The 113307-nt window shown below is 72.6% G+C and carries 104 protein-coding genes and 2 pseudogenes (1 of these 106 running past the window's edge); 48 read left to right on the top strand and 58 right to left on the bottom strand.

Annotated features, from left to right (window positions below):
• Positions 1–197, bottom strand: the 5' end (the start) of a protein-coding gene (locus MUY14_RS15875) for a methane monooxygenase (protein ID WP_247023778.1). The gene continues 1456 nt to the left of window position 1, outside the view; only the first 197 of its 1653 coding nucleotides appear in the window; the start codon lies at positions 195–197; its stop codon lies beyond the left edge, outside the window.
• A gap of 106 nt (positions 198–303) precedes the next feature.
• A complete protein-coding gene (locus MUY14_RS15880) occupies positions 304–543 on the bottom strand; it encodes a hypothetical protein (RefSeq protein WP_247023779.1) in 240 nt (79 codons plus the stop codon).
• 138 nt (positions 544–681) lie between these two features.
• Between MUY14_RS15880 and MUY14_RS15885 the strand changes: the two genes are divergently transcribed.
• Together MUY14_RS15885 and MUY14_RS15890 are read left to right on the top strand one after the other, a co-directional pair.
• Positions 682–2475, top strand: a complete 1794-nt coding sequence (locus tag MUY14_RS15885; RefSeq protein WP_247023780.1) for a sigma-54-dependent Fis family transcriptional regulator — start codon at positions 682–684, stop codon at positions 2473–2475.
• Positions 2476–2569: 94 nt separating this feature from the next.
• Positions 2570–2983 (top strand): DUF5655 domain-containing protein, encoded by a 414-nt coding sequence (locus tag MUY14_RS15890; protein ID WP_247023781.1) that lies wholly within the window; start codon positions 2570–2572, stop codon positions 2981–2983.
• Here MUY14_RS15890 and MUY14_RS15895 read toward each other — a convergent pair.
• Positions 2968–3615, bottom strand: coding sequence for a TetR/AcrR family transcriptional regulator (locus MUY14_RS15895; RefSeq protein WP_247023782.1), 648 nt, complete (start codon positions 3613–3615; stop codon positions 2968–2970). The two genes, MUY14_RS15890 and MUY14_RS15895, sit on opposite strands and share 16 nt — an antisense overlap.
• A 122-nt stretch (positions 3616–3737) precedes the next feature.
• Here MUY14_RS15895 and MUY14_RS15900 point away from each other — a divergent pair, with 122 nt between their 5' ends.
• From MUY14_RS15900 to MUY14_RS15910, 3 genes are all read left to right on the top strand, one after another.
• Positions 3738–4145 (top strand): DUF6010 family protein, encoded by a 408-nt coding sequence (locus tag MUY14_RS15900; protein WP_247023783.1) that lies wholly within the window; start codon positions 3738–3740, stop codon positions 4143–4145.
• Positions 4142–4342 (top strand): hypothetical protein, encoded by a 201-nt coding sequence (locus MUY14_RS15905; RefSeq protein ID WP_247023784.1) that lies wholly within the window; start codon positions 4142–4144, stop codon positions 4340–4342. The genes MUY14_RS15900 and MUY14_RS15905 overlap by 4 nt, the downstream gene beginning before the upstream one ends.
• A gap of 87 nt (positions 4343–4429) precedes the next feature.
• Positions 4430–5938 (top strand): hypothetical protein, encoded by a 1509-nt coding sequence (locus MUY14_RS15910; protein WP_247023785.1) that lies wholly within the window; start codon positions 4430–4432, stop codon positions 5936–5938.
• Here the strand turns inward: MUY14_RS15910 and MUY14_RS15915 are convergent.
• On the bottom strand, positions 5931–7109 hold the full coding sequence (locus tag MUY14_RS15915; protein WP_247023786.1) for an MFS transporter: 1179 nt from the start codon (positions 7107–7109) through the stop codon (positions 5931–5933). The genes MUY14_RS15910 and MUY14_RS15915 overlap by 8 nt on opposite strands.
• Positions 7110–7175: 66 nt before the next feature.
• Here MUY14_RS15915 and MUY14_RS15920 point away from each other — a divergent pair, with 66 nt between their 5' ends.
• Entirely contained in the window at positions 7176–8147 is a 972-nt protein-coding gene (locus tag MUY14_RS15920; RefSeq protein ID WP_247023787.1) for a DUF5937 family protein, read from the top strand.
• Between the two features lie 115 nt (positions 8148–8262).
• Positions 8263–8571 carry a transposase family protein gene (locus MUY14_RS47290; protein ID WP_396126852.1) on the top strand — a complete coding sequence of 103 codons (309 nt, stop codon included), beginning with the start codon at positions 8263–8265 and terminating at the stop codon, positions 8569–8571.
• A gap of 53 nt (positions 8572–8624) precedes the next feature.
• Here the strand turns inward: MUY14_RS47290 and MUY14_RS15925 are convergent, their stop codons facing one another.
• Positions 8625–9851, bottom strand: coding sequence for a hypothetical protein (locus MUY14_RS15925; RefSeq protein WP_247023788.1), 1227 nt, complete (start codon positions 9849–9851; stop codon positions 8625–8627).
• Between the two features lie 113 nt (positions 9852–9964).
• On the opposite strand from MUY14_RS15925, the pseudogene MUY14_RS15930 reads away from it, so the two are divergent.
• Together MUY14_RS15930 and MUY14_RS15935 are read left to right on the top strand one after the other, a co-directional pair.
• Positions 9965–10678: pseudogene (locus MUY14_RS15930) on the top strand (IS5 family transposase).
• Between the two features lie 180 nt (positions 10679–10858).
• Positions 10859–12274, top strand: coding sequence for an NF041680 family putative transposase (locus MUY14_RS15935; RefSeq protein WP_247023789.1), 1416 nt, complete (start codon positions 10859–10861; stop codon positions 12272–12274).
• Positions 12275–12282: 8 nt separating this feature from the next.
• Here MUY14_RS15935 and MUY14_RS15940 read toward each other — a convergent pair whose 3' ends face one another.
• The 15 genes from MUY14_RS15940 to MUY14_RS16010 form a co-directional block, all read right to left on the bottom strand.
• Entirely contained in the window at positions 12283–13092 is an 810-nt protein-coding gene (locus tag MUY14_RS15940; protein WP_247023790.1) for a CoA ester lyase, read from the bottom strand.
• Entirely contained in the window at positions 13089–14297 is a 1209-nt protein-coding gene (locus MUY14_RS15945) for a CaiB/BaiF CoA-transferase family protein (RefSeq protein WP_247023791.1), read from the bottom strand. Before MUY14_RS15945 ends, MUY14_RS15940 begins: the two co-directional genes overlap by 4 nt.
• A complete protein-coding gene (locus MUY14_RS46895) occupies positions 14294–16162 on the bottom strand; it encodes an SUMF1/EgtB/PvdO family nonheme iron enzyme (RefSeq protein WP_281506301.1) in 1869 nt (622 codons plus the stop codon). Before MUY14_RS46895 ends, MUY14_RS15945 begins: the two co-directional genes overlap by 4 nt.
• Positions 16159–17043, bottom strand: a complete 885-nt coding sequence (locus MUY14_RS15955; protein ID WP_247023792.1) for a ribokinase — start codon at positions 17041–17043, stop codon at positions 16159–16161. The genes MUY14_RS46895 and MUY14_RS15955 overlap by 4 nt, the downstream gene beginning before the upstream one ends.
• Positions 17040–18329 (bottom strand): ADP-ribosylglycohydrolase family protein, encoded by a 1290-nt coding sequence (locus tag MUY14_RS15960; RefSeq protein WP_247023793.1) that lies wholly within the window; start codon positions 18327–18329, stop codon positions 17040–17042. The genes MUY14_RS15955 and MUY14_RS15960 overlap by 4 nt, the downstream gene beginning before the upstream one ends.
• Entirely contained in the window at positions 18326–19480 is a 1155-nt protein-coding gene (locus MUY14_RS15965) for an ADP-ribosylglycohydrolase family protein (protein WP_247023794.1), read from the bottom strand. The genes MUY14_RS15960 and MUY14_RS15965 overlap by 4 nt, the downstream gene beginning before the upstream one ends.
• A 13-nt stretch (positions 19481–19493) precedes the next feature.
• Positions 19494–20774 carry an ABC transporter substrate-binding protein gene (locus tag MUY14_RS15970; RefSeq protein WP_247023795.1) on the bottom strand — a complete coding sequence of 427 codons (1281 nt, stop codon included), beginning with the start codon at positions 20772–20774 and terminating at the stop codon, positions 19494–19496.
• Positions 20775–20827: 53 nt separating this feature from the next.
• Positions 20828–21655 carry a carbohydrate ABC transporter permease gene (locus MUY14_RS15975; protein ID WP_247023796.1) on the bottom strand — a complete coding sequence of 276 codons (828 nt, stop codon included), beginning with the start codon at positions 21653–21655 and terminating at the stop codon, positions 20828–20830.
• 2 nt (positions 21656–21657) lie between these two features.
• Positions 21658–22599, bottom strand: coding sequence for a carbohydrate ABC transporter permease (locus MUY14_RS15980; protein ID WP_247023797.1), 942 nt, complete (start codon positions 22597–22599; stop codon positions 21658–21660).
• Complete coding sequence (locus tag MUY14_RS15985; protein WP_247023798.1) at positions 22596–23600, bottom strand: LacI family DNA-binding transcriptional regulator; 1005 nt, start codon at positions 23598–23600, stop codon at positions 22596–22598. Before MUY14_RS15985 ends, MUY14_RS15980 begins: the two co-directional genes overlap by 4 nt.
• Before the next feature lie 222 nt (positions 23601–23822).
• Complete coding sequence (locus MUY14_RS15990; protein WP_247023799.1) at positions 23823–24647, bottom strand: hypothetical protein; 825 nt, start codon at positions 24645–24647, stop codon at positions 23823–23825.
• 154 nt (positions 24648–24801) lie between these two features.
• Positions 24802–27000: an FtsX-like permease family protein gene (locus MUY14_RS15995; RefSeq protein ID WP_247023800.1), complete on the bottom strand. Its 2199-nt coding sequence runs from the start codon at positions 26998–27000 to the stop codon at positions 24802–24804.
• Between the two features lie 532 nt (positions 27001–27532).
• Positions 27533–28213, bottom strand: a complete 681-nt coding sequence (locus tag MUY14_RS16000; protein ID WP_247023801.1) for an ABC transporter ATP-binding protein — start codon at positions 28211–28213, stop codon at positions 27533–27535.
• A complete protein-coding gene (locus MUY14_RS16005) occupies positions 28210–28731 on the bottom strand; it encodes a PadR family transcriptional regulator (protein WP_247023802.1) in 522 nt (173 codons plus the stop codon). Before MUY14_RS16005 ends, MUY14_RS16000 begins: the two co-directional genes overlap by 4 nt.
• Positions 28732–28778: 47 nt before the next feature.
• Positions 28779–29639 carry an NAD(P)H-binding protein gene (locus MUY14_RS16010; RefSeq protein ID WP_247023803.1) on the bottom strand — a complete coding sequence of 287 codons (861 nt, stop codon included), beginning with the start codon at positions 29637–29639 and terminating at the stop codon, positions 28779–28781.
• A 75-nt stretch (positions 29640–29714) separates the two neighbouring features.
• On the opposite strand from MUY14_RS16010, the gene MUY14_RS16015 reads away from it, so the two are divergent.
• On the top strand, positions 29715–30344 hold the full coding sequence (locus MUY14_RS16015; protein ID WP_247023804.1) for a TetR/AcrR family transcriptional regulator: 630 nt from the start codon (positions 29715–29717) through the stop codon (positions 30342–30344).
• A 130-nt stretch (positions 30345–30474) separates the two neighbouring features.
• Entirely contained in the window at positions 30475–32772 is a 2298-nt protein-coding gene (locus tag MUY14_RS16020) for a PQQ-dependent sugar dehydrogenase (RefSeq protein ID WP_247023805.1), read from the top strand.
• 32 nt (positions 32773–32804) lie between these two features.
• Here the strand turns inward: MUY14_RS16020 and MUY14_RS16025 are convergent, their stop codons facing one another.
• Positions 32805–34091: a sigma-70 family RNA polymerase sigma factor gene (locus MUY14_RS16025; RefSeq protein WP_247023806.1), complete on the bottom strand. Its 1287-nt coding sequence runs from the start codon at positions 34089–34091 to the stop codon at positions 32805–32807.
• A 321-nt stretch (positions 34092–34412) separates the two neighbouring features.
• On the opposite strand from MUY14_RS16025, the gene MUY14_RS16030 reads away from it, so the two are divergent.
• Both MUY14_RS16030 and fadD8 read left to right on the top strand, forming a co-directional pair.
• Complete coding sequence (locus MUY14_RS16030; RefSeq protein ID WP_247023807.1) at positions 34413–35798, top strand: alpha/beta hydrolase domain-containing protein; 1386 nt, start codon at positions 34413–34415, stop codon at positions 35796–35798.
• A gap of 128 nt (positions 35799–35926) precedes the next feature.
• Positions 35927–37531, top strand: coding sequence for a fatty-acid--CoA ligase FadD8 (fadD8, locus tag MUY14_RS16035; RefSeq protein WP_247023808.1), 1605 nt, complete (start codon positions 35927–35929; stop codon positions 37529–37531).
• Between the two features lie 4 nt (positions 37532–37535).
• Here the strand turns inward: fadD8 and MUY14_RS16040 are convergent, their stop codons facing one another.
• A complete protein-coding gene (locus MUY14_RS16040; RefSeq protein ID WP_247023809.1) occupies positions 37536–38396 on the bottom strand; it encodes an RNA polymerase sigma-70 factor in 861 nt (286 codons plus the stop codon).
• Between the two features lie 99 nt (positions 38397–38495).
• On the opposite strand from MUY14_RS16040, the gene MUY14_RS16045 reads away from it, so the two are divergent.
• On the top strand, positions 38496–39239 hold the full coding sequence (locus MUY14_RS16045) for an SDR family oxidoreductase (protein WP_247023810.1): 744 nt from the start codon (positions 38496–38498) through the stop codon (positions 39237–39239).
• A gap of 196 nt (positions 39240–39435) precedes the next feature.
• On the opposite strand, the gene MUY14_RS16050 is transcribed toward MUY14_RS16045, so the two are convergent.
• Positions 39436–39963 (bottom strand): hypothetical protein, encoded by a 528-nt coding sequence (locus tag MUY14_RS16050; RefSeq protein ID WP_247023811.1) that lies wholly within the window; start codon positions 39961–39963, stop codon positions 39436–39438.
• Between the two features lie 171 nt (positions 39964–40134).
• Here MUY14_RS16050 and MUY14_RS16055 point away from each other — a divergent pair, with 171 nt between their 5' ends.
• A complete protein-coding gene (locus MUY14_RS16055; protein ID WP_247023812.1) occupies positions 40135–40524 on the top strand; it encodes a nuclear transport factor 2 family protein in 390 nt (129 codons plus the stop codon).
• A gap of 6 nt (positions 40525–40530) precedes the next feature.
• Positions 40531–41091 carry a PadR family transcriptional regulator gene (locus tag MUY14_RS16060; RefSeq protein ID WP_247023813.1) on the top strand — a complete coding sequence of 187 codons (561 nt, stop codon included), beginning with the start codon at positions 40531–40533 and terminating at the stop codon, positions 41089–41091.
• A 4-nt stretch (positions 41092–41095) separates the two neighbouring features.
• On the opposite strand, the gene MUY14_RS16065 is transcribed toward MUY14_RS16060, so the two are convergent.
• From MUY14_RS16065 to MUY14_RS16085, 5 genes are read right to left on the bottom strand one after another with little or no spacing between them, the layout of a single operon-like run.
• Complete coding sequence (locus tag MUY14_RS16065) at positions 41096–41740, bottom strand: response regulator transcription factor (RefSeq protein ID WP_247023814.1); 645 nt, start codon at positions 41738–41740, stop codon at positions 41096–41098.
• The gene (locus MUY14_RS16070) at positions 41737–42858 is read right to left on the bottom strand and encodes a sensor histidine kinase (protein ID WP_247023815.1); all 1122 of its coding nucleotides are present in this window, start codon (positions 42856–42858) and stop codon (positions 41737–41739) included. The genes MUY14_RS16065 and MUY14_RS16070 overlap by 4 nt, the downstream gene beginning before the upstream one ends.
• A 25-nt stretch (positions 42859–42883) precedes the next feature.
• Entirely contained in the window at positions 42884–43567 is a 684-nt protein-coding gene (locus MUY14_RS16075) for a hypothetical protein (protein ID WP_247023816.1), read from the bottom strand.
• Positions 43564–44469 (bottom strand): ABC transporter ATP-binding protein, encoded by a 906-nt coding sequence (locus MUY14_RS16080; RefSeq protein WP_247023817.1) that lies wholly within the window; start codon positions 44467–44469, stop codon positions 43564–43566. Before MUY14_RS16080 ends, MUY14_RS16075 begins: the two co-directional genes overlap by 4 nt.
• Positions 44466–44714 carry a PLD nuclease N-terminal domain-containing protein gene (locus MUY14_RS16085; RefSeq protein ID WP_247023818.1) on the bottom strand — a complete coding sequence of 83 codons (249 nt, stop codon included), beginning with the start codon at positions 44712–44714 and terminating at the stop codon, positions 44466–44468. The genes MUY14_RS16080 and MUY14_RS16085 overlap by 4 nt, the downstream gene beginning before the upstream one ends.
• Before the next feature lie 180 nt (positions 44715–44894).
• Here MUY14_RS16085 and MUY14_RS16090 point away from each other — a divergent pair, with 180 nt between their 5' ends.
• The 5 genes from MUY14_RS16090 (at position 44895) to MUY14_RS16110 (ending at position 48067) form a co-directional block, all read left to right on the top strand.
• A complete protein-coding gene (locus MUY14_RS16090; protein ID WP_247023819.1) occupies positions 44895–45845 on the top strand; it encodes a hypothetical protein in 951 nt (316 codons plus the stop codon).
• Between the two features lie 90 nt (positions 45846–45935).
• Positions 45936–47132, top strand: a complete 1197-nt coding sequence (locus tag MUY14_RS16095; RefSeq protein WP_247023820.1) for a hypothetical protein — start codon at positions 45936–45938, stop codon at positions 47130–47132.
• An 83-nt stretch (positions 47133–47215) separates the two neighbouring features.
• Positions 47216–47491, top strand: a complete 276-nt coding sequence (locus tag MUY14_RS16100) for a hypothetical protein (protein ID WP_247023821.1) — start codon at positions 47216–47218, stop codon at positions 47489–47491.
• A 59-nt stretch (positions 47492–47550) separates the two neighbouring features.
• Entirely contained in the window at positions 47551–47718 is a 168-nt protein-coding gene (locus MUY14_RS16105) for a hypothetical protein (protein WP_247023822.1), read from the top strand.
• A gap of 79 nt (positions 47719–47797) precedes the next feature.
• The gene (locus MUY14_RS16110; RefSeq protein ID WP_247023823.1) at positions 47798–48067 is read left to right on the top strand and encodes a transposase family protein; all 270 of its coding nucleotides are present in this window, start codon (positions 47798–47800) and stop codon (positions 48065–48067) included.
• Between the two features lie 233 nt (positions 48068–48300).
• Here MUY14_RS16110 and MUY14_RS16115 read toward each other — a convergent pair whose 3' ends face one another.
• From MUY14_RS16115 to MUY14_RS16125, 3 genes are read right to left on the bottom strand one after another with little or no spacing between them, the layout of a single operon-like run.
• The gene (locus MUY14_RS16115; RefSeq protein WP_247023824.1) at positions 48301–50118 is read right to left on the bottom strand and encodes a beta-galactosidase family protein; all 1818 of its coding nucleotides are present in this window, start codon (positions 50116–50118) and stop codon (positions 48301–48303) included.
• A gap of 5 nt (positions 50119–50123) precedes the next feature.
• The gene (locus MUY14_RS16120) at positions 50124–51977 is read right to left on the bottom strand and encodes a beta-N-acetylglucosaminidase domain-containing protein (RefSeq protein WP_247023825.1); all 1854 of its coding nucleotides are present in this window, start codon (positions 51975–51977) and stop codon (positions 50124–50126) included.
• A 9-nt stretch (positions 51978–51986) separates the two neighbouring features.
• On the bottom strand, positions 51987–53771 hold the full coding sequence (locus MUY14_RS16125; RefSeq protein WP_247023826.1) for an alpha-L-fucosidase: 1785 nt from the start codon (positions 53769–53771) through the stop codon (positions 51987–51989).
• A 200-nt stretch (positions 53772–53971) separates the two neighbouring features.
• Here MUY14_RS16125 and MUY14_RS16130 point away from each other — a divergent pair, with 200 nt between their 5' ends.
• Positions 53972–54763: an IclR family transcriptional regulator gene (locus tag MUY14_RS16130; protein WP_247023827.1), complete on the top strand. Its 792-nt coding sequence runs from the start codon at positions 53972–53974 to the stop codon at positions 54761–54763.
• Here the strand turns inward: MUY14_RS16130 and MUY14_RS16135 are convergent.
• Positions 54730–55737: a dihydroorotate dehydrogenase gene (locus tag MUY14_RS16135; protein WP_247023828.1), complete on the bottom strand. Its 1008-nt coding sequence runs from the start codon at positions 55735–55737 to the stop codon at positions 54730–54732. The genes MUY14_RS16130 and MUY14_RS16135 overlap by 34 nt on opposite strands.
• Positions 55738–57102, bottom strand: coding sequence for an MFS transporter (locus MUY14_RS16140; RefSeq protein ID WP_247023829.1), 1365 nt, complete (start codon positions 57100–57102; stop codon positions 55738–55740).
• Positions 57103–57247: 145 nt separating this feature from the next.
• Between MUY14_RS16140 and MUY14_RS16145 the strand changes: the two genes are divergently transcribed.
• Genes MUY14_RS16145 through MUY14_RS16170 form a run of 6 tightly spaced genes read left to right on the top strand, consistent with a single transcriptional unit; the run spans position 57248 to position 62331 of the window.
• Positions 57248–58132 (top strand): DUF6282 family protein, encoded by an 885-nt coding sequence (locus MUY14_RS16145; RefSeq protein WP_247023830.1) that lies wholly within the window; start codon positions 57248–57250, stop codon positions 58130–58132.
• 12 nt (positions 58133–58144) lie between these two features.
• Positions 58145–59071 carry a hypothetical protein gene (locus MUY14_RS16150; protein ID WP_247023831.1) on the top strand — a complete coding sequence of 309 codons (927 nt, stop codon included), beginning with the start codon at positions 58145–58147 and terminating at the stop codon, positions 59069–59071.
• Complete coding sequence (locus MUY14_RS16155; protein ID WP_247023832.1) at positions 59068–59838, top strand: HpcH/HpaI aldolase/citrate lyase family protein; 771 nt, start codon at positions 59068–59070, stop codon at positions 59836–59838. Before MUY14_RS16150 ends, MUY14_RS16155 begins: the two co-directional genes overlap by 4 nt.
• A complete protein-coding gene (locus tag MUY14_RS16160; protein WP_247023833.1) occupies positions 59835–60674 on the top strand; it encodes an LLM class flavin-dependent oxidoreductase in 840 nt (279 codons plus the stop codon). Before MUY14_RS16155 ends, MUY14_RS16160 begins: the two co-directional genes overlap by 4 nt.
• Positions 60674–61594 (top strand): 3-keto-5-aminohexanoate cleavage protein, encoded by a 921-nt coding sequence (locus MUY14_RS16165; RefSeq protein ID WP_247023834.1) that lies wholly within the window; start codon positions 60674–60676, stop codon positions 61592–61594. The genes MUY14_RS16160 and MUY14_RS16165 overlap by 1 nt, the downstream gene beginning before the upstream one ends.
• A complete protein-coding gene (locus MUY14_RS16170) occupies positions 61591–62331 on the top strand; it encodes an SDR family NAD(P)-dependent oxidoreductase (RefSeq protein WP_247023835.1) in 741 nt (246 codons plus the stop codon). Before MUY14_RS16165 ends, MUY14_RS16170 begins: the two co-directional genes overlap by 4 nt.
• Positions 62332–62394: 63 nt before the next feature.
• On the opposite strand, the gene MUY14_RS16175 is transcribed toward MUY14_RS16170, so the two are convergent.
• Positions 62395–63564, bottom strand: a complete 1170-nt coding sequence (locus tag MUY14_RS16175) for an LLM class flavin-dependent oxidoreductase (protein WP_247023836.1) — start codon at positions 63562–63564, stop codon at positions 62395–62397.
• 87 nt (positions 63565–63651) lie between these two features.
• Positions 63652–64077 carry a pyridoxamine 5'-phosphate oxidase family protein gene (locus MUY14_RS16180; protein WP_247023837.1) on the bottom strand — a complete coding sequence of 142 codons (426 nt, stop codon included), beginning with the start codon at positions 64075–64077 and terminating at the stop codon, positions 63652–63654.
• 297 nt (positions 64078–64374) lie between these two features.
• Here MUY14_RS16180 and MUY14_RS16185 point away from each other — a divergent pair, with 297 nt between their 5' ends.
• From MUY14_RS16185 to MUY14_RS16200, 4 genes are all read left to right on the top strand, one after another.
• Positions 64375–64680, top strand: a complete 306-nt coding sequence (locus tag MUY14_RS16185; protein WP_247023838.1) for an HD domain-containing phosphohydrolase — start codon at positions 64375–64377, stop codon at positions 64678–64680.
• Positions 64681–64691: 11 nt separating this feature from the next.
• Entirely contained in the window at positions 64692–65588 is an 897-nt protein-coding gene (locus MUY14_RS16190) for a LuxR C-terminal-related transcriptional regulator (protein ID WP_247023839.1), read from the top strand.
• A gap of 12 nt (positions 65589–65600) precedes the next feature.
• The gene (locus MUY14_RS16195; protein ID WP_247023840.1) at positions 65601–65945 is read left to right on the top strand and encodes a hypothetical protein; all 345 of its coding nucleotides are present in this window, start codon (positions 65601–65603) and stop codon (positions 65943–65945) included.
• 324 nt (positions 65946–66269) lie between these two features.
• On the top strand, positions 66270–66536 hold the full coding sequence (locus tag MUY14_RS16200) for a GlsB/YeaQ/YmgE family stress response membrane protein (protein ID WP_247023841.1): 267 nt from the start codon (positions 66270–66272) through the stop codon (positions 66534–66536).
• A gap of 3 nt (positions 66537–66539) precedes the next feature.
• Here MUY14_RS16200 and MUY14_RS16205 read toward each other — a convergent pair whose 3' ends face one another.
• The 7 genes from MUY14_RS16205 to MUY14_RS16235 form a co-directional block, all read right to left on the bottom strand.
• A complete protein-coding gene (locus MUY14_RS16205) occupies positions 66540–67625 on the bottom strand; it encodes a S1 family peptidase (RefSeq protein WP_247023842.1) in 1086 nt (361 codons plus the stop codon).
• A 341-nt stretch (positions 67626–67966) separates the two neighbouring features.
• A complete protein-coding gene (locus MUY14_RS16210; RefSeq protein WP_315863274.1) occupies positions 67967–68677 on the bottom strand; it encodes a hypothetical protein in 711 nt (236 codons plus the stop codon).
• The gene (locus tag MUY14_RS16215) at positions 68608–69735 is read right to left on the bottom strand and encodes a hypothetical protein (protein ID WP_247023843.1); all 1128 of its coding nucleotides are present in this window, start codon (positions 69733–69735) and stop codon (positions 68608–68610) included. The genes MUY14_RS16210 and MUY14_RS16215 overlap by 70 nt, the downstream gene beginning before the upstream one ends.
• Positions 69732–70070: a hypothetical protein gene (locus MUY14_RS16220; RefSeq protein ID WP_247023844.1), complete on the bottom strand. Its 339-nt coding sequence runs from the start codon at positions 70068–70070 to the stop codon at positions 69732–69734. The genes MUY14_RS16215 and MUY14_RS16220 overlap by 4 nt, the downstream gene beginning before the upstream one ends.
• Before the next feature lie 10 nt (positions 70071–70080).
• Positions 70081–70575: a YbaB/EbfC family nucleoid-associated protein gene (locus MUY14_RS16225; RefSeq protein ID WP_247023845.1), complete on the bottom strand. Its 495-nt coding sequence runs from the start codon at positions 70573–70575 to the stop codon at positions 70081–70083.
• 86 nt (positions 70576–70661) lie between these two features.
• The gene (locus tag MUY14_RS16230; RefSeq protein WP_247023846.1) at positions 70662–70964 is read right to left on the bottom strand and encodes a DUF1905 domain-containing protein; all 303 of its coding nucleotides are present in this window, start codon (positions 70962–70964) and stop codon (positions 70662–70664) included.
• Positions 70965–70971: 7 nt separating this feature from the next.
• Positions 70972–71580, bottom strand: a complete 609-nt coding sequence (locus tag MUY14_RS16235) for a hypothetical protein (RefSeq protein WP_247023847.1) — start codon at positions 71578–71580, stop codon at positions 70972–70974.
• Between the two features lie 157 nt (positions 71581–71737).
• On the opposite strand from MUY14_RS16235, the gene MUY14_RS16240 reads away from it, so the two are divergent.
• Positions 71738–73399, top strand: a complete 1662-nt coding sequence (locus tag MUY14_RS16240) for a glutamate--tRNA ligase (RefSeq protein ID WP_247023848.1) — start codon at positions 71738–71740, stop codon at positions 73397–73399.
• Between the two features lie 6 nt (positions 73400–73405).
• Here MUY14_RS16240 and MUY14_RS16245 read toward each other — a convergent pair whose 3' ends face one another.
• Positions 73406–74098 (bottom strand): ATP-binding protein, encoded by a 693-nt coding sequence (locus MUY14_RS16245; RefSeq protein ID WP_247023849.1) that lies wholly within the window; start codon positions 74096–74098, stop codon positions 73406–73408.
• 188 nt (positions 74099–74286) lie between these two features.
• Between MUY14_RS16245 and MUY14_RS16250 the strand changes: the two genes are divergently transcribed.
• The 3 genes from MUY14_RS16250 (at position 74287) to MUY14_RS16260 (ending at position 77280) form a co-directional block, all read left to right on the top strand.
• A complete protein-coding gene (locus tag MUY14_RS16250; protein ID WP_247023850.1) occupies positions 74287–74679 on the top strand; it encodes a hypothetical protein in 393 nt (130 codons plus the stop codon).
• Positions 74680–74805: 126 nt separating this feature from the next.
• Positions 74806–76788 (top strand): amino acid transporter, encoded by a 1983-nt coding sequence (locus MUY14_RS16255; protein ID WP_247023851.1) that lies wholly within the window; start codon positions 74806–74808, stop codon positions 76786–76788.
• A gap of 12 nt (positions 76789–76800) precedes the next feature.
• Positions 76801–77280 (top strand): DinB family protein, encoded by a 480-nt coding sequence (locus tag MUY14_RS16260; RefSeq protein ID WP_247023852.1) that lies wholly within the window; start codon positions 76801–76803, stop codon positions 77278–77280.
• Positions 77281–77348: 68 nt separating this feature from the next.
• On the opposite strand, the gene MUY14_RS16265 is transcribed toward MUY14_RS16260, so the two are convergent.
• Positions 77349–77720 (bottom strand): hypothetical protein, encoded by a 372-nt coding sequence (locus MUY14_RS16265; protein WP_247023853.1) that lies wholly within the window; start codon positions 77718–77720, stop codon positions 77349–77351.
• Positions 77717–78820: an ion channel gene (locus MUY14_RS16270; RefSeq protein ID WP_247023854.1), complete on the bottom strand. Its 1104-nt coding sequence runs from the start codon at positions 78818–78820 to the stop codon at positions 77717–77719. Before MUY14_RS16270 ends, MUY14_RS16265 begins: the two co-directional genes overlap by 4 nt.
• 186 nt (positions 78821–79006) lie before the next feature.
• Here MUY14_RS16270 and MUY14_RS16275 point away from each other — a divergent pair, with 186 nt between their 5' ends.
• A complete protein-coding gene (locus MUY14_RS16275) occupies positions 79007–81031 on the top strand; it encodes an MGH1-like glycoside hydrolase domain-containing protein (protein ID WP_247023855.1) in 2025 nt (674 codons plus the stop codon).
• On the opposite strand, the gene MUY14_RS16280 is transcribed toward MUY14_RS16275, so the two are convergent.
• A complete protein-coding gene (locus MUY14_RS16280; RefSeq protein WP_247025149.1) occupies positions 81003–81815 on the bottom strand; it encodes an FkbM family methyltransferase in 813 nt (270 codons plus the stop codon). The genes MUY14_RS16275 and MUY14_RS16280 overlap by 29 nt on opposite strands.
• A gap of 102 nt (positions 81816–81917) precedes the next feature.
• Between MUY14_RS16280 and MUY14_RS16285 the strand changes: the two genes are divergently transcribed.
• Positions 81918–82076 (top strand): hypothetical protein, encoded by a 159-nt coding sequence (locus MUY14_RS16285; protein WP_247023856.1) that lies wholly within the window; start codon positions 81918–81920, stop codon positions 82074–82076.
• Between the two features lies 1 nt (position 82077).
• On the opposite strand, the gene MUY14_RS16290 is transcribed toward MUY14_RS16285, so the two are convergent.
• Together MUY14_RS16290 and MUY14_RS16295 are read right to left on the bottom strand one after the other, a co-directional pair.
• Positions 82078–85362 carry a TM0106 family RecB-like putative nuclease gene (locus MUY14_RS16290; protein ID WP_247023857.1) on the bottom strand — a complete coding sequence of 1095 codons (3285 nt, stop codon included), beginning with the start codon at positions 85360–85362 and terminating at the stop codon, positions 82078–82080.
• A 717-nt stretch (positions 85363–86079) separates the two neighbouring features.
• Complete coding sequence (locus MUY14_RS16295; protein ID WP_247023858.1) at positions 86080–86349, bottom strand: hypothetical protein; 270 nt, start codon at positions 86347–86349, stop codon at positions 86080–86082.
• A gap of 57 nt (positions 86350–86406) precedes the next feature.
• Between MUY14_RS16295 and MUY14_RS16300 the strand changes: the two genes are divergently transcribed.
• From MUY14_RS16300 to MUY14_RS16320, 6 genes are all read left to right on the top strand, one after another.
• Positions 86407–87144: a MerR family transcriptional regulator gene (locus MUY14_RS16300; protein WP_247023859.1), complete on the top strand. Its 738-nt coding sequence runs from the start codon at positions 86407–86409 to the stop codon at positions 87142–87144.
• A gap of 41 nt (positions 87145–87185) precedes the next feature.
• The gene (locus MUY14_RS16305) at positions 87186–87905 is read left to right on the top strand and encodes an IclR family transcriptional regulator (RefSeq protein ID WP_396126853.1); all 720 of its coding nucleotides are present in this window, start codon (positions 87186–87188) and stop codon (positions 87903–87905) included.
• A gap of 84 nt (positions 87906–87989) precedes the next feature.
• Complete coding sequence (locus MUY14_RS16310; protein ID WP_247023861.1) at positions 87990–89021, top strand: aromatic ring-hydroxylating dioxygenase subunit alpha; 1032 nt, start codon at positions 87990–87992, stop codon at positions 89019–89021.
• Positions 89018–89149, top strand: a complete 132-nt coding sequence (locus MUY14_RS46900) for a hypothetical protein (RefSeq protein ID WP_281506302.1) — start codon at positions 89018–89020, stop codon at positions 89147–89149. Before MUY14_RS16310 ends, MUY14_RS46900 begins: the two co-directional genes overlap by 4 nt.
• On the top strand, positions 89146–90039 hold the full coding sequence (locus MUY14_RS16315; RefSeq protein ID WP_247023862.1) for a PDR/VanB family oxidoreductase: 894 nt from the start codon (positions 89146–89148) through the stop codon (positions 90037–90039). The genes MUY14_RS46900 and MUY14_RS16315 overlap by 4 nt, the downstream gene beginning before the upstream one ends.
• Before the next feature lie 51 nt (positions 90040–90090).
• Positions 90091–91548 (top strand): phospholipase D family protein, encoded by a 1458-nt coding sequence (locus MUY14_RS16320; RefSeq protein WP_315863275.1) that lies wholly within the window; start codon positions 90091–90093, stop codon positions 91546–91548.
• Here the strand turns inward: MUY14_RS16320 and MUY14_RS16325 are convergent.
• From MUY14_RS16325 to MUY14_RS16340, 4 genes are all read right to left on the bottom strand, one after another.
• Entirely contained in the window at positions 91545–93116 is a 1572-nt protein-coding gene (locus MUY14_RS16325; protein ID WP_247023864.1) for a succinic semialdehyde dehydrogenase, read from the bottom strand. The genes MUY14_RS16320 and MUY14_RS16325 overlap by 4 nt on opposite strands.
• A complete protein-coding gene (locus MUY14_RS16330; RefSeq protein WP_247023865.1) occupies positions 93113–94741 on the bottom strand; it encodes a GMC family oxidoreductase in 1629 nt (542 codons plus the stop codon). Before MUY14_RS16330 ends, MUY14_RS16325 begins: the two co-directional genes overlap by 4 nt.
• Before the next feature lie 219 nt (positions 94742–94960).
• The gene (locus MUY14_RS16335) at positions 94961–95419 is read right to left on the bottom strand and encodes a dihydrofolate reductase (protein WP_247023866.1); all 459 of its coding nucleotides are present in this window, start codon (positions 95417–95419) and stop codon (positions 94961–94963) included.
• Entirely contained in the window at positions 95416–96213 is a 798-nt protein-coding gene (locus MUY14_RS16340) for a thymidylate synthase (RefSeq protein WP_247023867.1), read from the bottom strand. Before MUY14_RS16340 ends, MUY14_RS16335 begins: the two co-directional genes overlap by 4 nt.
• A 117-nt stretch (positions 96214–96330) precedes the next feature.
• Between MUY14_RS16340 and MUY14_RS16345 the strand changes: the two genes are divergently transcribed.
• Both MUY14_RS16345 and katG read left to right on the top strand, forming a co-directional pair.
• Positions 96331–96783: a Fur family transcriptional regulator gene (locus tag MUY14_RS16345; RefSeq protein ID WP_247023868.1), complete on the top strand. Its 453-nt coding sequence runs from the start codon at positions 96331–96333 to the stop codon at positions 96781–96783.
• On the top strand, positions 96780–99056 hold the full coding sequence (katG, locus tag MUY14_RS16350; protein ID WP_247023869.1) for a catalase/peroxidase HPI: 2277 nt from the start codon (positions 96780–96782) through the stop codon (positions 99054–99056). Before MUY14_RS16345 ends, katG begins: the two co-directional genes overlap by 4 nt.
• A gap of 52 nt (positions 99057–99108) precedes the next feature.
• Here the strand turns inward: katG and MUY14_RS16355 are convergent, their stop codons facing one another.
• The 4 genes from MUY14_RS16355 to MUY14_RS16370 all read right to left on the bottom strand — a co-directional run bounded on the left by MUY14_RS16355 (position 99109) and on the right by MUY14_RS16370 (position 103496).
• Positions 99109–99927: a xanthine dehydrogenase family protein subunit M gene (locus tag MUY14_RS16355; RefSeq protein ID WP_247023870.1), complete on the bottom strand. Its 819-nt coding sequence runs from the start codon at positions 99925–99927 to the stop codon at positions 99109–99111.
• The gene (locus MUY14_RS16360) at positions 99924–100394 is read right to left on the bottom strand and encodes a (2Fe-2S)-binding protein (RefSeq protein WP_125315271.1); all 471 of its coding nucleotides are present in this window, start codon (positions 100392–100394) and stop codon (positions 99924–99926) included. The genes MUY14_RS16355 and MUY14_RS16360 overlap by 4 nt, the downstream gene beginning before the upstream one ends.
• Complete coding sequence (locus tag MUY14_RS16365; RefSeq protein ID WP_247023871.1) at positions 100391–102655, bottom strand: xanthine dehydrogenase family protein molybdopterin-binding subunit; 2265 nt, start codon at positions 102653–102655, stop codon at positions 100391–100393. The genes MUY14_RS16360 and MUY14_RS16365 overlap by 4 nt, the downstream gene beginning before the upstream one ends.
• A gap of 79 nt (positions 102656–102734) precedes the next feature.
• Entirely contained in the window at positions 102735–103496 is a 762-nt protein-coding gene (locus MUY14_RS16370; RefSeq protein WP_247023872.1) for a sulfite exporter TauE/SafE family protein, read from the bottom strand.
• Between the two features lie 217 nt (positions 103497–103713).
• Between MUY14_RS16370 and MUY14_RS16375 the strand changes: the two genes are divergently transcribed.
• Together MUY14_RS16375 and MUY14_RS16380 are read left to right on the top strand one after the other, a co-directional pair.
• On the top strand, positions 103714–106773 hold the full coding sequence (locus MUY14_RS16375; protein ID WP_247023873.1) for a discoidin domain-containing protein: 3060 nt from the start codon (positions 103714–103716) through the stop codon (positions 106771–106773).
• Between the two features lie 82 nt (positions 106774–106855).
• Positions 106856–107902, top strand: coding sequence for a LacI family DNA-binding transcriptional regulator (locus tag MUY14_RS16380; RefSeq protein ID WP_247023874.1), 1047 nt, complete (start codon positions 106856–106858; stop codon positions 107900–107902).
• Here MUY14_RS16380 and MUY14_RS16385 read toward each other — a convergent pair.
• Together MUY14_RS16385 and MUY14_RS16390 are read right to left on the bottom strand one after the other, a co-directional pair.
• Positions 107845–110748: a glycoside hydrolase family 3 C-terminal domain-containing protein gene (locus MUY14_RS16385; RefSeq protein ID WP_247023875.1), complete on the bottom strand. Its 2904-nt coding sequence runs from the start codon at positions 110746–110748 to the stop codon at positions 107845–107847. The genes MUY14_RS16380 and MUY14_RS16385 overlap by 58 nt on opposite strands.
• Positions 110745–112421: pseudogene (locus MUY14_RS16390) on the bottom strand (discoidin domain-containing protein); the annotation flags it as partial. The gene MUY14_RS16385 and the pseudogene MUY14_RS16390, both read right to left, overlap by 4 nt.
• Positions 112422–113307: the final 886 nt, after the last annotated feature.

Consider the following 113307-nt stretch of genomic DNA (forward strand, 5'->3'; position numbering starts at 1 on the left):
TCGGCGCCGTAGACCCGGTGGTCCTTTTCCTCCTGCATCGGGAAGTACGAGCGGAGGACCTGCTTCAACGGGTCCTTCTTCTTGGCCTTCTGGAAGGTGTAGTCGGTGCCGTAGTGCGAAACCGGGGTGTGGTAGGCCGGTTCCCACGACAATTCCTGGATCTTCTGGTGGGCTTTCGCCACACTCTGGCGACTCATGGATCACTCCTTGTCTCCTGAGCTCGCCGCCCAGGGCGTCCTGCGTTCACCATTCAACGGGGCATTCGCGGGTGACGCGGGTCTCAATCTGAGACAGAACCGCTGCTCAGGGCGTTTCGCCGGCGCCGAGCACCTGGGCGCGCAGTGCGGCGAGCTCGTCGTGGACGCCGGCCTGCACGCGCGCGTCGCCCTCGACGGTCGGGACGATGCCGAGCGCGCGCAGCAGCGCGGCGGCGGGTTCTCCGGGGTGGCCTCGCCCGCCGAGGGTCGGGTGCAGGCCGGCCTCGGCCAGGTGGGTGAAGACCAGGTTGACGATCGTCCAGGGGTTGTACGTCTCGGCGGCCATGCCCCCATGGCACCGCCGCCCCGCCGGTGCGGAGCGTCTCAATTTGAGACACCGCCGGGCGCGGGAGGCGCTTAGGCTGGACGGGCGGCACAACGGGTGTGCCCGCACCCACGTGGGCCGCGGGAAGCTGGAGGTCACGTGGACGAGATCGCGCCCGGAACCCTGCTCGCCGACGACGAGCTCGCCCGCACCCGGGTGCGTTTCCTGACCGCCGAAGCGGTGCCGCCCGGCACCGTCCGGCAGACGATCCTCGCCTCGTGGCGGCGCTCGCGGGAGTTCCGCGTCGAGGCCGACCGGATCGACCCGCACTACCTCGGCGACCGCAACCTCGACATCCCGCTGATGCGCGGCGCGGAGCCGGTGCTGCACAAGCTCGGCGAGCAGTTCGACGGCCAGCCGATCAGCCTCATCCTCACCGACCCGGCCGGCGTCGTGCTCACCCAGCGGACCGGCGACGCCGACCTGCGGCGGCACCTCGAGCGCGTCGAGCTCGTGCCGGGGTTCAGCTACGGCGAGCAGTCGGTGGGGACCAACGGCATCGGCACCGCGCTGGAGGACGGCCGCGCGACCACGGTGTTCGGCCACGAGCACTACGCCGAGCACCTGGAGAACCTCGCGTGCGCGGGCGTGCCGATCCACCACCCGATCTCCGGCAAGAAGATCGGCGCGGTCGACCTCACCTGCTGGCACAAGGACGCGGGCGGCCTGCTCATCGCGCTGGCCCGCTCGACGGCCGAGCAGATCCGCCAGGCGCTGCTGCGCCACAGCGATCTGCGGGAGATGATCCTCTTCCAGGCCTACCTGCAGACGTGCCGCCGGTGGACGGGCATCGTGCTGGCGTTCAACGACGACATCGTGATGATGAACGACCGGGCCCGGCAGCTGCTCGACCCGGCCGACCAGTCGGTGCTGCTGGGCCACGCCACCGAAGCGCTGGCCGAGGGGCGGCGGACCCCGGCGACGCTGTCGCTCTCCAGCGGCCTGCGGGTCCGGGTGTTCTGCCGCCGCGTCCCCGGCCAGCGCGAGACCGACACCGCGGGCGGCGTCCTGTCGGTGAAGCTGATCGAAGCGGAAGAGACCCTGGCCGCGGCGATGCCGATGGTGCCGATGTACCTGCCGGGCGTGGTCGGCTCGGCCCCGCTGTGGCTGCGCTGCGGGCACGAGCTCGACGCCGGCCACCAGCGCGGCGAGTGGGTCGCGCTCGAGGGCGAGGCGGGCACCGGGAAGCTGACCCTGGCGAAGGGCCTGCACCAGCGCCACCACCCGGCGGCCCGCCTGGTCGCCGTCGACGCGGCCGGCGCGCTGGACCCCGACGCCCTGCTGCGCGAGCACGCCGAAGCCCCGATCCGCACGCTGGTCATCCGCCACGCCGACCGGCTGGCGGCCCCGGCGGCCAACGCGCTCGCGGCCGTCCTGCGCCGGCTGCGCGACGACCCCGCCGCGCCCTGGGTCGTCGTCACGCTGGTCCCCGAGGCCGAGACCGAACCGGCGCTGGCCGAGCTGCTCAAAGCGTTCCCGCGGACGGTCCGGGTGCCGCCGCTGCGCCACCACGTCGAGGACCTGGCGGAGCTGGTGCCCTTGGTCCTGAGCAAGCTCGGCTACGGCGGGCGGCTCACCTGCTCGGCGGCGGCCCTGCACCTGCTGATGCGGGCGGAGTGGCCGGGCAACACCGGGCAGCTGTACGCGGTGCTGCGCAAGGTGGCCCAGCGCCGCCGCGCGGGCACGATCCGCCCCGGCGACCTCCCGGCGGAGTTCCACGCGGTCGCCCGCCGCCCGCTCAACCGGTTCGAGTCGATCGAGCGCGACGCGATCGTGCGGTGCCTGGAAGACGCGGACGGCAACAAGGTCCGGGCGGCGAAGCTGCTGGGCATCTCGCGGGCGACGATCTACCGCAAGATCCACGAGTACGGGATCGTGCCCCCGGCCCGCTGACGGCGCCGCGAAGCTCTTGCCGTGGGAGGCGCGAAGCAGGTTCGTGAACAGCCGCGCTCGGCCCCGCCGCGCGGTGAGTGCCATCCTGGACGGCATGCCGACCCGCTGGACGTGCCCGCGCTGCGACCGCGAGTTCGCCCGCGCCCGCCAAGGGCACACCTGCGTGCCCGGCTGCACCGTCGACGAGACGTTCGCCGGGAAACCACCCTGGCAGCGCGCGGTCTACGACGCCGTCGTCGGGCACCTGCGCGATCTCGGCGACGTCCACGAGGATGCCGTCAAGGTCGGGGTGTTCCTCAAGTGCGACCACAAGCTCGCCGAGCTGCGGCCGCGGTCCAAGGACGTCCTGGTGTACCTGTGGCTGCCGCACCCGGTGGAGACGGCGCGGATCGCGCCGGCGCGCTGGGCGAGCGGAGCCCGTGTGGGGCATCAGCTGAAGCTGCGCGAGGTGTCCGATGTGGACGACGAGTTCCGGGACTGGCTGACGCTGGCCTACGAGACGTCCTGACCCGACACCGGGGCCAGGAGCAGGCCGGTGATCGCGTCGATCAGCCCGGTCCCCGCGTCGTCCCAGCTCGCCCTCGGCGTCGCCGTGCCCTCGGCCAGCGCGCGTTCGCGCTCGGCCGTCATGTGGATCATCAGCTGGCGGGCCATGTCGCCGCGCTCGGCGCGGACGTCCGCGGGCAGGCCGTCCAGGCAGCGGTTCAGGCCCTCGACCGCGCGGGCCAGTGCCGGTGAGGACAGGGACTCCTCGGCGATGATCGCCCGCAGCGCCGGGTCGGTCATCACCTGGGCGCTGAACCGCGCGAACCACGTCGGCGAACCCAGTTCCCGCAGGTGGCTCGTGCTCGGGCGGACCAGGCAGGCCACCCAGTCGCGCAGGTCGCCCGCGCCGCCGACGGCCTCGACCAGCTCCTCGCGCAGCCGCTCCATGGGTTCCGCGTGCTTGCGGACGATCGCGCGAACCAGGTCCACCTTCGTGCCGAAGTGGTAGTTCACCGCCGCGTTGTTGCCCTGCCCGGCCGCCTCGCTGATGTGCCGGTTGGACACCACATGCACCCCGTGCTCGGCGAAGAGCCGCTCCGCCGTGACGAGGATGCTTTCCCGCGTCGCACTCGCGCGGTCCGCCTTCACGTTCATCCAGCCCACCCTGATCGTTCCCGGTCCCCACCTTACGGAGCCGTCTCCGCTGGCGAGAACCCGGCGGAGGGTGGCCGGACAGCCACTGGCCCGCGGCGACGGCGGTTCCTAGCGTTTCCGGCGTGATCCAGTTCCTCGCGCCGATCCTGATCGGCCTCCTCTACGTCGTGCTCAACTCGTTCGTCCCCGACGCGCACCGGCGGCGGCTCAACGCCGTCGTGGTCGGCGGGGCGGGCGCCGCGTACCTCTCCGGCGGCGCGCTCGGGCCGTGGGAACTGGTGTTCTGCACCGTCATGACCTACGTCGCCTTCCGCGGGCTCGACTCGTGGACGTTTGTCGGCGTCGGCTGGCTGCTGCACACCGGCTGGGACGTCGTGCACCACCTCAAGGGGCAGCCGATCCTGCCGTTCGCGCACGATTCGTCGTTCGGCTGCGCGCTCTGCGACCCGGTCATCGCGATCTGGTGCTTCACCGGCGGCCGCGCGGTCCTGGGTTCGCGCATCGCCACCACGGGTACTCCGGTGCCATGAGCACCGACGTCGAACGCGCAGCGCACGCCTTCTGCCCCCGGTGCCACCCGGAGCCCCGGCCCGGGGACGTGCTCACGGCGCTGTGCGGTGCCCGCCACCCCTACTACGGCCGCCGTGACCGGCCGGTGAACACCTGCCCCGCCTGCGTGGCGCTCGCCTCGGCGAACGTCTACGCGTGCGGCCACCCGGGCGCCTGAGCACAGGCACCCGGGGACGGCGGGCGCGAAACGGGAAATCGGGAGTTCCGGAACCACCGGGCGAACCGACCACCTACGCTGACCGGCATGAAGAGGGTGGGGATCGCCACGGCGACCGCGGCGATCGCCGCGCTCGTGCTGGCGCTCGTCCTCGGTCTGCTGGGCGGTACACCGACCGGCGCCGGGGACAACGGGGACGGTTACCGGTTGTTCTGCGGGCCCGGACTGACGCCGGCCACGCCGGACCACAAGGCGAGCTGGCTCGGCGGCGTGGTGCTCGACTTCGGCCGCGGTACGCCGTGCCCGGATCCGCAGCCCTCGAGCGCCGCGGTGCTCTTCGAGTCCGTCGCCGGCGGGGACGGCGCGTTCAGCCTGGTCAAGCTGGGCTGGCTCTACGTGCTCCTGGTCTTCCTGGTCACGCTGCCGGCCGCGTGGGCGGTGCAGGCCCGCGGCACCCGGCGCCTGCTCTTCCTGCTTCCGCCGTTGCTGCCGCTGCTCGAGCCGTCCTTCGCACGGCTGTTCATCTCGACCTTCGCCGAGCCCGCCGGGTTGTTCGGCGCGTACGCGCTGCTGTGCGGGCTGGCGGTGATCGCCGCGACCAAGGCCGAGGACGGCTTCGCGCGGCTGGCGGCGCTCGGCCTCGTCGCCGTCGGCGGGGTCGTGGGCGGGCTGGCGAAGATCGGCTTCCTGCCGCTGTTCGTGCTGGCCGTGCTCGTGTGCGCGGTGACCGCGGCCCGGCCGGGCCGGGGCCGCTGGTGGTCCGGCCGGATCGTCGGGCCGGTGCTCGCCGTCCTGCTCGTGCTGGAGCTCATCGCCCCGATCCGGGCCAACCTCGCCTGGCAGGACCGCAACTACGCCGACGTCAACGCGGTCAACGTGGTCTACACCCTCGGCCTGGTCGAGTTCCCGGGCTCGGCGGCCGGGCTCGGGCTGCCGGCGGAGGCGCAGCGGAGCGCGGGCCACGCGTACTACCCGGACGGCCCGGCAGCGCTGGCCGGCGCGGACGTGCTGCTGGAGAACCCGGCGCCGGTCAAGCACAAGGTCTGGGACCTGCTGCTGACGCACCCCGGCGCGCTGGCGTCCGCGATCGGCACCGGCCTGCAGGCCACCCTCGGGCGCAGCCTCCCGTACCTGCCGGACGAGCCGTGGACGGCGACGACCCGGCCCCCGGACAACTCGGCCCCGGTCAGCGGCGACATGGGCGGCGACGCGACGACGTTCCAGGCGTGGCTCGACAGCATGGGCCTGTGGTGGTGGCCGGTCCTGCTCGTCCTGCTGGGCCTGGCCGCGACGGTGTTCGCGCTGCTGCGCCGCCGTCCCGCGACGACCCGCTACGGCGTCGTCGCGGGAGTGGCCGTGACGAGCGCGCTCGGCATCGTGACGATGTCGGTGGTCGGCGACGGCTACTTCGAGATCGCCAAGCACGTGTGGCTGGCGGCGTACCTGCTCGACGTCGCGGCGCTCGCGCTGTGCGTCGTGGCGGGGCCGGTGCTGGTCCGGCGAGGGAAGGCGTGGTGGGAGCGCCGCCGGGCCGCGGCCACCCCGCCACCGCCGTCGGCGCACGAACCGGAGCCGGCGCCGGCGCCGGTCAGCTGACGTCGTCCCGGAGCTCGCGCACCAGCACCGGCAGCGCCACCAGCAGCGCGATCCCGCGCACGGCGGCCGCCAGGAGGTAGGGCGCCCGCAGGCCCAGCGCGTGCGCGACCAGCCCGCCGGTCAGCGTGCCGGCGGGGATCAGGCCCCAGCCGAGCAGGCGGTACGCGCCGGTGACGCGGCCGAGCAGCGCGGGCGGCACGAGCCGCTGGCGAAGGCCGACGGCGACGATGTTCCAGAGCGTCGTGGCGAAGCCGTTCACGGCCAGGAACGCCCCCATCGGCACGGCGGCGGAGCTCAGGCCGAGGCCGGCGAACGCGCCGACGTTGACGGTCAGCGCCGTCAGCAGCGCCGCCCGGGTCCCGATCGCGGCCACGACCCGCGCGTTGACCAGGCCCCCGGCGACGCTGCCGAGCGCCGCGGCGGCGAGCAGCACGCCGTAGCCGCGCGCGCCGACGTGCACCACCTGCGTGGCGAGCAGCACCAGGACCGCGTTGGCGAGCTGGCCGCCGAAGGTGTTGATCCCCAGCAGGACGGCGAGGGTCCGCAGCAGCCGGTGCCGGCGGAGCCAGGTCAGCCCCTCGCGGACGCCGGAACGCCGTGCCTCGCCGCGGGCGCGCCGGGGCAGCGTGGCCACGACCGCGGCGGACACCGCGAACGAGACGGCGTCGAGCCCGAACGGCAGGGCCGCCGCGACGCCGAACAACGCGCTGCCCAGCGGTGGCCCGGCGAACTGCTGGGTGACGGTCGTGATCGCCTGCTGGCGGCCGTTCGCCCGCGGCAGCAACGGGCGGGCGATCAGGTCCGGCAGGATCGCCTGCGCGGCGGTGCCGAACACGACGTCGCCGGCGCCGAGGCCGAACGCGAGGACGGCGAGCACCGGGACGCCGATGCGGCCGCCCGCCGCGAGCACGGCGATCGCGGCGGCCAGCGCGGCTTGGACCGCCTGCGCCCGCCACATCAGCGTGGCCCGGTCGCAGCGGTCGGCCAGCGCACCCGCCGGCAGGGCCAGCAGCAGCCACGGGAGGTAGGCCGCGGTCGCGACGAGGGACACGAGCCGGGGATCGCGCGTCACGGTGACGGTCAGGAGGGGCACCGCCGCGGTGAACGCGCCGGTGCCGAGGTTGTCGACGCCGGTCGCCCACCACAGGCGCCGGTGGGGCAGCCGGGTCATCCCGCGATCCTCCGGCCCTCCGGCGGCGCCGGACACCGTTTAGCGCGGTGCTACATACTCGGGACCGTGGCGCTCACGGTGGAACTCGACGTCGCCGAGCTGGCGGCGACCCGCGTCGCCGTCTCCCCGCTGTCGGAAACGGTGGCGTGCCTGCAGCAGCTCGGCGGCCGCGAACGGCAGGCGGAAGCCCTGCCGTGGCTGCGCTGGGCGACCGGCGAGCTGGCCCGCGAGCCCCTGGACCTCGCGTGGACGTGGCCGCTTCTGGTCAACGACCGGCCCAGCTGGCCGGAGTTCCTGGTGCCCGCGCCGCGGGGGTCGGGTCCGTCCATCGAGGACGACCTCGCCGCCCTGCGGCGCACGACCGCCCGCCAGGTCCGGGCCAGCCTCACCCGCGTGTTCGGCGCGGAGCTCCCCGGGCCGGCCGCCGACCTCGCCGCCCACCCGGCGGCCGGGCTGAAGGCGATCACCGCGGAGCTGCGCGCGGCCCACGAGCGCCTGGTGGCCCCGCACTGGCCGCGGATCCGGGCCGTCCTCGACGCCGACGTCGCCCACCGCGCCCGGGAGCTGGCCACGGGCGGCGCGCAGCGGCTGTTCACCGGCCTGCACCCGGACCTGCGCTGGCACGAGGGGAAGCTGCTGCTCGACGGCGCCCGCCCGGTCAACCGCGGTCCCGGCGGGCTCGTGCTGATCCCGGTCGTGCTCGGCTCACCGCACGTCCTGGTCAAGCGGAACACGTCCACGCAGACGACGGTCCGCTACCCGGCCCGCGGCCGCGGCGCCCTGTGGACGGCGGGCACCCGGCCCCCGCCTCGAAGCACGGTCCGGTTGCTCGGCCGCGCGCGGGCCGGGCTCCTCGAAGCCCTCCGCTCCCCCGCGACGACGACCGACCTGGCCCGCGCCTTCGGCGTCACGCCCAGCGCGGTCTCGCAGCACTTGGCCGTCCTGCGCGAAACGGGACTGGTGGAGCGGGAACGTTCCGGGCGCCAGGTCCGGTACCTGATCACGGCGCTCGGAACGTCCCTTTTGGACGGCAGGTGACGCGCGGCCGAGGTTCGGTGAGCGCGGCTCGCGATGCGCCCCGATGAGGTTTTCTCAGTAGGGACGGGTGGGGGGGTGCGTGTTGCCCTGAGACGGCGCCGCCCGAGAACTCGGCATCAGCGGCGCCCTCACCGCTGCTGCCGGCCGAGGCCTCACGACCCTCGCTGACGAGGCCTGCCACTCAGCAGGCGTCGGTGTCCTGACTCCGGTCAAGAAAACCGCGGGTCAACCACCTCTCGCCAGCGACAATCCGGCCTACAACCTGCTCCACGCCCGCCTTCGCTGTCTCGGCGAACGCGCGAAGGCGATGCTCAAAACCTGGTGGCGCACCCTCACCCGCATCACCCTCTGCCGCCATCGCATCGGCGCCATCACCCAGGCCACCCTCGTGCTCACCCACCATGAACACCAACACCGCTACTGAGAAAACCACATCGGGGTGCTTGGCCCGAGCGTCAGCCGACTTCTCGCGTGCCGTTAGCCCAGCGACGTCAGCGGCACCGCGAACACCGCACGGCCGCACGTCTGGTTCTGTGCCTTGCAGTCCGCCGTCGACCACTCCGACTGGGACCAGACCAGGCCCGTCGCCCAGTCGTACGTCAGCGCTTCCGGGTGGACCGCCCAGCAGGCCGTCGTCGTGCCGCAGGTCGCCGACGTGCTCGCCGTCGTCGTCTGGGTCCAGAGCTGGCCGTTGCGGGTGGCCGAGCTGTGGGCGACGTACCACTTGCCGTTGTGGGACAACACTCCCTGCATGTTCCCGACGGAACTGCGGTACGCCTCGGACGCGGTGCCGGTCAGCAGGTAGTCCGTGCCCATCGGGAAGCGGTACAGGCGGCCGTGGCGGGTCTGGTCGGAGAAGTACTCCGTCGTCACCACCGAAGCCGGGCTGGTGCTGCGGTCCAGCGACAGCGACGAGAAGCACGGCACGCCCGTGTCGGAGGACATGCTGCACGTGCCACCCGCGTACGAGTAGTACCCGACCTGCATCATCGCGTACTTGTAGGTGTAGGCCGCGTACCCGCCGGAGGTCTTGCCGATCGCGTTCGACGTCGTGTCGCTCAGCTGCAGGATGTGCTTGGTGCTGAAGACGCGGATCGCGGTGGACGTGTTGCCCACCGCGGTGACGTAGATCTTGTCGCCGTACCAGGCCATCCCGCCCATGTGCGCCTGCGCCGAGGAGAAGCTGCTGCCGGTGCTGTTCGGCACGGCCAGGTACATCATCCGGTGCGCGGCCGCGGCCGGGTCGTCGTAGTTGACAGCCTGGATCCGCGCATCGTTGTAGCGGCCGAGCTCGGTGGTGCCGTGCCAGCCGGACAGGATGATCTTGTCCGCGCCCCACAAGCCGTCGTCGTCGGCGTCGCCGGAAGTCGTGATGCCCTGGGGCACCCACGTCGTGCTGCCCGCCCGTTCGCTGTCCCAGCACAGCGACTTCGTCGCCACGGGCGCCTTCGGCAGCGCCGCCTTTTCCGCGCTGGTGCAGCCGGTCATCGCGTAGCTGGTGTCGTTGACGACCGTGTTGAGGCTGACGTTCGGCAGCGCGTTGTCCAGCGCGGTCAGCGCCGCGGCCGGGGTCGCGTGCCAGACCAGGTTCTGCTTCGTGGTGGTCGTCAGCGGGTCGCTGTAGGCGGCGCTCGCCGTCCCGGGCAGCGCCAGTGCGCCGGCCACCACGGTCAGCGCGAGGACGATCGCTTTCGGAATTCGCATGGCGCCAGTGCGCCACACGCGGGTCCAAATTCCGTACAACGCGCTTGTACTAGGTCCTGTAAGTGGTTGAGCTGCGGGTCTGGTAGTTGTGCCGGGTGGTTGGTCGCGGCGGGTTGACGGATAAGGCGTGGGCGGTGATCGAGCCGTTGCTGCCACCGCAGCAAAGCGGTGGGCGGCGATGGCGGAATCACCGCCAAGTCATCAACGCGATCCTGTGGAAGCTGCGCACCGGTGCCCCCGTGGCGTGACCTGCCCGAACGGTATGGGCCCTGGAACACCGCGCATGAGCGGCTGCGGTTATGGACCAAAGACGGCACCTGGGACAAGATCCTCGACCGGGTGATCGTCGAAGACGACGCCGTCGGCGACCTCGAATGGATCATCTCGGTCGACTCGAGCGTGGTCCGGGCTCATCAGCATGCTGCTGGCGCCCGGAAAAGGGGGATGCAGCGACGGAGTCGAAGCGCTCGCCCTCGACGGGGAAGGACTCGAGCGGCCCCGCGGCGGACTGAGCACCAAAATCCACCTCGCCGTCGAAGGGCGTGGCCTGCCGATACGGATCCTGCTCGCCCCAGGCCAAGCCGGGGAGAACCCGCAGTTGCTGCCGCTGCTGGATGGCATCAGTTTCGCCCGGCTCGGGCCTGGGCGTCCGCGGTGCCGGCAGGTCGCCCGCGTTCGATGCCGAGGTCTACAAGTAACGCAACGTGGTGGAACGCTGCTTCAACCGGCTCAAACAGTTCCATGACCTAGCCACCCGCTACGCCAAACGCGCCGCCTACTACCAGGCTGAACTCACCATCGCCGCCATCGTGCTCTGGCTCCGATGACTTACAGGACAGCTCCTAGCTTGAGTTTTAACGTCTGAGTGGCCGGCGGAGACCCCGCTGATCATGAGTGAAGCCCCTGGTCGATCATTCCTTCTTGCGACAGAAGGAAGATCGAACCAGGGGCTTCAGTTGATCAGCGGGGACTCCGCCGGTGACGGCAGTGCGGCCGGGGAGTTGTCCGTGCTCCGGCAGGAGTTCTACCGATGTCTGACCCGGCGGGCGGACGCGTTGTTCGAGCTGACCGAGGCCGTATTGTGCTCGGACGGGCCGGTCCGGTCGATCGCGGAGCTGTCCCTGGCCGGCGAGCACCGTCGTGGCCACGGCAGTGGCTATGCCGCGCTGGCGCGCGGACGTGTCGACATCGATCGGCTACGCACCGCGCTGAGCGAGGTCTCCCTGCCGCGTGCCGCGGACGGGCGGCTGGTGCTGGCGGTGGATGTGACCTGCTGGCTGCGTCCGGAAGCCCACACCTGCCCGCAGCGGATCCTGTGTCACACCTACGGACGCGGCAAAGACCAGCACATGATGGTCCCAGGCTGGCCCTACTCTGTGATCGTCGCGCTCGAGTCCGGGCGCGGTTCGTGGACCGCGCCGCTGGATGCGGTCCGGCTCACCCCCGGCGACAACGCGGCGAACGTGACCGCCCGGCAGATCCGTGATGTCGTGGACCGGCTGGTCGCGGCCGGGCACTGGCAACCAGGAGACCCGCAGATTCTGCTGGTCGCCGACGCCGGCTACGACGGCCCCCGCCTGGCGCACGTGCTGGCCGATCTCCCGATCACCGTGCTGGTGAGAATGCGCACCGACCGGGTCCTGCATCGCCCGGTCGGCCCGCAGCCACCGGCCACCCTGAGCAGACCCCGGCGCCACGGCGCCGAGTTCGCCTTCGGCGATCCAGCGACCTGGGGTGAGCCTGATGTCGTCACCGACACCACGACCCGGCTCTACGGTCCTGCGTTGATCCGGGCCTGGGACCGGCTGCACCCGCGGTTGACCCACCGCATCGCCTGGGCCGGCCACGGCGGCCCTCTGCCGATCATCGAAGGCACCGTGATCCGGCTGCAGGTCGAGCGCCTGCCTTCCGGCGCGATCCCGAAACCGGTGTGGCTCTGGCACTCCCGCACCGGCCTCGGTCAGGCCGAGGTCGATCTGGCCTGGCAGGCGTTCCTGCGCCGGTTCGACATCGAGCACACCTTCCGCATGCTCAAGCAAACCCTCGGCTGGACCACCCCGAAACTCCGTGGGCCCGAGGCGGCCGACCGCTGGACCTGGTTGCTGTTGACCGCTTACACCCAGCTGCGCCTTGCCCGTGATCTGACAGCGGATCTGCGCCGGCCCTGGGAGAAACCCCGATCATCCGGTCGGCTCACCCCGGCCAGGGTCCGCCGGGGGTTTCGGAACCTGCGTCCACAACTTGGCTGTCCGGCCAGTGTCCCGAAACCTTCACGACCCGGTCCCGGACGTCCCTCCGGAACGCCCAACCACCGGCCCGCGTCACGCCACGACGTCCACACCGTCACCAGCTCGAACACCCGAAAACCCAGACGCGGCAAGAACGCCAAGTCGAGCAACCCACGACCACGCCGAACAGGTTAAAACTCAAGCTAGTCGGCCAGGGACAGCACCGTGCGCGCCTGCTCCACCATGGCCACGTCGAGGAACGTCCCGTCCGGCAACGCGATCGCCCCCACGCCGGCGGCCGTCGCGCCCGCCACCCGCGCGATGACCTCACGCGCCCGCGAAACCTCCTCGCGCGTCGGCAGGAACGCGGCGCGGATCGTCGCCAGCTGCACCGGGTGGATCGCCGTCCGGCCGCGGAACCCCAGCGCCCGGCCCGCGCGGCACGACGCCGCGAGTCCGTCGAGGTCGCGGACGTTCACGTACGCCGACATCGCCGGCGGGGCGAGCCGCGCGGCCCTCGCCGCGACGATCACCCGGCTGCGTGCCCACGTCAGCCCGGCGTCGTCGGCCACGCCGAGGTCCGAGCGCAGGTCCGCCTCGCCCAGCCCGATCGACGCCACCCCCGGCGACGCCGTCGCGATGTCCAGGGCCCGTTCCACGCCCAGCGCGGACTCGATCAGCGGGTGCAGCTCCCGGCCCGGGAGCACCGCGGCGACGGCCCGGACCTCCTCCGGTGCCTCGACCTTCGGCAGCCGCACCCCCACCGGGAGGTCCGCGACCGCCGCGAGGTCGGCCTCGTGCCACGGCGTGCTCGGGTGGTTGACGCGCACCTGCACCGGCCGGGACACCGAAGCGAGCAGCCGCACGGCGTTTTCCCGGGCCTCGTCCTTGCGGGCCGGGGCGACGGCGTCCTCGAGGTCGACGAGGACGACGTCCGCGCCCGACTCCAGGGCCTTGCGCACCCGGTCCGGCCGGTCCGCCGGCGCGTAGAGGAACGTGAGCGGCGGGCTCACACCGCACCCCGGTCCCGCAGCTCGGCCACCCGCTCCGGGGCGAACCCGAGTTCGTCCAGGACCGCGTCGGTGTCGGCGCCGTGCGGCCGCCCGGTGAACCCGATGACGCCGTCGTGGCCCGAGAGCCGGAACAGCGGGCCCTGCATGAGCATCGGCCCCAGCTCGGCGTCGTCGATCTCGTGGATCGTGCCGAGCGCCCGGAACTGCGGGTCGGCGACGATGTCGGCGGCGTCGTAGATCGGCGCCACCGCCGCCTGGGCCCCTTCGAACGCCGTGACGACCTCGTCGCGCGTGCGCTGCCCGATCCACTTGCCGACGGCTTCGTCGAGTTCGTCGGCGTGCCGGGCGCGCTCGGCACCGCCGGCGAACCACGGCTCGTCGGCCAGGTCGGGCCGTCCGACCAGCCGGACCACGCGCTCGGCGATCGACTGGGCCGAGGTGGACACCGCGACCCACTGGCCGTCGGCGGTGCGGTAGGTGTTGCGCGGCGCGTTGTTGATCGACCGGTTGCCGGTGCGCGGCTGGACGGTGCGCAGCTGGTCCCAGCGCGTGATCTGCGGGCCGAGCATGGCCAGCATCGGCTCGATGATCGCGGTGTCGACGACCTGCCCGCGCCCGGTGGTCGCGCGCGCCGCCAGGGCGACCATGATCGCGTACGCCGTGGCCAGGGACGCGACGCCGTCGGCGAGCCCGAACGGCGGGAGTGTCGGCGGGCCGTCCGGCTCCCCGGTGGTCGCCGCGAACCCGCTCATCGCCTCGGCGAGGGTGCCGAAGCCGGGCCGGCTCCGGTACGGGCCGGTCTGCCCGAAGCCGGTGACCCGGGCGAGGACGAGCTCCGGGTTCCAGCTCGCGAGCTCCTCGTACCCGAGGTTCCAGCGCTCGAGGGTGCCCGGGCGGAAGTTCTCGATCACGACGTCGGCGGTGGTGACGAGGGCGAGGAAGACCTCGCGGCCGCCTTCGCTGCCGAGGTCGGCGGTGATCGTGCGCTTGTTCCGGCCGAGCGTCTTCCACCAGAGGTTGACGCCGTCCTTCGCGGCGCCGTGGGTGCGCGAGGGATCCGGCTTGCGCGGGTGCTCGACCTTGATCACCTCGGCCCCCATGTCGCCGAGGTGCATCGCGGCCATCGGCCCGGCGAAGAGCGTGGACGCGTCGACGACGCGCAGCCCGGCCAGCGCCCCGGCGGCGGGGTCGCGGGAGACGCTCACGACGGCACCTCCCAGGCGCACCGGAAGCCCACCGTCGCGCCGCGCGCGAGACCGAGCCCGGGGAGCAGCAGCTTCACGGCGTACCCGGGGTCTTTGCGGCCGCCTTCGACGTACCACTCGGAGCCCTCGGCCGCGTAGTCGCTGCCGCCCTTGAGCATCACGAACCGCGTGCGGCCGTCGGAGTGCTCGCTCTCGGTCCAGTTCCAGACGGCCGGAGTGCCGCGGCGCAGCTGCTCCCCCGCCAGCTGCCATTCGTCCTCGGTCGGCAGGCGGCCACCGCGCCAGGCGCAGTACGCGCGGGCGTCGGCGAGGTCGACGTAGGTGACCGGCTCGTCCGGTTTTCCCCGCCGGGCGAGAAAACGGTGCTTCTGCCGGGGTTCATAACCGGTGGCGGCCACGAACTCCGCGAACTGCGCGACGGTCACCTCCGTGACACCGACCGCGACGGCCGTCGTCAGCTCGCCCTCGCGCTGCAGCGTCCGGGCGTCGTGCAGGCGCGGCGGGAGCGGCTTCCATTCGTCGACGTAGGGCGCGCCCTGGTACATCCCGGTCTCGCGGGCGCGGTACCGGACGGTGAGCACGTACGGGCCCGCCGGGACGACGACGGCGTCTTCGTCCGGCGTCCCTCCGGTCCGTTGTGGACGGACGCGGGCCGCGACCCGGTGCGGGAACCGGGCGTCCGGGTCGTGCGGCAGGGCGGGCAGCTCCGGGCGCCAGCCCTCCGCCGTCGCGCCGATGCCGCGGGCCGGGACCCCGCCGAGGAGGTCGGTGCCGGGCAGCGGGCCGTGGTAGTCGGTGTCGCCGCGGTTGACGAGGGTCCACAGTGTCCTGCCGGGGAGTTCCCAGCGGGACGCGTAAACGCCGGCGGCTTCGGCTTCGGGCGGCAGCTCGGCCAGCGGGGTCCAGTCGCCGTCGAGGAGGAGATCCTTCGCCGCGCGCTGGAGCGTGACCATCCGGCGGACGGTCGCGGCGTCGCGCGCCGACCAGCCGACCCAGACGCCGAAGACGACTTCCCAGACCATGACGCCGACGCCGTTGAGCCACGCCGACTGCAGCTCTTCGCTGTGGTCGCGGTGCCAGCGGCGGACGTGGTGCTGCATGTGCCGCCGCTCGTACCAGTGGGCGCGCAGGACGCCGGGCACGGGCGAGTCGGCGAAGAACTGGGCCCACGACGCCGCGTGGTCCTCGATCCGCTCGACGGCGAGCTTCGATTCGCCTTCGAGGACGATCCCGGGCCGGGCGGCTTCGAGCCGGTCGACGAAGTCCGGCTCGGCCTTCTTGAGCGTGTCGAGGAAGACGCCGTCGGCCGCGAAATCGGCGACGAGCGCGGCGAGTTCGGTGGGGTCGTCCGCACCGCGGCGGGTGCCGACGTCCCAAGGGTTGTAGTCGACGAAGACGCGCAGGCCTTCGTCGTGCAGGGTGCCGATCAGGTCGGCGAGCCCCGGGACGTCGCGGTAGAAGTCCCACTGGTTGCGGTCGTCGAGGCCGATCACCGGGTAGGCGTGCCAGAGGACGACGGCGTCGAGCCCGCCGAAGCGCGCCCGGGCGTCGGCGAGGAAGCGCCCGGGCGTGAAGCGGTCTTCTTCGAACGAGTACAGCAGTTCGTCCCAGAGCCACACCTGGGCGACCGCGTGGCAGGACGCCGCCCACGTCGCTTGGGGACGGTCGTAGGCGGCGCCGGTGTAGCCGTGGCGCTCGCGGGCGTCCTCGCGCCATTCACGCAGCTTCGCGCGCCACGCGGGCCGGTCGGCCGGGTCCCGGGGCGCGGCGAAGATCTTCGCTTCGTCCAAACCGGACAACGGGCCGCGCACCTCGGTGGGCCGGTCGATCGGCCGCGGGACGAGCGGGTCGAACGTGGTGGTCATCGTGCCTTTCCTTCGAGCGCCGCCACTTCCGCGGCGGTGGGGACGGCGGCCTGGGCCCCGGGCCGGGTGACGGCCAGCGCCCCGGCCGCGCCCGCCCGCCGGGCGGCTTCGGGCAGGTCGAGGCCCTGGGCCAGCGCGGCCGCGAGGACGCCGCAGAAGGTGTCGCCCGCGCCGGTGGTGTCCACGGCGTCGACCGGGAGGCCGGGGATCCGCACGGGCTCGGCGTTGCGGCGGAGCACGACGCAGCCCTCGCCGCCGAGGGTGACGACCACCGCGGGCACCCGCGCGAGCAGCTTTTCGGGCTCGCCCGCCAGATCGGCGGCTTCGTGTTCGTTGACGACGAGCAGGTCGACGACGTCCCAGAGCGACGCGGGCAGCTCCCGCGACGGCGCCGCGTTGAGGATCACCAGCGCGCCGGGCCGTTTCGCGGCGGCGGCGGCCGCGACGACGCCGAGCGGGATCTCGAGCTGCGCGAGCACGACGTCGGCCTCGGCGATCCGGTCGGCCTGCGCCGCCCCGATCTCGACGTGGTCGTTGGCGCCCGGGGCGACGACGATGGCGTTCTCGCCGTCCGGGGCCACGGTGATGAAGGCGGTCCCGGTCGGCGCTTCGGCCCGCTCGACGAGGTCGGTGCGGACGCCGGCGCCGCCGAGGGAGACGAGGATCAGGTCGGCGCCTTCGTCTTCGCCGAGCGCGCCGACGAAGGAGGTGTCGGCACCTCCGGCGAGCGCGGCGGCGACGGCCTGGTTCGCCCCCTTGCCCCCGGGGCTGCGGCGAAAGCGGTCGCCGAGGACGGTCTCGCCGGCCTTCGGCGCCCGGGGCACGTCGACGGCGAGATCGACGTTGGCGGACCCCACGACGACAACTCGTCCCCCCGTCATCGGACGGCCTCCGCGAGCGCCGCCGTGCGGGCCGCGAGGTCGGCGATCCGCCGTTCCCCACCCGGCAGCGACGTCGCGATCCGGCCGTCCAGGGGCTTGCTCCAGTACTCGTCGACGCCGCTCAGCGCGCCCACCACTCCCCCGACCGTCGCGGCCGCCGAGTCGGTGTCCCAGCCCGCCGTCACCGCGATCGCGACGCTCGGGCCGAACTCGCCGCCGCCTTTCGCGAGCGCGTACGCGATCACCGCGGCGTTGTTGAGCACGTGCACCCAGTGCAGGTGCCCGTATTCGGCGTGGAGCCGGTCGAGTCCGCTCGCGACATCGCCCGACGCGGCCGCTGAACGTCCGAAGCAGACCGCGGCCGCCAGGTCGCTCGACGCCGGGATCGCGGCCGTCGCCGCGTCGAGGACGTCCTCGACGCTGTCGCACACCATCGCCGCCGAGGCCAGGCCCGCGGCCCACATCGCGCCGTACACGCCGTTGCGCGTGTGGCTCAGCCGGGCGTCCACCGCGGCCAGCCGGGCCGCGGCCCGGACGTCGCCCGGGCTGATCCAGCCGAACACGTCCGCGCGGATCAGCGCGCCGATCCACTCCCGGAACGGGTTGCGGTAGGTGGCGGTCTCCGGGACGGCGCGCGCGTCGAGCAGGTTCCGGTACGCGGCACGCTCCGCCGTGAAGACCCGCCCGGCGGGCAGGTTGTCCAGCCACAGCTGGGCGACGTCCTCGGTCGTGAACCCGCGGCCGCGCTCCTCCACCAGCGACAGCGCCAGCATCGGGTAGTTGAGGTCGTCGTCCTCGGGCATCCCGTCGATGTTCTCTTCGAGCGAGGTAGGGGCCGACCGGCGGTTCCACGGCCACCGCGCGGCCACCTCCGCGGGCAGGCCCACCGCCGTGAACCACCCGTCGAGGGGCCACCGGCCGGTCGCGCGGAGGATCTCCTCGATCCCTTCGCGCGGGATCTTCTCCACCGGCTTGCCGAGCAGGCAGCCCGCGGCCCGCCCGGTCCACGCGTTCAGCTCCCGGCCGCGGGACCCGCGCGGCAGCGAAGGCGCCGGCGGCAGGGCCGGCTCCGGCTCGTTCACCGGAGCGTCCAGCGAATCCAGCAGCTCCCGCGCCAACGGCCGCAGCCCGGGGGCCCCGGGACCGGCGCCGCTCACGGCGGGCACCGGGTCACCGCCCGCCGCGATCCACCGCGCCCGCGCCGCGGCGACGTCCTTTCCCTCCGCTTCGGACTGGACCAGCTCGTGCGGGAGCAGGTCCTCGGGCCGGGCCCAGGTCAGCCTCACGCCGTCTCCTCGAAGAACGCCACCCGGGCCAGCGCCCGCTCGCGGTCGGCCTTCAGGATGTCCGCGGCCGCCGAAGCCAGCAGGTGCCCGGTCTCGCGCAGGTCCATCCGGCTGGCGTCGCCGACCTCTTCGACCCACTCGGCCGGCACCACGGCCGTCCCGCCGAGGCCCGCGCAGATCGCCGCCGCCATCACGGCGATGGAGTCGGCGTCGCGGCCGTAGTTGACGGCCGCCAGCACCGCGCCGCGGAAGTCGCCCCGGTGCGCCAGCACGAACGCCAGCGCGGCGGGCAGTTCCTCGATCGACTTCGTCCGCGAGGGCCGCCGCGCGTCCATCGACATCTCCCGGTAGTGCGGCCCGACCGAGTCGAACGGCGCGACGGTCTCGCGGACGAGAGCCGCCAGCGCGCGTTCTTCCCCGTCGGTGGCCGGGGGGACGGACCGGTCACCGAAGGCCGCCACGACCGCGCGCAGCGCCGCCGCGGTCCCGTCGTGGGCCACGTCCAGCGCGGCTGCGACGACGCCGTCGAGCGTCGCACCGGGCGCGACCGCGGCCGCCACCATCGCGGCCAGCACGCCCGCCGCCTCGCGGCCGTAGCTGGACTGGTGCGCGCCGGTCAGGTCGATCGCCTCGGCGTACGCGGCCCGCGGATCACCCGCGTTGACCACGCCCACCGGGGCGACGTACATCGCCGCGCCGCAGTTGACCACGTTGCCCACGCCCGCTTCCCGCGGGTCGACGTGTCCGTAGTGGAGTCTCGCGACGATCCACTTCTCCGCGAGGAAGACCCGCTGCAGCAGCAGCGCGGTCGACTCCAGCTCCGGTACCCAGCGCGGTTCGCCGATCATCAGCGGCACCAGGTCCTCGGCCATCGCGTACGCGTCGAGGTGCGCCCGGCGCTTCGCGTACACCTCGACGAGCGCCCGCGTCATGAGGGTGTCGTCGGTGATGTGCCCGTCGCCCTTGTGGTACGGCGCGATCGGGCGGGCCGTCCGCCAATCCGGGTACCACGGCCCGACGACACCGGTCACCCGGCCGCCGTGCCGCTCTTCGATCTGCTCGGGTGTCCACCCTTCGGTGGCGCCGCCGAGGGCGTCCCCGACGGCCGCACCGGTGATCACCGCGACGGCCCGGTCTTCCAGCCAGGTCACGAATCCGCTCCTGTCATTTGCTGACGTTCTTCCAGCCGTCCTCGAGCTGCTTCGCGAGGCCGGCCGCGTCGATCTTCTGGGCGAGGAACTGCTGGTAGGCCGGGGTCGCGACGGTGTCCTTCCACTGCGCGTACTTGCCGGCGAACAGGTAGGGCGCCGAGGTCAGGTGCTCGCCCGAGGCGAGGATCGCGTCCCAGCCGTTCTTCCCGGCGAGCTTCGCCGCCAGCGCCTGCCGCGCCGACGTCGTCGGCGGGATCAGGGCGTCGGCCTCGTTGATCGCGGCCAGGTTTTCGGTGCCGGTGAAGAAGTCCACGAACTCCGCGGCCTCCTTGACGTGCGCCGAGTCCTTGTTCACCGACAGCGTCTGCGGGTTCGCGGCCTGCGCGGGCCCGGCCGAGCCGGCCAGCGGCGGCAGGACTACCCAGTCGAAGCCCTTCGGCGCGTCCTTGGCGATGTTGGCCGCCTGGTAGGAACCCTGGACCGTCATCGCGGTCTGCCCCGCGTAGAACGGCGCCAGCGCCTTCGTGCCGGACTGCGTCAGCGTGACCGGCAGGATCGAGTGGTCCTGGTGCGCCATCGCGTCGACGAGCTGCGGCAGCGCCTGCTCCCCCGGCCCGGCCGTCAGCTTGGCGTCGTTCCCGGTGCCCTCGAAGTACTTCCCGCCGAACCCCGGCGCGAGCGCGACGAACGCCGCCGTCGGGCTCGACAGGCCCCAGCCGAGACCGAACTTGCCGTCCTTGGTCGTCGCCTTGGCGATCTCGCGCAGCTGGTCCCACGTCATCGAGGCGCCGGTCGGGATCGTGACGCCGGCCTGCTGCAGCTGGGTCTTGTTCGCGAAGACCACATAGGACTGCAGCTCGGTCGGCTGGGCGATCACCTTGCCCTCGACCGTCACCGAGTCGAGGACGCCCTTCGGGATGTCCGCGCGCTTCTCCGCCGAGAGGTACGGCGTGAGGTCGGCGAGGAAGCCGTCGGTGGCGAACGGCGCGATCCCGGCCGCCTCGTAGTGCACGATGTCGGGCGCCGAACCGGCGTTGAACTGGGTGATCAGCTTGTCGTAGACGCCGTCCCAGCCCGCCTGCACGATCTTGACCTGCACGCCGGGGTGGGCCTTGTTCCAGTCGCCGACGATCTTCTGCGTCGCGGCGATGGCCGCGGGCTGGTCGGACAGGGACTGGAAGGTGAGGGAGACCGGGCCGTCCCCGCTGTCGCCGGAGCCGCCGCCACCGCAGGCGGTGAGCAGCAGTCCGACGGCGGCCAGTGCGCCGGCAACCAGGGTGCGTCGTGTCTTCATCGACCGACCTTTCGCGCTTCTGTTGAGGGACAGAGCCTCTGAGGGGCAGGGGTTCATCCCTTCACCGCCCCGGCCATCAGGCCGCCGGTGAGCTTCTTCCGCAGGATGCCGAAGAAGACGATGCTGGGGATGGCCGCGAGCACGGCGCCCGCGGCGAGCGGACCGAGGGCGACCTTGCCCTCGCCGCCGATGAACATGGTGAGGGTGATGGGCAGGGTGTAGTTCTCCGGCGACTGCAGCAGCACCAGTGCGAAGAAGAATTCGTTCCACGACGAGACGAAGCTGAACATCGCGGTCGCGACGACGCCGGGGGCGAGCAGCGGGAAGACGATCGTGCGCAGCACCGTCAGCCGGCTCGCGCCGTCCATCGCCCCGGCTTCCTCGAGCTCCACCGGGATCGCGGCGACGTAGCCCTGCAGCATCCACAGCGCGAACGGCAGCATGTACGTCGTGTGCACGAGCGTCAGGCCGGCCAGGTTGTCGGCCAGGCCGAGCGTCCGCAGGATGAGGAACAGCGGCAGGATGATCAGCACCACCGGGAACACCTGGCTGACCAGGATCCAGCCGACGCCGGCCGCGCGCACCTTCCCCTTGAGCCGCGCGAGGACGTACGCGGCGGGCACGGCGATGACGACCGACAACGCGGTCGAAGCCAGCGCGACGACCAGGCTGTTGGCCGCGGACCGGACCAGGCCCTGCTTGTTCAGCGCTTCGGTGTAGTTGTCCCAGTGCCACTCGCCCGGCAGCAGGCTCACCGTCAGCGAGTTCAGCTCGCCCGACGACTTCACCGACGCGGAAACAAGCCACAGCAACGGGAATCCGAGGAACAGGATGTAGAGCGCGAGGGCCGCGTACTGGGCCGGGCGCACGAGGACGCGCATGGTCACCGCCCCTTCGCGGCGCGGTCGTCGCGGAACTGCGACCGCAGGTAGACGGCGAGGATGAGCACGACCACGACGACGAGCACCAAGCCCATCGCGGCGGCGTAGCCGATCTCGCGGTTCTTGAAGGCTTCCAGGTAGATGAACAGCACCGGCACCATCGTCTTGCCGCCCGGCCCGCCCGCGGTGAGCACGTAGACCAGCGAGAACGAGTTGAAGTTCCAGATGAAGTTCAGCGACGTGATCGACGTGACGATCGGCCGCAGGCTCGGCCAGGTCACCGCGGTGAACCGGCGCCAGGCACCCGCGCCGTCGACCGACGCGGCTTCGTGCAGCTCGGCCGGGATCTGTTGCAGGCCCGCCAGGAGCGTCACCGTCGTCTGCGGCATGCCGACCCAGACGCCGACGACGATCACCGCGGGCAGCGCGGTGGAGAAGTCGCCGAGCCAGTTGACGTCGTCGGGCAGGCCGACGCCGCCGAGGAAGGCGTTGAGCGGGCCGCCGTTGGCCGAATAGATCATCTGCCACATGATCGCCACGACGACCGGCGGCATCGCCCACGGGATCAGGGCGAGCACCCGCGTCAGGCCCTGCAGTTTCAGCCCGGAATTCAGCAGCAGCGCCAATCCCATCGCCGCGGCGAGCTGGAGCAGGGTGACGCCGACGGTCCAGATCATGCCGATCCGCAGCGAGTCCCAGAACAGGTCGTTGCCGGCGAGCCGGGTGAAGTTGTCGACGCCGGCGAAGCCGTAGTCGGGGTGGCGCACCAGGCGCGCGTCGGTGAAGGCGAGGAAGATGCCTACGACGAGCGGGGCGACGCTCAGCACGAGGATCGGGATCAGCGACGGGAGAACGAGGGCGATCGCCTCGCGCCGCCGGGTGCGCGCCAGGACGGGCTTCTTCTTCCCGGGCGCCGGCGCCGGGCGCGTCAGGGTCGCGGTCACGCCGCACCTCCGGTCGACTCGCGGACCATCAGCTCCGGGCCGACGGCGATCTGCTGCGCCCGGTGGTCCGGGTCGTCGGTGAGCTGGAGCATGATCCGCGCCGCCGCGCGCCCGCGTTCGGTCGAACCGAGGGACACGCTGGTCAGGCTCGGCTGGAAGACGCGGCCGAGCTCGGTGTCGTCCATGCCGGTGACGGCGACGTCTTCGGGCACGGACAGCCCCTTTTCGCGGACCGCGCGGATCGCGCCGATGGCGAGCAGGTCGTTGGCCGCGACGAGCGCGTCGACCGGGCCGCGGGCGAGCAGCGCCCGGGCGGCTTCGAGGCCCGCGGCGACGGTGAAGTCGGCGGCGATCTCCTGGTCCACCCGCTCGAAGGCGGTGGTCTCGGTGGCGCCGTCGAACCCGCGCTGGCGGGACGCGCCGGGCGTCGTGTCGAGCGGCCCGTTGAGGAACCCGATCCGGCGGCGGCCGATGGCGTGCAGGTGCGCCACGGCCGCGCCGATCCCGCCCGCGGAGTCGGTGGAGACCGAGCTGATCCCCCGGTCGTCCAGCGCCCGGCCGATCACGACGACCGGGACGGGCGCCCGCTGGATTTCGGCGATGAGCCGGTCGTCGGTGCGCAGCGGGGTGACGATCATGCCGTCGACGAAGCCGCTGTTGAGGCTGCGGACGAGTTCGGTGGTCGAGGTCGCGGTGTCGCCGGTGGTCATCACGACGACGCGGTAGCCGTGCGGTTCGAGCACCTCGTGGATGGCGCGCATCATCTCGACGTAGACGGGGTTCCCGATGTCGGCGACGGCGAAGGCGACCTGGAAGGTCTTCTTCAGCCGCAGCGACCGCCCGATCGCGTCCGCGCTGTAGCCGAGCTCGGCGGCCGCGGCGCGGACGCGCTCGACCATCGCCGGGCTCGCGCCCGTCCCGTGCAGCGCACGGGAGGTCGAGGCCAGGGAGACCCCGGCGCGCTCGGCCACCTGCAACAGCGTGGCGCGTGGTGACGTCATCGTCGCTTCCACCCTCGAGTCAGGTGCTGGAAACGTTTCCAAGTTCGGAAGCAGTGCTTGGAAACGTTTCCAATCGGATTAATCCTGATACTCGCACCCGCTCGGCGGCCGTGTCAACACAGCACGCCCGACGTCATGAACGAGTCGTTCATGACGTCGGGCGAGGTGAACGGGTCGTTCACGACATCCGGAACCGTCCCGGCCGACGCGACGGCCGGTCGCTCAGCCGACGATGTCGATGTCGAAGGGCTCCGCGGCGCTGTACTCGAGGTCCGCCCACAGCGCGCCCGGCAGCGTGAAGCGCCGGTGGGAGATGAGGCGGTCGTCGTAGTCCGGGTCGGACTTCGGGTTGTGGCCGACGCCGACCTTGTCCGAGCCCCACGCGAAGATGTTGCCGACCCACATCGGCTTCGCCACGCCGTCGCGGTTGATGCGCGGGCGGACGACGATCGCGGCGCCGGCGCTGCCGGAGAGGGTGAGCCGGACGGTGTTGGAGCCGGCGTTGGGCGGGGTGACCGTGATGCGTTCCATGAACTCCACTCCGGGTTCGGTGGCAAGGGGTGCCGACGACGGCCCGTCGACGCCGGGCCAGAAGTCGGCCACGACGGAGACGTCGATGCCGGGCGCGACGTCGAGCAGGTACTGCGCCGCGATCGCGCCGGGCGGGATCTCGCGCCGCCCGGTGGCCGTCGCGATCCAGTACAGCGGCGGTTCGACGTCCTGGTCGGCGAACGCGGCCTTCACCTTCGGCCACGTCGACCGGTTGCAGTAGACGACCGGGTGCGCGAACCCCGACCCGCGCCGCATCGCCGCCCAGCCGGGCGCTTCCTCGGGCCGCGCGTCGCCGGGCTCGACGTCGAGGACGTGACCGTCGTCCGTGGACGCCTTCTTGGCGATCCGCACCTTCAGCGCGTCCGGGAACAGCGCCCAGTCGGCGTCGGTCCACGGCGCGAGCCTGATCCGGTCGATGTACCCGGCCACCAGCACGGGCCGCCGGTCCTTCTTCAGGATGTTGCGCGCGGTGAGCGCGTCGTACATGGTGCGCATCGGCTGCCTCGAAACTCGGCTCGGCGGACATCTGCCCGTCCACCATCGCCGAGTCCGAGGCGGCCCCGCCACGGCGAAGAGGGCGCCCCTTCGGGCAGCATCGCCGTCCCTGCCGAACAGTCGGCGCGGATTCCGGTGCGCCGCACCGGTTCCGTCACTCTTCCCGCAACTGCTCCAGGCTCGCGGTGCGCCACAACGCGGGCAGTGTCACGGCGGTCACGAACAGCACCGAGGCGGCCGCGGTCGCCGTCAGCACGCCGATCGTCGCCAGGTCGACCGCGACCGGGCGGTGCACCACCAGGGTGAGCAGCAGCCAGTCGAGCCCGAGCCCGGCGAGCACGGCGACGACGACCGCCACCGCGACCGGGATCGCCAGCTGCCACACCAGGGACCGGGCGAGCACCCCGCGTCCGACGCCGTTCGCCATCAGCGCGGCGAGACTGCGCCGTCGTTCGCGGAGCTGTTCCCACGCCGCGATCAGCAGGCTGCCCGCGGCGAGCAGCAGCACGAGGACCGAGCCGACCGACAGCACCCGCGTGATGAGGGCGTAGGTGCCGTCCCGTTCGGTGCCGAGCGAAGCGACGGCTCCGTTCCAGCCCACGACGTTGCGCACCCGCTCGACGACGTCCGGCCCGGCGTCGGGAATCCGCGCGTTCGAACTCAGCCCGGCGCTCGTCGTCGTGCCGAGTGCTCCCGGCGTGACGAGCAGCGCCGACCCTTCACCGGCGCGCACGTGGTAGCGGTCCACCGGTACCGTCCACTGTGGATTGCCGCCGGTCGTGAACGAGACCCTTTCGCCGGGTCCGGGTGCCCCGGGGCCCTCCGCGTAGACGTCGCCGTCGCGGCAGCCGGCGATCGCGAGTTCGGCGCACGGCGCCACCACGAGGGACTTCCGCTCCCCCGCCGCGGTCCGCACCAGCCCGCGGGTTTCCACCGGGACGCCGCCCAGCCCGGGCAGGGCGTGCAGGGCGGTGGTGAACGCCTCGACGTCGGCGAGGTTCGCGGCGAAGGCGGTCGCGAACACCTGGACGTCCCCGGGCGGCGGCCGGTCGCTCTCCGCCCGCGCGTAGACCCCTTGCAGCGCAATGGATCCGGCGAGCACGACGGCGATGCCACCGACCAGCCGGGCCGCCGTCGCGCTGTCGAGCTGGAGCCGGCGCACGGCCAGCAGCCAGGCGGGCGAACCGCCGTGCAGCGCGCCGGCGACGCGCTCGACCAGCCACGGCAGCACGAGCGGCACGGCGGTGAGGACGAGCACGACACCGGCGATCACGGCGGGGTCGAGCGCGTCTCCGGCCCCGGCGCGGACGGCCAGCAGCACCCCGCCGGCGACCGCGGGCAGCAGGCGCCACCAGAGTTTCCGCCGCACCCGCGTCCCGCGCCGCACGACCCCGAGCGGCTCGACGACGACCCGCCGCAGCGCGAAGACGGCCGCCGCGCACGCCAGCAGCGGGAGCGCGAGGAGTGCGGGCACACCGAGGCGCCAGTCGGGCAGGACGTCGGCGGCGAAGATGCCACCGCGGAAGGCGGACACGGTGATCCGCGGGACGAGCGCGCGCACGAGCAAGAACAGCGCCCCGCCGACGACGAGCCCGGCGAACGACCCGAGCAGCGCCTCCCCGGCGGCGATCCGGCGCACCTGCCCGCGGTCCGCGCCGACCAGCCGCAGCGCGGCCAGCCGCCGATCGCGCGCGGCCGCGGCGAGCCGGGTGCTCGTGACGACGAAGACGAACACCGGCACGAGGCAGGTCGTCGCCCCGACCACGACGAGCAGCAGTTCGAGCGGATCGAGCCCGCGCCGGACGGGCGAACCCCCGAACCCGCTGACGGCGACGGCGTCGGGCTGCGTGGCGACGGTCGCGGAGCCGACGTAGAAGTACAGCTCGTTCGGCCCGGTCAGCCCGGCGTCGCCGATGGTGCCGATCACCCGCTGCGCGAAGCGCGGGCGCAGCAGTTCCCCTTCCGGCGACTGCAGGAGTGCGGCGAGCGCGGGCGAAAGCACGGCCTCACCGGGACCAGGCAGCCGTCCGACCCCGGGAACGGCGGGCGTCCGCGGTCCGGTGGGCTGCACGAGGTAGCCCTGGAGACCGCTTCCACGGAACTCGTCGTTGCGCCCGACGGCGTAGACGGGATCGACGCCCTCGACAACCCCGGCGACGGCCGTGCGCCCGGCGGACCGGTCGGCCCGCGCGCCGAGCATGTGGGGAAGCGAGGTGGCGGTGAGGAGCACGACCACACCGAGCCCGACCCCGACGGCGGTCAGTGCGAGCCGCGCCCACGCGGTCCGGACACCTCCGCCGCCGAGGGCGAGCCGCATCCCGAGCCCGAAGTCGGTGGCCCAGCGCCGGATCATCGGACCACCTCCGTCTGGCGAACCGGCAGGCGGAGGGCAAGGTCGGTCACCCGGCGCGGGCCGGCGTTGAGTCGCCGGGTCCCACGCACCCAGCGCCGGTTGGCCTCGAGCCACCCTTCCCGGCGCATCACCCGACCCCGGTCGGCCTGACGCCACCGAACCCCGCGCACCGCCCAGCGCCGGTCGGCCCCGAGCCACCCCAGCCCACGCACCACCCAACCCCGGTCGGCCTCACGCCACCGAACCCCGCGCACCACCCGACGCCGGTCGGCCCCGAGCCATCCCTCCCGACCCATCACCCAACGCCGGTCAGCCCCGGGCCATCCCAGCCCACGCACGACCCAACCCCGGTCAACCCCGAGCCACCGAACCCCGCGCACCACCCAACCCCGGCCCACGCCGCCGCCAAGCCGCCGGGGCCCACCGTGCACCGCGCCTACCAGCCGCGGACCGGGCGTCGGCTCCGATACCCGAAGTCGCCTCTCCCCCGACCGCCGCCGCAGCGGGGGGTCGGCCGCCGGCCGGAGTTCGGTCATCGGGTCACCTCCAGCTGGCGGGTCCGGCCGTCGCGGACGACGACCTCGCGGTCCGAATACGCCGCCACCCGGGGCTCGTGGGTCACCAGGACCACCGCCGCGTCGCGGTCGCGGGCCGCGGTCGTCAAGAGCTGCATCACCTGCTCCCCGTTGAGGGAGTCCAAGGCTCCCGTCGGCTCGTCCGCGAACACCACACGCGGGTCCGTCACCAGTGCGCGGGCGACCGCCACCCGCTGGCCCTGCCCGCCCGACACCTCCCCCGGCCGCTTCCCCTCGATGCCGGTCAGGTCCAGCTCCGCCAGCATCGCGCGCCCGCGCTCCGCGGCGACCCGGCCGCGCACGCCGTTCAACCGCAGGGGCAGCGCCACGTTCTCCAGGCACGTCAGCTCCGGCACCAGCTGCCCGAACTGGAACACGAACCCGAAGTCCGTGCGCCGCAACGCCGAACGCGCGCGGTCGGTCAGGCCGGCCAGGTCGGCGCCGTCGTAGCGGACCGTGCCGCCGTCCGGCCGGACGATCCCGGCCAGGCAGTGCAACAGCGTCGACTTGCCCGCCCCCGACGGCCCCATCAGCGCCACGACCTCGCCCGCGCGGACCCGCAGGCTCGCCCCCGCCAGTGCCTCGGTCGGCCCGTAGGCCTTCCGCACCTCCGCCGCCTCCAGCAGCACCTCGCTCACGCGATCTCCTTCGCCAGCTGGCCGAGCCGGGCCGCGGTCAGCTCCAGCCAGCGGAGGTCGGCCTCCAGGTGGAACAGCGCGTGGTCGCAGATCAGCTGGTCGACGAGATCACCCGCGGTCTTGCGGCGGGTCAGCTCGCGCATGGCGTCGAGGTGGGCCGACCGCTGGACGTCGAGGACCTCGGCGGCCGGCCGCCCGGACAGCAGCGCGAGCACCACCTTCGTGTACAGCGTGTTCTGCAGGTACGCCTCGGGCTTCTCCGGCGTCTCCAGCCACGTCCCGACGTCGGCGACCCCGGCGTCGGTGATCGCGTAGCGCTTCCGCTCGGGGCCGCCGTCCACCTCGACGCCGTCGGCCTCGACGAGCCCCTGCTTCAGCAGCCGCGCGAGGGTCGAATAGACCTGGCCGTAGTGCACGCGTCGGTCGTGCCCGAACCGGTCGTCGTAGGCGCGTTTCAGGTCGTAGCCGTGCCGCGGGCCGCTCTCCAGCAGCCCGAGCAAGGTCAGTCCGATCGACATGCGGGCCACTGTACACAGTGTGTATAGCTAGGGTTTATACACCCTGTTCATAGTGAAATCGCCGAGGCCAGGACCGCTCGGAGCGGCGTCGCCGGACGCCCCAGCAGCTCTTCGAGCGAAGGCCCGGTGACGGCGAATTCGCCCCGGCGAGCCGCGTGGAACATGCCGAGCAGCAGCGTCGCCTGCGCCTCCGGGACACCGTGCCCGGTCAAGCCGGCCACCCACTCGCCGTCCTCGGCCACCACGCGCCGGATCGGGCGGCCGGTGAGCTCGGTGAGCAGGGCGGCGACGTCGCCGAGGTCGAGGGCGGCCGGCGCGGTCAGCGGCGGCGTCGGCCCGTCGAACCGGCCCTCGTCGGCCAGGACGACGGCCGCCGCCTCGGCGAGGTCGGCGTGCGCCGTCCACGACACCGGCCCGTCGGCCGGGGCGACCAGTTCGCCGGTCCGCAGCGCCTCCCCGAGCAGCAGCGGGACGGTGGCGGCGTAGAACCCGTTGCGGAGCACGGTGAACGGCGAGCCCGCCGCCGCGAGGTGGCGTTCGGTCGCCGCGTGGTCGGGCATCGGCGCGAAGAGCGAGTCCGCCGCGGCCGCCTGGTGGCTCGTGTAGAGCACGCGCTTCACCCCCGCTTCGCGCGCGGCGTCGATCGCCGCGGCGTGGTGCGCGACAGCCGTGTCGCCGGTCGCGTCCGTCGAGACGACGAGGACCTGCGTCGCGCCCTCGAACGCCTCGGCCAGCGAGGCCGGGTCGGCGAAGTCGCCGCGGCGCACGCGGACGCCCCGCTCGGCGAGCCCGGCCGCGCGGGCGGGCTCGCGGACGCTCACGCCGATTTCGCCGGCCGGAACCCGGTCGAGGAGGTGGGCGACGACCTGCGAGCCGAGCTTGCCGGTGCCCCCGGTGATGACGATCATGGTGCTTCCCTTCGTTACCGTTGTTAGTAACCACGTTAGCACCATTGTTAGCAGAAGTGCGTTACCATCGAAACCATGAACCGGACGGAAGCCCGCGAGAAGATCGTCGAAACCGCCGCGCGGCTGCTCCAGGAGCACGGCGCGGCGGCGGTGACCGTCCGCGCGGTCGCCCAGGCGGCCGGCCTGCAGGCACCGGCCCTCTACCGGTTCTTCGAGGACAAGGACGCGCTGCTCGACGCGGTCGCCGAGCACGTCTTCACCACCTACGTCGCCGAGAAGTCCGGCACCGCCGGCACCGGCGACCCGGTCACCGACCTCCGGACGGGCTGGGACGCGCACATCGGCTTCGGCCTCGCCAACGCGGCCCTGTTCGGCCTGCTCGTCGTCCCCGGCCGCGTGTCCCCGGCGGCGGAGGCGGGCCTGGCCGTGTTGCGCGGCCGCATCCGCCGCGTCGCGGAGGCCGGCCGCCTGCGCGTCCCCGAGCCGCGCGCGGTCGACCTGGTCCACGCCGCCGGCACCGGCACGGTGCTCGCCCTGCTGGCCGCGCCGCCGACCGGCCGCGACCCCGGTCTCGCCGACGCGATGTGGGAGGCGGTCGCGCACCGGATCCTGACCGACGTCCCGACGCCGGACGCCGCGCCCGCGCCGCTCACCGACGCCGAACGCGCACTGCTGGCCGAATGGCTGTCCCGGCCGCGGCAGTGAGTCATTCACCCTCCGGGGGTTTGCGCGATTCGTGGACACTTTTGTCTGCGGTGTAACAACTTTCGGACTCCCCGCGCCATAGGGGACAGCGTTCGCGCTTGTCCGGTCCCCGCCACCCCAGGAGTTCGTGATGAGTTCTCGTCGCTCCACGCTTCCGCGAAGATCCCGACGTGCCTTGGCTTTGGGCGTCGTCGTGCCGCTCGCCCTCGGCTTGGCCGTGGCCGCCGCGCCACCGGCCGCCGCCGTGCCGGCCGGGTTCGCCGACACCGTCGCCATCGGCGGCCTGACCTCGCCGACCGCCGCGGCGTTCGCGCCCGACGGGCGGGTGTTCATCGCCGAGAAGAGCGGCCTGGTCAAGGTCTTCGACTCCCTCGCCGACCCGGCCCCGACCGTGTTCGCCGACCTGCGCACCCCGACCCAGGACTTCTGGGACCGGGGCCTGCTCGGGCTCGCGATCGACCCGGGCTTCCCCGCCCGGCCGTACGTCTACGTCTCCTACACCCTCGACGCCGAGCCGGGCGGCACCGCGCCGCGCTGGGGCGACACCTGCCCCACGCCGCCGGGCGCGACGGACCAGGGTTGCGTCGTCACCGGCCGCGTCTCCCAGCTGACCATGGGCCCGGCCGGGACCGCGATCAGCGAGAAGCCGCTGGTCACCGGCTGGTGCCAGCAGTTCCCCAGCCACTCGATCGGCTCGCTCGCCTTCGGCCCGGACGGCGCCCTGTACGCGGGCGGCGGGGACGGCGCCAGCTTCAACTTCGCCGACTACGGCCAGGTCGGGAACCCCTGCGCCGACCCGCCCTCCCCCGCCGGCACGAACCTCTCGCCGCCGTCGGCCGAAGGCGGCGCGCTGCGCTCGCAGTCCCCGCGCCGGGCGGCCGGACAGCCGGTGCTGCTCAACGGCACGATCCTGCGCATCGACCCCGACACCGGCGCCGGGCTGCCCGGCAACCCGTTCGCGGGCAGCGCCGACGCCAACGCCCGCCGCATCATCGCCTACGGCGCGCGCAACCAGTTCCGGTTCGGCTTCCGGCCGGGCACGAGTGAACTGTGGGCCGGCGACGTCGGCTGGAACACGTGGGAAGAGATCAACCGCGTCGCGAACGTCGGCGACGCCGTGGCCGAGAACTTCGGCTGGCCCTGCTTCGAGGGCAACGCCCGGCAAGCCGGCTACGACGGCGCGAACCTCGACCGCTGCGAATCGCTCTACTCGGCGGGCGGCCAGACCGCGCCGTACTACGCCTACAACCACAACGCCAAGGTCGTCGCGAGCGACCCGTGCCCGACCGGCGGCTCCTCGATCAGCGGCATCGCCTTCGAAGCCGGCAGCAACTACCCCGCCGAGTACGCCGGCGCGCTGTTCTTCGCCGATTCCTCGCGCGGCTGCATCTGGGCGATGCAGGCGTCCGGCGGCCAGCCCAGCCCGAGCCGCCTGGTGCCGTTCGTGACCGGGGCCAACGTGCCCGTCCAGGTGCTCACCGGCCCCGGCGGCGACCTGTTCTACGTCGCACTCGGCGCCGGCGAGCTCCGCCGCGTCAGCTACCCCGGCGGCACCAACCGGCCGCCGGTCGCCGCGGCCACGGCGACGCCGTCGAGCGGCCCCGCGCCGCTCACCGTCCAGTTCGACGGCACCGGCTCGACCGACCCCGACGCCGGGGACACCCTGAGCTACGCCTGGGACCTCGACGCCGACGGCGCGTACGACGACTCCGCGGCGCCGCGGCCCACCTGGACGTACGGCACGGCGGCGGCGGTCGACGCGGGGCTGCGGGTGACCGACTCGCACGGCGCGACGGCGACCACGACCGTCCGCGTCACCATCGGGAACCCGGCCGGGCTCGACCCGGTGCCGGTCATCGACACGCCCGACGCCGCGCTCACCTGGTCGGTCGGCCAGACCGTGCCCTTCGCCGGGCGCGCGATCGACGCCCAGGACGGTCAGCTCCCGCCCTCGGCGCTGTCGTGGCGGCTCGCGATCCGGCACTGCGCGGCCAACGGCACCTGCCACACCCACAACGTCCAGGACTTCCCGGGCGTGGCTTCGGGGTCGTTCGTCGCACCGGACCACGAGTACCCGTCGTACCTGCAGCTGACGCTGACCGCGACGGACTCGACCGGCCGCACCGGGACCAAGACGATCGACCTGCAGCCGAAGACGGTGGCGCTGAACTTCACGTCGAGCCCGAGCCAGGCGATGCTCACCGTCGGCGGGACCCAGCAGCGGACCCCGTTCTCCCGCACGGTGATCGCCGGATCGACGAATTCGATCAGCGCGAACAGCCCGCAGAACCTGCCGCCGCTCAACCTGAAGTACGCCTTCACGAGCTGGGCGCACGGCGGGGCGCGCACGCAGAACGTCGTCGCGCCGCCGGCCGGGGCGACCTACCAGGCGAACTTCCGGCTCTGCTGGCTGCTGCAGCCCTGCTGACCGGGTGGCCCGGCCCCCGCGCGGGGGCCGGGTCAGCCCTTGGGCTCCTTCGTCTTCTCCGCCTTCTTCGACTCCTTCGCCGCCTGCTTGGACTCCTTGGCGGCTTCCTTCGACGCCTGCTTCGACTCCTTCGCGGCTTGCCTGGACTCCTTCGCCGCTTGGTTGCCGTTCGCCGATTGGTTGCCGTCCGCGGCCGTCTCGCCGGCGCCGGTGGTCTCGGCCTGCTCCTCGCCCGCCGCCGCTTCCCCGGACTCCCCCGGCGTCGGCGGCACCGACGTCACCTGAGCTGCCGAGGCCGGTTGCGAACCGCTGCCCGCGGCGGGCACGCCCGCCGCGGGCCGGGTTTCCGCCGGCTGCGAAGCCGCACCGTCGGCGCCCGGCGCCGGCGCGAGGTCGGACGTGCTGGCGCCGATGGTCACGGTCGTGACCAGCGCCGCGCTCGCCGCGGCCACCTTCGCCGCCGTCGCCCACGACAACGCCGACGTGCTCGCCGCGGCACCGGACGAGGCGAGCGATCCCGTGGCGGACAACCACTGCGACACGATCGGGACGCCCAGGATGAGCGGGGCGATCGCGCCGGGCAGTTCTTCGTTGAGCAGCCGGAGGCCGCCGGCGAGTTCCCGGCAGTCGGGGCAGCGGTCGAGGTGGCTGGTGATCCGGTGGGCCTTGTGGTCCCCGATCCCGTCGCGCACGTACCGGGCCAGCTGCCCGGAGACGACCTTGCAGTTCCGCCGCCGCGCGGCCGGGACGTGCTGGTCCAGGTAAGCCTGGCGCAGCCCTTCGCGGGCGCGGTAGGCCAGCGCGGCGACGCCGTTGGGCGTCATCCCGATGTCGGCGGCGATCCGCGCGGGCGATTCGCCGTCGATTTCGGTCCGCCACAGGACAGTTCGCCACCGTTCGGGCAGGCTCGCGAACGCATCCGCGGCGACGCTCGCGTGCAGCCGGCTGTCCACCGGCTCGTCGCTCCGTTCGCCCGGCATTACGTCCGGCACCTCGGCGACGAGCGAGACCGCCGAGTCCCGCCGCCGCCAGCTGATCATCGTGTTCCGGATGGTGGTCAGCAAATACGGCCGGAAATCTTCGTCCGGACCGTCGCCGGAGCGCAGAATCCGTAGTACGCGGGTGAATCCTTCCGCGATCAGGTCGTCCCGCTCGGCCTCGTCGGCCGCGATCGCGGCCGCCACCCGGCGCGCGGCCCCGAGGTGCCGGTCGTACAACCGGCCGTACGCGGCGATGTCCCCGCCGCGCACCGCCTCGATCAAAGCCGCGTCGCTCGGGCCGTCCACCGTCCCGGCCACCGCCGGCACCACCTCGGTCACCACACCCCCTCGCCCGTGCGCTTGCACGTGCAGAACGTTCCGCGAATAGTCGCGCAACGAGTGACACCAGCGCAAGGTTGCGGCCCCGGAAGGACTTCCCGGATTTCTCCGGATCCGAGTGACCGGTGCCTTCGATTTGTCACTTCCCTGAGCTTTCCCCGGCGAATCCACCCCCGCCGCCGGGCCCGTCGTTGCCCTCGTCCGTACCGGCGAGTAGAAGACGAAGGCGGTGGCCGGGGCCGGCCACCGCGTCCGTGTCCGATGTGGACGGTGGCGGGAGCCGGAGCCGACCCGCCGCGGCCACCACCAGGAAGGATTCCCATGCGCAGAGCCCTGCTCGTCCTGCTGACCGCGCTCCTGCCCTGTCTCGTACTCACCGCACCCGCGCGCGCCGGCGCGCCCGCCGTGACGGCGATCCCCGCGAACGCCGGCCGGGGCTGGCCGGTCAGCGGCTCCCAAGGCGTCCTCGACCTCGCCGCGCGCGGGTACGTCGAGGAGGAGTACCTTCTTTCCGGCCAGGCCGACACGTACGCCCAGACCGGCCTGTGGACCGAAGACGGGCGGTGGGCCACCCGGATCGCGAGCACCGGCACCCCGTACACCACGCGGCTGGTCGTGGTGCGGCCGGCGGATCCCGCGCGCTTCAACGGCACCGTCGTGGTCGAGTGGCTCAACGTCAGCTTCGGCGTCGACATCCCGGTCGACTTCTCGCAGTCTTACGAGCACTTCACTCGCGAGGGCTACGCCTACATCGGCGTGACGACGCAGAAAGCGGGTGCCGACAAGCTCAAGAGCCTCGACCCGGGCCGGTACGCCGGCGTGGACCTGAGCGGGGATGCGCTTTCCTACGACGTTTTTTCCCAGGCCGCGCAGGCCGTCCGGGCCACACCGCGGCTGCTCGGCGGCCGGACGCCGTCGGTCGTGCTGGCCACCGGCCACTCGCAGTCGGCACTGCGCCTGACCACCTACGCCAACGCGATCCAGCCGGTGCGCCACGCCTACGACGGCATCCTGATCCACGGCCGCGCCGCGCCGGCGGCCCCGATCGGCGACGGCGCCCTCGGCCCGCTCTCCGCCCGCATCCGCACCGATCTCGACGTGCCGGTGTTCGTCCTGCAATCCGAAACCGACGTCGTCGCTTCGGCTTCGGTCCGCCAGAACACGGCACGGGTGCGCACCTGGGAGGTGGCCGGCACCGCGCACGCCGACCAGTACGGGCTCGACCTCTACAACGCCGCCAACGCGCGGGACGGCTCCCTCAACGGCGGCGCGCCGACGACGTGCGACAAGCCGGTCAACAGCATGACCTTCCGGTACGCGGAGAACGCCGCGTTCGCGCACCTGGACCGCTGGGCCCGCGGTGGCGGCGCCCCGCCCTTCGCGCCGCCGATTTCGCTGCTGCTCAACGTCATCGTCGTGCGCGACGCCGACCAGAACGCCGTCGGCGGCGTCCGGCTGCCGGATTTCGAAGCCCCGCTGGCGGCCTACGCGCCGAACAACAGCGGCGGCAACGTCCCGGGTGCCTGCCTGCTCCTCGGGATGACGACACCGTTGTCACCGGCGCGGATCCGGCAGCTGTACCCGGACCACGCCACGTACGTCGCGAAGTTCACCGCGGCGGCGGACCGGGCGCTGCGGGCGGGCTACCTGCTGGGCGCCGACCGTGACGAGGCCGTGGCCCGCGCCCAGGCGGCCCCGGTGCCGTGACCGCTTCAGTGCCCGCCCGGCCACCGCGGGGCGGGCACTGAAACTTGTTCCAGCACATGAGCAAGCCACCAAACCTTGCCCCGTCGTCGGATGTTGCCCGAAACAGTAACGTGTTCTAGTCTGGCGCCGTGGAAGGGAGCCCGATGGACGAGCAGGCGATGCGGTACCCGAACCACCTCGGACACCTCGTCGTGTCCGCCCTCAAGCGCCACCGGGACAAGCCCGTGATGGTGCTCGGCGACACCACGCTGACCGGGGGCCGGACCGCCGAACAGGTCAGCCAGTACGCCCAGGCCTTCGAAGCGCTCGGGGCCGGCACCGGGGCACCCGTGGCGCTGCTGTCGCTGAACCGGCCCGAAGTCCTGCTCGTCATCGCCTCCGGGCAGGTGCAGGGCTCGCGGCGGACCGCGCTGCACCCGCTGGGCTCGCTCGACGACCACGCCTACATCCTCGCCGACGCCGGCATCACCACGCTGATCATCGACCCGGTGCCCGCCTTCGTCGGCCGCGCGCTCGGCCTCCTGGAGAAGGTGCCCGGGCTGACCCGGGTGCTCACCATCGGACCGGTGCCGGACGCACTGTCCCACGTCGGCAAGGACCTGACCGCGGCCGCCGCCGGGTTCGAGCCGCGGCCGCTCGTGCCGGTCGAGCTGCCGCCGGACCAGGTCGTGTCCATCACCTACACCGGCGGCACCACGGGGAAACCCAAGGGCGTCATGGGTACCGCGCGGGCGATGACCACGATGACCCAGATCCAGCTTTCCGAGTGGGAGTGGCCGGAAGCGCCGAAGTTCCTCATCTGCACCCCGCTTTCCCACGCCGGCGCGGCGTTCTTCGCGCCGACGCTGCTCAAGGGCGGCTCCCTGGTCGTGCTGCCGAAGTTCGACGTCGCCGAAGTGCTGCGCGTCATCGAAGAGCAGCGGATCACCGCCACCATGCTGGTGCCGACCATGCTCTACGCCCTGATGGACCACCCCGACTCGCGCACCCGCGACCTCTCGTCGCTGCAGACGGTCTACTACGGGGCGGCGTCGATCAACCCGGTGCGGCTGCGCGAGGCGATCGACCGGTTCGGGCCGATCTTCGCGCAGTACTACGGCCAGTCCGAAGCCCCGATGGCGATCAGCTACCTCGCCAAGGGCGACCACGACGACGCGCGGCTGGCGTCCTGCGGGCGGCCGTCGGCCTTCCTCCGCACGGCGCTCCTCGGCCCCGACGGCGCCCCGGTGGCCCCCGGCGAGCCCGGCGAGATCTGCGTTGCCGGGCCGCTGCTGGCCGGCGGCTACTGGAACCTGCCGGAAGTCACCGCCGAGACCTTCCGCGACGGCTGGCTGCACACCGGCGACGTCGCCCGCGAGGACGAGGACGGGTTCTGGTTCATCGTCGACCGGGTCAAGGACATGATCGTCACCGGCGGGTTCAACGTGTTCCCCCGCGAGGTGGAGGACGTCGTCGCCGAGCACCCCGCGGTCGCGCAGGTCGGCGTGATCGGCACGCCGGACGAGAAGTGGGGCGAGGCCGTGACGGCGGTCGTCGTCCTGCGCGAAGCCCTGGACGAGGCCGCGATCGAGCGTCTCACCACCGAGATCCAAGCGGCGGTACGGGAGCGCAAGGGCCCGGTGCACGTCCCCAAACAGGTGATCGTCGCCGCTTCCCTGCCGATGACGGGGCTGGGCAAGCCGGACAAGAAGGCGCTCCGCGCTCAGTACGAGCCCCGCAGCGCCGCCGTGTAGGGCGTTATACGGCGGCGAGCTTGCCCGGGTTCATCATCCACAGCACCTGGTCGATGCCTTCGCCGGACGCGGTGACGGTGAGCACGGTGAAGACTTCGCCGTCCCGCGAGAGCAGCATGGCGTGCGCGCCGTTGACGAACGCCGGCGTCACCGAGACACCGGCCCAGAACCGGGTGGCGAACGCGCGGATGTACTTCGCCACCGTGGTCGCGCCGCGCACCGGGATGCGCGAAGCCCGGGCCGCTCCCCCGCCGTCGGAGTAACTGATGACGTCGGCGGCGAAGAGCTCCTCCAGCGCCGCCAGGTCGCCGGCCTGGGCCGCGGCGACGAACGCGGTCAGCAGGCGGCGCTGCTCGGGCAGCCCGGCGGGCGTGCGGCGCCCGGCCGCCAGGTGCTTGCGCGCGCGGCTCACCAGCTGGCGGGCCGCGGCTTCCGACGTCTGCACGATGTCGGCGATCTCGCGGTACGGGTAGTCGAACGCTTCGCGCAGCACGTAGGCCGCGCGCTCGGTCGGGGTGAGCTTTTCCAGCAGGAGGAGCACGGCGAGCTCGAGCACGGAACCCCGTTCGGCACCCAGCTGCGGGTCGGCGGCGGTGTCGACCGGCTCCGGCAGCCACGGGCCGACGTAGGTTTCGTGGCGCGCGTAGGCGGTCTTGGTGGCGTTGATCGCCAGCCGGGTGGTGGTCGTGGCGAGGTAGGCGGCGGGGTTGAGCACCGCGGCCCGGTCGCTCGCCTGCCAGCGCAGCCAGACATCTTGCAGGAGGTCCTCGGCGTCGACGGCGCTGCCGAGCATGCGGTAGGCGATGCCGAACAGCCGCGGCCGCACCTCACCGAACACGGCGGCGGCGTCGTCGAGATCCTCCACGGTTCCGGATCCTGTCACAAATCCGCGCGCTGTCTTGTCGTAGCGGGTGTGCGACGTCCCGGGACCGTCCGGGGCGCGCCGGAACGGAAAGGACGCCCCATGAAGGTCGTCGTCATCGGCGGGACCGGTCTGATCGGCACCGCCCTGGTCGCGAGGCTGGCCGGGCACGGGCACGAGGCGGTGCCCGCCGCGCCGAGCACCGGCGTGAACACGCTCACCGGAGAGGGCCTCAAGGAGGTGCTGCGGGGCGCGGACGTCGTCGTCGACGTGTCGAACTCGCCGTCGTTCGCCGACGACGACGTGATGGCCTTCTTCACCACCTCGACCCGGAACATCGTCGAGGCCGCGAAGGACGCGGGCGCCGGGCACTACGTCGCGCTCTCGGTGGTCGGCACGGACCGCCAGCCCGGCGTCGGGTACTTCCGCGCCAAGCTCGCGCAGGAGGAGCTGATCACCACGGCCGGCCTGCCGTTCTCGATCGTGCGCGCCACGCAGTTCTTCGAGTTCGCCGGCGGCATCGCGGACACCTCGACCACCGACGGCGTGGTCCGGCTGCCCGGCGCGGGCGTGCAGCCGATGGCGGCCGCGGAGGTCTCGGCCGCCGTCGGCCGGACCGCCGCGGGGACGCCGGTCGGCGGCGTCACCGAGGTGGCGGGCCCCGAGGTGTTCGGCCTCGACGAGTGGGTCCGTCGCGTGCTGACCGCGCGTTCCGACCCACGCGAGGTGGTCACCGACCCGGCGGCGCCGTACTTCGGAGCCGTCCCGGGGCCGGAAGACCTGCTGCCCGGCCCGGGCGCGCAGCTGGCGGAGACGACCCTCGCCACCTGGCTGACCCGGTCGTGACGCGGTCCCGCACGGGTGGCGCGGTGCCACCCCGTGCGGGGAAGCAGCATGCCCGGCTGGTAGATCGAATCGTCGTCGTTGAAGGTGTCGCGCCCGGTGCGCTGCACGTACGGCTCGGTCGCCGGCACCCGGGCGTTCAGCGCTTCGTCGAACATCAGCTGGGTGGTCAGCATCTTTTCGTTGCCCACGTGCACCATCACGTGGACGTGCACGGTCCGCCCGCGATACCAGCCCGGCCAGATCGTGGTGAACTCGACGGTCCCGCGCTGGTGGTGACCTGGGCGCCGCGCAGGTACCGCTTGTCGTCGGTGGGCTCGAGATCGGCGTCGCCACCGGGCGGCGGAACCCCGGTGGGCGGGGTGCTACCACCGCCGCCGGACTGCGCTTCCGCGCCGAAGTACAGGCCACCGGCGTCGCAGTGCCAGATCTCGACGACGGCGTGCGGGATCGGTTTGCACGTCTCGCTGTCCTGCACCTGCAGGGCCACCCGCAGTTTCATCCCCTGCTTCTCCTCGCGGACGTCGCTGCGGATCTTGTCGGCGTCGAAGTAGTACGGCCCCTGGGTGGTGGCGGCGGTGAGAGTGCACGTCCGCGCGCCGGCGAAGAGCGCCGTGAGGTCGGCGTCGGTGACCGCTTGCAGCGCAACGGTTTCCCCGGTGGACGTCGTCACCGCGCTCTTGCCGGCGCACGCCGTGACCAGCGCGCCCAAACCGACCGAGCTCACCCCCGCGAGCATCCGCCGTCTATGGCCGGTTGACTTCCGCCTGACCCGGCCTTGGCACAGCGTGGGGACGACAGCTGTGACCGGCCTGCGATGAAGCTTTGCGTCGCCGAACGGTCACGGAGGGCCATGCTGCTACGCTCTACTCAACTAATTGACTAGGTGAGGTGGCGCATGAGCAGCTTCCGCAAGGCCGTCGAAGCCCGTGATCCCGAGGCCATGGCCGCGACGCTCGCGGAGAGCGTCGTGTTCCGCAGCCCGGTGGCGTTCAAGCCCTACCCCGGCAAGGCGATCACCGCCGCGATCCTGCGGGGTGTCCTGCGCGTCTTCGAAGATTTCCGTTACGTGCGCGAGCTGAGCGGCGACGAGGGCCGGGACCACGCGCTCGTCTTCGAAGCCCGGATCGGGGACGTGCGGGTCGAGGGCTGCGACTTCCTGCACCTCGACGCCGATGGCCTGATCGACGAGTTCACGGTGATGGTCCGCCCGCTGTCGGCGGCGCAGGCACTGGCCGAGGCGATGGCGGCTCAGTTCGAGCAGATTCAGCGCGAAGCACTCAACTAAGTGAGTATGGCACTGCGCCACGCCCTGATGGCGGCGCTGCTCGAAGGCGAGGCGTCGGGCTACGACCTCGCGAAGGGTTTCGACGCCTCGGTGGCGAACTTCTGGGCGGCGACCCCGCAGCAGCTCTACCGCGAACTCGACCGGATGGCGACCGGCGGCCTGGTCGCGGCCCGGCTCGTGCACCAGGAACGCCGTCCGGACAAGCGCCTGTTCTCGCTGACCGAGGCCGGGCGCCGGGCGTTGCGCGAGTTCACCGCGCGCCAGCCCCGCCCGGGCGTGATCCGCGACGAGCTCATGGTCCAGGTGCAAGCGGTGGACGAGGGCGACGACGCAGCGGTGCAGGCCGCGCTCGAGGAGCGGATGGCCCGCGCGGAAGCCAAGATCGCCCGCTACGAGCGGCTCCGCGCGCGGCTGCTGGACGGCCGCTTCGAAGACGACTACCTCGCCGAGGCGGAGCGGATCGGGCCGTACCTGACGCTGATGCGCGGGCTGGCGTTCGAGCGCGAGAACCTGCGCTGGTGCGAGCAGTCCCTGAAGATCCTGCGGCGCCGCGCGGCCGGCGCCTAGCGCGTCAGCTCAAGCCGGCGTCGTGGACCAGGATCGCCACCTGGGTGCGGTTCGCCGCCGCGAGCTTGGCCATGATGCGTCCGATGTGGACTTTGATCGTCGACTCGCTCACCACGAGCGCCTTCGCGATCTCCGCGTTGCTCTGGCCGCGTCCGATGTGGACGGCGACGTCGTGCTCCCGCGGCGTCAGCACCGACAGCCGGGCCCTGGCCTGGACGCTCCCGCCGCCCGAGGCGAAGTCCGCGAGCAGGCGCTTGGTGATCTTCGGGGACAGCATCGCCTCGCCGCGGGCCGCCACCCGGACCGCCGTCACCAGCTCGCGGGGCGGGGTGTCCTTGAGCAGGAAGCCCGCCGCGCCGTGGCGCAGCGCCGTGTAGACGTACTCGTCGACGTCGAACGTCGTCAGCACGACCACCGCGGGCGCCGCCGGGTGGCCGGCCAGCCGCTTGACCACCTCGAGGCCGTCGACCTTCGGCATCTGGACGTCGGTGAGCACGACGTCCGGCCGGTGGCGGTCGGTCAGCTCGACCGCGCGCGAGCCGTCGGTGTCCTCGGCCACCACCTCGACGTCGTCGGCCGACTCGAGGATCATCCGGATGCCGCTGCGGACGAGTTCCTCGTCCTCCAGCAGCACGACCTTCACCGTCATCGTGCTTCCCTTCCCACCGGGAACCGGGCCAGCACCCGGAACCGGCCGTCGCCCGCGGGGCCCGTCCGCAGGTCGCCGCCCGCCAGTTCCACCCGCTCCCGCATGCCGACCAGCCCGTAGCCGGACCCCGGGACGGCGCTGCCGTGCGGGGTGAGCCGGTTGGTCACCTCCACCGCGAGCCGGTCACCGGTGACGTCCAGCCGGACGTCGACCGCCGCGTGCGGCGCGTGCTTGCCCGCGTTGGTCAGCGCTTCCTGCACGACCCGGTAGACGGCGCGGCCGACCTGGTCCGGCACCACGGGCAGCGGGTCGGGCAGCGCCAGCTCGACCCGCGCACCGGTCGCGGTGACCTCTTCCACCAGGTCTTCCAGCGACGCGAGCACCCCGGCGCCCGGCACCTCGACGGCGTCGTCGCGCAGCACGCGCAGGATGTCCCGCAGCTCGTCGAGCGCGGACGCGCTGGTGGCCCGGATCGTCTCGGCGGCCTGCTCGGTCTTCTCGTCCGGCGCCCGCAGCGACAGCGCGCCGGCCTGCAGCGCGACGGCCGTCACGCGGTGGGCGACGACGTCGTGCATCTCCCGCGCGATCCGCCGCCGCTCGGCGAAGACCGCCTGGTCGGCCAGCAGTGTGCGGGTGCGCTCGGCTTCGTCGGCCCGCTCCCGCAGCACGGTCAGCAGGGCGGCGCGCTGGTGCATCCACAGGCCGGCCAGCACCGGGCCGAGCACGAAGAAGCCCAGCACGAGCACCAGCAGCGTGAAGCTCTCCGGCGCCCGCAGCACCGGCACGACGTTCCCGGCGATCCCGGCGATGACGACCGCCAGCCCGGTCACGACGCTCACGCCGTACCGGACGGCGACCGAGTACTGCGCCACCATCAGCGGCAGCAGCGTCACTCCGGCCGGCATGCACGCGACCGCGACCAGCAGCACCAGGAACGGCCAGCGCCGCCGCACGAGCAGCGCGAGCCCCGAGACGACCACCGCCGGCACGTAGAGCGCCGGGTGCGGGTCACGCGGGTCACCGCCGGCGAGGGTGACCGCGATGATGGCGGCGGCCACGGCGACGTCGAGCGCGAGCAGGAGGGCGCGCCCGTCCCACCACACCAGCGCTCGCCTCATCGTGCCCAGGTTAGGGCGCACGCGGTCAGCCGTCACGGCGAGGCAGGGTGAAGGTCACGACCGCGAGCCCCGCGGCCACCAGCCCCGCGAACACCCCGGTGCCCGAAGGAGCGGACAACGCGGTGCCGCTGACCGGCAAGGCGGTCATGGGCACGCCGCCGAGCGCGGCCAGCGCCGTCTCCGCGACGAACACCCACACCGCGAAGACCCCGATCGCCGGCCCGGTGTGCCGCAGCAGCCCGCCGAGCGCGACCCCGGCGAGTCCGGAAAGGACGGTCAGCAGCAGCACGCCCGCGACCGCCCTGCCTGCCGCCCCCGCGCCGGCAGGCAGGGCACCCCCACCGGTGAGCACCCCGGCGGCGGTCAGCACCGCCATCAGCACGCCGCCGCCCAGCCCGAACCCGGCGGTCACGAGCGCCCGCGCCCCGACGATCCGGGCCGGCGAGCGCAGCACGAGCTTGGTGGTGGCGAGGGTCCCGTGCTGGTGGTCGAGCCCGAACGCGGCCACCCCCACGGCGGCGACGAGCAAGGCGCCCACGCGGTCGGTGAGGCCGAACGCGGAGGTGAACGCGTCCAAGCTGCCGAGGTCGCGTTTGAGCCCCCAGTAGAGCCCGGAGGCGAACTGAACGGCCCCGGCGCCGGCGAGCAGCAGCCACGTGGAGCGCAGGGACCGGACGCGGAACCATTCGTAGGCGAGGGCGTGCGTCACGACCCCACCCCCCGGTACCGCACGGCCGCCGCGGTCGCGGCCAGGAAGGCGTCCTCCAGGCCGCTGCGCCGCACGAACAGCTCGTGCACGGCCACCCCGGCACGCGCGGCGACCGCGGCCACCCGGCCGGTGTCCGCCGTCTCCACGACCAGTTCGCCCGCCGTCTCCTGCCTCACGCGCAGGCCGTCGCGGGCCAGCGCCACCAGCAGCACGCTGGGCTGTGAGGCGCGCACCACGACATCGGCCCGCGCGTGTTCCCGCACGAACTCCTCCAGCGGCCCGGCCGAGACGAGCCGCCCGGCGCCGATCACGATCACGTCCTCCGCGAGCAGGGACACCTCGGCGAGCAGGTGCGAAGACGCGAGGATCGTGCGCCCCTCCCCCGCCAACCCGCGCAGCAGATCCCGGATCCACCGCACTGCCTCCGGATCCAGGCCGGTGGCCGGCTCGTCCAGGACCAGGTACTCCGGGTCGCCGAGCAGCGCCGTGGCCAGGCCGAGCCGCTGCTTCATGCCGAGGCTGAAGCGGCCGGCGGGCCGGTTCGCGGCCGACTCCAGCCCGACGGCCGCCAGGACCTCCCGGACCCGCCGGGCGGGCAGGCCGCCGCCCGCGGCGACCATCCGCAGGTGCGCGGCGGCCGTCCGCGCCGGGTGCACCGCGGCGGCGTCGGTGAGCACGCCGACCGTCCGCAGTGGACCGGGGACGTCCGCGTAAGCCCGCCCACCGAACGTGGTCCGGCCCGCGCCGCGGGTCAGGCCGAGCATCAGGCGGATGGTCGTCGACTTGCCGGCGCCGTTGGGGCCGAGGAAGCCGGTGACGACGCCGGGCCGCACGGTGAACGAAAGCCCGGAGACGCCGGTGCCGCCGCGGTAGGTCTTGGTCAGCCCCTCCGCGACGATCATCGGCGGGCCGGCAGGTAGGCGTCACGCCGGCCGACCGCGAACCACAGCAGGCTGCCGAGGAACGGCGCGCAGAAGGCGAAGATCACCCAGACGAGCTTCATGCCCCCGGTCAGCCGCGAGCCGAGGATGCTGACGAGCGCGGACAGGAACAGCACGACGAAGGCCAGCACGACGGCGCCGGTCAGGCCGAGCAGGAGCCACGACCAGGTTTGTTCGTGGCCTTGGACCAAGTCGGCCGGGTGCATCGGTTCTCCTTGTGACGACGGGAAAGGCGACACGTCCATGATCGCTCTTCCCCGAGGCACGCACATCGGGAGTCCGGAGGACCCGGGGTCATCAGAAAGTACTACTCCGGACCGGGCGCTTGTACGGCTCTTGTACGGCCGCCCCCGACCATCGGCCGCACAAAGCGTTCTGGAGGACTCGTGAGAACCACACTCAAGGCCGCGGTCGCCACCATCGGCCTGGCCACCGCACTCACCGGGCTGGCCGCCCCCGCCGCGCAGGCCGCGTCGGCCTACCCGGTTTCGACCACAGTGGACGGCCGGACCGTCAAGGACCCCGGCGTCGCCGTCGGTGCGCAGCGCATCGCGAACATGTACCCGGCGGGCACCTCGGTCACCCTGGCCTGCCAGGACACCGGCCCGGCCTACGGCGGCAGCAGCGTCTGGGACCTGACCACCGACGGCCTGTGGGTGCCCGACGCCTACGTCAAGACCGGCTCGACGTCGATGGTCGCGCCCCGGTGCACGACCCCGCACGCCTTCCCGGCCAAGGCCGACCTCGACGGCCGCGCGCACAAGGGTGACGCGGCCGGCGCGACGGGCAGCGTCGCCGACAAGTACCTCACCGGCGCTGCGGTGCCCGTGGTCTGCCAGGCCACCGCGTCGGACGAGATCTGGGACTTCACCGCCGACAACCTGTGGGTGCCCGACGCCTACGTCAAGACCGGCACCGACGGCTTCGTCGGCGGCGTCCCGCACTGCGACACCGACGGCCTCGAGCCGGGCGGCTCGACGTCCGCCGCGGACCCGCGGGCCGACAGCGCGATCGCGTTCGCCAAGGCGCGGCTGGGCCACACCGACTGGAACAACCAGTGCGAGCTGTTCGTCGAACGCGCCTTCGGCACGAGCGGCCGGTTCGCCAGCGCCACGACGCACTACCAGTGGCAGAAGAGCAACGGCCGGATCCACACCGGCTCGGTCGCCCCGGCCGGCGCGGCGGTCTTCTTCACCAGCACCACCAGCAACGGGCACATCATGCTCGCGCTCGGCGGCGGGGTCGCGATCAGCACCGGCCCGTCGGTCTACCGGACGAGCACCTACGCGCAGCGCTCCGACTACCTCGGCTGGGCCTACGTCCCGTCGAGCTGGTGAACGGATACCGCCCATCCGGCGAAGGCTGTTGCTCTTCCACCTGTCCGGCACGACGATGAGCCGGGCACCGATCGGACTCTTGGGGGTCAGATGAAACTGCGCCATCGATGGACCAGGGCCGCGCTCGCCGCCGGCGTGCTCGCGGGCCTGCTCGCCGCTCCCCCGGCCGCGCTCGCCGCCGCGGGACCGACCACCCTCACCGCGAGCCAGTACACCCTCGCGGCGAACTACAACCAGTTCGACACCGTGAACAACGCGCTGGTCTCGACGCTGGGCACGGCGGCCGTGCACACCGTGATGGAGAACGCGAACCACGACCGCACCGCCCTGCCGTCGTCGTTCTCCGTGTCCGGTCTGTCCGGCGGTTTCCGCTTCGACAGCGGCGACAACTCCGACTGCGCGAACTACCCGCAGGGCATCACCACCAGCCGGGACGCGGTCGGCACGGCCAACAGCGGCAACTACGACGGCCACCAGCTCGTGCTGGTCAGCTGGTACACCAAGGACGGCTGCGACGGCGCCCAGCAGCGCAGCCGGATCACGCTGGTCGACTGGGACGCCACCTACCCGAACGCCTACCGCAAGGTCCTGCTGGTCGAGCCGACCGGGACCGCGGCGGCGCCGGACTTCAAGGACATCCCGATCCACGCGGGCGGCGTCTCCTGGTACGGCGACTACCTCTACGTCGCCGACACCGGGAAGGGCATGCGCGTGTTCGACATGCGCAAGATCCTCAAGACGAACACCGGCGGGACCGCCGACCAGATCGGGCACCAGAGCGGCAGCACGTACTACGCGCACAACTACGCCTACGTCCTGCCGCAGGTGGGGTCGATCACGTCGAAGACGACGTCGGGCACGAACCTCGCGTGGTCGTCGATCTCGCTCGACCGGGTCAGCAAGTCGATCGTGATGACCGAGTACACCTGCCCGTCGGGCTGCACGGACTACCCGAACCGGGCGCCGCGGGCGATCCGCTACCCGTTCGCCTCCTCCGGCGTGTTCGCCGCCACGACCACGGCGAGCCAGGCGCTGCAGCTGCCCTGGTACAAGCTCAACGGCGTCGCGTCGCACAACGGCCGCTGGTGGTTCAACTCCTCCGGCCAGAAGCAGCTCTACTACTGGAAGCCGGGCGCGAGCTCCTCGACGTTCGCGTGGGTGGGCAGCGGCGAGAGCATCTCCTACTGGGAGGACGACACCGCCGCGGACCTGCTGTGGTCGCTGCAGGAGGGCGCGGGCAACCGCAACGTCTTCGCGGTCACCCAGGCCACCTACGGCGGTGGCTGAGGTAGCCTGACCACATCGGACGATTCGGACAGCACAGCGACCCGAGGCGGTACCGCCGCCTCGGGTCGCTGCTTGCCGTCCTGTTGTTCCTCGGCGGCGCCCCGGCGGTCCAGCCGTGGGCACCGGCCCCGCACGGCCCGGCGGTGGCCACCGCGCCTTCGCACGACCTGATCTCGGTCCGCCCGGCCGTCCCGCGCGGGCCGGCCACCACCCCGGTCCCGCCGGCGATCGCCCCGGCCCCGGCCGGCGTCGCGCCCGCCCCGAAGTGGTGGCGCGCCGAACTCCCCGGCGAGGCACTCCGGGCGGTCGCGCTCCCGACCTCGCGCTCCACCCGCGCCCCGCCGTCCTTCGCGAGCTGAACCCCCTCACACGACGCCCCGTTCGGCGTCGTGCTCACTGCTGCGCGAAGGAAACCCCCATGTCCGTTGTCGTGTTGACCCTGCTCGCCGCCACCGCCGCGGCCGCCGCCGGCCTGCTGTGGAAGATGTACCGGGCCGACGAGCCCCTGCTCGGCGGGCTCGCCATCTGCCTGCTGGTCGGGCCCGGAACGGTGCTCGCGTTCCTGCACGTGGGCCTGGCCGCCTAGCGTCGCGTCCGTCCGGTAAGGCGCGGGCTTCGGTCCTCTTCCCTACCAGGGGACCCTTCCCTGCCGCGACAGACCGACCATGGTCGCCGAGTCGATCCGCCGCCACCGAGGTCGGCTGCGCTCACGCTGGCGCAAAGCCACCCCCGCCGGACAGGCGCTGGCCGTGCTGCGTCACGACCCGCGCCTGGCCGACCTCGGCGGCGGCACGGGTGTGTCGGCCTCCACGGTGCGGCGCCGGGTCCTGAAAGTCATCGCCCTGCTCGCCGCCCGGTGCGGCCAGGCCGCACTGCCGACATCACCGCCGCCCGCCGGCTGCGGATCCGGGAACGTCTCCACACCCGGGGCCTGACCCCGGCCGGCACAGAGACATCCGCACCACCCGCGATTGCGGTATCTGCGCTGGAGCCTGTGAGCAGATCGTGCTCACGCCCTATAAAGCCGAAGCCCGCCGGCCGCTGACGAAGGTCCAGCAGCAGGCGAACGCAGAGTTTGTCCCGGACGAACTCCGGATGGCACCGGGGCAGGCCAACCCGGCCTGACCAGTGCTCGACCCGGCCGTCGGACAAGCAGCGACGCGCGCACCTAGCCCAGGTCCGGCACCGGGCGGAGCTCGATCGTCGGCCCGGGCTCGTGCAGTTCGAGGACGACGATCGAGTTCGTACCCTTCCGCCACAACGGCTTCGGTGCGTACAAGGTCCGCTGCGGCCCGATCTTCCAGTAGCGGCCGAGGTTGAAGCCGTTGAGCCACACCACCCCCTTCTCCCAGCCGGGCAGGGCGACGAAGCCGTCTTCGGGGGCCGTGATGTCGGTCGTGAAGCGGTGGAACGCCGGGCCCGCGACGCTGCCGGAGCCGAAGCGCAAGCCCGACAGGTCGTCGAGCGGGAGCGGGCGGATCTCCCAGCCGAACAGCTTCTGCTGGGTGCTCATCGCGACCCAGCCGTCGATGCCCTTCCGGTCGGCGAGGTAGGGGCCGTAGTTCACCCGGCCCATCGCGTCGACCAGGATGTCCAGCCTGGTCGACGGCTTCGTCAGCGTCAGGTCCAGCGTGCCCGCCGGCCGGTTGCGGTCCAGCACGCCCAGCGGCGAGCCGTCGGCGAAGACCAGTGCCCGGTCGGCCAGGCCGTGGATGCTCAGCGGTCCGGAATGCGGGCCCTGGACCGCGGTGCGGTAGTGGATCAGGCCGGTCGCCTGCCCGAGGCGTTCCATCGGCACCGGCTGCGCGGACCGCACCGGTTTCGCCAGCGCGTCCAGGGAGTCCAGCAGCGGCACCGCACCCGAAGCCGTCAGGGTCCGCGCCGCCAGCCGGGCGGACGGGCCGGGCGCCGGCGCGACGACGCCGGTGTACTTCGTCAGCACGGGCCGCAGCGCGGCGAACTTGGCGCCCAGATCGCCCGCCTCGCCGACCGGTGAGTCGTAGTCGTAGCTGGTCACGGTCGGCTGGTAGGTGGTGCCCGAGGTGTTGGCCCCGGCGGTGAACCCGAAGTTCGTGCCGCCGCAGGCCATGTAGAGGTTGACCGACGCGCCGGTGGCCAGCAGGGAGTCCACATAGGACGCCATCTGCGCGGCATCGCGCGTGTTGTGCTGCTCGCCCCAGTGGTCGAACCAGCCGTCCCAGTACTCCGCCATCAATGCCGGCTTGCCCGGCTGGAACGCCTTGAGCGCGGCCAGGCCGGACGCGGGATCGCCGTCGCCGGTGCCGGCCTCGAAGGTGCCCGGCAGGGAACCGAAGCGCAGGAAGAAGTCCGACGCACCGTCCGCGGCGAACAGCAGGCTCGTCATGCCCCGGCTCCGCAAGCCGTCGCGCAGGTGGGCGAGGTAGCTCGTGTCGTTTCCGTAGCTGCCGTACTCGTTCTCGATCTGGACGGCGACGATCGGGCCGCCGTGCTGGGCTTCCAGGGGCGCGAGCCGCGGGATCAGCTGGTCGTACCAGGCGTCGACGGCCTCGAGGTACGCCGGATCCGCGCAGCGCAGCTCCAGGTCCCGGTCGGCCAGCAGCCACGCCGGAAGCCCGCCGAACTCCCACTCCGCGCAGATGTACGGACTGGGCCGCACGATCACCGGGAACCCGAGCTCCCCCGCGAGCCGGAGGAACGCGGGCAGGTCGCGCCACCCGCCGAAGTCGGCGCGGCCCGGCTTCGGCTGGTGGAAGTTCCACGGCACGTACGTCTCGACGGTGTTGAGCCCCAGCGCCTTCAGCCGCAGGAGCCGGTCGCGCCACTGGTCCGGGTGGATCCGGAAGTAGTGGATCGCCCCCGACACGATCTGGAACGGCTTCCCGTCCAGCAGGAACTCTTCGCCGGACACGCTCAGGCCGCGCCGTCCCGCCGCGCCCGCCGGACCGGCCAGCACCGCGCCGGCCGTGATCGCCGCCGCGCCGCCGAGGAAGCTCCGCCTGCTCACCGCGTTCACGCCTGCCCCCGCAGCCGGCCCAGGAGAGCATCGAGGACGCCGTCGCCGACGAGGGCCTGCCGCACGCCCCACCGGTTGGTGTCGCCGGTCTTGACCGCCGTGGCTCGCGTGACGAGGTCGTCGGCGGCCGCGGTGAGCCGGTCGGCCTTCGCCTGGTCGCCGCGGGTGGCGGCGGCCAGCGCGTCGAGGCGGGTGACCAGCGCGCCGCCCCACAGCGCGGTCGCGTCCAGCCACGGTCCGGCCTCGGCGACGAACGCACTCTGCACCCGGCCGCCGCGGATCACCCCGGCGGCGTCGCGGACGCGGACCGCGTACGCCCGGAGTTCGGCCAGGGCCCGGTGGTCCCCCGCGTTCCAGTGCCGCCAGAAGTCCGCGGCCTTCGCGGCCAGAACCGGCGCCTGCGGTTGCCACGGCGTCGGGCCGAACGTCGGGGCCAGGTGTTCGAGGTCGGCGAACACGGTCAACGCCGCCGTGGCCCGCGGGTCACCCCCGGCGAGCCGGGCCAGTGCCTGCGGCCACGACCGCTGCGGCGAATACCCGGCGTCGTTCCACGCGAAGTCCGCGGCACCGAATTCGGCGACCTCGCTGGCGGCCTCCTGGTTCATCGGGTTGGCGACGATCCCGTTGAGGTAGGCCGACAGCCCGGATTCCCGCTGCGCGTAGGGCGCGAGCAGCAGCCGACCGGCCGACTGCTCGTAGTCGTTGACCGGGTAGTTGTCCCAGAGGAACACCTTGCGACCGTACACAGTGGACACCTGCGCGGCTTCGGCCGTGGTGACGCTCGGCGGCACGACGTCGGTCCCGGTCCACTGCACGACGACCGACGGATCGAGGTGCTCGCGCAGCTCGGTCTTGTACGGCGAATCCTTCAGGTCGCTGTACTCGGTCGGCACGGTCTGCAGCGGCCGGACGCCCTGGTGGGTCTGGCCGAACTCCTCGGTGATCGCGTTGAGCAGCGAGACCTGCGCCGCGCCCGCGGCGGCCTGGCCGGGTGCCCCGAAGGCCGCCTGGTCGGCGGCGCAGTTCCACTTCGTGTACGAGATGTCGTCGAACGGCAGCGAAAACGAACGCACGCCGAGGTCGTAGACCGCCTGGAACTTCGCTTCGACCGCGGCGACGTCGGCCGCCGAGGAGAAGCAGATCGAGACGCCGGGCGAGAGGGCGTAGGTGAATTCGACGTGGTGGGCGCCGGCCGAGCGCACCAGCTGCCCGAGCGTGGCCAGCTCGTCGGCCGGGTACGGGTCGCGCCACCGCGCGCGCAGGTAGGTGTCGTCCTTGGCACTGTAGATGTAGGTGTTCGCCTTGACCTCGCCGAGGAAGGCGAGCTGGCGCAGCCGGTCCGCGGTCGTCCACGGCGGACCGTAGAAGCCCTCGATCGACCCGCGCAGCGCCATGTCCGGCCAATCGCGCACGGCCGCGCCGGCGATCGCCCAGCCGTGTCCGTTCCGGACGAACAGCTGCCGCAGCGTCTGCACGCCGTAGTACTGCCCGGCGCCGTCACGGCCGCCGATCGTGATCCCGGTGCGGGACACGCTGAGCGCGTACCCCTCGGCCTGCTCCGGAACGTCGCGACCGGTGCTGCCGAGCCGGACGACCAGGCCGCGGCTCCCGGTCTTGACGCCGTGGTCGCGCAGCAACGAGGTCAGCAGGTCCTTCGCCGCCGGGTCGGTGGTGGCGTCGGTGACGAGCGCGACCGACGACGGCAGCGGCACGTCCGCGGCGGTCCGCTCGATCTGCTGCGGAGCCGGGGAAACGACCGGAAGCGCACCCCCGGCGGCGGCGGGTCCCGCCGCGGTGAGGGTGGCGGCCACCGTGACGACGGCGGCGAACAGGGCTCGGTGGCGGATCATGGCTCCCTTTCAGGCGGCGGTGCGGTACAACGCGAAGGTGGCCAGGTACGGCGTGGCGCGGGACTGCGTGACGACGACGCGCAGGTGCGCGGCGGTCACCGGCGCGGGCAGGGTGATCAGCCGCGTGAAGCCGATGGTCGACACGGTGGCGAGGGTCCGCCAAGTGCCGTCGACCTCGGCCTGCACCTGCGCGCCTTCCACGTGCTGGCCGCGCGTGATGTCCTCGCCGAGGCGGATCTGGTCGAACGTGACCGGCCGGGGCAGCCGGACGTCGAGCGGGCGGTCCAGCCGTTCCGCAGTCGTCAGCGCCGCGTCCGTGACCGCCGCCGGGCCGCCCGCGGCGAGGTTGCGGGCCTGCGTCCGGGCGATCGCCTGCCCGAAGCCGGCCAGCGCGGCGGTGTCGGCGGGCGCGATCCGGCCGTCCGGGCCGGGCGGGACGTTGAGCAGCAGCGACGAGTTCCGCCCGACGGTCCGGCGGTAGAGCTCGACCAGCTGTGCGGCGGTCTTCGGCTGTTCACCGGGGTGGAAGAACCAGCCCGGCCGGAGGGAGACGTCGGATTCGGCGGGCGCCCACTGCAGGTACCGCACCGACGGGTCGGCCAGCTTCTGCCGCGAGCCGAGGTCTTCGGCGGTCGCGCCGCCGAGGAACAGCTCTTCGTTGTGCGCGGTCGCCGGGTCGCCGGTGGTGGGCAGCGGGCTCCACTCGGTTTCGCGCGCCTGCCCGGCCTCGTTGCCGACCCAGCGCACGCCCGCGGGCCCGGCGAAGGTGACGGTGTCCGGGGACAGCGCGTGGACCAGCCGGAACCACGTCGTGAAGTCGTAGGTCTCGCTGACGCCGTGGTCGCGCCACGGGTTCGCGCCGTCCAGCCACAGTTCGTCGATGGGGCCGTACTGGGTGAACAGCTCGTAGATCTGGTTGAGGTAGTAGGCGTTGTAGTCGTCCTCGTCGACGGTGAACCGCGGCAGCTTCCCGGCGGCGAGCGCGGCGGCGCGGTCGTCGTGCGGGACGAGCGCCGGGATGGTCCGGCGGGTGACCGCGCTGCCCGTCCCGTACCGGCTCTGGCCCTGCGGCGCGCTCGCGCGGTCCTCGTAGGTCGCCTGCTCCTCGATGCTCAGCGGCTGCCCGGCGGCGACCTTCGCTTCGATCCGCGTCACCTCGTCGGCGAAGAACCGCTTCGGCAGCTCGGCGCCATCGGCGGGCGACAGGTAGACGCCGACCTTGAGCCCGGCCGCACGCGCCGACTCGACGTAGTCACGCAGGACGTCGCTACGCGGGTTGGCGCACTCGGCCCGCGTCTGCCAGTACGCCGAGGGGTCCTGCGCGCGATTGGCCTCGGCCGTGTCCCGGGCCGACGCCCCGCACCATGGGCTCGCGACGACGGAGTGGTTGGTGTAGCGCGTCGGGTAGAGGACGAACCCGTCGTGGTGCTTGGCCGTAAGCATCACCTGCGTGACGCCGGCGGCCTTGAGCGAGCGCATCCACTGCGCGGTGTCGACGGCCGGCGGGGCGAAGGCCGATTCCCGCTCCGCGCCCGAGCCCCATTCGCGGTCGGTGAAGGTGTTCATCCCGAAGTGGGTGAACGCGGTGACCGGCCGCTGCTGCCAGGCGAGCTGACCTTTCCGCGGGACGACGGCGGCTGCCTTGGCGACGATCCGGGCCGGGCTGTCGCACGCCTGGACGGTCATGATGGTCGCCGGTCGGATAGATCCACCGCACCCGTCGGCGGCGGCCGGGACCGCCACCACAGTGCCGGAAACGACGACGGCCGCGAGGACCAGACCACGAAACGTCATGACTCTCCTCGTGACGGACCGCGCCACAAACCCGGCGGCGGCAGGACGGGGTGGACGTTCGTCAGGCTAGGTCGGCCAGCCATCGGATGTCTAGACCTGACGAGGTGACAACGAATGTCGTGGATCAGCAACCCGCCGGCGGTCCGGTAGCCTGTGTTCACTATTCGAACAGCGGTACCAGACTTTCGGCGGAGGCCCCCGTGACCAAACCGACGCGGTCCCCCGACACCCGCGCCGACCAGGCGGACATCCAGGCCGTGAGCCGGGTCAGCCAGATCCTGTCCCTGTTCGACCCGGCGACCCCGGAAGTCACCGCGAGCGAGGTCGCCGAGCGGCTCGGCCTCAACCGCACCACGGCGTACCGCTACTGCACGTCCCTGGTCGCGGCCGGTCTCCTCGAGCGCAGCAACGAAGGCGGCTACGCGCCGGGCGGGCTCCTGCTGCAGCTGGGCGCGTTCGCCATCGGCCACCGGCGGGTGGTCAACCTGGCCCCGCGGCACATGCAGGCGCTGTCGCGGGCGACGCAGACGAGCGTGGTGCTGAGCCTGTGGGGCCTCACCGGGCCGGTGGTGTCGCGGGTCGAGGAGAACGTCTCGACGATCGTGGTGGTGTCGGTGCGCGTCGGCAGCCACCTGCCGCTGGACACCGCGCAGAGCAAGGTGTTCCTGGCCTACCACGCCGACCAGCTGTCGATGGAACGGCTGATCGGCACCCTTTCCGGCACGGCGCGGGACGAGCTGCGCGCCGACGTCGACCGGGTCCGGGCGGTCGGCCACTGTTCGGCGATGAGCACGCCGGGGATAGTGGCCGTGGCCGCGCCGGTCTTCGACGAATACGGCATCTGCGCGACGATCGCGATCGTGGGGCCGGACAACACGTTGTCGATGAACGACGACACCCCCGAGCTGCGCGTGGTGGTCGACGCCGCGCGGGAGCTCACCCACGAGCTGGGCGGGCACTACCGGCCGGACGACATCCAGCCCGCGGTGTAGGGCAGCCACGCCGGCGTGGGCGGCGGCGCCACGTCGGCGTACTCCCGCGTCCCGGCCAGCGCGCTGCCGACGAAGTCTTCGCCGACCCCGGCCACGCCGTCGACCAGCTCCCGGAGCACGGCGGGACCGCCGATCCACAACGCCGTGACGACTTCGACGGCGCGGGCACCGGCGGCGAGGAAGCGCAGCACGTCCTTCGAAGTACGGGCGCCGTTGGTGCCGATCAGGGGTACGTCGAGCCGCTGGAAAGCCCTGCCCACCCAGTAAAGGCTCATCGGCAGGCAGCCCGGTGAGCTCCACGCGCCCCACGAGCCCAGCACCGCACCGCCGTCGAGGTCGGGCAGGAAACCCGGGTAGCGGCCGACCAGCCCGACCGCGTCCGCGCCCGCCGAACGAGCGGCGCGGGCCAAGGCGACGACGTCCGACGCCTGGCCCGGCAGCTTCACGAACAGCGGGACGTCGACGGCGGCCCGCACGATCCGGACGGCCTCGGCGACCCCGTCCGCTTCGGTCAGCTGCCGCACCGCGCGGGCCTCGCGGCCGTGCGGGGCACCGATGTTCAGCTCGACCGCCGGGACGACCGAAGCCAGCGCCCGCCCGATCCGCGCGGCCGCGGCCGGCTCGCCCAGGGTGATGCTCCCGAGCACCGGGCAGCCCCTCGGAGCGCCGTGGGCGACCGCGGCGGCGAGCACGGAAAGCCAGTCGTCCAGTTCCACCTGCGCGAGCCCGGAGCGGTTGAGCAGGCCGTCACCGAGCCGGACCACCGCCGGCGGTCGCACCTCGCCGTCCGCGGAAACGAAGGCGTAACCGGCGATGTCGAGCTGCCGCCGGGCGGCGGCGCTTTCGTTGACCGACTTGGCCACCACCGCCCCGGCGCCCGCGTCGACGCACGCGGTGATCCCGTCGAGGGTCATGGTCAGCTCGGAGGAGCCGACCCACACCGGGTTGGCGGCGGCCAGGCCCGCGACGTCCATTCAGGACAGTTTCGGGATCGTGCTGTCGTCGGCCATGTCGACGTCCTTCGTCTCCGGGCCGAGGAAGCCGCCGAGGCTGATCAGCAGGCCGGCCAAAACGATGAGGACGCCCGGGGCGAGGTGCGCGGGCATGAACCCGTCGAAGCGCTGCAGGTAGAACTGGTAGAACGCCGGGGCGATGAGCGCCAGGCTGTAACCGACGCCGTAGCCGGTCGACCGGATGCTCGCCGGGAACCGCTCGGTCAGGTACGCCGCGATCGGGCCGAAGGTGCCGACGGTGAACACGCCGATCAGCACGCCGAAGCCGAGCGCCGCGCCGAAGCCGCCGTTCGACGCCATCAGGGTCGTGTACGAACCCGCGCCGAGCACGACCATCGAGAAGCCGTAGCCGATGTAGAACCGGCGGCGGCCGATGCGCTGCGACAGCATCCCGAACAGCGGGTAGGACAACGCGGCGGCGGCGTTGATGACGAGCATCGTCAGCGTGACCTCCTTGCTCGAGAGGTCCAGGTGCGCCTTCAGCTGCGCGGGTGTCACCGCGGCTTCCATGTTGGTCGCGAGCCACGTGCCGGTCATCAGGACGAACACCTGGCCCAGCGCCCGCGGGTACTTCCGCAGCAGCCGGACGAACGGCAGCTTGTGCTTCTCGCCGGTCAGCTCGGACGGCGGCTCGTGCACCTGCTTCTGGTAGTAGCGGAACAGCACCGCCGCCAGCAGCGCACCGACGAAGAACGGGATCCGCCAGCCCCACTGGACGTACGCGCTGTGCAGGCCGGCCGACGGCAGCAGCTGCAGCATCAGCAGCGTGATCGCGGCGATCACCGCGTACGCGGCGGGCGAGGTCGAGGTGATGATCGAGGCGTAGAGCCCGCGTTTGTGCTTCGGGCTCCACTCCATCGCCAGCGGCACCGCGGTCGTGTATTCGCCGCCGAGGAAGATCCCGTCGACGAACCGCAGCGCGATGAGGGTGCCGACCGACCACATCCCGATCGTCTCGTGCCCGGGCAGGCACGCGGTCACCAGCGTGATGATGCCGAACCCGCCCACCGCGACCAGCGTCGTGCGCTTGCGCCCGACCGTGTCGGCGAAGTGGCCGAAGATGATCGCGCCGAGCGGGCGCCCGATCAGCGTCGAGGCGAACACCAGCGACGCCAGCAGCGCCGTCGTGCTCGCGCTGAGGTTCGCCGCCTGGAAGTACGCGGCCGCCGGCGCCAGCACGACGATCGGCAGGTAGATGTCGAACTGGTCGACGAAGTAGGCGAGCGTCCCGCCGCGCACCGCGGCACGCACCTTGGCGGGGTCCGGGCCGTGCGGGGTACCGGGACGCGCGGCCGTCTCCGCGGGGCTGGGCGGTGTGGACATCATCGTCCTCCGTTTTCGAACCTAGTGTTCACGAAGCGAACGTGAGTCACTCTAAATATCGCCAACCGTGAACACAAGAGCGGTCACAGGGTTGACAGACGGTCTTATAGTGAACTTTGACTTCATAATGCGAACGAGAGGCACGCTGATGAGCCCCGCCATCGCCGCCGTCCTGGACGGCCTGGTCGACATGCACGTCCACTCCGGTCCCAGCCCGTTCCCGCGGCGCTTCGACCACGTCGAGGCCGCGCAGGACGGCGCCCGGATCGGGATGCGCGCCATGGTCGCGAAGTCCCACCACCACAACACCCAGATGGACGTCCTCGCGATGAAGGGCCGTCTCGAAGGCGTCAAGGCGCAGGCCTTCGGCGGGATCGCGCTGAACAGCACCGTCGGCGGGCTCAACGTCCACGCCGTGCGCATGACGCTGCGCATGGGCGGCAAGGTCGTCTGGTTCCCGACCATCTCCTCCGGCCGGCACATCGACTGCCACCCCGAGGACGGCGCGTTCCCGACCACCACCGTCCCGCTGACGCTGGAGCGCATCGACATCGTCGACGGCGAAGGCGCGCTCAAGCCCGAGGCGCTCGAGATCCTGGACGAGATCAAAGAGCAGCAGGCCGTCCTCAACGGCGGCCACATGTACCCCGAGTACATCAAGACCCTGTTCCAGGAGGCGCACGAGCGCGGCATGAAGCGGATGGTCGTCAGCCACCCCGACTTCGTCATCGGCGCCGACCCCGCCCTGTGCCGCGAGCTGATCGAGCTCGGCGCGTTCATCGAGCACGAGGTCGGCATGTACGACCCCGAGGGCACCCAGAAGTGGGACCCGAAGAACCTGCTGACCTGGATCGAGGCGCTCGGCCCGGAGCACACCGTGCTGGCGTCGGACTTCGGCCAGAAGGCCAACCCGAAGCCGGTCGACGCGTGGCTGCGCGTCGGCGCGGCGCTGCTCGACCTCGGGCTGCCGGAGAAGGACCTGCGGCGGATGGTCCGCGACAACCCGACGTACCTGCTGAACCTCGACGCCTGAAAGGACGCGCTCGTGTACGAAAAGGACGATCCCCGCTCGGCCCTGGCCACCGCGGCCCGGCCGGACAGCGGCGCCGCGATCACCGCCGCGCAGTACCTCGACCTGCGCGAAACGCCGGTCGTGCGGGCCCAGAACGTGATCCTGATCCACACCGACGCCCGCGACGGCGACGACCTCGACAACGGCACCCTCGACGGCGAGCTGGCGATCGTCGTCACGAGCGCCTCCCCCGCGTTCACCGTGCTCACCGCGGACGGCGCGACCAAAGTGGACTCACCGGGTCTGGTCGTCGTCCCGCCCGGCGCGTCGCGGATCGGGGTGCACGGCGACGGGCCGCTGGTCCGGCTGGTCGAGGCCACCGAACCGGCGTGGCGGGACCGGGCGGCCAACGCCGGCGTGTACGCCCAGGACCACCCGCGCGTCACGTTGCTGGAGCGCTGGCCGGCGCCCGCCGAAGAACGCGTTCGCGTCTACCCGCTGTCCGAGGTTCCGGACGACCCGAAGCGGTTCGGGCGGATCTTCCGGACCCGGTCGTTCATGGTGAACTTCCTGCCGCTGCAGGAGGGCCCGCGCGACCCGCGCAAGCTCTCCCCGCACCACCACGACGACTTCGAGCAGCTTTCCCTGGCCGTGCAAGGGGAATACGTGCACCACATCCGCACGCCGTGGCTGCCCGACAGCACGACCTGGCGCGAGGACGAGCACGTGCGGATCGGCAGCCCGTCGGTGACGGTCATCCCGCCGCCGACCGTGCACACGTCCGCGGCGAGCGACCCCGGCGTGAACCAGCTGATCGACATCTTCAGCCCGCCGCGGGTCGACTTCTCGGAGAAACCGGGCTGGGTGCTCAACGCCGGCGACTACCCGATTCCGTCTTTCGGGGGCTCCGGGTGGCAGAGCCCTCGGCCCGGGGCGGCGCCCCGGGTGTCACAGCCGTGAGCGCGCGCACCGGCGGCGGGCTGTTCACCCGCCCGGCCACGCCCGTGGGCACCTGGCTGAAGATCGCCTCGACCGAGCCGGCCGAGATCATGGCGTTCGCCGGGTTCGACTTCGTGGTCGTCGACCTGGAACACGCGCCGCTCGACCTCGTCACGGCGTACCGGCTGATCAACACCGCGGCCGCGCTCGGCCTGACGCCGATCGTGCGGGTGCCGGACAAGACGGCGTCGACCATCCAGAAGATCCTCGACGCCGGGGCGATGGGCATCCTCGTCCCGCACGTCGACACGGTCGAAGAGGCGGCGGCGGTCGGGCGAGCGTGCCGGTTCCCGCCGCACGGCGTCCGCGGCGCCGGGGGCACCAGCCGCGCCGGGGCGTGGGGGCTGAAGCCGACCGCCGAGTACCTGGCCACCGGCAACGACGACGTCCTCTGCATCCCGCAGCTGGAGAGCGTCGAGGCGATCAAGGCGGCGCCGGAGATGCTGGCGCTGGACACCGTGGACGCCGTGTTCGTCGGCGCGGCGGACCTGTCGATGTCGATGGGCTCGACGCCGGCGTCGCCGGACGTGCTCGACCTGATCGCCTCGGCCGTCGCGGCCGCGCACGACGCCGGGAAGAAGTGCGGGCTGGCGTTCGGCGGGGTCCCGGACAGGGCCGCGGCGGCGGTGCGGGAGGGCTGCGACTTCGTGCTGCTGAGCAACGACACGACGATGCTGGCCGAGGCCGCGCGCGGGCTGGTCACCGCGTTCCGGGACGCGACCGCATGACGTTGTCCTTGCCGCGTACGGCGTTGTCGATCGCCGAGCTCGACGACCTCGACCACGCCGGGGTCATCCGGTTCGTGCGCGCGCTCGAGGAGTACGGGCACCGGATGGTGTGGCTCCCCGAGGTCGCCGGGCGGGAGGCGTTCACAACGGCGGCACTCGTGCTGGCGTCGACGTCGTCCTTGATCGTCGGCAACGGCGTGGCGCGGGCGCTCGAACGCGTCCCGAAGTCGGCGGGCTCGGCGGCGCGGGAGCTCGCCGCCGGATACCCCGGGCGGTACGTACTGGGGCTCGGGGTGAGCGGGGCGGTCCGCGAACGCGGGGCCGGGCCGCTGCCGTTCCTGCGCTCGTACCTCGACGGCGTCGACGAGGTGGCACCCGGCGTGCCGCGGGTGCTCGGCGCGTACTCGGCGGGGATCACGAAGCTGGCCGCCGAGCGGGCGGACGGGCTGATCACGTTCCTCGTCACGCCGGAGCACACCCGCTGGGCGCGCGAAACGATCGGGGACCTGTTCCTGTCCGTCGTCCAATGGGCGGTGGTCGGCCGTTCGCGGGCCGAGGCCCGGGAGGTCGCCCGGGAGCGGCTCGCGTACTACCTGACGCTCCCCCACCAGATCGCGAAACTGACCCGGCTCGGGTTCACCGACGCCGACCTCGCGCCGCCGGGGTCCGACCGGCTGCTCGACGCGCTCGTCGCCTACGGCACGCCGTCCCAGGTGCGCGAAGCGGTTCGGGCGCAGTACGAAGCGGGTGCCACCCAGGTCGCGCTGTCGCTGGTCGGCCCGCTCGACGAAGCGAAGCTCGACGCCTACCGGGCGCTCGCACCACAGGAGGATTGATGCGCACGGCCGAGAAAGTCATCATCACCACCGCCATCACGGGCTCGGTGCACATCCCGTCGCAGAGCCCGCACCTGCCGCTGTCCGCCGACGAAGTCGCCGACGCGGCCCTGGAAGCCATCGAGGCCGGGTCGGCCATCGTGCACCTGCACGCCCGCGAGCCGGACGGGCGGCCGACACCCGATCCCGACGTGTTCGAGAAGATCGTCGGGCGGATCACCGCGGAGACCGACGCCGTCGTCAACATCACCACCGGCGGCGCGTCGTCGATGACGATGGACGAGCGGCTCGCGGCGGCGCGGCGGCTGAAGCCGGAGCTCGCGTCGATGAACATGGGGTCGATGAACTTCGTCTACTCCGGCATCGCGGACAAGGTGACGGAGTGGAAGCACGATTGGGAAAAGCCGTACGTGCTCAACACGTATTCGCACCCGTTCGTGAACACCTTCGACCGGATCGAGGACACGCTGCGCACGCTCGGTGCGGCCGGCACGCGGTTCGAATACGAGTGCTACGACATCGGGCACCTGTACTCGCTGGCGTACTTCGTGGAGCTGGGGCTGGCGAAGCCGCCGTTGCTGATCCAGGGCGTGTTCGGGGTGCTCGGCGGGATCGGCGCGGACCACGCGAACCTGGAGCACATGGTCCGCATCGCCGACAAGCTCTTCGGCGACGACTACGCGTTTTCGGCGTTCGCGGCCGGGCGCGACCAGCTGGCGTTCGGCACGCACAGCGCGTGGCTCGGCGGGCACGTGCGGGTCGGGCTGGAGGACAGCCTGTGGATCGGCAAGGGGAAGCTCGCCGCGAGCAACGCCGAGCAGGTCCGCAAGATCCGCGCGGTGGTGACGGATCTCGGCAAACCGATCGCGACCCCGGCCGACGCCCGGGCGATGCTGGCACTGCGAGGAGGACGGGCATGAGCCTGCTGACCGGAAAAGTGGTCCTGGTCGTCGGAGCCAGTTCGGGCATCGGCGCGGACGCGGCACGCGTCTTCGCCGCGGACGGCGCTTCGGTGATGCTGGTGGCCCGCACCGAGGAACCCTTGGCGAAGCTGGCCGCGGAACTGTCCGATCACGACGTCGCCTACACGACGGGCGACATCACGTCGGCGTCCAGTGTGGACGCGTTCGTGGCGGCGACGGTGTCCCGTTTCGGCCGCCTCGACGGCGCGTTCAACAACGCGGCGATGGGCGGCAGCGGCCGGCTCGACGCCGTTTCGGAGGAGGATTTCGACCGGATCATGGCGGTGAACGTGAAGGGCACGTGGCTGTGCCTGCGCGCCGAGGTCCGCGCGATGACGGGCCCCGGCTCGATCGTGAACGTGAGCAGCATCGGCGGCCTGCGCGGAAGTTCTGGCATGGGCGCGTACCAGGCGACGAAGCACGCGGTGATCGGCCTGACCCGCACGGCGGCCCACGACTTCGGGCCGCTGGGCATCCGCGTCAACGTCCTGGCCCCGGGCCCCACGGAAACCCCGATGCTGGCCGAGCTGCGCCGCACGATCCCGGGCGGGGTGGAGGCCCGCATCGCGGCGACGCCGTTGCGCAAGGCGGGCACGGGCGAGGAAGTCGGCTCGACGGCGGCGTTCCTGCTGAGCGACCGTGCCAGCCACCTCACCGGGGTGGTCCTCCCGGTCGACGGCGGCTTCACGGCTTGACCCGTACGTCGTGAAGGCCACCGTGGGGAAGTTGTGCTTCCTCACGGTGGCCCTTCACGAACGTCAGGCCAGGTCGGGGATCAGCTCTCCGATCAGCCGGATGCTCTTCAGCACCTTGTCGTGCGGGATGCCGCCGATCTGCTGCAAGCACATCATCCGGTCGATGCCCAGCTCCGCGTACGCGCGCAGCTTCTTGCGGCACGTCTCCGGGCTGCCGACGATCAGCGAGTCCTGCGCGCTCAGCACCTCGAAGACCTCGTCGTCGGCGACCTGCTCGCCCTGCAGGATGCGGGCGATCAGCAGGTTCGCCTCCGATGGGGTGTTCGCCGCCTCGCCGCGGAGGAAGTCGCCCGTCAGGCCGCCGCCGTCCGGGGACGAGAGCAGCTGTTCGTTGCGGGCGTTGGCGCGGACGAACTCCGTTGCCGCCTCGAAGAACGTCAACGCCGTCACCGTGTACCAGGCGGCTGCCGCCGCGGCGCCGTTGCGCATCGCCTCCTCGTCGGTGTCCGCGCAGTGGACGAACGTGAAGAAGCCGACCTGGTTGTTGACGTACGCGCCGACCGGGTCCGTGCACGCCTCGGCCGCCGCGCGGTAGAGGCCGATCAGGCGGCCCGCGCGCTCCAGCGACTCCCACATCGTCGTGCCCAGCACGCCCACCCCGCGCCGGCCCGCCTCCTCGAACGACGCCGGGCTCGCCGCCGCCTGCCAGAGCGGTGGGTGCGGCCGCTGCAGCGGCTTGGGCCCGATCGCCACGTCGTCGATCTGGTAGTCGTCGCTCCCGTAGGAGAACCGCTCGTCGGTCCACATCTTCGGCACCATCTCGAACGCCTGCTGCGTCTGGGCGCGCGCCTCGACCGGCTCGATGCCGAACAGCCGCCACTCCGGGATGGTCGAGCGGGTCAGGCCCAGCTCGACGCGGCCGCCGCTGAGGTGGTCGAGCGTCGCCGCGCGTTCGGTGACGCGGATCGGGTGGTTGAACCGGCCCGGCGCGAGCACGGCGGAGTGGCCGAGCCGGATCCGGCTGGTGCGCTGGGACAGCGCGGCCAGCATCAGCTCCGGCGCCGAGGAGAGGCTGAACTCCCCCGCGCCGTGGTGCTCGACCTGCCACCAGCAGCCGTAGCCGAGCTCGTCGGCGAGGACGGCCTGTTCGATCGCCTGGCGGAACCGCAGCTGCTCGTGCCCCTCCGGCCACGGGCGCGGGTTCTGGATCTCGTTGAACAGGTCGATCTGCATCCACGGCCTCCGCTCGTCGGACTTACCGAGAAGTCAGTCCCCGAGAGCGACCACCCCGTTACGCAAGTCGCACGTTCGGCCGAACGATCAGCCCGGCCCCAGGTCGGCCGACAGCCAGTGCTCCGGCCGCAGGAACACCGTGAGGTGCTCGCCCAGCTCCTTCCGCTCGTACGCCACGAACTCCTCGGCCGTGCCCGGCGGCAGGTACCGCGACGCCATTTCCAGCGACCGCTCGTCGGTGTCCGGCTCGGTCCGCGTCACCGGCCCTTCCACCGACACGTACCGAACCGTCGGCGACGTCCGCTGCGCCAGCAGGCTGAACCGGCCCGCGGCGAGGATCGCCCGCGTCTTGCGCGCGTCGGGCCCCGTGCGCACCCACAGCTCGCCACCCGGCGTGTACTGGTACCAGATGGGCACGACGAGCGGCGCCCGGTCGGGCCGCTCGACGACGGACAGCGCCCCGACGTGCGGTTGCGCCAAAAATTCTTCGCGTTCCTCCTTGGTCAGCACCATGCTCCGGAAGCTACCCGCGGGGTCCGACAAAAACGGAGGCTGACGCGACGGGGTCCCACGGAAGAGGCGGTGACCATGGCCGTCCAGCCGAACGGGCCACGACCCACTACGCCACCCTCGTCGCCTGGATCGGCTGTCACGCCGACTCGCACGAGCCGGCCGGCTGGTTCGGCGACGACATCGCCTTCCGCGCCGCCACCTACCGGGTGAACTGAACCGGCCTGGCTTTCCTGCGCCTGCTGGCCGGCCACGTCGGCCGGGACAAGGGGCCCGCTCGCCCGCGGTGTGCTGGCCGCCGTGTTCCTCGCCGACGTCCGCGGGCGGATGGCGGCGCTGATCCACTCCCACTGCACCTCCGCCGACCGGCTGGGCCTCGGTGACGCCGTCCGCGACGCGCCGGCCTGCACGTTCGAGCGCTGGGACGGCAGCGGCCCGCCCGCCGGCGCGCGCGGCGACCGGCTGCCGATCGAGATGCGCGTGGTGCACCTGCGCCGCGGCGGGCCGGACGCCGCCGTCGCCGTGGCCGAAGCACGCGCCGGCAGCCAGTTCCCCATCCGACCGAAAGCAGGCGGACACGGACCGCGGGCGATCCGCCCAAGGTAACGGTTTCCGCCGTGGCTGCCGTCGGATGGGGAACCAACGGCACAGTCGACCCCGCCGTCGTCGCCGCGTTCACCGGCGCGGCACCGGAAATCCCCGACGGCGACGTCTGGTCTGCCGCCCTCGACCAGGCCCCGGACCGCGACCGGACGTTCACCGGCCCGGAGCTGGGTGAACTGCTCACCGCGATCGGCGACTTCGCCGACCTCGAATGCCCGTTCGCCATCGGGCATTCGGCGGCGTGGCCGGCCTCGCCGCCGAAGCCGCCCGGCGCGCGGGACTGTCCGAAGCGGACACCCGGCTCGTCCGGCGGACCAGGCTCGTGCACGACCTCGACCGGATGGGCGTGCCCAACAGCACCTGGGAAACCCGGCCCGCTGACGGAAGCCGAGCGCGAACATGTGCGGCTGCACCCCTACCTGACCGGCCGGATCCTGCGCCGCGTAAGGGGTCTGGCGGACGTCGCCGCCGTCGCCGCGGCGCACCACGAGCGGCTCGACGGCTCCGGCTACCCGCTCGACGCGAGCCGTGCGCGCGGCGCTGACGCCGTGCGCGCGGCGCTGACGCCGTGCGCGCGGCTGCTGGCCGCCGCCGAGATCCTCCGCCGGCACGCGCGCGAAGCCCGGCTGGACGCGCACGCCGTCGAAGCCGTGCCGCTCGCGGCCGGCCACCCCGCCCGGCGCCGGGCGGCCTTCCCCGCCGGGCCGACCGCGGGGGAAGCCGAAGTGCTGCGCCTGCTCGCCGGCGGCGGCTCGAACCGGGAGATCGCGCGGACGCTGTCGATCAGCGAGAAGACCGTGCGCAACCACGTCGAGCACAGCTACGCCAAGGCCGGCGTCACCAACCGCACCGGCGCCGGGCTCTTCGCCCTCGAACACGGCATCACGAGCGGGTTCCCCGCCGGAAGATGAGGCATCCGCCCCATGCGGCAGGCCGGCCCAAGCGAGGCTGACGGCGTCGGAAGGAGCGCGCCATGCCCACCCGCGCCGTCATCAGCCTCACCACCGGACTCGAAGCCCCCGAAAAGGGAGGCGGTCCGGCTCGCCCTGGACGGCTTCGCGCAGGCCGTCGCGTGCGAAGGCTGTCCGCCGCTGGCCGACCTGGCCGAACGCTACGAAGCCGCGGGCGGCCGCTTCCTGGTCTGCCCGATCTGCTTCACCGCCCGCCACCTCGGCGACGACGGCCTCGTCGCCAACGCCGCGCTGGGCGGCACCGTACCGATGTGGGAGTGGATCGGCGATGAGCTCGTCACCACCTTCAGCTACTGAAACCACGCCGGGCGAAGGGTTCGCCCAGCGCACTGGCCGCCGCGCTGCGCGGTGTCCTGGCCGCTCGCGTCGGCTTCGCGGCGCTGACCCCGGGCCGCCACTGGACGGCGTCCGATCCGGCGGAGATCGTCGCCGGCCGCGGGCACGTGGCCTACCGGCTGCGGGTGCACCGCGACGGCGAGATCGGCTGGCTGCGTGTCCTGTGCTCGGGTTACCGGCCGCTGCCCGGCTGAGATCCGGATCACGTGGGCGTGGCTCACCGTGCCCACGGGGCCGCCGCCTGCCATCCTGTGCCGTCAGGAAGACAGGCGGACGGAGGCACCCGTGGGCGTCATCAGCTGGATCGTGCTCGGGCTCATCGCGGGGTTGATCGCGAAGGCCCTCATGCCGGGCAAGGACCCCGGCGGCTGCATCATCACGATCCTGCTCGGGATCGGCGGCGCCTTCGTCGGCGGCTGGGTCGGCAAGACCCTGTTCCACACCGACCTCGGCACCTTCTTCGACCTGCGCACCTGGGGCCTGGCGGTCCTGGGCGCGCTGATCATCCTGGTGATCTACCGGATGGCGTTCGGCCGGAGCCGCCGCGACTGACGCTCAGTTGAGGCTGACGCCGTACGCGCTCAGCGCCTCGCCGACCGGCTGGAAGTACGACGTCCCGCTGCCCTTGCCGGACGTGATGCCCAGGCCGACGCTGCCCGCGAACAGGCAGCCGCCCGAGTCGCCGGGGTTGACCAGCGCGTTGGTCTGGATCAGCTGGTAGACCGAGCCTTCGGCGTAGTTCACGGTCACGTTCAGCCGCTGGACCGAGCCCGACGTCAGGTTCGTCGTGCTGCCGCTCTTGCTGATCCGCTGGCCGACGGTCGCGGTGCCGGCGGAGCTGATCCGCTGGGTGGAGCCGTTCCACAGGGTGACCGCGCCGGGCGCGCTGCCGCTCGTGTTGCGGATCAGGCCGTAGTCGTTGGTCGGGAAGCTCGACCCCTGCGACGGCCCGACGTTCCACTGCGACACCGCGCGGGTGCAGTGGCCGGCGTCGACGATGTAGTTCTGGCCGCCGCGGTTGGTGTTGAAGCCCACCGAGCAGCGCGTGCCGCCGCCGGTGATCGCTTCGCCGTTGTAGATGGCCGTGTGCATCTCGCCGGCGACCCGTTCCACCCGGACGCGGTCACCGAGCGAGCCGGCGGCCTTGAGCAGCGCGTCGGTGCCCTTGGCGGCGTCGGCGACGGTCAGCACGATCTGGTTGGTCTTCGGGTCGAGCCCGATCGAGGTGTGCGCGACGGCGGGCAGCGCCTGCAGCGTGTCCTGCGCGCTGGTGAGAGCGGCGCTGGAGTGCTTGACCAGCTTGGCCTGCGCCCCGGCCGCGGTGACCTGGTCGGCGGCGGCCCGGTCGAGCACGTTGACGACCGGCTTCGCGGCGGCGTCGAGGTACCCGCCGGCGGCGCGGGCCCCCAGCGCGGCGGTGACCTGCTGCACCGTGCCGACGCTCGCGGCCTGCGTGCGCAGGAGCGAGACGGCGGCGGACTCGCTGATCCCCGCTTCCGCGGCGAGGGACGCGACGGCGTCCCGCTGCACCGACGGCGAGTACCCGTCGATGGTGGTGGCGGTGGCGCTGACGGGCGAAAAGAACCCGATGGCCGCCGCGGCGGCGAGGAGGGTCGTGGCGGAGCGTGCGGTTCTGCGCATGCCGGGAGCTCACTTTCACGGGGAAAGCCGGCGAGGGGTGGCCACGCCGGCCACGGTGGGGGAACTGGTGAGCTCGAGGGTGCTGCGCGCGCCGCGAAGGGCGGTACCGACTTTCGTCGGACAGGACAAAAGATAGGTATCGGGCAAATCGCCTACGCAGTTTTCGCGGGCAGTAAGCCGGCCGGTGCGGTCGGTCACTGTGCGCGACTCGCGCGTACGAGTGGTTCCGCCGCCGGAGGGTCAGGGGGCGCGTACCGTTTCAAGAACGGACATGGCGCGCTCTCCTCCCCCTCGGGGCGCGCCCTGTCCGCCCCAGTGAGTAGGGGTGGGCGGGACAGTCGCTACTGCGGCCGCCCCTCCCAATGCACCACACCCGGCGGTTCGACGAACTTCCGCAGGTGCTGCTCCTCGGTCCGCCCGTGCAGCGGGAACCGGAAGACCGACCCATCCGGCCACGTCAGCGTGTGCCGGCGGAAGTTCACCGCCGGCAGCTCCGGCTGCCGGGCCTCCCACACGATCCGCGGCGGCGGCGCGTCCGCCGGCTCGACGTACGTCGACCCCGTATCCACCAACGCCAGGCACGACGGCGAAAACGCCAGCCACGGCCCCCGCAACGACCGCAGCCGGTCGGCCAGGCCGAGAACCTGCGCGTTCGCCGGCCCGGTCACCCGCACGTCGCGCTGGAACACCCGGCCGGCCCCGCCGCCGTTGGCCAGCGAGAACACCGACACCACCGCGGTACCCACACCGCGCAGGACGCCGCGGAAGAACTGGCTCACCGGCTCCGAGCCCTCGACCGTCCCGTCCTGACGGCGGCCGGGTACCTCGAAGCCCACGTCGGGGTCGCCCAGGCGCAGCACGATCACCGGCTCGTGCCAGCGGTCGCGCACCAGGGCCTCCACGCGCTCGCGGAAGCCCGGGCGGACCTGGGCGTCGTCGGCCCACTGCTCGGCACGGGCGTTGAGCGCGGCCGCGCGGTCGGTCAGATGTCGAGGTCCTTCCGGGTCTCCTCCGGAGTCCGGTCCCCGCCGATCTCGCTCTTGTCGAACCACGGTTCGTCCCCTTCGGGCGTCACGGCGTCCTTGCCTTCGGCGAACGCACCCTTCGCGGCCCCGATGCCGGCCTTCACACCCGCACCCGCGAGGAGCGGGCCGGCGCCGACCGAGGTGCCGAACATGGTCGTCAGCACGCGGTTGCTCGGCTGGAAGCCCTGGGCGACCGCGCCGAAACCGAACTTGGTCTCACCCGGCATCACGCCGACGCGCAGCTTGGTCGTGAACTTGACGACGTTCGTCGAGAACTTCGCCAGGAACTCGATGAAGGTGTCGAGCAGCTTGCCGAACTTGCCCAGGTACGAGGTGACCTTCTTGAGCACCGTCGCGGCCTTGGCGATCGACGCCGTCATGGCGGCGGCGACCGTGCCGCCGAAGCTGATCACCGACGCGGCCAGCGCCGGCAGCCACAGCGTGATCAGCCAGGACACCAGCTCGGTGATGATCCCCTTGATCACCTCTTCGATGACCACCATGACCATCGACCACATCTGCAGCACTTCGGCCACCGAGCCGGCGGCGGAGCCGATGCCGCGGATGCCCGAGGAGAAGTCGCCGAGCGCTTCCTTCGCGGCGTTGCCCGCTTCGTCGACCCACTCGGCCAGCGCGGTGTCGCCGGTCTTCTCGAAGTCGTCGGCCAGCGCGACGAAGCCCTGCGCGATCGTCACGAAGTTCTCTGACGCGTGCCCGATCGCCGGGCCGTCGCCGGTGACCTGGTGCAGCGCGTCCTGCAGCGGCTGGACGAGCTCGAGCAGCATGTTCAGGCCGTGGCTGACGAGCCAGCCGATCGGGTCCATCGCGAAGGTGACCATGTCGCCCGCGGCGGCACCGACGAACGCGGCCCCGTCGCCGACCAGCGCACCGCCCGCGGAGGCCAGCTCGCTCGGGTTGTCGGCCTGGAACGCCTGCTGGGCGTGCGCGCCGATCGACTTGCCCGCCTTGTAGGCCGTGCCGGCCACCGGCACGTAACCGGCCGCGCGGTCGAGGTTCGCGCCCATGCTCTCGTCGTACGCCTCGACGTTCAGCGCGTCGGCGATGCTCTTCTTCGGCTCCGTCATTCGCCCTGGCCCCCGACCGCGTCGATTTCCGCCTCGTAGCGCCCGAAGGCGATCTTGCCGGCGTCTTCCATGCCCTGGTACATCTCCGCGGCCTTGGTCAGCTTCGTGGTGAAGCCGTCGACGCCGTCCTTGAGGTCGGTCAGCAGCGACCGCAGCTCGGTGAGGCGGTCGGTGTAGCCCTGCTTCGCGAACAGGCCGATCAGTCCCCAGGCCTCGTTCGTGACGTCGGCGGCGTCGATCTTGGCGCCGAACTTGTCCGCTTCACCCTCGTAGAAGGGCAATTGCCGGGCGTAGGCGTTGATCGCCCCGATGTTCGTCTGAATTCCGTCTGGCATCGCGGTTTCCCTAGGATCGGCGGAGGATGGGGCCCTGACCGAAGTCGTCGTCCTCGTCGGCGGCGGGCCGCCGGACGGGCCGCGACGGCTGCCGCGGCTGCGGTTCCGACGCGGGCTCGGGCGCCGCGGTTCCGAACGCCTCGGTCTGGGCTTCGCGAACCTGCGCGGAGACGTCCACGCCGAACGAGTCGCCGAAGGCGTCGTCGACGATCCCGGCCTGCTGCTGCACGGCCCCGGCGACCGCGCGCCGGATGGTGTTCATGATCGTGGCGGCGAGCTGCCCCGGCTCGACGCGCGTGGCCCCGGCGGTGAGCCGCAGGTCGGTGATGGCCCCGCCCGCCCCGGCGGTCACGGTGACGGTCCCGTCCGGCGAGGTCACGGTGCTCTCCAGCCGCGCGACCCGTTCCTGCATGTCACCGACACCGGCGAACCGGGCCTCGGCCTGCCGCACCTTGCTGCGGAAGTTCTCGAACTGGGCGATCAGCTCGTCCATCTGGGCGGACATGTGTCTCCCTTGCGCATTACGGGGGCGTTGTCCGCATCATGACAGATTCGCCCGTCGCCCGATCCGCTTTCGGCGGATCCCGGCGTTCAGAAGTCGACGAGCTCGACGGACACCGCGCAGGTGTCCCCCACGTCGAGCCCCTCGGCTTCGCGGACGGCCCGCTTGACAGGCAGCACGTAGGCGCCGCGCGCGCTGTCCGGGAAGATCGACGTCCGCCACCCGGTCCCGCCGACGGTCACCCGGACGCGCACGGAACCGAACCCGCGCCGCGGGCCCGCGGTGAGCTCGCGGATGTCTTCCGAAGCGTCGGCGGGCAGCGTCACGAAGACCCAGGTCTCGGTGCGCCGGGCGGACCACTCCCAGAGCTCGGCTTCGAAGACGACGTTCACGGCCGGGTCAGTGGCAGGGCGGCCGGTAGTGGTCGACGCGCAGGCCGCGGAACTCGAGCTCGTTGGGCGTCTTCCCGACGAACACCAGCCCGCGCGCCTCCGGCAGCGCCGAGGCGAACGAATACGGCGGGGTCCCCAGCTCGGGCAGCGACGTCCACCGATCGGGTGCGAACCCGAAGAACTTCGTGACCAGCCGCCCGTGGGTGGAGGGCACCAGCGTCAGCCACTTGTCGCCGCCGCTCCAGTGCGACGCCGGGCGCAGCTGGACGTACAGGTCGTCGCTCGCCCGGTAGGTCAGCCAGAACCCGGCCGAGTGCGAAAGGTCGGCCTGCGCTTCGAACTCGTTCGCCAGCCACAGCACGGCGACGTGCCACTCGGCGCCGACGAACGACACCTTCGCCGTGTAGCGGTGGTGGTCGCGGACGAGCAGGCTCCCGGTCGCCGGGACGGTGGCGCCCTCACCGCTGGCCAGCCACTGCTGGTACCGGTCGATCGACGGCGTCGCGCACTCGCGGCCCGCGGGCGCGGCACCGGCGGGCGGTGGGGCGAGCAAAGGGAAAACCAGCAGGGCAGCGATTGCCGAGAGCGTCCTGGCGAAGGGGAACCGACCGCGCATTCCCGGGAAACTAGCACAGGAAAGGGCCCTTTCCCGCTGTTCACGACCGCCCGGCCGGGCGGCTGGGCCGGACGGCTAGGCTCGGCGTCGGCGAAAACGACCATCATCGCCGACGCCGAACGGCGGGCAAGTGCACCACGACGCGGGAGAACAACCCATGCTGGACCGAGCGGTCATCGACGCCCTCTTCCCTGCCGACCTGCCCGAACCGGGGCACTGGGAGGAGCGCTACCCCGCCCGGCAGCTGCCCGAGGGCGCGCTGGTCACGCGCTTCGGCCCATCGCCGACCGGGTTCGTGCACATCGGCGGCATCTACACCGCCACCATCGACCAGGACGTCGCCCGCCGCAGCGGCGGCCGCTACCTCGTGCGGGTCGAGGACACCGACCAGTCCCGCGAGGTCGAAGGCGCACTGGCGCAGTTCGAGCGCGGCTTCGCCTACTTCCACCTCGCCGCCGACGAGGATCTGGACCGCGGCGGCGCCTACGGGCCCTACCAGCAGTCCGCCCGCGAAGAGATCTACCTGACCTTCGTGCGCGACCTCCTCCGCCAGGGCAAGGCGTACCTCGACTTCGCCACCAAGGACGAGCTCGCCGCCATCACCCAGCGGCAGCAGGCCACCAAGCTCCCCACCGGCTACTACGGCAGCTGGGCCATCTGGCGCGACGCCGACCCGGCCGACGTCCAGGCCAAGCTCGACGCGGGCGACCCGTACGTCGTGCGGTTCCGCGTCCCTGAGGACGCCACTGCCGCCGGGGCCCGCGCCCGGTTCACCGACGCCATCCGCGGTCCGCTGGAAGCCGAGGCCAACCGCAACGACGTCGTCATCCTCAAGAGCTCCGACCAGAGCCCGCGGCTGCCGACCTACCACTTCGCGCACGCCGTCGACGACCACCTGATGCGGGTCAACCTGGTGATCCGCGGCGACGAGTGGATCTCGTCGGTGCCGGTGCACCAGCAGCTGTTCGCCGCGCTCGGCTTCGAGCCGATCACCTACGCGCACATCGCGCCGCTGATGAAGCAGGACGGCGGCAGCAAGCGCAAGCTGTCCAAGCGGAAGGACCCGGAGGCGTCCGTCGACTTCTACATCGAAGCCGGCTACCCCACCGAGGCCGTCCTCTACTACCTGCGCGGCCTGGCCAACGGCCGGCTCGCCGAGCTGCCGCTCGAGCAGGCGCTCACCGAGCCGATCAACCTCGCCGAGTGCGGGGTCGCCGGCCCGCTCGTCGACCTGGTCAAGCTCGACGACATCGCCGCCGACCACATCGCGACGCTCTCCGGCCCGGCGATCCTGGCGGCGGTCCGCACCTGGGCCGAGCGGTTCGACAAGGAGCTGCTGGCGGTCCTCGACGCCGAGCCGGAACTCGCATTGCGGGCGCTCGCCGTCGAGCGCGACGGCGCCGAGAACCCGCGCAAGGACCTCAAGAAGTGGAGCGAATTCCGCGCCGTCTACGGGTTCTTCTTCCCGCAGCTGCACGCGGCGGTGACCGGGGCGGACGACGAGCGCATCGCCGCGCTCGGCGTCGACAGCGCGGTCGTGCAGGCCGTGGCGCGCGACTTCTCGGCCGATTACCGGCAGCTCGACGACGGCAGCGAGTGGTTCGACCAGATCCGCGCGGTCGCCGCCAAGCACGGTTTCGCCCGCAACGCCAAGGAGTTCAAGAAGAACCCGGAAGGGTTCCCGGGCTCGATCCGCGAAGCGTCGCAGATCATCCGCATCGCGCTGTCGGGCTCCACGCGCAGCCCGGACCTGCACGCCATCAGCCAGGCGCTGGGCCGCGACGAGGTCCTGGCGCGGATCGCCGCGCTGACCAAGTAGCGGCCGCTACCCGGCGAGGCGGGAACGGTCGTTCAGCACGGCCCAGACGACCTTCCCGCCCGACCAGGACCGGCTGCAGCCCCACGTGCGGGCCAGCTGCGCGACGAGCTTCAGCCCCATGCCGGGTTCGAACGGGGAGAGCCGTTCGAGCAGCACCGCCGGGCGCGTGTCCTGGTCGCCCACGGCCACCGTGCACACGCCCCGGCGCAGGTCGAGCCGCAGCCGCGGTTCCGAGGTGGTGTGCCGCAGCACGTTCTCGACGAGTTCGGTGGCGATGAACCGGGCGTCTTCGGCGAGCTCGGGCACGCCCCACGCGGCCAGCTCACCGCTGACGAAGTCGCGGACCAGCGCCGAGCTGCCCGCGGCGCGGGCGAAGGTGCGTTCGCTGCGCTGCCGCACCGGGTGGTCCGGCGCCGCCACCGCGGCGGCCAGGTCGGCGTCGGCCGCCACGACCGTGAACGGGATGCCGGGCCATTCGCCGATCCGCCTGGCGATCAGCGAGAACACGCCGGCCAGGGACGCTTCGACGATCGCCAGCGCCCGGATGTCGACCACCAGGCCCGCCGGCGCTTCCGTCGCGATCTCGAGCAGGCCGTCGCGCAGCGCCGGGTACGACGCAGGGGCGAGCTCACCCGTGACGGTGACGACGGTGACCTCTTCGTGGCTGCCGACGGCCAGGTGCACCGCAGAAACCGTCATTGCCACCCCACCGCTCCCCCGCTTCCCGCGGTCGCCGCCGCCGAGGGCGCACACCTGGGGTTGTACGGTAGCCGACACACCACACCACGACGAATAACCCCCGGCCCGCGGCCTAAACCTGCCCGGACCGCGCGACGTCCGGAGTGTCCTCGGTGCCGGACTCCCGGCGGACGTGGCATGCTCGACGCGTGACCACCTGGATCGACGTGATCAACTTTGTGCGGACGCGGTACGAAGTCCTGGAAGAGTCGGACGGCTGGCTGCGGTTCCGGCTGCACGGCCCGAGCGACCGGACCCAGCAGGCGACGGTCCACCACCTGGCCGAACTCGACGGCGGCTCGTGGATCGAGATCTCCTCGCCGGTCGGCTGGGCCGACTCCGTCGACCTGCGGAAGCTCCTCGAGCTCGCCGGCGGTTCGGCGGTCGGCGGCGCGGCCGTGGTGGACGGCGTCGCCCTGCTCAAGCACACCGTCCCACTGGAGGACCTCAGCATCCAGGAGGAGTTCGAGCGGCCCCTCAAGGCCGTCGTCGCGCGCGCGGACGCCTTCGAGCACGAACTGACGGCGGCCGACGAGTTCTGACCGTCCACAAGGGACGCCCCGGCACCGCTCCCGTCCCCAGTGGACGGGACGCCGGTGCGCCCCACGGCGAGCGGTCGGGCATGCTTGTCCCCGGTGTCAGCGGCCGAGGGGACGAGAGGGCGAGAAATGGGTGTTTCACCCGATTTGACCATTCCGGCGAAGGTCGACAGCCCGGTTCCGCCGAAGCCGCCGGCGTCCGGCGCCGCCCGGTGGCTGCTGGAGCACCGGGTCGCCCCGATCGGCCGCGCCGGCGCCGAGGACCAGGGCACCCCGCAGGCCTGGTGGAAGGTCATGTGCCTGACCGGCGTGGACTACTTCTCCACGCTCTCCTACCTGCCCGGCATCGCCGCGCTCGCCGCCGGAGCGCTCTCGCCGCTGGCCACGCTGCTCATCGTCGCGCTCACCCTGCTCGGGATGCTGCCGATGTACCGCCGGGTCGCCCGGGAAAGCCCGCACGGGCAGGGTTCGGTGGCGATGCTGGAGAACCTGCTGCCGTTCTGGCGCGGGAAGCTCTTCGTGCTCACGCTGCTCGGGTTCGTGGCGACGTCGTGGATCATCACGATCACGCTGTCCTCGGCCGACGCCACCGTGCACATGCTGGAAAACCCGTACCTGCCGGGCTTCCTGCACGGCCACGCCGTCCTCATCACCGTCGTGCTGCTGCTGATCCTCGGCGGGGTGTTCCTGCTCGGCTTCAGCGAGGCCGTCGGGGTCGCCATCCCGCTCGTCGCGGTGTTCCTGGTGCTCAACGCCGTGGTCACCGTCGCCGGGGTCATCGACCTGCTCGGCGATTCCGCGGCCCTGTCCCACTGGACCGACGCGCTGACCGCGGGTGGCGGCGGGTTCGGCGGCATCGTCGGCCCGGCCGTGCTCGCCTTCCCGCTGCTCGTGCTCGGGCTGTCCGGCTTCGAGACCGGCGTCAGCATGATGCCGCTGGTCGCCGCGGACGGGAAGTCCGCCGAGGAGAAGCTGGAGTCGCGGATCCGCAACACGCGGAAGCTGCTCACCGTCGCCGCGCTGATCATGTCCGTGTTCCTCATCGCGACCAGCTTCGTCACCACCGTGCTGATCCCGGCCGACGCGTTCAAGGACGGCGGCGAGGCCAACGGCCGCGCGATGGCCTACCTCGCGCACCACGAACTGGGCGAGATCTTCGGGACCGCCTACGACATCAGCAGCGTCCTCATCCTGTGGTTCGCCGGCGCGTCGGCGATGGCCGGGCTGATCAACATCGTACCGCGGTACCTGCCCGCCTACGGCATGGCGCCGGAGTGGGGCCGCGCCGTCCGGCCGGTCGTGCTCGTCTACACCGCGATCAGCATCCTCATCACCATCGCGTTCGGCGCCGACGTCAACGCCCAAGCCGGCGCCTACGCGACCGGCATCCTCGCGATGATGGTCTCGGGCGCGGTCGCGGTCAGCATCTCCGCGATCCGGCGCCGCCACCGCGGTGCCGCCACCGGCTTCGTCGTGCTGACGCTCGTGCTGCTCTACGCGCTCGTCGAGAACGTCATCGAGAAGCCGGACGGGATCGCCATCTCGGCGCTGTTCATCCTGGGGATCATCGTCGTCTCGCTGGTTTCGCGGGTCACGCGGACCACCGAGCTGCGCGCCGAGCACATCGAGTTCGACGACGAGGCGCGCCGGTTCATCGCCGACTCGCTGGCCCACGACGGCGCCCTCAACATCATCGCGAACAAGCGCCAGGGCGGCGACCACGCCGAGTACTCCGCCAAGGAAGCCGAACAGCGCGGCATGAACCCCGTGCCCGGGGCGGCCGACATCCTGTTCCTCGAGATCGACGTCGTGGACCCGTCGGAGTTCAGCAACGTGCTGCAGGTGCGGGGCGTCGACGTCGACGGCTACCGGATCCTCCGCACCGCCAGCCCGGCGGCGCCGAACGCGATCGCCGCGATCCTGCTGACCCTGCGCGACGTCACCGGCGTCCGGCCCCGCTGCTACTTCGAGTGGTCCGAAGGAAACCCGCTGGGGCACCTGTTCCGCTACCTGCTCCTCGGCCGCGGCGACACCGCGCCGGTCGTCCGGGAGATCATCCGCAGCAGCGAGAAAGATCCCGACCGACGGCCCGGCATCCACGTCGGCGGCTGAGAGGAGATCCCGATGGGTTCGTTCGACGTGCCACTGGACGGCGAACGCGGCCAGCTCGAGGCCTTCCTGGAGGAACACCGCGGCGCCATGGAGGCCGCTCTCGACGGCCTCACCGAGGACCAGGCCCGCCGCCGGCTCGTTCCGTCGGCGACGACGCTGCTCGGACTGCTCAAGCACGTCACGTGGATGCAGCGCGTGTGGTTCGAGGAGTGCGTCGGCGGCAAGTCCCGCGGCGAGCTCGGCCTGGTCGCGAGTCCGGACGAGTCGTTCCGGCTCGCCGACGGCGACACCATCGCTTCGGTCACCGCGGCCCACCGGGAAGCCTGTGCCACGGCCCGGAAGGCGGTCGCGGACCTGTCACTCGACGCCGTCGTGACCGGTCACCGCACCGGACCGCGCACGGTGCGCTGGGTGTACCTGCAGGTGCTGCGGGAGCTGGCCCAGCACGGCGGGCACGCCGACATCCTGCGCGAGCAGATCCTCGCCGGCTGAGACGGCGCTTCGCGACGAGGGCGAGGTACCGTCGGCCGAGCGGTCGTGCCCCCGGGAACTCGCGTAGCTCAGCGGGCCGCGGGCGGCGGTCCCGCACGCCGGACCGGAGCGCGGGCCGGGGCCGGGGCGCGACCCGCCGGCGGACGCGGGCCCCGCGCCTGCTGCCGGACAGGGGGGCGACCGGGATCGCGGGCCGGCGGCCTCGCCTGGGCCTGGCGGACCGGGCGGCGCGCGGGTTCGGGCGGGGGCGGGCCCGGGCGGTTGGCCCACGAGTCGAACAGGAGGATCAGGCCCGCGAAGACCGCGCAGCCCAGTCCCAGCAGGACGTTGACCAGGGAACCGAGGATTCCGGCGACCAGCAGCACCGGCAGCACGGCCATCAGGCAGTACGGGTCGATCCGGCCGAACTTCCGGCGCGACCGCCCCTCGCGCGAGCTCATCGCGCCGCCCCCGGCTTCCTCCTCGACATTCTTGCAGTATGCAGCGTCGCGCCCGGCGGGGCCACCTCCCCGCGCAGGGCCGCCTCGACCTCGGCACCGGTGAGGCGTCGCGGGCCGACGTAGTAGAGCACCGAGCCCGGCGCCAGCTCCGCGTCCCAGGCCGGGTTGACCGCCAGGTCGGTGCCGGTGCGCACGGCCAGCACCGTCGCCCCGTACGTGCGCCCGAGCGCGAGGCGGCAGTGTTCGGCGGGGAGCCGGCCGAGGGACTCCGGCAGCGTGACCGAGAACGTGTCGGCGCCCCCGGCCGTCATCAGCTCGGCGTAGACCTCGGTGATGCCGGGGGACGTCAGCTCCTCGGTCACCATCCGCGGGGTGTGCCACTGGACGCAGCGGATCCGCGGGTCGACGTAGCGGACCAGCTCGGCGCGGTCGAGGTCCCGCAGCGTCACGACGACGTGCGCCGACGGCGTGGCGTGGTCCACCGTGACCGCGACCGCGAGCGCCGCGTTGTCGTCGGCCACGTCGACCAGGACCGCGGCGGCGCGGGCCACGCCCGCCCTGGCCAGCACGTCGGCCGCGGTCGGGTCGCCGCGGACGAACTGCACCGGCCGGTCCGGCATCGGGTGGACGCCGACCTCCTCCCCCGCGCAGAGCACCAGCGCGGGCACCCCGTCGGCCAGCAGCTGGGCCACGATCCGCTCGGTCCGCCCGGCGGCGTACCCGATCAGCACCGTGTGGCCGCTCGCGCGCACCGCCTCCGTCCCCTGCATCCGCCGTCCCTTCGCCTGTTCCAGTACCGACGCGAGCTTGGTGAACACCGTCGTCAGGGTCGCGATCCCGCCCACGATCACGTAGCCGCCGACGACGTGCCCGGCGACGGTTTCGGGCGAGAAGTCGCCGTACCCGACCGTGGTCGCGGTGACGACGAAGTACCACCAGTAGGTGCCGGGCCGGACCAGCTCGCTGCCCGCCGGCTCGGCCAGCGCCATCAGCGGCCAGCTGGTCGCGAACACGACGAGCACCACGGCGGCCGGCAGCAGCCAGCCCCGGCCGGGGTGCAGCACCCAGCGCGCGAACAGCCGCGAAAGGAAGAACGCCACCGGCCCTCCTCACTCAGCGCGACCGCGGTCCCGACACCCGATCACACGGTGCGACCAGGCACAACGGTCTTTACCCGACCGTGACGGCGGACAGAAACGGACAGAATCCCGCTGTTCCCGGGGAAAACCCGACGTTCCGTGGTGGACTGGCTCCGGGTCGGCGACCGATGCGAAGGGGTTACGCGCATGGCAAACGACGTCCGGCGGCGGTTCGGCGCGGCGGTCCTGGTGGTGGCGACGGCGAGCGGGGTGCTCACCGGCCCCGCGTCCGCGACTCCCCCGGCCCGCCCGTCCCTCGAGTTCGCGAACCCGAGCAGCCAAGCGTTGTACGGCACCGCCTACGACGCGGCGCTCGACAACCTGATGCGCACCAACACGATCGGCTACGACCCGAAGTACGACAAGAGCGGCCTGCTCGACCCGGCCGTAGGCTTCGTCCGCGCGGGCGGCGGGTACGCCCAGCCGTGGACGCGCGACGCGTCGGTCAACAGCTGGAACGCGACGAGCCTCCTCGACCCCGCGCTCGCGCGGAACACCCTGTGGGCGGTGGTCGACAAGGACGCCGGCGGCGCCCTGCGCGTGCAGCAGGACGACCAGCAGTGGGACCAGGTCGTCTGGGCGACCGCCGCGTGGCACCACTTCCTCGTCACCGGCGACCGCGGGTTCCTCGAAAACGCCTACGCCACCACGAAGAACACGCTGGGCATCCGCGAAACCGCGACCACGGCCGGGTTCAACCGCACCTACGGGCTGTTCACCGGCGCGTCGTTCTTCAACGACGGCATCGCCGGCTACCCCGCGCCGCCCGCCGACGCCACCGAATCGGTGAGCACCGGCAGCATGCCGTGGCCCGGCGTCGCGAGCGGGATGTTCTTGAGCACCAACGAGGTCTACTACGCGGCCTACGTCAACGCCGCGAACATGGCCGGGCAGCTGGGCCGCCCCGCCGCGGAAGCCGCCGCGTACCGCACCAAGGCCACCGCGCTGAAGAACGCGATCAACCGGAACTTCTGGAACCCGAAGACCGGCCTCTACGACTACCAGCTCCTCGCCGACGGCACCCGCGGCGCGTACCAGGAGGGCACCGGGCTGGCGTTCGCGCTGATCTTCGGCGTCGCGAACCCCGCGCAGGCGCGCTCGATCGTCGCCAACGCCCGCGAAATGGCGTGGGGCATGCCCGACACCTACCCGAACTGGGCGCGCTACTCCGACACGCAGCCGGGCCGGCACAACGCCATCGTCTGGCCGCTCGTCCAGGGCCTGTGGGCGAAAGCGCTCGCCGGGCAGGGCGACCAGAACGGCTTCGCCGCCGAGACCACGCGCCTGGCGAAGCTGGCCGGCGGCAACAGCGGCTTCTGGGAGATCTACCACGGCGGCACCGGGGTCGTCGACGGCGGCTACCAGCGGCTCGGCGACACCGTGAAGTTCCACTGGGGTTCCGAACCCGACCAGACCTGGTCGGCGACCGCGTTCCTCGACATGGTCCACAGTGGACTGTTCGGGCTGCGCTTCACCGCCGGCGGCCTGGCCTTCGCCCCGACCCTGCCCAGCGGCTGGGGTGACGTCACCCTGCGGCACCTGCGCTACCGCGCCGCGGACCTCACCGTCACCCTGCGCGGCGCCGGGACCGCGATCCGCTCGGTCACCCTCGACGGCAGGCCCGCCTCCGCCGAACTCCCGGCCACGCTCAGCGGCGCGCACACCGTCGAGATCACGGTGACCGGCGCACCCGCGGGCGATCGCGACGGCGACGGCGTCCCCGACGCCCAGGACCGCTGCGCCGACACCGCCGGAACCGTCGCGGGCTGCCCGGATCCGGCGCACCTGGAGGCCGAAGACGCGCACAACACCGGCGGGGTCAAGACGAACGTGAACCACACCGGCTACTCCGGGCGCGCGTTCGTCGACGGGCTCTGGGCCGAGGGCGCGGCGTCGGCGTTCACGGTCCACCGCGCCGGCGCCGCACCCGCGACCGGCACGCTCACCGTCCGCTACGCCAACGCCAACGGCGACGCCCGCACCGTGACGCTGTCGGTGGACGGCCGCCCGCTGCGGCAGCTGAGCTTCCCGAAGGTCTCCGACAGCTGGGACGACTGGGGCACGGCGACCTTCGCCGACATCCCGGTCACCGGCCCGGACCCCGCGCTCACCCTGTCCTACGCGGCCGGCGACACCGCCCGGATCAACCTCGACTGGCTCGGGTACCGCTGACCGCGAACACCATCCCGATGTCGGCGGCCTCCTGCACGGGGTCCTGCACCGCCTGCACGGTGAACCCGCGCGAGGTGAAGACGTCGCGGACGGTCTCGCGGTGCTCGCGCCAGCCTTCGACCTCGACGACCGCCTGCCGCACCAGCGGCCAGTGCCGGTCTTCGAGGCCGCGCAGGACGTCGAGCTCGGCACCTTCGACGTCGACCTTGAGCAGGTCGACGCACTCGATGCCGTGCTCGTCGAGCACCGCCGAGAGCGGCCGGACCCGGACACGATGGGTTTCGAGCTCCCGCATGACACGCAGCTTGCGGCCGACGACACCGCGCAGGACGGGGGCGGGGATGCGGCGCAGCCCGCCGCCGAGCCCGCCCCGCCGGATCATTTCGACGACGCTGGCGGTGACCCGGCGGCGCTCGACCTCGATGTTGCCCGCGTCGCGCAGCGACGACGAAAAGATGGTGGCGGCCGGGAAGTAGCTGAAGTCGAGCTCGGCTTCGACGGCGGCGAGACCGTAGGGCAACGCGGTCAGCCGGTCCGCGAAGAACTCGCGGGCGTTGCGCTCCAGGGTCGCGAACAGCGGCGGGAGCGGTTCGAAGGCGAAGATCCGCGCGTCCCCGCCGAGGCGTTCGAAGACGGCGGCGGAAAAGACGCCGACGTTGGCGCCGACGTCGAGCACGGTCGCGCCGGGGGAAAGGCCGATGCCGTTGGCGAAGTAGGCGCCCACCTCCTCGCGCAGGAAGGCCACCTCCCACGCGTTGATGCTGTGGAGGTCGATCGCGTCCATGGGCACGGCGAAGGAATATCAGCATCGGCCGCGGCGGTCCACCCCCGGAAGGCGCTTTCCGGGGTCCGCATGGACGGCCGGGGATCCGGGTAACCGCCGATCATGACCGAAGCCGAGCACCAGCCCATCAGCCCCGACGTCCCGCGCCCGCCGGGCACCCCGGACGTCGACCTCGACATCGAAATCCCCCCGGCCGAGCGCGAGAAGCCGGAAGGCCAGGACGTCGACGAGGACGCGGGCGAGGTCGAACCGCCCTCGTGAGCTAGCCGGCCGGCCAGGGGCGGGCCGCGGTCAGCAGGCCGATCATGCCCGCGACCAGGCGCAGCTGCTCCACGGTCCGGATGTCGGCCTCGACCAGGCGCGGCGAGCAGACCAGGATCGCGAGAGCCTGCGCCCGCGAGAGGGCGACGTTGAGCCGGTTGCGGGACAACAGGAAGTCGAGCCCGCGGGGCAGGTCGACCGCCGACGACGACGTCATCGTCGTGATCACCACCGGCGCTTCCTGCCCCTGGAACCGGTCGACCGTGCCCACCCGCACCCCGGGGAACCCGGCTTCCTCCAGCGCACGGGTCACTGTGCGCGCCTGCAGGTTGTAAGGCGCGACCACGACGATATCGGCGTCGCCGAGGGGCCGGGTCGTGCCGTGGTCGGTCCACGCGCGGCCGTGCAGGTCCGCGACGATCGCGGTGACGACCGTGGCTTCCTCGACCGACCGGGTCGTGTTGCCGGTGTGGTCGGTCTCGGCCACGTACAACCCCGCCTCGACGCCTTCGAGCGACCGGTCGGCCGCCGTCGGGTGGGCGTGCAGGCGGCCCGCGTAGGACAGGTCCGACACCGGCGCGCACACGGCCGGGTGCATCCGCCGCGTCTCGTCGAGGAAGTAGCCCAGCTCGGGCGGCATGATGTCGGCCTCGCCGATGAGGTGGCCCAGCGCCGAGGCCTCCGCGCCCGCCGGGTGCGTGCCCTGCACGACCTGCGGCAGCTGCTGCGGATCGCCCAGCAGCAGGACGTTCCTGGCGCACACGGACACCGCGAGCGCGTCGGCGAGGGCGAACTGGCCCGCCTCGTCGATGATCAGGTAGTCGAACGGCTCTTCGCGGATCGCGGCGTTGGCGAAGGTCCACGCCGTCCCGCCGACCAGGTGGCCGGTGTCGTGCTCCTCGCGCCACTTGACCAGCGCCGGGTTGCTCTTCGGCTGGTCCCACGGCGCCGCCGGGTCCGGCGTCCGCTTCGCGCGCTTGGCGCACGGCAGGTCCGGCGCGCTCTTCTTCGCCGCGCTCAGCACGTTTTCCACGGCCTTGTGGCTGTTCGAGGTGACCGCGACGGTCCGGCCGGCCCGCACGAGCCGCGCGATCAGCCGGCCGGCGAGGTAGGTCTTGCCCGCACCCGGCGGCCCCTGGACGGCGAGCGTCGAGCCGTCCAGCTCTTCGGCGGCCTCGATCACCGTGGCGACCAGGTCGTCCCCCGGCGCGGGCAGCGCCTCGCCGAAGCGCAGGCGGGGCGGGGTCCGGCGAAGCAGGTCGATCCCGGGGTGCCGCGGCAGCGCCGGGAGCGCGTCGACGGTCAGGCGGGCCAGCTCGGCGACGGCTTCGTCCTTGGGCGAGGGCCGCACCGGGCTGCCGGGCAGGACCGCGGTCGGCCGGTCGTTCGTGGTGGCGTCCGGCGGGCTGCTCTCCTCCACGGTCAGCTCGACCGCCGACGCCGCGACGACCTTCGCGTCGCGGGCGATGTCGCCGTAGCGCAGCCGCACCTCGTCGCCGGGCGCGAACGGGTGCGGCCGGTCGGGGTCGCACGCGAGCTGCAGCGTCCGCTTCGCCGTGCGCACCCGCCCGGCCGGGGGCACCCACTCCCCCGCTTCCAGCGCCACCGGGACGGCGCAGGCGGTGTCGACTTCGAGGTCGCCGAGCGGCGCGGCCAGCTGGCGGAAGTACTCCCACCAGGCCGGGTTGGTCTCGCGGCGGTGGTAGCCGACCGACGCCGCCAGCAGCGCGCGGGCGCGGTCGTCCGCGGTGAAGCCGGCGGGGTCGTCCGGCAGCCCGTCGAGCAGCGGGTCGACCAGCGCCGCCAGCGCCGCGGCCCGTTCGGCACGCCGCTCGGCGGCGACGTCTTCCTCGGCCGCGCGCAGCAGGGCGTCCTCGGCGGACTCCTCGGCCGGTTCGGGCGTGTCGATCCCGGCTTCGGCGCGGACGCGGTGCAGGAAACCGAACAGCCGCAGGGCGGAGACGCAGTCGTCCTCGGTGTCCTCGGCGATCCGGCGCAGCACCTCTTCCGCGCGCTCCGGCTCGCCGGACCGGTCGAACGCCAGGTACTCCTCGTACTCGTCGACGTCGGACACGGCGGTCTTGCCGCGGGCGCCGGGCTGGTAGAGCGGCTCGAGGTGGCGGATCGAGTACGACCGCTGCGACACGCGCAGCGCCTTGCGCACGACGGCGTGCAGGTCCACGACCGCGCCGCTGCGCAGCAGGTGGTCGACGGTCTCCTCGCGGGTGCCGTGCACGGCCGCGAGCCGCTTGATCGCGGTCACCTCGTAGGGCGCGTAGTGGTAGACGTGCGAACCGGGGTGCTCGGCGACGCGCGCGGCGGCGAAGTCGACGAAGTCCTCGAAGGCCTGCTTCTCCTGGGCCCGGCTGTGCGCCCAGAACGCCGTGAACTGCCGCTCGTCCGCCTCGGTGACCGCGCCGAAGAGATACTCCAGCCCCTCGCCGGCGAGGGCGTGCGGGTCACCGGCGAGGTCGGCGAAGACGTCGCCGGGCGCGGGTGCCGGCAGGGCGGCCAGCGCGTCGGGGTCGACGACCTCGTAGGCGATCTCGCCGGTGGTGTCCTGCCGGACCTGGAGCGCGGCCTGGGCACGCAGGGCCTCGAACGCCGTCACGGACAGGTCCCGCGGCCGGTCGCCCGGCCCGGCGGCGGCGAGCGCGTCGATCGAGCCCAGGCCCGCGGCGGTCAGCTTGCGCCGCTGGTCACCGCGCATCCCGGCGACGAGCGAGAGGTCCCGGTCGGCCTCCCGGGCCGACGAGCAGTGCCGGGCGAACGCGCAGCCGGCGCAGGCCGGGCGTTCGTCGGCCCACACGGGGACGGGCACCCGCGGGGCGCGATCGCGCAGGCGGGCCCGCAGCCGGGCGACGAGGGGCCGGAAGTCTTCGACGCGCAGCGTGCGGGTGGTGCCGTCGCTCAGCCCGAGGTGCAGGAGCGGCCCGGCGGCCTCGCCGAGGGCGTCGGCACAGGCGGTGAGCCGCACGACGGCGCCAGGCGTCGGGTGCCGGACCGGCTGGGCGTCGAAGACCTCGTAGCGGCCTTCGGCGTTCTTGACGAGAGCGTCGACCTGGCCCGTGAAGTCGCCGTCCCGGAGGACGGCCCGGGGAATCTCGGGCGCCCCGGCCCGGATGGCCGCTTCGGTCGCTTCGGCTTCCGCGGCCTCAGGACGCCGGCCGGGCACCGCGGTGTCGGCGGGGCGCGGCGCACCCGGCAGCCCGGCGGCCCAGGCCTGATGGAGGAGGCTGCGGTGCTCACATTCGAGCAGGTCGGCAAGATCGGCTGGGGTGACCATCGCGGGGAAGTCTGACACGACGGCCGAGTGAGGCTGCTCGACACGCCCCGCGGCCGGTCTTGAATGAGTCGTTCAGGACCTCGGAAGACCTCAATGTGGGTCGGCGGGGGCTGGTCAACGGGGTGGCTCGGCGGCGCAGGGCGACGACCCGGGTCAGCGACCCAGATCGGCAGCGCGGGCCGCCAGCGACGCCGGCCAACGGGCTGAGCCAGCGGGGCGGCATCAGCCGGGCCAGCGACCCAGGTAGGCGGAGTAGGTCGGCAGGGCGGGTCAACGGGGTAACTCGGCGGCGCAGGGCGCGACCCGGGCGAGCCGGCGGGGCGACCTCAGCCTGGGCCAGCGACCCAGATCGGCAGCGCGGGCCGCCAGCGACGCCGGGCTGACGGGCCGAGCCAGCGGGGCAGGCATCAGCCCGGGCCAGCCACCAGGTCAGCAACGCGAGCAGCCAACGCCGCCGAGCCAGCGGGGCAAGCATCGACCCGGGCCAGCCACCAGGTCAGCAACGCGAGCAGCCAACGCCGCCGAGCCAACGAGGCGGGCATCAACCCAGTTCAGCGACCCAGGTCGGCAGCGCGGGTCTGCCGCAAGGGCCGGCGACCCGACCCGGGCGGGTGCGGGTCAGTGGCCCAGGCAGCAGCGCGGGTCGGCTAGCTGGGTCAGCAACGCGGGTCGCGCAGGTCAATGCCCCAGGCCGGCGACCCGACCCAGCCACCCAGGTCAGCGGCCCGGGTCGCCCAGCAGGCGGTCCAGCTCCGCTGCCGCCTCCTCGTAGCCGGCGTCGCTCACCCGCTGCAGCTCCAGCAGGTCGCCCGCGGCCACCGCGCGGCGGGTGAGGAGGCGGCCGGCGTGGGTGCTGCCTTCGTCGAGCAGCTCGCTCAGCGCCGCGATGTCGTCGCGCGCGTCGGCCAGGTCGGCCAGGCGGTCGAGGGCGCGCTCGTTGCCCTCGTCGGCCAGGGCGCGCAGGGTGGCCGGATCCACGTTCGTCATGGCGGTCAGTCTGCAACCCTGCCCCTGGGGCGGGGTCAAGCGCGGCATGATGGTCGGGTGATCACCATCGGCAGGCTGGCCCGCTACGCCGGCGTCTCGGTCAAGACGGTCCGCGTCTACCACGCGAAAGGCCTGCTCCCGGAGCCGGAACGGGACGCATCCGGGTACCGGCGCTACACCGCCGCGCACGCGATCGACCTGCTCAAGATCCGCACCCTCGCCGAAGCCGGCGTGCCGCTGGCGCGCATCAAGGACCTCGGCGACGCGACGCCCGAGCAGGTCCGCGAAGCGCTGCACGACGTCGACCGCGAGCTGACCGCGCACATCCGCCGTCTCCGCGAGACGCAGCGTCGCCTCCGCCGGCTCGGGTCCGGGCCGGTGCACGGGCTGCCGACCGAAGTCGCGCGGCACCTCGAGCACCTGCCGGAGCTGGGCTTTTCCGCGCGCTGGGTCGCCATGGAGACGGACCTGTGGATCCTGGTGTACGCGACGCACCCGGAGCAGGCTGCGGAGTCCTTCCGCGACCAGGCCCAGGCCCTGACCGACCCGGCGCTGCGGCAGCTCTACCTGGACTACGACCGCGCCCACGACCTGCCTCCGGCGGACCCGGCGATCGACGCCCTCGCCGGCCGGATCGTGACGGCGACCCGGCAGCGCTACGGCCCCGGTCCCCTGCCCGGCCTGGACGCGCCCTCGGCGGTCCCGGCCTTGATCCAGAGTGCGGTCAACGCCGGGTCACCGGCGTGGCGACGCCTCGACGGCCTGCTCCGCGCCCAGCTGTTCCCCGGGAGGTAGCCGTGCCGCATCGAGGTCGCGTTCCGGGCGCCACCGGGCCCGTGCTCGGCCGCGCGCTCAAGGTGCTCGAAGCCTTCACCCCCGACCACCCCGCGCTGCGGCTGAGCGAGGTCGCCCGCCGCGCCGGGCTGCCCGCGGCCACCGCGCACCGGCTGCTGCGGGAGTTCTGTACCTGGGGCGCGCTCGAACGCGACGAAACCGGCGTCTACCGGGTCGGGTTGCGGCTGTGGGAACTGGGCTCGCTCGCCCCGCGCGGTCTCGGCCTGCGCGAGCGCGCTCTCCCGTTCCTGGAAGACCTTTCGCAGATCACCCGCGAGAACGTCCAGCTCGCCGTCCGCGAGGGCACCGAGGTCGTCTTCATCGAGCGCATCGCCGGCTCGGGCGCGGTTCCCGTGCTGACCCGCGTCGGCGGGCGGTTCGCGCTGACCGCCACCGGGGTCGGGCTCGTCCTGCTCGCCCACGCGCCCGCCGAGGTGCAGGAAGACGTCCTCAGCCGCCCGATCGAGCGGTACACGCCGGACACCGTCACCGATCCGGGCCGGCTGCGGCACCTGCTCGCCGACGTCCGCACCCACGGGTTTTCCATCAGCGAGCGGCAGGTGACCCTCGACAGCCTGTCGGTCGGCGCGCCGATCCACGACGCCCGCGGCCAGGTCGTGGCGGCGGTGTCGCTCGTCGTGCGGCACGGCAGTGCGTCGCCGCACGCGCTGGCTCCGCTGGTCCGGACGAGCGCCCGGGCGATCTCCCGCGCCCTCGGCTGAGCTTTCCGTCTTATGGAATCGCCCTTCGCGGCGAGGGGCCCGTCCGCCCAGGCTGGGGGCCCCGCCACGAGAGGACGAACTCCGATGAGCGCCATTCCCCGTGACCAGTGGTACGTCGCCGCCTACGGCTCCGAAATCGGCGCAGAACTGTTCAGCCGCACCATCTGCGGCGAACCGGTCCTGTTCTGGCGGACCCGCGACGGGAGCGTGACGGCCGTGGCCGACCGGTGCGTCCACCGGCGGTTCCCCTTGTCCCAGGCGCCTTCCCGGCTCGTCGACGACCAGGTCGTCTGCGGCTACCACGGCTTCACCTACGGCGCCGACGGTAAGTGCGTGGCCGTGCCGGGCCAGGCGCGGGTGCCCCGGACCGCGCGGCTGCCGCGGTACCCCGTCGTGGAGCAGGACTCCTTCGTCTGGGTGTTCATCGGCGACCCCGCCGACGCCGGCGCCGCGCGGATCCCGCGCGCGCCCTACCTCGACTCCCCCGGCTACACCACGGTCTCGGGGATGGAACCGTTGCGGGCGCGGTATTCGCTGCTCGTCGACAACCTGCTGGACCTCTCGCACGAGACCTACCTGCACGGCGGCTACATCGGCACCCCCGAGGTCGCCGCCACGCCGATCACGACGGAAGTCGACGAGGAGAACGCCGTCGTCTACGTCTCGCGGCACATGGCCGACGCCGAATGCCCGCCGTTCTACGCCAAGTCGACCGGCCTGCAGGGCCGCATCTCGCGCTGGCAGGACATCGAATACACCCCGCCCTGCCTGTACAAGCTGCACAGCCGCATCGCGCCGGTCGGGTCCGTGCCGCGCCCCGACGGCAGCGACCCGGACGCCTTCCACGTCGAGGTCGTCTACGCCATCACCCCCGAGACCGAGCACTCCACGCACGACTTCTGGGCCGTCGCCAGGGACTTCGCGCTCGACGACGAAGGCGTGTCGGCGTTCCTGGCCGAGAACAACCGCACGGTGGTGCTGCAGGACGTCGAAGCACTCGACGTCCTCGAGCGGGTCATCGCCACCGAACCCGATGGCTACCAGGAACTTTCGGTCAACATCGACACCGGTGGCCTGGCGGCGCGCCGGATGCTGCAGCGGCTGGTCTCGCCGTGAACCGGGTCCTGTGGGTCCCCGGCACCGACTGGCTGCACGCGATCTGCCACTGCGGCGCCGAACGCGACTTCGACGACCCGGTCGAGCTCTGGGACTGGCTCCTCGCCCACCCCGAAGGACACCGATGAACCTGGTCGTGGAAACCAAGGAAACCGTGGCCGACGGCGTCGTCCGCCTGACGGTGCGCGCGCCGGACGGCGGGCCGCTGCCGCCGTGGGAACCCGGCGCGCACGTCGACCTCGAGCTGCCCGGCGGCGTGCGGCAGTACTCCCTGTGCGGCCGCCCCGAAGACACCTCGGCGTACCAGGTCGCGGTGCTGCGGGAGCCCGCCGGCCGCGGCGGCTCGGCGTACGTGCACGACGAGCTGGCGCCCGAGCACCGGGTCCGGGTGTCGGAGCCGCGCAACCACTTCCCGCTGGTGCCCGCCGAGCGGTACCTGTTCGTCGCGGGCGGCATCGGCATCACGCCGATCCTGCCGATGCTCGAACGGGCCGGCGACTGGCAGCTCGTGTACGGCGGCCGGACGCGCTCGTCGATGGCCTTCACCGACGAGCTGGCCCGCTACGGCGACCGCGTGACGATCCGGCCGCAGGACGAGGACGGCCTGCTCGACCTCGCCGGGCTGCCGGTCGAGCCGGGCACGGCGGTGTACTGCTGCGGCCCCGCGCCGCTCCTGACGGCGGTGGAACGGCTCGGCCTCGAAAACCTGCACGTCGAGCGCTTCGCCGCGGAGCCGGACGACGGCCCGCGCACGGCGTTCGAGGTCGAGCTCGCCGGCTCGGGGCGGGTGCTGGCGGTGCCCGCGGACCGGTCGATCCTCGACGTGGTCGAGGAAGCCGGGGTCACGGTGCTGTCCTCGTGCCGCGAAGGCACGTGCGGCACCTGCGAAACCGGCGTGCTCGGCGGGACACCGGAGCACCGCGACGCCGTGCTGACCGACGCCGAGCGGGAAGAGAGCGAGGTGATGATGCTCTGCGTGTCCCGCGCGCGCTCACCCCGCCTGGTGCTCGACCTCTGACTGAGCGTCACTGCGCGGCGGACTCGGCCGATCTGTAGTGCCATGGGACGGGTGAAGACGTTTCGCACTTTCCTGGACAAGGCGGACGAGCGGCTGGGCGACGGGCTCGAAAGCGTGCTCTGCGCCCACCACCGGCGGCGGCTGCGCGGGCTCGGCTGGGGTGACGTGCTCGCCCCGGGCGGGTCGGCGGACCGGCTCGGCGGCCGAGCCCCGGTCCGCGACGGCAACCGCGTCGAGGTGCTGATCGACGGCGAGGAGTCGCTGCCCGCCGTCGAGGCGGCGATCCGGCGGGCGAAGTCGCACGTCCACATCGCGAACTGGCACGCGAGCGCGGACTTCCGGCTGACGCGCGAACCCGGAGCGCCCACCCTGCGCGAGCTGCTCGCCGAGACCGCCGGCCGCGGCGTCGAGGTGCGGGTGCTGCTGTGGGGCGGCCCGCCGGTGCCGGCGTTCCAGCCCTCGCGCAAGCTCGCGCGCTCGGAGCAGCGGAAGTTCACCGACGGCTCGGCGGTGCGCTGCGTGCTCGATGCCCGCGAGCGGACCATGCACTGCCACCACGAGAAACTGGTGGTCGTCGACGACGCGCTCGCGTTCGTCGGCGGCGTCGACTTCACCGCGCTGGAGGGCGACCGGCACGACAGCCCGGACCACCCGCCGCGGCCGATCGGGTGGCACGACCTCATGACGCGGCTCGAAGGACCGGTGGTCGCCGACGTCGCGGACCACTTCCGGCGGCGGTGGACCGAGGTGGCGGGGGAAGACCTGCCCGCGCCCGCGGTGCCCGGGCCGGCGGGCGGCAGCCGGGTGCAGCTGCTGCGGACGGTGCCGAACAGCACCTACGACTTCCTGCCCCGAGGCGAATTCACGCTGCTCGACGGCTACCTCCGCGCGCTGCGCTCGGCACGACGGCTCGTCTACCTGGAGAACCAGTTCCTGTGGTCGCCGGAGATCGCCGAGGTGCTGATCGACAAGCTGCGCACCCTGCCCGACGACCGGTTCCGGGTGGTCCTGCTGCTCCCCCGCAAGCCGAGCAACGGCTCGGACACCACCCGCGGGCAGCTGGGCCGCCTCCTGGACGCCGACGACGGTCACCAGCGGCTCCTCGCGACGACGATCAGCGCCCACGACGGCGACGAGGCGGCGCCGGTGTACGTCCACGCGAAGCTCGGCATCGTCGACGACGAGTGGCTGACCGTGGGCTCGGCGAACCTCAACGAGCACTCGCTGTTCAACGACACCGAGGTCAACATCGCCACCGACGACCACGCACTGGCGCGCTCGACGAGGCTGCGGCTGTGGGCCGAGCACCTCGGCCGCCCGGTCGAAGAGCTGGAGAACACCGACCCGGCCGACGTCGTCGACCACCTCTGGCGCCCGCTGGCCGAGGAGCAGGCCGAGCGGGAACGCCGGGGCGAGCGGCGCACGCACCGGCTGGTGCTGCTGCCGGGCGTGTCCCGGCGGGCCGGGCGGTTGCAGGGCCCGCTGCGGGGGCTGCTCGTGGACGGCTAACGCAGGCGCAGCTTCCGCAGCGTCTTGAGCCCGGACAGCATGCTCTCGACGTACTTCTCGTAGCCCTGCCCCGGCCGCGGGCCCATCACCTGCTTCTTCAGCACGGCCAGGTTCTGCCCGTCGGTGTACTTGAGCAGGCCCTGGTCCCCGTGGCGGGCGCCGACGCCGGAGTTCTTGATGCCGCCGGACGGGGTTCCCTTGGCGGCGAACGCCGTGGCGAGGATGTCGTTGACGTTCACGTTGCCGGACTCGATGCGCGCGGCCAGCGCGCGGGCCGCCGGGACGTCGGTGCTCCAGATCGAGGCGTTCAGGCCGTAGTCCGTGTCGTTGGCCAGCTCGACCGCTTCGTCGACCGTGCGGTAGGTGTGCAGCGCCACCACGGGACCGAAGGTTTCCGTGACGCCGCAGAGCATGTCCTTCGTGACGCCTTCGAGGATCGTCGGCTCGAAGAACGCCGGGCCGAGGTCGGGGCGGGGCTTGCCACCGCACAGGACCGTGGCCCCCTTGGCGACGGCATCGTCCACGTGGGACTTGACGCGGCGCATGTGGTCCACCGAAACGAGCGATCCCATTTCGGGGCCGAAGTCGTACGCCGCGCGGACGTCGAGCGCCGAAGCCGCGGCCACGAAGGCCGTCTTGAACTCGTCGTAGCGGGACTCCGGCAGGTAGATCCGCTCGACGTGCATGCAGATCTGGCCGGTGTTGCCGAACGCGCCGAACACCGCGCCCCGCACGGCTTCCCCGATGTCGGCGTCCTCGAGCACGATCATGGGGTTCTTGCCGCCGAGCTCGAGGCAGCAGCCGATGAGGTTGCGGCCCGCCCGCTCGCCGATCACCTTGCCGGTGGCCGTGGAGCCGGTGAACATCACGTAGTCGGCCTGGTCGATGAGCGCCGGCCCGACGTCCGGGCCTTCGCCGCAGACGACCTGGAAGAGACCCTCCGGCAGGCCGGCTTCCTCCAGCAGCCGCACGCCGTACAGCGGTGAGAGCGCGGTCTTGTTGTCGGGCTTCAGCACGACCGCGTTGCCGGCCATCAGCGCCGGGATCGCGTCGGAAACGCCGGTGGCGAACGGGAAGTTCCACGGCGCGATGATGCCGACGACGCCCTTGGGCCGCCGGACCTCGGTCGACGACGTCACCAGTGGCACCGGACCACCGCGCTTCACCGGCGCCAGCAGCTTGGCCGCCCGCTTGAGGTAGTGGCTCATCACCATCGGCGGGTCGCAGGTCTCCTCGATCGCCATCCGCCGATTCTTGCCGCTCTCCACCTGGATGAGGTCGGCGATCGCCCGCGCTCGGTCGACGAACAGCGTGTGCGCCCGCTTGAACACGGCCAGCCGCTGCTTGACCGGCGTGGCGGCCCACTTCCGCTGGGCCTCGCGCGCGACGGCGAACGCCCGCTCGATGTCCGCCGGCGTCGACTGCGGCAGCTCGACGAGGACGTCGCCGGTGTAGACCTCGGTGAGTTCCCAGGTCGCGCCGGACCCCGGCACCCGGGCGACCAGCTGGTTGAGGAACGCGTCGGTCACCGAGGCCGGGCGGGAAAGCTTGACCGGGGTGAGGGTCATGACCGGCTCCCGAGGACGAGCTGGGCACCCATCTCGCCGATCATGATGCAGGGCGCGTTGGTGTTGCCGCCGGTGATCGACGGCATGATCGAGGCGTCGCAGACGCGCAGCGCGTCGACCCCGCGGACCTTGAGGTCGGGCCCGACGACGGCGAGCTCGTCGACGCCCATCCGGCAGGTGCCGACGCCGTGGTAGACCGACGTCGCGCGGTTGAGGATCGCGTCGCGCAGGGCCTGGCCCTTGAGGTCCTCGCCCGGGTGGATCTCTTCCTTGACCGCGCCTCCGAACGCCTTCGAGGCCATGATCTCGCGCACCATCTCCGAGCCTTCGCCGAGCACTTCGAGGTCGGCCGGGTCGGCGAGGTACTGGAAGTCGATGAGCGGCGCGGCCGTGGGGTCGGCCGAGGCGAGCCGCAGCGTGCCGCGGCTCTTCGGGTAGATCAGCGTGGTGAGGACGGTGAGGGCACCGCGCTTGTCGACGGCGTGCCGGATCGGGGCGTCCTGGTTGGGCGAGACGTAGGCCCAGGGCAGCAGGTGCAGCTGCAGGTCCGGGACCGCGTCGGCCTGGGAGGTGCGCAGGAAGGCGACCGCCTCGAAGACGGAGTTCGCGAGGAAGGTGGAGCCGGGCCGCAGCAGTTCCTTGGCCAGGCCGCGGGCGAAGAACGGCGCCGTGCCGCGGAGCTTGCTGGAGGCCACCTGGAAGGTCAGGGCGTGGAACATGTGGTCGTGCAGGTTGTCCCCGACGGGCAGGTCGGCGACGACGTCGATGCCGTGTTCCTTCAGGTGCTCGGCGTGCCCGACGCCGGAGAGCATCAGCAGCTGCGCGGACCCGACGACCCCCGCGGCGAGGATGACCTCCTTGCCGGCCCGGACCGTGCGCCGGCTGCCGTCGGCGTCGACGACTTCGACGCCGGTGGCGCGGCCGTTCTCGACGAGCACCTTCTTCGCCAGCACGCGCGACTGGAGCTGGAGCGACGCAGGCGCGTGGTGGAGGTAGCCGCGCGAGGCGCTGTAGCGCAGGCCGTCGGCGGCGTTCTGCTGCATCCGGCTGACGCCCTCTTGGGACTCGGCGTTGTAGTCGTCGAGGATCTCGCAGCCGATCGCGTCGGCGGTGGCCTCGAGGAACTGCAGCGTCCCTTCCTGCGGGATCTTGTTGCGGGTGATCCGGATGGGCCCGCCGGCGCCGCGGAAGGCGTTCTCGCCGTCCTCGAAGTCCTCCATCCGCTTGTAGGCGGCGTTGACGCGGTCGGCGTCCCAGCCTTCGTTGCCCTCGGCGGCCCAGGAGTCGAAGTTGGCGCGGTTGCCGCGGACGTAGACCATGCCGTTGACGGAGCTGGAGCCCCCGACGACCTTGCCCCGCGGCACCGGCATCCGACGATCTAGAACGTGTTTCTGCGGGACGGAGTAGTAGCCCCAGTCGACGAGGTTCTTCAGCTGCGGCACGGCGTGCATCGGCGCGACCATGCCGGGCTTGGTGACCAGCAGCTGACTGTCGCTCTTGCCCGCCTCCAGCACGATCACGCTGGCCCCGGCCTGCGCCAGCCGCCCGGCGACGGCGGCACCGGAGCTCCCCGACCCGACGACGACGTAATCGGCTTCGTCGCTGCGTGGCGCCCGCTTCGCCATTTCCGCTCCTCGGTCCGCCCGGACACGTAAACTGTAACGTGTTCTAGTCAGGCAACCGTATAGCGTCGAGCCCCGGGAGCGCAACGGTCCCCGGCCCGCACCGGCGACGCCATGAACGACCCTTTCATGACATCCGGCGAGGTGAACGACTCGTTCATGACGTTCGCAGGGCCGCACCGAGCTGCTCCGGGACACCCCGACCGGCTCACGAGCCGAAGCTCAGCCCCAGGTCAGGAACCGGTAGTGCAGCCCGGTCGAAGACTCCAGCCAGTCCCCCGCGGACTCCGCCGCCCGCCCCACCTCGGGCGCGCGGGTGTCTCCCTCGAACGACTCCCGGATCTCCGTCACCACGATCCGGTCCGCCACCGGCAGCGCCGCCGCGTAAACCGCCGCCCCGCCGATCACCCACACGTCGCCCGACACCGCCGCCAACGCCGAGGTGAGCGACGGAAACGTCTCGGCCCCGTCCTGCGGGGTCCGCGAAAGCACCAGGTTGCGCCGCCCGGGCAGCGGCCGGAACCGCGGCGGCAGCGACTCCCACGTGCGCCGCCCCATCAGCACGGCCGCGCCCGCCGTCACCGACTTGAAGTGCTTCAGGTCCTCCGGCAGGTGCCACGGCAGCTCGCCGTCGCGGCCGATGACGCCGTTCGCCGACTGGGCCCAGATCAGGCCGATCACACCGCCACCGGGGCCTTGATACCCGGGTGCGGGTCGTACCCCTCGAGCGCGAAGTGCTCGTAGGTGTAGCCGAACAGGCTCTCCGCCGGCTTCAGCTCGAGCGCCGGGAACTGCCGCGCCTCGCGGGCGAGCTGCGTGCGGACCTGCTCGACGTGGTTGTCGTAGACGTGGCAGTCGCCGCCGGTCCAGATGAAGTCGCCGACGCCGAGGCCCACCTGCGCGGCGATCATGTGGGTCAGCAGCGCGTAGCTCGCGATGTTGAACGGGACGCCGAGGAACAGGTCCGCGCTGCGCTGGTACAGCTGGCAGGACAACCGGCCGTCGGCGACGTAAAACTGGAAGAACGCGTGGCACGGCGGGAGCGCCATGCGCGGGATGTCGGCCACGTTCCACGCGGACACGATGATCCGCCGCGAGTCGGGGTTCTCGCGCAGCGTGCGCAGGACCTCCGCGATCTGGTCGACGTGGCCGCCGTCCGGGGTCGGCCACGAGCGCCACTGGACGCCGTAGACCGGGCCGAGGTCGCCGTCTTCCGCCGCCCACTCGTCCCAGATCGTCACGCCGTGCTCGCGCAGCCAGCCGACGTTCGCGTCGCCGCGCAGGAACCACAGCAGTTCGTACGCGATCGAGCGGAAGTGGACCTTCTTCGTGGTGATCAACGGGAAGCCGTCCGAGAGGCGGTAGCGCAGCTGGTGCCCGAAGATCGACCGCGTGCCCGTACCAGTACGGTCCCCTTTGCGGGCCCCCGTTTCGAGCACGTGGCGGAGGAGGTCTTCGTACTGCGTGTCCGGCATGCCCGCGAGCCTAACCAAGGCGCACGGCGAACGGCGTACCCGGCCGCACGACACCACCGAGTGGATCTTCGGGTCATAACTTGACTCATTCCAGATAGCGCCCTAGGGTCGGCGGTGATGTCCGACTACGAAGCGCAGTTGCGAGCCGTCTCGCTCCGCGTGACGCGGCCCCGGCTGGCCGTGCTCGCGGTGCTGCGCGAGAACCCCCACGTCGACACCGAAACGGTGATCGACCTGGTGCGCGGCGAGCACCCGTCGGTGTCGCACCAGACGATCTACGACGTGCTGCGTGCGCTCACCGACACCGGGCTGGTGCGGCGCATCCAGCCCGCCGGTGCGACCGCCCGCTACGAGTCACGCGTGGGTGACAACCACCACCACGTCGTGTGCCGCTCCTGTGGGGCGATCGCCGACGTCGACTGCGCCGTCGGCCACACCCCGTGCCTCACCGCCTCGGACGACCACGGTTTCGTGATCGACCAGGCGGAGGTCGTCTACTGGGGCACCTGCCCCGGCTGCGCGGCCGACCGCACCCGAAATGATTCGCCGCTCTCGGAAGGAAGTAAATGAGCTCCACCCAGGACAACGGCCCGTCCAGCGCGCAGGGCGTGGACCAGAAGGCGGCGGCCGGTTGCCCGGTCGCGCACGACTCGGTGACCTCGCACGGCAGCGAGAGCGAGAACCCGGCGATCGACTCGCCGACGCCGAAGACGGGCGGCCGTCCGCGCACCAACAAGGACTGGTGGCCCAACCAGCTCGACCTGTCGGTGCTGCACGCGCACTCGGCGAAGAGCAACCCGCTGGGCGAGAAGTTCGCCTACGCCAAGGAATTCGCGAAGCTCGACGTCGACGCCCTCAAGCAGGACATCGCCTCGGTGCTGACCACCTCGCAGGACTGGTGGCCCGCCGACTTCGGCCACTACGGCGGCCTGATGATCCGCATGAGCTGGCACGCCGCGGGCACCTACCGCATCCACGACGGCCGCGGCGGCGCCGGTGACGGCGGGCAGCGCTTCGCCCCGCTGAACAGCTGGCCGGACAACGCCAACCTCGACAAGGCGCGCCGCCTGCTGTGGCCGGTCAAGCAGAAGTACGGCCAGAAGATCTCGTGGGCCGACCTGCTGGTGCTGGCCGGCAACGTCGCGCTGGAGACGATGGGCTTCAAGACCTTCGGCTTCGGCTTCGGCCGCGTCGACACCTGGGAGCCGGAGGAGATCTTCTGGGGCCCGGAGGACGACTGGCTGGGCGACGAGCGCTACGTCAGCGACTCGGAGATGGCGCCCGAGGTCGGGGCGACCGAGATGGGCCTCATCTACGTCAACCCCGAGGGCCCCCGCGGCAGCGCGGACTTCAAGGCGGCGGCGAGCTTCATCCGCGAGACCTTCGCCCGGATGGCGATGAACGACGAGGAGACCGTCGCCCTCATCGCCGGCGGCCACACCTTCGGCAAGACCCACGGCGCCGGCGTGGCCGACGACCACGTCGGCCCGGAGCCCGAAGGTGCCCCGCTGGAGGCCCAGGGCCTCGGCTGGCTGAGCACGCACGGCAGCGGCAAGGGCCCGGACCAGATCACCAGTGGTCTCGAGGTGACCTGGACCGACAAGCCGACCGAGTGGAGCAACCGCTTCTTCGAGATCCTGTTCGCCTACGAGTGGGAGCTCACCACGAGCCCCGGCGGTGGCAAGCAGTACGTCGCCAAGGACGCGCCGGAAATCATCCCGGACCCGTTCGACCCGAACAAGAAGCACAAGCCGACCATGCTCACGACGGACCTGTCGCTGCGCTTCGACCCGGTCTACGGCCCGATCTCGCGCCGGTTCCTGGAGAACCCGGACGAGTTCGCGCTCGCGTTCGCCAAGGCCTGGTACAAGCTGCTGCACCGCGACATGGGCCCGGTCAGCCGCTTCCTCGGCCCGTGGGTCGCCGAGCCGCAGCTGTGGCAGGACCCGGTGCCGGCCGTCGAGGGCGACCTCGTGGGCGACGCCGACATCACCGCACTCAAGGCGAAGGTCCTCGACTCGGGGCTCTCGGTCGCGGAACTGGCTTCCACGGCATGGGCGTCGGCCTCGAGCTTCCGCAGCACCGACAAGCGCGGTGGCGCGAACGGTGCGCGGATCCGCCTGGAGCCGCAGCGCACCTGGGAGGTCAACCAGCCCGATCAGCTCGGCAAGGTGCTCGAGACGCTCGAGGGCATCCAGCGCGAGTTCAACGAGGCCGGCGGCGCGAAGATCTCGCTGGCCGACCTGATCGTGCTGGCCGGCTCGGCCGCCGTCGAGAAGGCGGCGCGCGACGCCGGCGTCGAGACGACCGTGCCGTTCCACCCGGGCCGCACGGACGCCACGCAGGAGCAGACCGACACCGACTCGTTCAAGGTGCTCGAGCCGCGGGCCGACGGCTTCCGCAACTACCTGCGGGCCGGCGAGAAGCGCCAGCCGGAGGTCCTGCTGGTCGACCGCGCGTACCTGCTCGGCCTCTCCGCGCCGGAGATGACGGTTCTCGTCGGTGGCCTCCGCGCCCTCGGCACGAACCACGGCGGTGCGGCGCACGGCGTCCTCACCGACCGGCCGGGCGTGCTCACCAACGACTTCTTCGCCAACCTGCTCGCGCCGGGCACCCGGTGGAAGGCGTCGGAGTCCGAGGAGAACGTCTACGAGATCCGCGACGTCGCGACCGACGCGGTGAAGTGGACCGCCACCGCGGTCGACCTCGTCTTCGGCTCGAACTCGCAGCTGCGGGCCCTCGCCGAGGTCTACGCCAGCGACGACGCCCGCGAGAAGTTCGTGGCCGACTTCGTGGCGGCGTGGACGAAGGTCATGGAGCTGGACCGCTTCGACCTCGCCTGAGCACGCACGAAGGCCCGGCCGGTCCACTGTGGACCGGCCGGGCCTTCGGCGTTCAGGAGCGCGCCGCGGCCTCGGTGAGAGCGCGGCGGGTCAGCACGCGGGCCAGGTGGCGGCGGTACTCCGCCGTCGCGTGCGGCTCGTCCGGCGGGTTCGTGCCCTCCGCGGCCAGCGCCGCCGCGTCCGCGATCGACGCGCCCGCCGCCAGTGCCTCCTCCGTCGCGGTGGCCCGCAGCGGTACGCCGCCCATGTTGATCAGGCCCACCCGGCCGCCGGTGACGGCCACGCCGACCATCGCCCAGTCGATCGCGCGGCGGGTGAACTTCTGGAAGCCCCAGCCCAGCCCGGTCTGGCGGGGCAGCCGGACCTCGGTGAGCAGCTCGTCGGGCTCCAGCGGCGTCGTGAACGGGCCGAGGAAGAACTCCGCCGCCGGGATGCGGCGCTCCCCCGCCGGGCCGCGCGCGACCAGCACCGCGTCCGACGCCAGCACCGCCGCGGGCAGATCGGCCGCGGAGTCGGCGTGCACCAGCGAGCCGCCGAGGGTGCCGCGGTGGCGGACCTGGCGGTCGCCGACCTCGCCGGACGCGTGCGCCAGCAGCGGCGCGTGCTCCCGCAGGACCGGGTCGTGCGCGAGGTCGCTGTAGCGGGACAGCGCACCGATCACGACGTCGTCGCCGTCGAGCCGGACGTAGCGGAGCTCGTCGACCGGGCCGATGTCGACCACGTACTCCGGCGCGGCCAGCCGCAGTTTCATCAGCGGCAGCAGGGAGTGCCCGCCCGCCAGCACCTTGGCCTCGTCGCCGTGCTCGGCGAGCCTGGCCAGCGCTTCGTCCACTGTGGACACACGCTCGTAGCGGAATTCTGCGGGGATCACCGGTCCACCTCCTGACCCGAAGCGTCGATCACGGCGCTGACGATGTTGTGGTACCCCGTGCAGCGGCAGAGGTTGCCCTCGAGCCCGGCCCGGACCTCGTCGCGGGTCGGCTTCGGGTTGTCGTTCAGCAGCGACACCGACGCCATGATCATCCCCGGCGTGCAGAACCCGCACTGCAGGCCGTGCTGCTCGCGAAACGCCCGCTGCACGGGGTGCAGCGACCCGTCCGGCTCCGCCAGCCCCTCGACGGTGGTGACGGCGTGGCCGTCGGCCTGCGCGGCCAGCACCGTGCAGGACTTGACCGACTCGCCGTCGAGCAGCACCGTGCAGGCGCCGCAGGACGTGGTGTCGCAGCCGATGTTCGTGCCGGTGAACCCGGCCGTGTCGCGCAGGAAGTGCACCAGCAACGTCCGGTCCGGCACCTCCTCGGTCACCGGCCGCCCGTTGACCTCGATCGAGACCTTCACCGCGCGCTTCCCTTCCCAGCTTCTTCAAGAGCTTCCCAGACCCGGATCGGGGTCGTGGGCATGTCCAGGTGGTGCACACCGCGCTTCGAAAGCGCGTCGACCACGGCGTTGTGCACCGCCGGCGTCGAACCGATCGTCGCCGCTTCGCCGATCCCCTTGACCCCCAGCAGGTTCCGGTCGGTCGGGGTGGCCATGTCGACGAGCTCGAAGTCCGGCAGCTCGACGGCGGTGACGAACGAGTAGTCCGCCAGCGTCGCGGTCGTCGGGTTGCCGTCTTCGTCGTAGGTGACGACCTCCATCAGCGCCTGCGCCGCGCCCTGCCCGAGCCCGCCGTGGCGCTGGCCGCGGAAGGTGAGCGGGTTGACGATCGGCCCGGCGTCGTCGACCGCGACGATCCGGCGCAGGTCGACCTTGCCGGTCTCGGTGTCGACCTCGACGACGGCGAGGTGCGCGCCGAACGGGAACGTCGGCTTGCCGCCGCCGAACCAGACGTCGGCCGAGAGCTTGCCCTCCCCGGCCGTCTCGGCGACCTGCGCCCAGCTCAGCACCGTGCTCGACGGCGCGCCGCGGACCTGCCACACGCCGCGTTCGGCGTCCAGCTCGAGGTCGTCCGGCGCCGCTTCCAGCAGGTCGGCCGCCAGCTCGCGGGCCTGCGCGATGACCTCGTCGGCCGCCTGCCGGATCGCCGAGCCGCCGAGCTGCAGCGACCGGGAGCCGAACGTGCCGACCGCCTTCGGCACCTCGTCGGTGTCGCCGTGCTTCACGGTGATCTTCTCCAGCGGCACGCCGAGCTGGTCGGACAGCAGCATCGCCAGCGACGTGCCGAGCCCCTGGCCGTGCGGCGAGCTGCCGGTCCACGCGACGACCGAGCCGTCCGGGTGGATGTCGACGCGGCCGCTCTCGCCGCCGGAGTCGCCGCCGGTGATCTCGACGTAGGCCGCGATCCCGAGGCCCAGCTCGACCGGGTCACCGGCTTCGCGCCGCCGCTTCTGCTCGGCGCGCAGTTCGGCGTACCCGGCGGCGTCGAGGACCTTGTCCAGCGCGGCCGCGTACTCGCCCGTGTCGTAGGAGGCGCCGGTCGGCGTCCGGTACGGGAACTCTTCGGGCCGGATGAAGTTGACCCGGCGGACCTCGGCCGGGTCCATCCCGATCTTCGCGGCGAAGACGTCCATCCCGCGCTCGACCGCCGCGGTCGCCTCCGGGCGGCCCGCGCCGCGGTAGGCCGCGATCGGCGTGGTGTTGGTGACGACCCCGCGGCTGCGCGTTTCCACCTTCGGGAACCGGTAGACGCCGACGGCCATCAGCTCGGTCAGCGTCGGCAGGAACAGCGTCCGCGGGTACGCGCCGGCGTCCTGGATGACGTCGAGGCGGTAGGCGAGGACGGTGCCGTCGCGCTTCCCGCCGATGGTGACGGTGTTCAGCTGCCCCCGGCCGTGGGTCATCGCGGTCAGGTTCTCGCTGCGCGACTCCACCCAGCGCACCGGGCGCCCGATCTCCTTGGCGGCCCAGCCCAGCACGGTCGCTTCGGGGTCGGCGCCGATCTTCGCGCCGAAGCCGCCGCCGACGTCGGGCGCGACGACCCGGACGTTCTCTTCGCCGACGCCGAGGCTCGCGGCCAGCTGCGTCCGGGCGATCTGGGCGTTTTGGGTGGACAGCCAGACCGTCAGCCTGCCGTCTTCGCCCCACGCGCACGAAGCACCGCGCACCTCGAGCGGCGCGGGCGCGACGCGCTGGTTCACGATGGTCTGCGAGACGACGACTTCGCAGTCGGCGAAGATGCTCTCGTCGAACTCCGCGACACCGTTGACCTGCACGACGTTGCTGCCGGTTCCGGGGTACAGCAGCGTCTCGTCCGCGAGGGCGGCGCCGATGCTCGCGACGGCGTCGAGGGGTTCGTAGTCGACGTCGACCAGCTCGGCCGCGTCGGCCAGCTGGTAGCGCTCTTCGGTGAGGACCAGCGCGACCGGTTCACCGACGTAGCGCACGACGCCGTCGGCCAGCCACGGTTCCTTGACCGGCCCGGCCGCGTGCGGTTCGAGCCCGAGTTCGGCGGCGGTGAACACGCCGAGCACGCCCGGCGCCGCCTTCGCCTCGCTGACATCGATGCCCCCGATCCGCGCGTGCGCGATGGGGCTGCGGACGAACACCGCGTGTGCGGCTCCGGAAAGCGCTTCCTCCCGCAAATCGTCCACGTAGGTGCCGCCCGCGGTGATCAGGTTCTGATCCTCTTGGCGGACGACCCGGGTTCCGACAATGCTCATCTGGTCTCCTGCTCGCCGTTACCCCGCCGATCATGCCTTGTCCACGGGGGTGCCGTCAGCCCGAGAGCGGGAAAGTCTTTCAGGCGTAAGCCTGCCAGCCGAGCACGGCGGCCAGCCCCAGCCCGGCGATCCCGATCCCGATGCGCAGCGGTGTCGCGGGCAGGTGGCGCACGAGGGTCGAGCCCAGCCACGAGCCGCCGAGCGAACCGAGGCAGACGGCGAGCGCGGCGAGCCAGACGACCTTGCCGGTGCAGGCGAACACGATCGCGGCGAGGAAGTTCGCCGATCCGGTGACCAGGTTCTTCGCGGCGTTCGTCCGGGCGAGCGGCTGGCTCCACACCGAGACGAGCAGGGCGAGCATGAGAACACCGGCGGCGGCACCGAAGTAGCCGCCGTAGATGCCGATGAAGAACGCGGCGACGCCGGTGGCGGGCCGGAGGCCGTGGTGCTCGGCGGCTTCGGCCAGGCGGCGCAGGCGCGGGCCCGCCATCAGGACCACGGCGGCGCCGCCGATGAGCCACGGGACGATCGCGGTGAACGCGCCGGACGGCGTCAGGAGGAGCACGGCTCCGCCGACCGCGCCGCCGACGGTGGTGATGAGGCAGAGCGGGACGATCCGGGCGCGCTGGCCGGCGAGTTCGGGCCGGGCGCCGGCGGCGGCCCCGGCGGTGGTGCCGAGCATGGCGACGGTGTTGGTCACGTTGGCGACGACCGGCGGCAGCCCGGCGGCCAGCAGCGCCGGGTAGGAGACGAGCGAAGCGAGCCCGGCGATGGCCCCGGTGAGCCCGGCGCCCACGCCGGCGAGCACGAGGAGCAGCAGGGTGGCCGGGTCGGTGATCACGTTGTCATCTCAACACGGCGGGCCGGCCCGGCGCCGGTGAGCTTGCTCCCACCAGCGCGGCCCCGAGATCCACGCAAGACCCGCGGTATAGGTCGTTATACGAATTACCCGGGTCTTGTCCGAAACCGGACGGGATCCGCTCCCGGGGTTGCCCGCGCGCCGCCCGCCGTCCCAGAATCCGCGCTGACAAGGTTGTCAACGGCCTGGGAGGTCACGCATGGGCGAGCTCGACCGGCGGCACGCGCTCGCCCTGTTCGGGGCGGCCGGTGCCGCCGCGCTGCTGGTGAACCTGCCCGGCCGGGCGGACGCGGCCGCGGCGCCGCCCGATCCGGTCGCCGCCACGTACCTGCGGGTGCTGCTGCGGCACACCCGCTGGGCCGAGCAGCAGTTCGACGCGAAAGCCGGGATCTACCCGGCCCGCGACTTCACCTTCGCCGTCGTGCTCGGCAACGCCGTCCTCCTCACCCGCGGCGGCTACGACGCCGAGGTCGCGGGCGTCGGCCAGGACACGCTCAAGGCCCACACCCTCGCCACGCTCCGGCACTTCGCCGCGTCCAACCTGCTCACCGGCGGGACCGAGTGGGGCCGCAAGCTGTTCTTCGACACCACCTTCCAGTCGTACTTCCTGCTCGCCGCCCGTCTACTGTGGACGGACCTGGACACCGCGACGCGGGCGAACGTCGAACGCATCGCGACCGGACAGGCCGCGTACACGACGGCGCTCGGCAGCGGCGACGACCCGGCCTCCGGCAGCTGGACCCCCAACGGCCTCCAAGGCGGCCACGTCGGCGACACGAAACTGGAAGAAATGGGTGTCTACGCCCAATCCCTCGCCCCGGCGCTGGCCTGGGCGCCGGCCGACCCGCGCGCGCAGGCGTGGCGCGACGCCTTCGGCACCTGGAGCCGCAACGAAGCCGGGCTGCCCGCGGCCGACCTGGCCAACCCGCGGCTCGTCGACGGCCGTCCGGTCAGCGCCAACACCGCCACCAACCTCTACGACACCTTCCTCGTCGAGAACCACGGCTCGTTCGGCCCGCACTACCAGGAAGAGCTCTGGCGCACGTCCGGCCGCAACGCGATGCACTTCCTCGCCGCCGGGACGCCGCTGCCCGAGGTGCTCACCGCGCAACCGAACGGCGAACTGCTCTGGCGCACCATGCTGCTCATGACCAGCGACGCCGGCGAACCGCTGATGCCGATGGTCGCCGACCGCGAGCACCTCTACGGCCGCGACGTCATCCCGCTCGCCTTCCGCGCCCAGGTCCTCGGCGACCGCTACGCCGCCTACGCCGAGGCGCAGCTGGCCGGCCGGCTCGAGCCGTACCAGGCTTACCCGCCCGCCGACCGGATCACGAAGTTCTCCGGGGAGCCGAAGTACGAGCCGGAGGCCCGTGCCGAACTCGCCATCAGCTACCTGCTGCACGAGTGGCGGGCGAGCCACGGCGGCCGGGTCACGCCGGTGCGCAAGGACGAGTTCGACGCCCACGCCGCCGGGGTCGCCGACTTCGGGACCGGGCCGGGGCTGCTCGCCCACCGCTCCCCCGGCGCCTGGGCGGGCACCGTGACCAAGCCCGGGTTCGTCAAGTTCGCCTGGCAGCCGCACCACGACGACTGGCTCTTCGTGCTCGGCGGCGCCAACCCCGCGCTGCTGCCCGCGACGAACATCGCCGTGCGCGAACGCCACGCGACGACGTACGAGAAGGTCCGCGACGGCTTCGACGGCACCGTCGGCGTCCTGCGCTTCGACACCGGGTACGCCGCCCTCGCCACCCTGCCCACCGGCGCCGCCGTCTACGCGAGCACCGGCGTCGCCGAGAGCGAAGGCGTCCTGAACGTCCACAACCTCGCCATGCCCGGCGTGCCCGGCCTCGACGGCGACCGCAGCTACACCGCGGCCGAAGGCACCGTGACCGTCGAGGCGCAGGCCGGGCCGGCCGGCGCGCGCACCGACGACGTCACCTTCGCGCCGGTCACCGCGCGGTACGTCCGGATGCTCGGCGTCCAGCCGGACCCGCAGTACGGCTACTCGCTCTGGGCGTTCGAGGTCCGCGACGGCGAGGGCCCCGACCTCGCCCGGGCCGGCACGGCGACGGCTTCCTCCGCGACGGCGGGCAAAGAAGCGAAGTACGCCACCGACGGCGACCCGGCGACGCGCTGGGCGGTGTCCACATCGGACCGGACGCGCGCGGACAGCTGGCTCGCCGTCGACCTCGGCGCCCCCGCGTCCCTCGATCGCGCGCGGCTGAGCTGGGAGGCGGCCGCCGGGCGGAAGTACCGGATCGAAACCTCGCCCGACGGCGTGACCTGGACAGCGGTGGCGACCTACCCGGTCCCGGCGCTGCGCAGCACCGGCGGCCGGCTGGACATCGACGGGCGGGCCGGGATCGTCGTCGACAGCCCGAACCCGCTCACCGTCACCGGCGACCGCGTCACCCTCTCGGACGGCCCCGCCGCGCCCCTGCTCGCGGAGCTGTACCCGGCACCGGCCGGCGCGAAGCCGTCCGGACGCGTCACGACCACCGCGCCGGCGGTCCGGGCGAGCGTCACCGACGGCTTCCTCGTGCTGGTCAACCTTTCCGGTACCGCTGCCGCGGGCACCGCGGAGCTCCCGCAGAACCGGCCGGAGAAGCGGCTCTACCGCGGGGAACAGGTCCTCACGACGACCGGGACCACGTTCACGCTGGACCTCGCGGCCGCCGAAGGCCGCGTCGAACCCCCGCGGTTCACCGTGCGCGGCCCGGCCGGGCTGAAGGCGGTCGTGCGCGACGCGAGCCGCGTCGACCTCACCGCGCCGGGGGCGCTGCCGTCGGTCGTCACGGTGACACCGGACGGCGGCCGCGCGCGGGCGGTGGTGCTGCCACCCCGCCGGACGGTGCCCGTCGTGTTCGGCGAGCTCCGGCCCCACCCCCTGGCCGACCTCGCGCTCGGCGCCCGTGCCTTCCCCGCCGAACCGCTGCCGCCCGGGATGTCGAGCCCGGCCGCCGCGGTCGACGACGACCCGGCGACCGCGTGGCGGCCCGGCCCCGGCGGCCGGCTGGTCGTCGATCTCGGCGCGGTGACCGCGGTTTCCCGGGTCGAGCTGGCCTGGACGCCCGGGCGCGTGCCCGCCGCCACGGTGGAAACCAGCACCGACGGCGTCACCTACACCACCGCGGGCCCGGCGGGCCGTGGCCGCACCGCCACCGTGAAGATCACCGGGCCGGCCCGGTACGTCGCCGTCCGGACGGACTGGCGCAGCGGCGACGCGGGTCTCACGCGGTTGTCCGGGTGGACTTGATCGATTTCGGACCGGTCGCGGCGGGGCCCGGGGCGAGTACCTTGGCACCACAGGACTTGCCACCCCCCGCTCGGGAGGACGGATGCGCGTCACGATCGCCGAGGTCGCCCGCCGCGCGCGGGTGAGCAAGACGACCGTGTCCAGGGTCCTCAACAACAAAGCCGATGTGGACGCCGCGACCGCGATCCGGGTGCGCGAGGTGATCGCCGCGACCGGGTACATCCCCAGCGCCGGCGCGGTCGGCCTGGCCCGCGGCGTGACCCGCACGGTCGGGATGCTCGTGCCGGGGCTGACCTGGCCGTGGATGGGCGAAGTGCTGCAGGGCGTCGCCGACGTCGTGGAGTCGAAGGGCTACGGCCTGCTGCTGTCCACCGCCAACCGCGGCGCCGAATCCCTGGACGAGTTCTCGCGGCAGGTGTCGGCGAAGGCGTTCGACGGCCTGCTGCTCATCGAACCGCCGGACGCGGTGCGCCACCTGCGCGTCCTGCACGACTCCGGGCTGCCGGTGGTGGTGATCGACGACCGCGGCCGCCGTCCCGCGTTCCCCTCGGTGGGCACGGACAACCGCCACGGCGGCGCGGTGGCGGCCCGCCACCTGCTCGCCACCGGCCGCGCCCGGCTGGCCACGGTCACCGGGCCGCGCGACTTCGGCTGCACCGCCGACCGCCTCAACGGGTTCAACGAAGCCGTCCTCGACGCCGGGCTGACGCTCGACTCCCGGCTGATCATCGAAGGCGACTTCACGAGCGAAAGCGGTGAAGCCGCGATCCTCCAGCTGCTGGCGTCGGGCCCGGAGTTCGACGCGGTGTTCGCGCACAACGACCTCACCGCGGCCGGCGTGCTGGCCGGGCTGCGCAAGTCCGGGCGCGCGGTGCCGGGGGACGTCGCCGTGGTCGGCTTCGACGACATCCCCCTGGCCGCGCACACCCAGCCGCCGCTGACGACGATCCGCCAGCCGCTGCGGGCCATGGGCGAGACGGCGGCCCGGCAGCTGCTCGCGCAGCTCGCCGGGGCGCCGCCGCCGGGACGGCCGCTGATCGTCCCGACCGCACTGGTGGTCCGGGAATCGACTCAGGAAACGGTCAGCGCGCCCGACAGGGGCACGTTCCGCGACGAGTCGCCGACGTAGACGCGGTACTGCCCCGCGTTCGCCGTCCACGAACCGGTCCAGTGCGCCAGGTCCCGCGGGGTGAGCGGGAACGACACGGCCTGGCTCTGCCCGGGGTTCAGCTGGACCTTCTTGAACCCTTTCAGCTGCTTGGGCGGCTCCCCGTTGCCGGCGGGCTGCCCGACGTAGAGCTGGACGACGTCGGCGCCGGCCCGCGTGCCGGTGTTGGTCACCGTCGCCGTCACGGTGGCGGTGCCGTTGATCCCCTGCGGCGTGACGACCAGGTTCGAGAACCCGAACGTCGTGTACGACAGGCCGAAGCCGAACGGGAACAGCGGGTCGAGGTTGCGGCTGTCGTACCAGCGGTAGCCGACGTTGAGCCCTTCGGAGTACTCGATCCGGTCGTTGGCGCCCGGGAACTGCTGGACGTTCGCCGTCGGCAGGTCGGCGAGCTGCTTCGGGAAGCTGACCGGCAGCTTGCCAGAGGGGTTGACGTCGCCGTAGAGCAGCGACGCGATCGCGTTGCCGTTCTCCTGGCCCGGGTACCAGCCCTCGATCACCGCGGCGACCTTACCCAGCCACGGCATGGTCACCGCCGAGCCGGTGTTGAGCACGACGACCGTGCGCGGGTTGGCCGAGGCCACGGCGTCGATCAGGTCGTTCTGCTGGTGCTGCAGATCGATCGTCTCGAGGTCCTCGGTCTCGGATTCGCCGTAGCTGGCGAACACGATGGCCACGTCCGCGGTGCGCGCCTGGGCCACCGCGGCCGGGATGTTCGGCGTCTGGACGTGCTCACCCGCGCCGTCCACATAGGACACCGTGACGCCGGTCCCGGCCCGCGCCCTGATCCCGTCGATCGGGTTCACCGACGCCGGTGACGGGTTCACCTTGGCGCTGCCGCCGCCGATGTTCTGCGGGTCGATCCCGTCGCCGCCGGAGAGCGCGATCGATTTCGTCGAAGCGGTCAGCGGCAGGACGCCGGTGTTCTTCAGCAGCACCGACCCGGCCGCGGCGACGTCCCGCGCGGTCGTCACGTTGGCCGCGTTCGTCACGACCGACTGGGGTGTCCCCCGCCGGGCCCGGTCGAAGACGCCGAACCGGAACATCTGCGTGAGCACCCGCCGGACCATGTCGTCGACGCGCGCCTGCGTGACCTCGCCGCGCGAAACGGCGTCGAGCAGGCCCTGGCCGAAGAACGCACCGCCGGGCATCTCCATGTCCAGCCCGCCATTGGCCAGCTGCCGCGGGCCGCCGGTCGCCGAACCCCAGTCGGAGCCGACGAAGCCGCCCCAGTTCGCGTCCTGCTTGATCGCCGTGGTGAGCACGCCGCTGTTCTGGCACGCGGGAACGCCGTTGATCTGGTTGTAGGCGCACATCATCGACGCGACCTGGCCCTGGCTCGCCACCTGCTGGAACGCCGGCAGGTACAGCTCGTGCAGGGTCCGGTCGTCGACGATGACGTTGTCCGACGGCGTGCCGCGCGACGCCCCGGCCTCGACGTTGTAGGCGGCCGCGTGCTTGGCCTGCGCCAGTACGCCCTGGCTCTGGATGCCCTGGATCGTCGCGGTCCCGGCCGCCCCGGCGAGGTACGGGTCCTCGGCGTAGGTCTCGAAGTTCCGGCCCCACCGCGGATCGCGGACCAGGTTGATCGTCGGGCCGAGCGCGATGTCGACGCCCTTCCCGGCGAACTCGGCACCCATCGCCGTGCCGTACCGGTTCAGCAGGCCGGTGTCCCAGGTCGCCGCGGCCGTCACCGGCGCCGGGAACTGGGTGACGCCGTCGAGGCCGTCGCCGACCCCGGCCGGCCCGTCCTGCAGGCCGAGCGCCGGGATGCACAGCTCGGGCACGGCGTCGGTGTTGCCGATGTACGGCCCGGTGGCGCCGTTGCCGTGCAGCACCTTCACCTTCTGCTGCGGGGTCATCGCGGCCATCAACTGGGTGACCCGGTCCGCGACCGGAGCCGTGGAGCCGACCCACGGGCACCCGGTCGGCGGCGGTGCGCTGTCGGCGGTGTGCACGGCGAACTCCCACAGCGAGACGCCCCACTGGGTGGCCCGTGCGGTGGCGTTCACCCGGACGTACCGCGCCGTGCCCGAAACGGCCGGGTGTTCGGTGCCGCCCGCCCCGGTGACGGTCGCCGCCGTCGTCCACGACGTCCCGTTGGTCGACAACTGGACCGTGTACGCACTCGCGTACGCCGCCTCCCAGGTCAGGTCGACGCCGCAGACCTGGCGGGCGCTGCCGAGGTCGACCTGGAGCCACTGCGGGTCGGTGGCCAGGCTCGACCACCTCGTCCCGCCGTCGCCGTCGACGGCCGCGCTCGCCGGGAACGCGTCCGACTGGACGCTCGACGCGGTCGCGGGCTGGCGCAGCGCAGCGTTCGCACTGCCGCACGCCTGGGCCGAGCCGTCGCCGAAGACCTGGAACTCCCACAGCGACACGCCCCACTGGGTCGCGCGCTGGGTGGTGGTCAGCCGGACGTAACGGCCGCTGCCCGACACCAGCAGCGTCTGGGTGCCGCCGGTGCCGGTCGTGGTCGAGTACACGGTGCTCCACTGGCCGCCGTCCGCCGAGGCCTGGATCGTGAACGCCTTGGCGTAGGCCGCCTCCCACTGGAGGACGACCTGGTTCAAGGGGTGCACCGAACCGAGGTCGACCTGCAGCGTCTGCGGATCGGCGGCGAGGCTGGACCAGCGCGTGCCCGGGTCGCCGTCGACCGCCGCGCTCGCCGGGAAGGCGGCGTTCTCGGTGGAGGACGCGGTCACGGCGTGCCCCTGCGAGAGCAGCGCGGGGGCCGCCTGGGCGGCGAGCGGTGGGACGGCGAGCAGGCCCGCCGTCACCACCGCGGCGAGGACGAGCCGCCTCACTGGTAGACCCGCACGTAGTCGATCACCATGTCCTGCGGGAGCACGGTGCCCGCGCCCGGCGGGCCGGGGAAGTCCCCGCCGATGGCGTTGTTGAGGATCAGGAAGAACGGGTGGTCGTACACCCACGGGCCCCGCGTGCTCTCGACCGTGTCGCGGTTGATCGTCTCGAAGGCGTTTCCGTCGACGTAGAAGGTCATGTGCGAGGCGTCCCAGTCGAGCCCGAACTTGTGGAACCCGGCGGCGACGTCCTGCCCGAGGTCCAGGGGTGCGCCGATGCCGCCCGCACCGTTGTACGCCGGGGCGTGGATGGTCGAGTAGGCCAGGTTCGGCGACTTCCCGACGTGTTCCATGATGTCGATCTCACCGCAGTTGGGCCACGGCGTGCCGCTGAAGAAGTTGGCGCCCAGCAACCAGAACGCGGGCCACAGCCCCTGCGTGCCGGACACCTTGATGTTGGCCTCGACGTGCCCGTAGGTGAAGCTGAACTTGCCGGCGGTGTTGATCCGGCCGGAGGTGTACTGGCAGGTGCCGCTGCCGCTGACCGGGTCGACCGGGCAGGCGCTGCCCGGCGTGGCTTCGCGGCGGACCTGGATGACGAGGTTCCCGCGGCCGTCCTGCTTGGCGTTGTTGTTGTTCGTGTAGTACTCGAGCTCGTTGTTGACGCCCGCGCCGGTCTCGGCGGTCCACTTGCTCGCGTCCGGGTTCGCGCCCGCGGCCCCGTTGAACTCGTCGCTCCAGACCAGCGTGCCCGGGAAGTGCGGAGCGGGCGGCACGGGCGGCGGGGGCGTCGGGTTGCCGCCGGTGCCGTAGACGTCGAAGCCCCACAGCGAGTAGCCGTAGCCGTTCGAGCGGGCGGTGCCGTACATCCGGACGTACCGGCCGGACCCGTTGACGGTCAAAGTTTCCTTGAACCCCTTGCCGCTGGTGGTCGAATAGAGCGAGGTCCAGTTCGCGTTGTCGTTCGACACCTGGATCTGGTAGGCGACGGCGTAGGCCGGATCCCACTGCAGGACGACCTGGTGGATCGCGGCGGTGGCCCCGAGGTCGACGGTGATCCAGCCGGGGTCGACCCAGCCGGTGGTGGCGCTCGTCGCCCAGCGCGTGGCGGGGTCGTGGTCGAACGCCTTCGCCGGGAGGCACCCGGGGCAGGCGCCGTCGTCCTGGTAGGAGGACGCCGTGCCGGACTTGCCGTAGGACAGCAGGGCATCGCCGGGCTGGGTGGTGCCGCCCCCGCCGTAGACCTGGAACTCCCAGAGCGAGTAGCCGTACTGGGTGGCCCGCTGGGTCCCGGTGAGCCGTACGTACCGGCCGCTGCCGGTGACGTTCAGGGTCTGGCTGCCGCCGGTCGCGGTGGTGGTCGAGTAGAGGGACGTCCAGGTGGCGCCGTCGGCGGAGGCCTGGATCGTGAAGGCCTTGGCGTACGCGGCTTCCCAGGTGAGGACGACCTGGGACAGCTGCTGGGTGGAGCCGAGGTCGACCTGGAGCCATTGGGGGTCGCCGAAGGCGCTGGACCACCGGGTACCGGCGTCACCGTCGACGGCGGCCGACGCGGGGAAGGCACCGGATTCGGTGGACGACGCCGTGACGGGGCGGCCTTGGGAGAGCAGAACGGGAGCGGCCTGGGCAGCCGGCGCGGTGAAGAGGGCGGCGAGGGTGAGCGCGAGGACGGCGAGGGCGGTCCAGCGAGCCCCGACCCACCGGCGCCCGGTCCGGAGCGAGCCGGCCCGGCGGGCTCCGGTCCGACCGGCCCCGGTCCAGCCAGTTCCGGCCCGGCGCCGGGCAGTGATCCGGCGGGTCCCGGTCCAGCCAGTTCCGGCCCGGCGCCGGGCAGTGATCCGGCGGGTCCCGGTCCAGCCAGTTCCGGCCCTGCGGCCGGCAGTCCGGCCGGCCCCAGACCGGCGGCCCTCAGTTCCCTCGGTTCCGGCCGGGCCGTCGACGGGCCGGACCGGGCCACTCCAGTCGGCCGCCAGCCGGGGCGAACCACCACCCCCGTCGGCCGCCGGTCGAGGCGAACCACCACCCCCGTCGGCCGCCGGCCGGGGCGAACCACCACCCCAGCGAGCCCCCAGCCAACGAACCCCGGTCCGGCGGGATCCGGTCCAGCTTCCCCCGGCCCACCAGCCGGCGGGCCGGAGCGAGCCGGCCCGGCGGGCGGCACGTGGCACCACCCCACCCACCCGGGCGGATCTCGTTCCTCCCCCGGCGGCTGCGGACGGAGTGGTCTTCGGCGTGCGGCGTTGCATGGGCACCTCCACGGCGAACCGGCGCCGGGGCGGCCTTGCCCCGGCGCGGATCGGCTCACGTGGCCCTCGGCGCGAGTGTGGGTCCCGGCCGTCGGCACGCTCTTAGTTCAGGATATAAATAAAGAGCCGTAAAATGTCAACTTCCCTGCGCCGGACGGTCGCGGACCACGGCCGGGATTGGTCCGGGAGAACGAATCCGCGCCGGATCCTTGACTCCGCCGAACCCCGCGGTGTTGACTTCGACCCGCTGGAACCGGTTCCGTGACCGCCACCCGGATCGGTTCTCCGCGTCACGCACACCCTCGGGCTGACCGGT

Source organism: Amycolatopsis sp. FBCC-B4732, from assembly GCF_023008405.1.
Taxonomy (GTDB): domain Bacteria; phylum Actinomycetota; class Actinomycetes; order Mycobacteriales; family Pseudonocardiaceae; genus Amycolatopsis; species Amycolatopsis pretoriensis_A.

Coding starts and splice junctions, on each gene's coding strand:
- MUY14_RS16290 (WP_247023857.1), bottom strand. CDS start 85,362: ATGGTCACCCCAGCCGATCTTGCCGACCTGCTCGAATGTGAGCACCGC.
- MUY14_RS15925 (WP_247023788.1), bottom strand. CDS start 9,851: ATGCGAATTCCGAAAGCGATCGTCCTCGCGCTGACCGTGGTGGCCGGC.
- MUY14_RS15910 (WP_247023785.1), top strand. CDS start 4,430: ATGAAGAGGGTGGGGATCGCCACGGCGACCGCGGCGATCGCCGCGCTC.
- MUY14_RS16330 (WP_247023865.1), bottom strand. CDS start 94,741: ATGGCGAAGCGGGCGCCACGCAGCGACGAAGCCGATTACGTCGTCGTC.
- MUY14_RS16245 (WP_247023849.1), bottom strand. CDS start 74,098: ATGACGGTTTCTGCGGTGCACCTGGCCGTCGGCAGCCACGAAGAGGTC.
- MUY14_RS16105 (WP_247023822.1), top strand. CDS start 47,551: ATGTCCGTTGTCGTGTTGACCCTGCTCGCCGCCACCGCCGCGGCCGCC.
- MUY14_RS15975 (WP_247023796.1), bottom strand. CDS start 21,655: ATGCGCGTCCTCGTGCGCCCGGCCCAGTACGCGGCCCTCGCGCTCTAC.
- MUY14_RS16295 (WP_247023858.1), bottom strand. CDS start 86,349: ATGACGAACGTGGATCCGGCCACCCTGCGCGCCCTGGCCGACGAGGGC.
- MUY14_RS16310 (WP_247023861.1), top strand. CDS start 87,990: ATGAGCGCCATTCCCCGTGACCAGTGGTACGTCGCCGCCTACGGCTCC.
- MUY14_RS16275 (WP_247023855.1), top strand. CDS start 79,007: ATGGCAAACGACGTCCGGCGGCGGTTCGGCGCGGCGGTCCTGGTGGTG.
- MUY14_RS16165 (WP_247023834.1), top strand. CDS start 60,674: ATGCGCACGGCCGAGAAAGTCATCATCACCACCGCCATCACGGGCTCG.
- MUY14_RS16015 (WP_247023804.1), top strand. CDS start 29,715: ATGAACCGGACGGAAGCCCGCGAGAAGATCGTCGAAACCGCCGCGCGG.
- MUY14_RS16255 (WP_247023851.1), top strand. CDS start 74,806: ATGGGTGTTTCACCCGATTTGACCATTCCGGCGAAGGTCGACAGCCCG.
- MUY14_RS16215 (WP_247023843.1), bottom strand. CDS start 69,735: ATGACGGAGCCGAAGAAGAGCATCGCCGACGCGCTGAACGTCGAGGCG.
- MUY14_RS15955 (WP_247023792.1), bottom strand. CDS start 17,043: ATGACGGGGGGACGAGTTGTCGTCGTGGGGTCCGCCAACGTCGATCTC.
- katG (WP_247023869.1), top strand. CDS start 96,780: ATGAGCTCCACCCAGGACAACGGCCCGTCCAGCGCGCAGGGCGTGGAC.
- MUY14_RS15880 (WP_247023779.1), bottom strand. CDS start 543: ATGGCCGCCGAGACGTACAACCCCTGGACGATCGTCAACCTGGTCTTC.
- MUY14_RS16265 (WP_247023853.1), bottom strand. CDS start 77,720: ATGAGCTCGCGCGAGGGGCGGTCGCGCCGGAAGTTCGGCCGGATCGAC.
- MUY14_RS15890 (WP_247023781.1), top strand. CDS start 2,570: ATGCCGACCCGCTGGACGTGCCCGCGCTGCGACCGCGAGTTCGCCCGC.
- MUY14_RS16060 (WP_247023813.1), top strand. CDS start 40,531: ATGGCACTGCGCCACGCCCTGATGGCGGCGCTGCTCGAAGGCGAGGCG.
- MUY14_RS16145 (WP_247023830.1), top strand. CDS start 57,248: ATGAGCCCCGCCATCGCCGCCGTCCTGGACGGCCTGGTCGACATGCAC.
- MUY14_RS16380 (WP_247023874.1), top strand. CDS start 106,856: ATGCGCGTCACGATCGCCGAGGTCGCCCGCCGCGCGCGGGTGAGCAAG.
- MUY14_RS16170 (WP_247023835.1), top strand. CDS start 61,591: ATGAGCCTGCTGACCGGAAAAGTGGTCCTGGTCGTCGGAGCCAGTTCG.
- MUY14_RS16235 (WP_247023847.1), bottom strand. CDS start 71,580: ATGCGCGGTCGGTTCCCCTTCGCCAGGACGCTCTCGGCAATCGCTGCC.
- MUY14_RS16375 (WP_247023873.1), top strand. CDS start 103,714: ATGGGCGAGCTCGACCGGCGGCACGCGCTCGCCCTGTTCGGGGCGGCC.
- MUY14_RS16205 (WP_247023842.1), bottom strand. CDS start 67,625: ATGCGCAGAACCGCACGCTCCGCCACGACCCTCCTCGCCGCCGCGGCG.
- MUY14_RS16285 (WP_247023856.1), top strand. CDS start 81,918: ATGACCGAAGCCGAGCACCAGCCCATCAGCCCCGACGTCCCGCGCCCG.
- MUY14_RS46895 (WP_281506301.1), bottom strand. CDS start 16,162: ATGACCACCACGTTCGACCCGCTCGTCCCGCGGCCGATCGACCGGCCC.
- MUY14_RS16175 (WP_247023836.1), bottom strand. CDS start 63,564: ATGCAGATCGACCTGTTCAACGAGATCCAGAACCCGCGCCCGTGGCCG.
- MUY14_RS16005 (WP_247023802.1), bottom strand. CDS start 28,731: ATGTCGATCGGACTGACCTTGCTCGGGCTGCTGGAGAGCGGCCCGCGG.
- MUY14_RS16180 (WP_247023837.1), bottom strand. CDS start 64,077: ATGGTGCTGACCAAGGAGGAACGCGAAGAATTTTTGGCGCAACCGCAC.
- MUY14_RS16065 (WP_247023814.1), bottom strand. CDS start 41,740: ATGACGGTGAAGGTCGTGCTGCTGGAGGACGAGGAACTCGTCCGCAGC.
- MUY14_RS16080 (WP_247023817.1), bottom strand. CDS start 44,469: ATGATCGTCGCGGAGGGGCTGACCAAGACCTACCGCGGCGGCACCGGC.
- MUY14_RS15905 (WP_247023784.1), top strand. CDS start 4,142: ATGAGCACCGACGTCGAACGCGCAGCGCACGCCTTCTGCCCCCGGTGC.
- MUY14_RS16240 (WP_247023848.1), top strand. CDS start 71,738: ATGCTGGACCGAGCGGTCATCGACGCCCTCTTCCCTGCCGACCTGCCC.
- MUY14_RS16160 (WP_247023833.1), top strand. CDS start 59,835: ATGACGTTGTCCTTGCCGCGTACGGCGTTGTCGATCGCCGAGCTCGAC.
- MUY14_RS16260 (WP_247023852.1), top strand. CDS start 76,801: ATGGGTTCGTTCGACGTGCCACTGGACGGCGAACGCGGCCAGCTCGAG.
- MUY14_RS16030 (WP_247023807.1), top strand. CDS start 34,413: ATGCGCAGAGCCCTGCTCGTCCTGCTGACCGCGCTCCTGCCCTGTCTC.
- MUY14_RS16135 (WP_247023828.1), bottom strand. CDS start 55,737: ATGGACGTCGCGGGCCTGGCCGCCGCCAACCCGGTGTGGGTCGGCTCC.
- MUY14_RS16365 (WP_247023871.1), bottom strand. CDS start 102,655: ATGAGCATTGTCGGAACCCGGGTCGTCCGCCAAGAGGATCAGAACCTG.
- MUY14_RS16110 (WP_247023823.1), top strand. CDS start 47,798: ATGGTCGCCGAGTCGATCCGCCGCCACCGAGGTCGGCTGCGCTCACGC.
- MUY14_RS16125 (WP_247023826.1), bottom strand. CDS start 53,771: ATGACGTTTCGTGGTCTGGTCCTCGCGGCCGTCGTCGTTTCCGGCACT.
- MUY14_RS16340 (WP_247023867.1), bottom strand. CDS start 96,213: ATGCCGGACACGCAGTACGAAGACCTCCTCCGCCACGTGCTCGAAACG.
- MUY14_RS16045 (WP_247023810.1), top strand. CDS start 38,496: ATGAAGGTCGTCGTCATCGGCGGGACCGGTCTGATCGGCACCGCCCTG.
- MUY14_RS15990 (WP_247023799.1), bottom strand. CDS start 24,647: ATGCGCACCATGTACGACGCGCTCACCGCGCGCAACATCCTGAAGAAG.
- MUY14_RS16140 (WP_247023829.1), bottom strand. CDS start 57,102: ATGATGTCCACACCGCCCAGCCCCGCGGAGACGGCCGCGCGTCCCGGT.
- MUY14_RS16325 (WP_247023864.1), bottom strand. CDS start 93,116: ATGACCCTCACCCCGGTCAAGCTTTCCCGCCCGGCCTCGGTGACCGAC.
- MUY14_RS16010 (WP_247023803.1), bottom strand. CDS start 29,639: ATGATCGTCATCACCGGGGGCACCGGCAAGCTCGGCTCGCAGGTCGTC.
- MUY14_RS16020 (WP_247023805.1), top strand. CDS start 30,475: ATGAGTTCTCGTCGCTCCACGCTTCCGCGAAGATCCCGACGTGCCTTG.
- MUY14_RS16220 (WP_247023844.1), bottom strand. CDS start 70,070: ATGCCAGACGGAATTCAGACGAACATCGGGGCGATCAACGCCTACGCC.
- MUY14_RS16195 (WP_247023840.1), top strand. CDS start 65,601: ATGCGGCAGGCCGGCCCAAGCGAGGCTGACGGCGTCGGAAGGAGCGCG.
- MUY14_RS15995 (WP_247023800.1), bottom strand. CDS start 27,000: ATGATCCGGCGCTGGGCCACCGACTTCGGGCTCGGGATGCGGCTCGCC.
- MUY14_RS16055 (WP_247023812.1), top strand. CDS start 40,135: ATGAGCAGCTTCCGCAAGGCCGTCGAAGCCCGTGATCCCGAGGCCATG.
- MUY14_RS15895 (WP_247023782.1), bottom strand. CDS start 3,615: ATGAACGTGAAGGCGGACCGCGCGAGTGCGACGCGGGAAAGCATCCTC.
- MUY14_RS16070 (WP_247023815.1), bottom strand. CDS start 42,858: ATGAGGCGAGCGCTGGTGTGGTGGGACGGGCGCGCCCTCCTGCTCGCG.
- MUY14_RS15915 (WP_247023786.1), bottom strand. CDS start 7,109: ATGACCCGGCTGCCCCACCGGCGCCTGTGGTGGGCGACCGGCGTCGAC.
- MUY14_RS16225 (WP_247023845.1), bottom strand. CDS start 70,575: ATGTCCGCCCAGATGGACGAGCTGATCGCCCAGTTCGAGAACTTCCGC.
- MUY14_RS16095 (WP_247023820.1), top strand. CDS start 45,936: ATGAAACTGCGCCATCGATGGACCAGGGCCGCGCTCGCCGCCGGCGTG.
- MUY14_RS16280 (WP_247025149.1), bottom strand. CDS start 81,815: ATGGACGCGATCGACCTCCACAGCATCAACGCGTGGGAGGTGGCCTTC.
- MUY14_RS15985 (WP_247023798.1), bottom strand. CDS start 23,600: ATGACGTCACCACGCGCCACGCTGTTGCAGGTGGCCGAGCGCGCCGGG.
- MUY14_RS16085 (WP_247023818.1), bottom strand. CDS start 44,714: ATGCACCCGGCCGACTTGGTCCAAGGCCACGAACAAACCTGGTCGTGG.
- MUY14_RS16315 (WP_247023862.1), top strand. CDS start 89,146: ATGAACCTGGTCGTGGAAACCAAGGAAACCGTGGCCGACGGCGTCGTC.
- MUY14_RS16120 (WP_247023825.1), bottom strand. CDS start 51,977: ATGATCCGCCACCGAGCCCTGTTCGCCGCCGTCGTCACGGTGGCCGCC.
- MUY14_RS16345 (WP_247023868.1), top strand. CDS start 96,331: ATGTCCGACTACGAAGCGCAGTTGCGAGCCGTCTCGCTCCGCGTGACG.
- MUY14_RS15970 (WP_247023795.1), bottom strand. CDS start 20,774: ATGAAGACACGACGCACCCTGGTTGCCGGCGCACTGGCCGCCGTCGGA.